General features: G+C 70.1%; 98 protein-coding genes, 2 tRNA genes and 1 pseudogene (1 of these 101 only partly in view). 47 read left to right on the forward strand and 54 right to left on the reverse strand.

The features are described from left to right. The 6 genes in view from pdxS to P8S73_RS06865 are tightly spaced (at most 59 nt apart) and all read left to right on the forward strand, a layout consistent with a single transcriptional unit that may run on beyond the window. Positions 1-352, forward strand: partial view of a pyridoxal 5'-phosphate synthase lyase subunit PdxS gene (pdxS, locus tag P8S73_RS06840; protein WP_019309740.1) — the final stretch only. 578 nt of this gene lie to the left of the window's left edge; only the last 352 of its 930 coding nucleotides appear in the window; the start codon falls outside the window, past its left edge; its stop codon occupies positions 350-352. After that, the gene (pdxT, locus tag P8S73_RS06845) at positions 349-1,164 is read left to right on the forward strand and encodes a pyridoxal 5'-phosphate synthase glutaminase subunit PdxT (RefSeq protein WP_186319713.1); all 816 of its coding nucleotides are present in this window, start codon (positions 349-351) and stop codon (positions 1,162-1,164) included. The genes pdxS and pdxT overlap by 4 nt, the downstream gene beginning before the upstream one ends. 59 nt (positions 1,165-1,223) lie before the next feature. Then, on the forward strand, positions 1,224-2,357 hold the full coding sequence (locus P8S73_RS06850) for a PLP-dependent aspartate aminotransferase family protein (protein WP_144802205.1): 1,134 nt from the start codon (positions 1,224-1,226) through the stop codon (positions 2,355-2,357). Positions 2,358-2,371: 14 nt separating this feature from the next. Continuing rightward, positions 2,372-3,208: a transporter substrate-binding domain-containing protein gene (locus P8S73_RS06855; protein ID WP_019309737.1), complete on the forward strand. Its 837-nt coding sequence runs from the start codon at positions 2,372-2,374 to the stop codon at positions 3,206-3,208. Then, positions 3,205-3,879, forward strand: a complete 675-nt coding sequence (locus P8S73_RS06860; protein ID WP_019309736.1) for an amino acid ABC transporter permease — start codon at positions 3,205-3,207, stop codon at positions 3,877-3,879. Before P8S73_RS06855 ends, P8S73_RS06860 begins: the two co-directional genes overlap by 4 nt. Further along, complete coding sequence (locus P8S73_RS06865; protein ID WP_019309735.1) at positions 3,872-4,609, forward strand: amino acid ABC transporter ATP-binding protein; 738 nt, start codon at positions 3,872-3,874, stop codon at positions 4,607-4,609. Before P8S73_RS06860 ends, P8S73_RS06865 begins: the two co-directional genes overlap by 8 nt. A gap of 147 nt (positions 4,610-4,756) precedes the next feature. Here the strand turns inward: P8S73_RS06865 and P8S73_RS06870 are convergent, their stop codons facing one another. From P8S73_RS06870 to P8S73_RS06890, 5 genes are all read right to left on the reverse strand, one after another. After that, complete coding sequence (locus P8S73_RS06870; RefSeq protein WP_396350269.1) at positions 4,757-5,752, reverse strand: TPM domain-containing protein; 996 nt, start codon at positions 5,750-5,752, stop codon at positions 4,757-4,759. A 184-nt stretch (positions 5,753-5,936) separates the two neighbouring features. Next, on the reverse strand, positions 5,937-6,827 hold the full coding sequence (locus P8S73_RS06875; RefSeq protein ID WP_121566258.1) for a universal stress protein: 891 nt from the start codon (positions 6,825-6,827) through the stop codon (positions 5,937-5,939). Between the two features lie 51 nt (positions 6,828-6,878). Next, entirely contained in the window at positions 6,879-7,868 is a 990-nt protein-coding gene (locus P8S73_RS06880; protein ID WP_396350270.1) for a universal stress protein, read from the reverse strand. A gap of 181 nt (positions 7,869-8,049) precedes the next feature. After that, positions 8,050-9,459 (reverse strand): MATE family efflux transporter, encoded by a 1,410-nt coding sequence (locus tag P8S73_RS06885; RefSeq protein WP_396350271.1) that lies wholly within the window; start codon positions 9,457-9,459, stop codon positions 8,050-8,052. Between the two features lie 54 nt (positions 9,460-9,513). Next, on the reverse strand, positions 9,514-10,794 hold the full coding sequence (locus P8S73_RS06890; RefSeq protein ID WP_135010813.1) for an MFS transporter: 1,281 nt from the start codon (positions 10,792-10,794) through the stop codon (positions 9,514-9,516). 166 nt (positions 10,795-10,960) lie between these two features. Between P8S73_RS06890 and P8S73_RS06895 the strand changes: the two genes are divergently transcribed. The 3 genes from P8S73_RS06895 to P8S73_RS06905 all read left to right on the forward strand — a co-directional run bounded on the left by P8S73_RS06895 (position 10,961) and on the right by P8S73_RS06905 (position 13,339). Continuing rightward, entirely contained in the window at positions 10,961-12,199 is a 1,239-nt protein-coding gene (locus tag P8S73_RS06895; RefSeq protein WP_121241543.1) for a hypothetical protein, read from the forward strand. Between the two features lie 97 nt (positions 12,200-12,296). Then, positions 12,297-12,554, forward strand: a complete 258-nt coding sequence (locus tag P8S73_RS06900; protein WP_059281654.1) for a hypothetical protein — start codon at positions 12,297-12,299, stop codon at positions 12,552-12,554. A 56-nt stretch (positions 12,555-12,610) separates the two neighbouring features. Next, positions 12,611-13,339 (forward strand): GTP pyrophosphokinase family protein, encoded by a 729-nt coding sequence (locus P8S73_RS06905; protein ID WP_019309726.1) that lies wholly within the window; start codon positions 12,611-12,613, stop codon positions 13,337-13,339. A gap of 10 nt (positions 13,340-13,349) precedes the next feature. Here P8S73_RS06905 and P8S73_RS06910 read toward each other — a convergent pair whose 3' ends face one another. The 4 genes from P8S73_RS06910 to P8S73_RS06925 form a co-directional block, all read right to left on the reverse strand. Then, positions 13,350-14,534 (reverse strand): chloride channel protein, encoded by a 1,185-nt coding sequence (locus P8S73_RS06910; protein WP_396350272.1) that lies wholly within the window; start codon positions 14,532-14,534, stop codon positions 13,350-13,352. 42 nt (positions 14,535-14,576) lie between these two features. Further along, positions 14,577-15,152, reverse strand: coding sequence for an HdeD family acid-resistance protein (locus tag P8S73_RS06915; RefSeq protein ID WP_160119474.1), 576 nt, complete (start codon positions 15,150-15,152; stop codon positions 14,577-14,579). 108 nt (positions 15,153-15,260) lie between these two features. Next, entirely contained in the window at positions 15,261-16,670 is a 1,410-nt protein-coding gene (locus P8S73_RS06920) for a glycosyltransferase 87 family protein (RefSeq protein WP_135010820.1), read from the reverse strand. Then, positions 16,651-17,958 carry a glycosyltransferase family 87 protein gene (locus P8S73_RS06925; protein WP_135010821.1) on the reverse strand — a complete coding sequence of 436 codons (1,308 nt, stop codon included), beginning with the start codon at positions 17,956-17,958 and terminating at the stop codon, positions 16,651-16,653. The genes P8S73_RS06920 and P8S73_RS06925 overlap by 20 nt, the downstream gene beginning before the upstream one ends. A gap of 276 nt (positions 17,959-18,234) precedes the next feature. Between P8S73_RS06925 and mptB the strand changes: the two genes are divergently transcribed. Then, on the forward strand, positions 18,235-19,800 hold the full coding sequence (mptB, locus tag P8S73_RS06930; protein ID WP_135010822.1) for a polyprenol phosphomannose-dependent alpha 1,6 mannosyltransferase MptB: 1,566 nt from the start codon (positions 18,235-18,237) through the stop codon (positions 19,798-19,800). A gap of 144 nt (positions 19,801-19,944) precedes the next feature. Here the strand turns inward: mptB and P8S73_RS06935 are convergent, their stop codons facing one another. After that, positions 19,945-20,322 carry an RNA-binding S4 domain-containing protein gene (locus tag P8S73_RS06935; protein WP_135010823.1) on the reverse strand — a complete coding sequence of 126 codons (378 nt, stop codon included), beginning with the start codon at positions 20,320-20,322 and terminating at the stop codon, positions 19,945-19,947. Between the two features lie 146 nt (positions 20,323-20,468). Between P8S73_RS06935 and P8S73_RS06940 the strand changes: the two genes are divergently transcribed. The 3 genes from P8S73_RS06940 to P8S73_RS06950 all read left to right on the forward strand — a co-directional run bounded on the left by P8S73_RS06940 (position 20,469) and on the right by P8S73_RS06950 (position 23,731). Beyond that, positions 20,469-21,887 carry a gamma-aminobutyraldehyde dehydrogenase gene (locus tag P8S73_RS06940; RefSeq protein WP_135010824.1) on the forward strand — a complete coding sequence of 473 codons (1,419 nt, stop codon included), beginning with the start codon at positions 20,469-20,471 and terminating at the stop codon, positions 21,885-21,887. A 31-nt stretch (positions 21,888-21,918) separates the two neighbouring features. Then, complete coding sequence (locus P8S73_RS06945) at positions 21,919-22,713, forward strand: nuclear transport factor 2 family protein (protein WP_135010825.1); 795 nt, start codon at positions 21,919-21,921, stop codon at positions 22,711-22,713. 478 nt (positions 22,714-23,191) lie between these two features. Next, positions 23,192-23,731 carry a DUF4352 domain-containing protein gene (locus tag P8S73_RS06950; RefSeq protein WP_135010826.1) on the forward strand — a complete coding sequence of 180 codons (540 nt, stop codon included), beginning with the start codon at positions 23,192-23,194 and terminating at the stop codon, positions 23,729-23,731. A 157-nt stretch (positions 23,732-23,888) separates the two neighbouring features. Here the strand turns inward: P8S73_RS06950 and P8S73_RS06955 are convergent, their stop codons facing one another. Then, positions 23,889-25,289, reverse strand: a complete 1,401-nt coding sequence (locus P8S73_RS06955) for a hypothetical protein (protein ID WP_396350273.1) — start codon at positions 25,287-25,289, stop codon at positions 23,889-23,891. A gap of 117 nt (positions 25,290-25,406) precedes the next feature. Here P8S73_RS06955 and P8S73_RS06960 point away from each other — a divergent pair, with 117 nt between their 5' ends. After that, positions 25,407-26,402, forward strand: coding sequence for an NAD(P)-dependent oxidoreductase (locus P8S73_RS06960; RefSeq protein ID WP_135100782.1), 996 nt, complete (start codon positions 25,407-25,409; stop codon positions 26,400-26,402). Beyond that, entirely contained in the window at positions 26,399-27,337 is a 939-nt protein-coding gene (locus tag P8S73_RS06965) for a pirin family protein (RefSeq protein WP_135010533.1), read from the forward strand. Before P8S73_RS06960 ends, P8S73_RS06965 begins: the two co-directional genes overlap by 4 nt. A 184-nt stretch (positions 27,338-27,521) precedes the next feature. Here P8S73_RS06965 and P8S73_RS06970 read toward each other — a convergent pair whose 3' ends face one another. Then, positions 27,522-28,607 carry a hypothetical protein gene (locus P8S73_RS06970; protein ID WP_135010534.1) on the reverse strand — a complete coding sequence of 362 codons (1,086 nt, stop codon included), beginning with the start codon at positions 28,605-28,607 and terminating at the stop codon, positions 27,522-27,524. Positions 28,608-28,754: 147 nt separating this feature from the next. On the opposite strand from P8S73_RS06970, the gene P8S73_RS06975 reads away from it, so the two are divergent. Both P8S73_RS06975 and P8S73_RS06980 read left to right on the forward strand, forming a co-directional pair. Continuing rightward, complete coding sequence (locus tag P8S73_RS06975; RefSeq protein WP_121566239.1) at positions 28,755-29,708, forward strand: hypothetical protein; 954 nt, start codon at positions 28,755-28,757, stop codon at positions 29,706-29,708. A gap of 131 nt (positions 29,709-29,839) precedes the next feature. Further along, complete coding sequence (locus P8S73_RS06980; RefSeq protein ID WP_019309710.1) at positions 29,840-30,031, forward strand: CsbD family protein; 192 nt, start codon at positions 29,840-29,842, stop codon at positions 30,029-30,031. Between the two features lie 73 nt (positions 30,032-30,104). Here P8S73_RS06980 and P8S73_RS06985 read toward each other — a convergent pair whose 3' ends face one another. Then, positions 30,105-31,481 (reverse strand): MFS transporter, encoded by a 1,377-nt coding sequence (locus P8S73_RS06985; RefSeq protein ID WP_396350274.1) that lies wholly within the window; start codon positions 31,479-31,481, stop codon positions 30,105-30,107. Between the two features lie 121 nt (positions 31,482-31,602). On the opposite strand from P8S73_RS06985, the gene P8S73_RS06990 reads away from it, so the two are divergent. Further along, positions 31,603-31,926, forward strand: coding sequence for a putative quinol monooxygenase (locus tag P8S73_RS06990; RefSeq protein ID WP_102613369.1), 324 nt, complete (start codon positions 31,603-31,605; stop codon positions 31,924-31,926). 13 nt (positions 31,927-31,939) lie between these two features. After that, positions 31,940-32,947 (forward strand): N-acetylglucosamine kinase, encoded by a 1,008-nt coding sequence (locus P8S73_RS06995; RefSeq protein ID WP_235005089.1) that lies wholly within the window; start codon positions 31,940-31,942, stop codon positions 32,945-32,947. 164 nt (positions 32,948-33,111) lie between these two features. On the opposite strand, the gene P8S73_RS07000 is transcribed toward P8S73_RS06995, so the two are convergent. From P8S73_RS07000 to thpR, 5 genes are all read right to left on the reverse strand, one after another. After that, complete coding sequence (locus P8S73_RS07000) at positions 33,112-34,314, reverse strand: acyl-CoA dehydrogenase family protein (RefSeq protein ID WP_135010535.1); 1,203 nt, start codon at positions 34,312-34,314, stop codon at positions 33,112-33,114. Between the two features lie 30 nt (positions 34,315-34,344). Then, positions 34,345-35,514, reverse strand: coding sequence for a CaiB/BaiF CoA-transferase family protein (locus tag P8S73_RS07005; protein ID WP_135010536.1), 1,170 nt, complete (start codon positions 35,512-35,514; stop codon positions 34,345-34,347). A gap of 136 nt (positions 35,515-35,650) precedes the next feature. Beyond that, positions 35,651-36,883: a M20 family metallo-hydrolase gene (locus P8S73_RS07010; protein ID WP_135010537.1), complete on the reverse strand. Its 1,233-nt coding sequence runs from the start codon at positions 36,881-36,883 to the stop codon at positions 35,651-35,653. Between the two features lie 244 nt (positions 36,884-37,127). Beyond that, positions 37,128-38,462 (reverse strand): MFS transporter, encoded by a 1,335-nt coding sequence (locus P8S73_RS07015; protein ID WP_135010538.1) that lies wholly within the window; start codon positions 38,460-38,462, stop codon positions 37,128-37,130. Between the two features lie 34 nt (positions 38,463-38,496). Then, positions 38,497-39,093, reverse strand: a complete 597-nt coding sequence (gene thpR / locus P8S73_RS07020; RefSeq protein WP_121566233.1) for an RNA 2',3'-cyclic phosphodiesterase — start codon at positions 39,091-39,093, stop codon at positions 38,497-38,499. A gap of 179 nt (positions 39,094-39,272) precedes the next feature. On the opposite strand from thpR, the gene P8S73_RS07025 reads away from it, so the two are divergent. Then, complete coding sequence (locus tag P8S73_RS07025; protein ID WP_135010539.1) at positions 39,273-39,494, forward strand: hypothetical protein; 222 nt, start codon at positions 39,273-39,275, stop codon at positions 39,492-39,494. A 19-nt stretch (positions 39,495-39,513) separates the two neighbouring features. Here the strand turns inward: P8S73_RS07025 and P8S73_RS07030 are convergent, their stop codons facing one another. Both P8S73_RS07030 and P8S73_RS07035 read right to left on the reverse strand, forming a co-directional pair. After that, positions 39,514-40,020, reverse strand: a complete 507-nt coding sequence (locus P8S73_RS07030; RefSeq protein WP_121566231.1) for a metallophosphoesterase — start codon at positions 40,018-40,020, stop codon at positions 39,514-39,516. Between the two features lie 103 nt (positions 40,021-40,123). Next, positions 40,124-41,500, reverse strand: coding sequence for an L-serine ammonia-lyase (locus P8S73_RS07035; protein ID WP_102613415.1), 1,377 nt, complete (start codon positions 41,498-41,500; stop codon positions 40,124-40,126). Positions 41,501-41,796: 296 nt separating this feature from the next. Between P8S73_RS07035 and P8S73_RS07040 the strand changes: the two genes are divergently transcribed. Together P8S73_RS07040 and P8S73_RS07045 are read left to right on the forward strand one after the other, a co-directional pair. Continuing rightward, positions 41,797-42,402, forward strand: a complete 606-nt coding sequence (locus P8S73_RS07040) for a GNAT family N-acetyltransferase (RefSeq protein WP_121566230.1) — start codon at positions 41,797-41,799, stop codon at positions 42,400-42,402. A 280-nt stretch (positions 42,403-42,682) separates the two neighbouring features. Beyond that, the gene (locus P8S73_RS07045) at positions 42,683-43,933 is read left to right on the forward strand and encodes a S8 family peptidase (RefSeq protein WP_121566261.1); all 1,251 of its coding nucleotides are present in this window, start codon (positions 42,683-42,685) and stop codon (positions 43,931-43,933) included. Between the two features lie 150 nt (positions 43,934-44,083). Here the strand turns inward: P8S73_RS07045 and P8S73_RS07050 are convergent, their stop codons facing one another. The 4 genes from P8S73_RS07050 to P8S73_RS07065 all read right to left on the reverse strand — a co-directional run bounded on the left by P8S73_RS07050 (position 44,084) and on the right by P8S73_RS07065 (position 50,890). Then, positions 44,084-44,872, reverse strand: a complete 789-nt coding sequence (locus P8S73_RS07050) for a class F sortase (RefSeq protein ID WP_235005099.1) — start codon at positions 44,870-44,872, stop codon at positions 44,084-44,086. 92 nt (positions 44,873-44,964) lie between these two features. Then, positions 44,965-48,114, reverse strand: a complete 3,150-nt coding sequence (locus tag P8S73_RS07055; protein WP_135010541.1) for a DUF11 domain-containing protein — start codon at positions 48,112-48,114, stop codon at positions 44,965-44,967. A 184-nt stretch (positions 48,115-48,298) separates the two neighbouring features. Beyond that, positions 48,299-50,452 (reverse strand): glycoside hydrolase family 15 protein, encoded by a 2,154-nt coding sequence (locus P8S73_RS07060; protein WP_219620212.1) that lies wholly within the window; start codon positions 50,450-50,452, stop codon positions 48,299-48,301. Positions 50,453-50,509: 57 nt separating this feature from the next. Then, positions 50,510-50,890, reverse strand: a complete 381-nt coding sequence (locus P8S73_RS07065; protein WP_070637228.1) for a hypothetical protein — start codon at positions 50,888-50,890, stop codon at positions 50,510-50,512. A 164-nt stretch (positions 50,891-51,054) separates the two neighbouring features. Here P8S73_RS07065 and P8S73_RS07070 point away from each other — a divergent pair, with 164 nt between their 5' ends. Next, on the forward strand, positions 51,055-52,473 hold the full coding sequence (locus tag P8S73_RS07070; RefSeq protein WP_070637230.1) for a glucose-6-phosphate dehydrogenase: 1,419 nt from the start codon (positions 51,055-51,057) through the stop codon (positions 52,471-52,473). 193 nt (positions 52,474-52,666) lie between these two features. Further along, positions 52,667-55,627 carry a DUF4401 domain-containing protein gene (locus P8S73_RS07075; RefSeq protein ID WP_235005090.1) on the forward strand — a complete coding sequence of 987 codons (2,961 nt, stop codon included), beginning with the start codon at positions 52,667-52,669 and terminating at the stop codon, positions 55,625-55,627. Positions 55,628-55,771: 144 nt separating this feature from the next. On the opposite strand, the gene P8S73_RS07080 is transcribed toward P8S73_RS07075, so the two are convergent. Next, positions 55,772-57,334, reverse strand: coding sequence for an AbgT family transporter (locus P8S73_RS07080; protein ID WP_070637234.1), 1,563 nt, complete (start codon positions 57,332-57,334; stop codon positions 55,772-55,774). 249 nt (positions 57,335-57,583) lie between these two features. Here P8S73_RS07080 and P8S73_RS07085 point away from each other — a divergent pair, with 249 nt between their 5' ends. The 5 genes from P8S73_RS07085 (at position 57,584) to P8S73_RS07105 (ending at position 63,883) form a co-directional block, all read left to right on the forward strand. Next, positions 57,584-58,408 carry an NrtR DNA-binding winged helix domain-containing protein gene (locus P8S73_RS07085; RefSeq protein ID WP_135010542.1) on the forward strand — a complete coding sequence of 275 codons (825 nt, stop codon included), beginning with the start codon at positions 57,584-57,586 and terminating at the stop codon, positions 58,406-58,408. Further along, positions 58,405-59,742: a quinolinate synthase NadA gene (nadA, locus tag P8S73_RS07090; protein WP_070637238.1), complete on the forward strand. Its 1,338-nt coding sequence runs from the start codon at positions 58,405-58,407 to the stop codon at positions 59,740-59,742. The genes P8S73_RS07085 and nadA overlap by 4 nt, the downstream gene beginning before the upstream one ends. Further along, a complete protein-coding gene (nadB, locus tag P8S73_RS07095; protein WP_160119487.1) occupies positions 59,735-61,375 on the forward strand; it encodes an L-aspartate oxidase in 1,641 nt (546 codons plus the stop codon). Before nadA ends, nadB begins: the two co-directional genes overlap by 8 nt. Positions 61,376-61,514: 139 nt before the next feature. After that, positions 61,515-62,429 carry a carboxylating nicotinate-nucleotide diphosphorylase gene (gene nadC / locus P8S73_RS07100; protein WP_135010543.1) on the forward strand — a complete coding sequence of 305 codons (915 nt, stop codon included), beginning with the start codon at positions 61,515-61,517 and terminating at the stop codon, positions 62,427-62,429. Positions 62,430-62,581: 152 nt separating this feature from the next. Next, positions 62,582-63,883: a cysteine desulfurase family protein gene (locus tag P8S73_RS07105; protein ID WP_396350275.1), complete on the forward strand. Its 1,302-nt coding sequence runs from the start codon at positions 62,582-62,584 to the stop codon at positions 63,881-63,883. A 170-nt stretch (positions 63,884-64,053) separates the two neighbouring features. Here P8S73_RS07105 and P8S73_RS07110 read toward each other — a convergent pair whose 3' ends face one another. Both P8S73_RS07110 and P8S73_RS07115 read right to left on the reverse strand, forming a co-directional pair. Next, positions 64,054-65,031, reverse strand: a complete 978-nt coding sequence (locus P8S73_RS07110; RefSeq protein WP_019310465.1) for a D-glycerate dehydrogenase — start codon at positions 65,029-65,031, stop codon at positions 64,054-64,056. A gap of 109 nt (positions 65,032-65,140) precedes the next feature. Next, the gene (locus P8S73_RS07115) at positions 65,141-65,761 is read right to left on the reverse strand and encodes a superoxide dismutase (protein ID WP_396350276.1); all 621 of its coding nucleotides are present in this window, start codon (positions 65,759-65,761) and stop codon (positions 65,141-65,143) included. 161 nt (positions 65,762-65,922) lie between these two features. On the opposite strand from P8S73_RS07115, the gene P8S73_RS07120 reads away from it, so the two are divergent. Continuing rightward, positions 65,923-66,618 carry a GNAT family N-acetyltransferase gene (locus tag P8S73_RS07120; RefSeq protein WP_396350277.1) on the forward strand — a complete coding sequence of 232 codons (696 nt, stop codon included), beginning with the start codon at positions 65,923-65,925 and terminating at the stop codon, positions 66,616-66,618. Here P8S73_RS07120 and P8S73_RS07125 read toward each other — a convergent pair whose 3' ends face one another. The 9 genes and pseudogenes from P8S73_RS07125 to P8S73_RS07165 form a co-directional block, all read right to left on the reverse strand. Continuing rightward, positions 66,619-67,227, reverse strand: a complete 609-nt coding sequence (locus P8S73_RS07125; protein WP_396350278.1) for a hypothetical protein — start codon at positions 67,225-67,227, stop codon at positions 66,619-66,621. Positions 67,228-67,641: 414 nt separating this feature from the next. Beyond that, positions 67,642-69,603 (reverse strand): alpha-amylase family protein, encoded by a 1,962-nt coding sequence (locus tag P8S73_RS07130; RefSeq protein WP_396350279.1) that lies wholly within the window; start codon positions 69,601-69,603, stop codon positions 67,642-67,644. A 458-nt stretch (positions 69,604-70,061) separates the two neighbouring features. Then, complete coding sequence (locus P8S73_RS07135) at positions 70,062-71,030, reverse strand: ABC transporter substrate-binding protein (protein WP_047978877.1); 969 nt, start codon at positions 71,028-71,030, stop codon at positions 70,062-70,064. Beyond that, the gene (locus P8S73_RS07140; RefSeq protein ID WP_039101560.1) at positions 71,027-71,704 is read right to left on the reverse strand and encodes an ABC transporter permease; all 678 of its coding nucleotides are present in this window, start codon (positions 71,702-71,704) and stop codon (positions 71,027-71,029) included. Before P8S73_RS07140 ends, P8S73_RS07135 begins: the two co-directional genes overlap by 4 nt. Continuing rightward, a complete protein-coding gene (locus P8S73_RS07145; RefSeq protein WP_039101561.1) occupies positions 71,701-72,456 on the reverse strand; it encodes an ABC transporter permease in 756 nt (251 codons plus the stop codon). The genes P8S73_RS07140 and P8S73_RS07145 overlap by 4 nt, the downstream gene beginning before the upstream one ends. After that, positions 72,453-73,620 (reverse strand): annotated as a pseudogene (locus tag P8S73_RS07150) (ABC transporter ATP-binding protein). Before P8S73_RS07150 ends, P8S73_RS07145 begins: the two are co-directional and overlap by 4 nt. A gap of 64 nt (positions 73,621-73,684) precedes the next feature. Further along, complete coding sequence (locus P8S73_RS07155) at positions 73,685-74,260, reverse strand: DUF421 domain-containing protein (RefSeq protein WP_059281820.1); 576 nt, start codon at positions 74,258-74,260, stop codon at positions 73,685-73,687. A 45-nt stretch (positions 74,261-74,305) separates the two neighbouring features. Beyond that, positions 74,306-76,192: an ABC transporter ATP-binding protein gene (locus tag P8S73_RS07160; protein WP_181950973.1), complete on the reverse strand. Its 1,887-nt coding sequence runs from the start codon at positions 76,190-76,192 to the stop codon at positions 74,306-74,308. Positions 76,193-76,358: 166 nt separating this feature from the next. Continuing rightward, positions 76,359-76,835, reverse strand: a complete 477-nt coding sequence (locus P8S73_RS07165) for a MarR family winged helix-turn-helix transcriptional regulator (protein WP_019310454.1) — start codon at positions 76,833-76,835, stop codon at positions 76,359-76,361. A 240-nt stretch (positions 76,836-77,075) separates the two neighbouring features. Between P8S73_RS07165 and P8S73_RS07170 the strand changes: the two genes are divergently transcribed. After that, positions 77,076-77,819, forward strand: a complete 744-nt coding sequence (locus P8S73_RS07170; RefSeq protein WP_070637258.1) for a hypothetical protein — start codon at positions 77,076-77,078, stop codon at positions 77,817-77,819. 35 nt (positions 77,820-77,854) lie between these two features. Then, positions 77,855-78,664 carry a hypothetical protein gene (locus P8S73_RS07175; protein WP_019310452.1) on the forward strand — a complete coding sequence of 270 codons (810 nt, stop codon included), beginning with the start codon at positions 77,855-77,857 and terminating at the stop codon, positions 78,662-78,664. 199 nt (positions 78,665-78,863) lie between these two features. Here P8S73_RS07175 and P8S73_RS07180 read toward each other — a convergent pair whose 3' ends face one another. After that, entirely contained in the window at positions 78,864-79,238 is a 375-nt protein-coding gene (locus P8S73_RS07180; protein ID WP_019310451.1) for a hypothetical protein, read from the reverse strand. A 144-nt stretch (positions 79,239-79,382) separates the two neighbouring features. On the opposite strand from P8S73_RS07180, the gene P8S73_RS07185 reads away from it, so the two are divergent. The 4 genes from P8S73_RS07185 to P8S73_RS07200 all read left to right on the forward strand — a co-directional run bounded on the left by P8S73_RS07185 (position 79,383) and on the right by P8S73_RS07200 (position 84,006). Beyond that, complete coding sequence (locus P8S73_RS07185) at positions 79,383-80,213, forward strand: aldo/keto reductase (protein WP_124109055.1); 831 nt, start codon at positions 79,383-79,385, stop codon at positions 80,211-80,213. A 124-nt stretch (positions 80,214-80,337) separates the two neighbouring features. Beyond that, positions 80,338-81,849 carry a peptide MFS transporter gene (locus P8S73_RS07190; protein WP_124109056.1) on the forward strand — a complete coding sequence of 504 codons (1,512 nt, stop codon included), beginning with the start codon at positions 80,338-80,340 and terminating at the stop codon, positions 81,847-81,849. A 197-nt stretch (positions 81,850-82,046) separates the two neighbouring features. After that, on the forward strand, positions 82,047-83,546 hold the full coding sequence (locus P8S73_RS07195; RefSeq protein ID WP_059281815.1) for an APC family permease: 1,500 nt from the start codon (positions 82,047-82,049) through the stop codon (positions 83,544-83,546). Positions 83,547-83,595: 49 nt separating this feature from the next. Continuing rightward, complete coding sequence (locus P8S73_RS07200) at positions 83,596-84,006, forward strand: universal stress protein (protein WP_019310447.1); 411 nt, start codon at positions 83,596-83,598, stop codon at positions 84,004-84,006. A gap of 276 nt (positions 84,007-84,282) precedes the next feature. Here P8S73_RS07200 and P8S73_RS07205 read toward each other — a convergent pair whose 3' ends face one another. Further along, a complete protein-coding gene (locus tag P8S73_RS07205; RefSeq protein ID WP_223110075.1) occupies positions 84,283-85,053 on the reverse strand; it encodes a phosphatase PAP2 family protein in 771 nt (256 codons plus the stop codon). Between the two features lie 347 nt (positions 85,054-85,400). On the opposite strand from P8S73_RS07205, the gene P8S73_RS07210 reads away from it, so the two are divergent. From P8S73_RS07210 to P8S73_RS07220, 3 genes are all read left to right on the forward strand, one after another. Beyond that, entirely contained in the window at positions 85,401-86,693 is a 1,293-nt protein-coding gene (locus P8S73_RS07210; protein ID WP_019310445.1) for an ROK family transcriptional regulator, read from the forward strand. A gap of 343 nt (positions 86,694-87,036) precedes the next feature. Further along, on the forward strand, positions 87,037-88,467 hold the full coding sequence (locus P8S73_RS07215; protein ID WP_059281309.1) for a sugar porter family MFS transporter: 1,431 nt from the start codon (positions 87,037-87,039) through the stop codon (positions 88,465-88,467). A gap of 205 nt (positions 88,468-88,672) precedes the next feature. Then, positions 88,673-90,334, forward strand: coding sequence for a thiamine pyrophosphate-dependent enzyme (locus P8S73_RS07220; protein ID WP_121241585.1), 1,662 nt, complete (start codon positions 88,673-88,675; stop codon positions 90,332-90,334). Between the two features lie 78 nt (positions 90,335-90,412). On the opposite strand, the gene P8S73_RS07225 is transcribed toward P8S73_RS07220, so the two are convergent. After that, entirely contained in the window at positions 90,413-91,666 is a 1,254-nt protein-coding gene (locus P8S73_RS07225; protein WP_070637600.1) for an MFS transporter, read from the reverse strand. Positions 91,667-91,773: 107 nt separating this feature from the next. Here P8S73_RS07225 and P8S73_RS07230 point away from each other — a divergent pair, with 107 nt between their 5' ends. Then, positions 91,774-92,775 carry a zinc-binding dehydrogenase gene (locus P8S73_RS07230; RefSeq protein ID WP_070637268.1) on the forward strand — a complete coding sequence of 334 codons (1,002 nt, stop codon included), beginning with the start codon at positions 91,774-91,776 and terminating at the stop codon, positions 92,773-92,775. Between the two features lie 12 nt (positions 92,776-92,787). On the opposite strand, the gene P8S73_RS07235 is transcribed toward P8S73_RS07230, so the two are convergent. Then, on the reverse strand, positions 92,788-93,444 hold the full coding sequence (locus P8S73_RS07235) for a DedA family protein (RefSeq protein ID WP_019310440.1): 657 nt from the start codon (positions 93,442-93,444) through the stop codon (positions 92,788-92,790). A gap of 250 nt (positions 93,445-93,694) precedes the next feature. On the opposite strand from P8S73_RS07235, the gene P8S73_RS07240 reads away from it, so the two are divergent. Next, positions 93,695-94,852 carry an esterase family protein gene (locus P8S73_RS07240; protein ID WP_019310439.1) on the forward strand — a complete coding sequence of 386 codons (1,158 nt, stop codon included), beginning with the start codon at positions 93,695-93,697 and terminating at the stop codon, positions 94,850-94,852. Between the two features lie 19 nt (positions 94,853-94,871). Then, positions 94,872-95,561, forward strand: a complete 690-nt coding sequence (locus tag P8S73_RS07245; protein ID WP_019310438.1) for a hypothetical protein — start codon at positions 94,872-94,874, stop codon at positions 95,559-95,561. 12 nt (positions 95,562-95,573) lie between these two features. Here the strand turns inward: P8S73_RS07245 and P8S73_RS07250 are convergent, their stop codons facing one another. The 3 genes from P8S73_RS07250 to P8S73_RS07260 form a co-directional block, all read right to left on the reverse strand. Beyond that, positions 95,574-96,824 (reverse strand): MFS transporter, encoded by a 1,251-nt coding sequence (locus P8S73_RS07250; RefSeq protein WP_396350280.1) that lies wholly within the window; start codon positions 96,822-96,824, stop codon positions 95,574-95,576. A gap of 404 nt (positions 96,825-97,228) precedes the next feature. Next, the gene (locus tag P8S73_RS07255) at positions 97,229-97,771 is read right to left on the reverse strand and encodes a rhomboid family intramembrane serine protease (RefSeq protein ID WP_019310436.1); all 543 of its coding nucleotides are present in this window, start codon (positions 97,769-97,771) and stop codon (positions 97,229-97,231) included. Positions 97,772-98,186: 415 nt separating this feature from the next. Beyond that, positions 98,187-98,732, reverse strand: a complete 546-nt coding sequence (locus P8S73_RS07260) for a peptidylprolyl isomerase (RefSeq protein ID WP_029603337.1) — start codon at positions 98,730-98,732, stop codon at positions 98,187-98,189. 168 nt (positions 98,733-98,900) lie between these two features. Here P8S73_RS07260 and P8S73_RS07265 point away from each other — a divergent pair, with 168 nt between their 5' ends. After that, complete coding sequence (locus P8S73_RS07265; protein WP_019310434.1) at positions 98,901-99,812, forward strand: hypothetical protein; 912 nt, start codon at positions 98,901-98,903, stop codon at positions 99,810-99,812. Between the two features lie 94 nt (positions 99,813-99,906). Here the strand turns inward: P8S73_RS07265 and P8S73_RS07270 are convergent, their stop codons facing one another. The 11 genes from P8S73_RS07270 to dnaA form a co-directional block, all read right to left on the reverse strand. Beyond that, positions 99,907-101,202 carry an Nramp family divalent metal transporter gene (locus P8S73_RS07270; protein ID WP_019310433.1) on the reverse strand — a complete coding sequence of 432 codons (1,296 nt, stop codon included), beginning with the start codon at positions 101,200-101,202 and terminating at the stop codon, positions 99,907-99,909. 282 nt (positions 101,203-101,484) lie between these two features. Then, positions 101,485-101,557 (reverse strand) — tRNA-Ala (locus P8S73_RS07275). A gap of 51 nt (positions 101,558-101,608) precedes the next feature. After that, entirely contained in the window at positions 101,609-101,731 is a 123-nt protein-coding gene (locus P8S73_RS07280; RefSeq protein WP_019310432.1) for a hypothetical protein, read from the reverse strand. Between the two features lie 49 nt (positions 101,732-101,780). Then, positions 101,781-101,854 (reverse strand) — tRNA-Ile (locus P8S73_RS07285). A gap of 91 nt (positions 101,855-101,945) precedes the next feature. Further along, positions 101,946-102,431: a DUF3566 domain-containing protein gene (locus P8S73_RS07290; protein ID WP_019310431.1), complete on the reverse strand. Its 486-nt coding sequence runs from the start codon at positions 102,429-102,431 to the stop codon at positions 101,946-101,948. Next, positions 102,428-105,142, reverse strand: a complete 2,715-nt coding sequence (gene gyrA, locus P8S73_RS07295) for a DNA gyrase subunit A (protein ID WP_019310430.1) — start codon at positions 105,140-105,142, stop codon at positions 102,428-102,430. The genes P8S73_RS07290 and gyrA overlap by 4 nt, the downstream gene beginning before the upstream one ends. 77 nt (positions 105,143-105,219) lie before the next feature. After that, positions 105,220-107,283: a DNA topoisomerase (ATP-hydrolyzing) subunit B gene (gene gyrB / locus P8S73_RS07300; protein WP_019310429.1), complete on the reverse strand. Its 2,064-nt coding sequence runs from the start codon at positions 107,281-107,283 to the stop codon at positions 105,220-105,222. Between the two features lie 250 nt (positions 107,284-107,533). Continuing rightward, entirely contained in the window at positions 107,534-108,127 is a 594-nt protein-coding gene (locus P8S73_RS07305; protein WP_019310428.1) for a DUF721 domain-containing protein, read from the reverse strand. Beyond that, a complete protein-coding gene (gene recF / locus P8S73_RS07310; protein WP_019310427.1) occupies positions 108,120-109,334 on the reverse strand; it encodes a DNA replication/repair protein RecF in 1,215 nt (404 codons plus the stop codon). The genes P8S73_RS07305 and recF overlap by 8 nt, the downstream gene beginning before the upstream one ends. 4 nt (positions 109,335-109,338) lie before the next feature. Further along, positions 109,339-110,463, reverse strand: a complete 1,125-nt coding sequence (gene dnaN, locus P8S73_RS07315) for a DNA polymerase III subunit beta (RefSeq protein WP_019310426.1) — start codon at positions 110,461-110,463, stop codon at positions 109,339-109,341. A gap of 601 nt (positions 110,464-111,064) precedes the next feature. Further along, the gene (gene dnaA / locus P8S73_RS07320; protein WP_039101583.1) at positions 111,065-112,759 is read right to left on the reverse strand and encodes a chromosomal replication initiator protein DnaA; all 1,695 of its coding nucleotides are present in this window, start codon (positions 112,757-112,759) and stop codon (positions 111,065-111,067) included. Between the two features lie 595 nt (positions 112,760-113,354). Here dnaA and rpmH point away from each other — a divergent pair. From rpmH to yidC, 4 genes are all read left to right on the forward strand, one after another. After that, entirely contained in the window at positions 113,355-113,492 is a 138-nt protein-coding gene (gene rpmH / locus P8S73_RS07325; RefSeq protein WP_012399425.1) for a 50S ribosomal protein L34, read from the forward strand. Between the two features lie 25 nt (positions 113,493-113,517). Next, the gene (rnpA, locus tag P8S73_RS07330) at positions 113,518-113,859 is read left to right on the forward strand and encodes a ribonuclease P protein component (RefSeq protein WP_039101584.1); all 342 of its coding nucleotides are present in this window, start codon (positions 113,518-113,520) and stop codon (positions 113,857-113,859) included. Positions 113,860-113,925: 66 nt separating this feature from the next. After that, positions 113,926-114,360, forward strand: coding sequence for a membrane protein insertion efficiency factor YidD (gene yidD, locus P8S73_RS07335; protein ID WP_224764933.1), 435 nt, complete (start codon positions 113,926-113,928; stop codon positions 114,358-114,360). Continuing rightward, positions 114,357-115,340 carry a membrane protein insertase YidC gene (yidC, locus tag P8S73_RS07340; RefSeq protein WP_121566270.1) on the forward strand — a complete coding sequence of 328 codons (984 nt, stop codon included), beginning with the start codon at positions 114,357-114,359 and terminating at the stop codon, positions 115,338-115,340. The genes yidD and yidC overlap by 4 nt, the downstream gene beginning before the upstream one ends. The last annotated feature ends 3 nt before the right edge of the window (positions 115,341-115,343 follow it).

A 115,343-nucleotide genomic window follows, 5' to 3' on the forward strand; every position in this document is an offset into this window, starting at 1 on the left:
ACCGGATGCCCTGTACGTCAAGGCCAAGGAGCTGCAGGCCCCCTACGAGCTCGTGGCCGAGGTGGCCCGCACCGGGTCCCTGCCGGTCGTGATGTTCACCGCCGGCGGCGTGGCCACCCCCGCGGACGCCGCGATGATGATGCAGCTGGGCGCGGACGGCGTGTTCGTGGGCTCCGGCATCTTCAAATCCGGCAACCCCGCCGAGCGTGCGCGCGCGATCGTGGCCGCGACCGCCTACTACGACGACCCCGCCCGCATCGCGGACGCCTCCCGCGGTCTCGGCGAGGCCATGGTGGGCATCAACGTGGCCGACCTCCCCGCGCCGCACCGTCTCGCGGAGCGCGGTTGGTGAGCGAGCCCCGCTCGCAGCACCCCATGACCGACGACGCCGCCCTCCCGGCCACCGCCGCCCTCCCCACCTCGGGCGCGCGGGCCGGGGGTGCGGCGTCGTCGCCCCCTCAGGGCACCGACCGCGGCGGCGCCGCCGTGCCGGAGCAGCGCAGCGGTGCCGACTCCGATCGGGCCGGGACAGTGCCCGTCGTGGGCGTGCTCGCCCTGCAGGGCGGGGTCGTGGAGCACATGCGCGCTGTGGAGTCCCTGGGTGCTCGTGCCGTGAAGGTGCGCGCGGCCGAGGACCTGGTGGATGCCGCGGGGCACCCGCGGATCGACGCCCTCATCCTGCCCGGCGGCGAGTCCTCCACCGTGGACCGGCTGTGCCGCACCTTCGGACTGTTCGAGCCGCTGCAGGAGGCGATCCGCGGCGGGCTGCCCACGCTCGGGACGTGCGCGGGGCTCATCATGCTGTCCTCGGGAATCGAGGACCCCGCTCCGGGTCAGCAGTCCCTGGGCGTGCTGGACGTGAGCGTGAACCGCAACGCGTTCGGCTCGCAGGTGGCGTCCGCGGAGGTGGACCTGCCGTGGCTGGGCCCGCCGAGCGACGTCGTCGGGCCGGGAGACCACCTGAAGGCTGCCTTCATCCGCGCGCCGGAGGTCACCCGCACCGGCGAGGGCGTGGAGGTGCTCGCAAGGCACGGGGACGCGGTGGTCGCGGTGCGGCAGGGGAGCATCCTGGGCATCAGCTTCCACCCCGAGCTCATGGGGGACACCACGCTGCACCGGCTGCTGCTGCGGGACGCCGCGCGACATCCGGCGCAACACGGGTAGCGCCCACCGGGCGGCACGGTGTAGACCTGACTCCCTTGACCACGTCGACGGAGGATCTTTTGGCAGGCTTCACCACTCGCACCATCCACGCGCTGCACGACGTCGCCCTGGGCGCCGTGGTGCCCCCGATCCACACCGCGTCCACGTTCCTGCAGCCCACCGAGGGCGGGGAAGGACCGTTCGAGTACCAGCGCGGGTCCAACCCCACCCGCACCGACGCCGAGACCACGCTGGCGGCCCTCGAGGGGGCGCGTCGCTCCTTCGCGTTCTCCACCGGCATGGCGGCCACGGGCGCCGTGCTGGGGACCCTGCACTCCGGTGACTCGATCATCATGGGCCTGCCCGTGTACGGCGGGAACTACCGCTGGGCCACCATCGAGCTGCCCAAGCGCGGTGTGACCACCCACTTCCACGACGACCTCAACCAGCTCACGGACGAGGACTTCGACGAGAGCACCCGCATGGTGTTCCTGGAGACCCCCTCCAACCCCACGCTGCGCGTGACCGACATCCGCCGCGTGGTGGAGCTGGCCCACCGCCACGGCGCCCAGGTGGTCGTGGACAACACGTTCCTCACGCCCTACCTGCAGCGTCCCCTGGACCTCGGCGCGGACGCCACCGTGCAGTCCGCCACCAAGTACCTGGGTGGGCACGGGGACCTGCTGGGCGGCGTCGTGAGCACGAATGACGACGCCCTGGCCGAGCAGGTGCACCTGGCCCAGATGATCTCGGGCGGGGTGCTGTCCCCCATCGACTCGTACCGACTGATCCAGTCCGTCAAGACCCTGGGGATCCGCCTGGACCGCCAGCAGGAGAACGCCCGGAGGATCGTGGATTTCCTGCGCGGGCGCCCCGAGGTGGCGCACGTTCTCGTGCCGGGCTCGTACGACGACACCGAGGCCCGGATCCAGGAGGGCCAAGCCGACGGACCCGGCGGCCTGTTCTCGTTCGAGCTCGTGCCGGGCACGGACGTCCGCGCGTTCCTGGGCGCACTGAAGATCTTCGGCTTCGCCGTGAGCCTGGGCGGGATCGAGTCCCTGATCTGCCTCCCCACCTCCATGACCCACGGGGCGTACTCCCCCGAGGACCGGGAGACCGCCCACCTGACCGAGAACCTGCTGCGCGTGGCCGTGGGCATCGAGGACGTCGAGGACCTGCTCGCGGACCTCGCCCAGGCCCTCGACGCCGCCTGAGCGCGGGGATCGCCATGTCACCGCACCGACCGACCCGGCGGGCCGTCCTCGGCGCCACCGGACTGGTGGGGCTCAGTGCCGTTCTCGCGGCCTGCTCCTCGCCGTCCGGGGCTCCGGACGGTTCCGCCACTGCGCCCACCGAGGACGTCCTGCAGCGGATCCAAAACGCCGGCGAAGTGCGCATCGGCATGGAGGGAACGTTCCGCCCCTACGGCTACCACGACGGCTCCGGGGCTCTGGTGGGCTTCGAGAAGGAGATCGCCGAGTTGATCGCCCGGGACCTCGACGTGCGCGCCACGTTCGTGGAGACCCAGTGGGACTCGCTGATCGCCGGGGTGGACGCCGGGCGCTACGACCTGGTGCTCAACAACATCGCCCCCACGGACAAGCGCAAGGAGAAGTTCGACTTCTCCGTCCCCTACGCGGTGTCGGAGGGGCGCGTGGGGGTCGCGAAGGACTCCCCGCTGACCTCCGTGGACCAGGTCTCCGGGCACACCGCGGCTCAGACGGAGACCTCCAACTTCGGCCAGACCATGGCCCAGCAGGGCGCCCAGCTGGTGCCCGTGACGGGCTTCGACGAAGCGGTCATGCTCGTGACCTTCGGCCGCGTGGACATGACCGGCAACGACTTCGTGACGTTCCAGTCCTTCTTCGACCAGCGCCCGGACGCCGAGATCCGCCTCCTGGAGGGCGCGCTCGGCGAGCCCTCCGAGTCCGCGGTGCTCATGCCCCTGAACCAGCCGCGGCTGCGCTCGGCCGTGGACGCGTCCCTGACCACCCACATGGACAACGGAGATCTGAAGCGGATCTACGAGAAGTACGTGTCCACCGACCTCACCCCGGAGCCATGACAGATTTCCTGAGCCTATGGGCCGATTCCCTGCCCCAGCTGCTGGCGGCCACCGTGACGGTGACCATTCCGCTCAGCATCGTCTCCTTCGTGCTGGCCCTGGTGGTCGCGGTGCTCGCCACCACCATGCGCCTGAGCCGGATCCTGCCGCTGCAGTGGGTCTCCCGCTTCTACGTGTGGCTGTTCCGGGGCACCCCGATCCTGGTGCAGCTGTTCATCATCTTCTACGGGCTGCCCGCCGCGGGGATCACGCTTTCCGCGTGGACGTCCGCGATCATCGCGTTCACGCTGAACACCGGCGCCTACGCCGCGGAGACCCTGCGGGCCTCCGTGCAGTCCATCCCGCGGGGCCAGCTCGAGGCCGCCCGGACCCTGAACTACACGGGGTGGCAGACCGTCCGCCACGTGATCGCACCCCAGGCGCTGCGGATCGCGCTGCCACCGCTGGGCAACGACCTGATCGACCTGGTCAAGGGCACGTCCCTGGTGATGGTCATCACCCTGGCGGACGTGTTCCAGGTGGGCCGCCAGATCGCGGCCACCACGTTCCAGCCGCTCGCGCTCTACACGGAGGTGGCCGTGATCTACCTGGCCATCTTCACCGTCCTGTCCTTCCTGCAGTCCCGCCTGGAGCGGGCGTCCAACCGCTACGTGAGGAGCCCCCATGCTTGAGCTGCGCGACGTCTCCAAGAGCTTCGGGGACACCCCGGTGCTGAAGGGCATCTCGCTGTCCCTGCGGGACGGTGAGACCACCGTGGTGCTGGGGCCGTCCGGGTCCGGGAAGTCCACGCTGCTGCGCACCATGAACCTGCTGGAGATTCCCGAGTCCGGGAGCCTGAGCATCAACGGGGACTCGGTGACCTTCGGCGGGGCGCTCACCCGCAAGCAGGTCTCCGCCATCCGCCGCCGCTCGGCCATGGTGTTCCAGGGGTACAACCTGTTCCCCCACCAGAGCGTGCGGGACAACGTGGCCATGCCACCGGTGCTCAACGGCAAGACCGACCGCGCGACCGCGCGCGCCCGTGCCGAGGAGCTGCTGGACAAGGTGGGCATGGCGCACCGGCTGGACGAGTACCCGGACAACCTCTCGGGCGGACAGCAGCAGCGCGTGGCGATCGCCCGGGCCCTGGCGGTGGAGCCGGACTACCTGCTCTTCGACGAGCCCACCTCCGCGCTGGACCCCGAGCTGGAGGCCGAGGTCATCAAGGTCATGGTGGAGCTGGCCCGCGAGCGCCGCTCCCTGGTGGTGGTGACCCACAACATCGGCTTCGCCCGCCGGGTCGCGGACAGGATCGTGTTCCTCGCGGACGGCGGCGTGGGGTTCGACGGCACCCCGGAGGACTTCTTCGCGTCCGGCAACGAACGGATCCGGCGCTACCTCAACGTCTTCGACGCCGTCTGAGCACACCCACGCCCACCCCGACTCCCGTGCGTCCCGTCCCGTGCGAGCACCACGGAGCACGACGACGCCTGGCACCCGCCCGGGCCGCCGCGCCCCGCGGGCGGCAACGCAGCGGCGTCGTCCCCCGGCGGGCCGCGCAGGCCGCGCTCAGAAGCTGCCGGACGCCCCGCCGCCGGTGAAGCCGCCACCGCCGCCGAACGAGGTGGACGCGCCCCCGCCGTAGTTCGATCCCGAGGAACCGGACGAGTGGGAGATCCCGCTGTAGACGGACGGGTACATCACGTACAGCGGCAGCCAGGACTGGAACGACGGCGCGTACTGGACCTCGCGCTCCACCCCGTCCTTGTCCTTGGCGGTGCCGGGGGTGTCGTTGAGCCCGGGAGCCTTGCGGTTCTGCTCCCGGTAGCGGTAGTACGCACGGCGCATGCCCTCCGTGATGTTCTCCTCCGGGTGCTCGCGCTGGAACTGCTCGATCTCCCGGTCCGCCTGCTCACGAATCTTCTTGGTGCGGCGGCTGCGACCCCAGACGAGGAGGGCGGTCACCACGCCACCGAGCCCGAGCGCCCCGAGCACCACCGCCACGAGGGTGTTGCTCTTGGCCTGCCGGTCCGCGGCGGCCTGAGGGTTCGCCTGGTCGTAGACCTCCGTGACGGTGTCCGTGAACGCGCCGGCGTAGTCCTCGTCCTGGAACCCGGGCTCGAGCTCCTGCTCCATGATCTTCTCGGCATCTGAGTCCGAGAGCACCTCGCGGGCGCCGTCCGCCACCTCGATGCGCAGCTCCCTTTCGCCCATGTCCGCGACCACGAGCACGCCGTTGTTGCGGCCGTCCTCACCCACGCCCCAGTCCGTGGCGACCTTGCGGGAGAACTCCTCGATGTCCTCACCCTGGGTGTCGTTCACCGTGAGCACCGAGGCGCGGATGTACTCGTTGTCCTTGTTCTTGTCCCCGATCAGCCGGTTGAGGTCCGCCTCCTCCTGCGTGGTCAGCAGGTCCGCCTGGTCCTGGACCGCACCCTCGGCCGGCCGCGGCGGAACCTCCAGGACCTGGGCGGGCAGCGCGGAGCCCACCACGAGGGAGGCGCCCAACCCTGCCGTGAGCAGCACGCGCGATGCAGGGGACAGGGCGGTCTTTGAGGTGGTCACGGGATCCTCCCGGGCTCGGTCTCCGGCGCGGTGCGCCGCTTCGTGCCGTCCAGGCTACGTGCGCGTCGTGTCCCGGGCCACATCGGGAAGTCCTTCGGCGCGGCGCACGGAGGACAGGACCGCGGGCCGGCCCCCTGGTCCAGGGAACCGGCCCGCGAGAGCCCGCAGTGCGGCGTCGTGCGCGTCAGCTGCGTGCGCCGGGAACCACCATCACCGGGGAGTCCGCGTCCGCCAGCACCGCCTGGGAGACGGAACCCATGAGCAGACCGCGGAAGCCGCCGTAGCCGCGCGTGCCCATGACCATGAGGTCCGCGGTGTGCGAGGCGTCCACGAGTGCGTCCGCGGGGCGCCCGTCCAGCACGCGCGTGACGATCTCCAGGTCCGGGAAGTCTCCGCGCAGCTCCTGCGCCACGGACTCCGTGAGCTCCTGGGCCGGTGCCTTGAGCTGCTCCTGGACGGCGCGGTCCAGCTCGTAGGAGTTCATGGGCAGGTAGCTGGTGGTGGGGACCACGCTGACCACCGCGAGCGTGAGGCCGTGCTCCGCGGCGTAGCGGGCGGCCAGCGGCACCGCGGCGTTCTTGGCGCCCAGCTTGTCCACACCCACCACCACGCAGCCCGTGAAACTCTCACCCTCGGGACGGGACTCGCGCGCCTCGGGGTCCCAGCTCTCCGGGAGGATGACCACCGGGGCCTTGGCGTGGGAGGCCACGGCCGCGGAGACCGAGCCCACCCGGCCGCGCACCCCGTGGTGGCCGCGCTTGCCCATGACCACCATGGCGGCGTCCTGCGCCTCGTAGACGATGACCCCGGCGGCGTCGCCGCGCTCGATGATGCCCTGGGCGGTGACTCCCGCGGTCCTCGCCTTCTCCACGGCGTGCTTGGCGAGCTTCTCCGACTCCTCCTGCAGAGCCTCCGCGAAGGCCCCGTAGAGGGACTGGTCCAGCCCGGTCTGGCGCCCCGTGGAGAGCACGATCTTCACGGGCAGCTGCCGCTGCTGGGACTCCGCGATCGCCCAGTCCAGGGCGCGCTCACTGTGGTCGGAGCCGTCGTACGCCACCACGATGTTCTGTGTCATGAATCTGCACCTGCTTGTCTCGATCGGGAAGGGGAATGTGCTGGAGCGGGCTCAGCGCTTGCTGGGGACCACCATCACGGGTCCGGCGGCGCCGGTCAGCACGGCCTGGGACACGGAGCCCATGAGCAGGCCGGTGAACCCGCCGACCCCGCGGGAACCCACCACCACGAGTTCCGCGGTGCGGGAGGCCTGCACGAGCACGCGCCCCGGCCGGCCCAGGAACGCGTAGTCCGAGACCTGCACACCCGGTGCCCGCTCCGCGATGTTGCGCGCCAGCGCCGAGAGCTTCTTGAGGGACTCCTCGAAGTAGTAGGTCTGGTTGTACTGGTCCTGGAACCACTCGGGCGTCCCGGACAGCGCGCCGTTCACGGTCACCAGGCTGAGCCCCAGCCCGTGGGACGTGGCGTACTCGATGGCCTGGGCCACCGCGGGGTTCTCGTCCCCGGCGGCGTCCACGCCCACCACCACGGTCCCGGAGAAGTCCGTCTCGGACGCGGGGACGCGCGCCTTGTCCTGCTGCTCGGTGAGCTGGACGTCCTGTGCCTCCTGCGCCTCGGAGCGTGCCTGCTCCTGGTCCGAGGAGTCCTGCTGCGCCCCGGGCGGGACCACGATCACGGGAACGGGGCTGTGGGCGGCCACCGCGTTGGAGACCGAGCCCAGGCGGCCGCGCAGGGCACCTCCCCGGCCGCGCTTGCCCATGACCACCAGGGAGCAGTCCTTGGCGGCGCGCAGCACGGAGCGGGCGGCGTCGCCCTCGGCGGTGACCGTGTCGAGCGGGACCTCCGGATCCTGCTGCCGGGCGTGCTCCACGGCGGCCAGCAGGTTGTTCTCGCACTCCTGGCTGACGGCGTCCCGGTAGCGGGCCTCCAGTTCGGGCTCCCCCACGATGGCCACGGGGAACGCGCCGATCAGGCGCACACCCACGTTGCGGGCACGGGCCTCCGCGAGCGCACGGTCGAGAGCCCGCAGGGCGATCTCCGATCCGTCGATGCCCACGAGGACGGGAGCGGTGGACGAGGTGTTGCGAACGTCTTTGTTCATGCCTTAACAGTAGTCCCGTGAGCTGGGAACGGAACGGTTCACCACGCGTGATCCCGGCGCTCACGGGCCCCGGCGCACGACGCCGCTCGGCCCGGCGCTCTGCCCCGCCGTACCTCCACGCGACGGCACCTCCCGGACGTCTCCGCAGCTCCCGCGGGCCCATTGCGGTGATGCCCTGCCCTCACGCCATGGCGAGCATCCAGCGCGAACCGCGGATCCGCCACCCCAGGGTGGCGGCACGGGCGCCCGTGTAGCCACCGGCGTACGCGAGCCACAGCCACACCGCCCCGGCGGCTCCGGTGCCGCCCCACTGGGCCACGGCCCACAGCAGCGGGAGGTACACCACCAGGTTCACGACCCCGGCCAGGGCCAGGTAGCGGGCGTCCCCGGCGCCGATCAGCACGCCGTCGAGCACGAACACGAACGCCGCGACCGGCTGGCCCACGGCGACCACCAGCAGGGAGACGCCGAACAGTGCCTGCACATCCTGCGAGTCCGTGAACAGGAACCCCAGCCGCGGGCCCAGCACACCCACCAGCAGCCCGGTGACCACGCCGAAGCCGAGCCCCCAGCGCAGCAGCCGCCGCATGAGCAGCCGCACGGCATCCCGGTCTTGCTGGCGGCTCACATCCCGGGCGCCCAGCTCCTTGCCCAGCAGCGCCTGAGCGGCGATGGCGAGCGCGTCCAGGGCGAAGGCCAGGAAGTTGAAGATGGTCATCGTCAGCTGGTACGCGGCCAGGTTCTCGGCGCCCTGCGCAGTGGCCACCACCACGGTGGAGAGGATCGCCACCCGCAGGGACAGGGTGCGCAGCATGAGCCACGAGCCCACCGTCAGGTGCCCGCGGATCCCGCTCCAGCTTGTCCGCACCGCCACGCCCTCAGCGCGGAACCGGCGCCCCAGCATCACCAGGTAGGTCAGGGCCATGCCCCACTGCGTGATGCTGGTGCCGATCGCCGCGCCGGCCACCCCCAGGTGCGCGCCGTAGACCAGGGCGAAGTTCAGCCCGGCGTTCACGGCCGCACCCACACCGGCGACGAGCAGCGGGGTGGTGGTGTCCTGCAGCCCGCGCAGCACCCCCACCGCCGCGAGGACGATCAGCATGGCCACCAGGCCGGGCAGGGACCACAGCGCGTACGACGTCGCGTGGTCCAGCACCTCCCCCTGCGCGCCCATCGCGCGCAGCAGGGGCCGCATCACCACAGCACCCACGGCCGCCAGGAGGATGCCGAGGCCCGCGGCGGTCCACAGTCCGTCCCGACCCACGCGCAGGGCGTCCGCCATCCGCCCGGCCCCGAGGTGTCGTGCCACCGCCGGTGTGGTGCTGTAGGCCAGGAACACCATGAGCCCCACCACGGTCTGCACCAGGGTGGACGCGATCCCCACACCCGCGAGCTCGGCGGTGCCCAGGTGCCCGATGATCGCCGAATCCGCGAGCAGGAACAGCGGCTCCGCGATCAGCGCCCCGAACGCGGGCACGGCGAGCGCGAGGATCTGCCGGTTCAGGCCCGGGGCACTAGAGGTGGCCGACGCCGCGGGGCCGGGCTCTGCGGCGTCGTCGGACGGGGGCTGCTGCGCGGGGGATGAGGGCACCGCTCCAGGGTAGGCGGGGCCCGCGGTCAGTGCCCACGGGCGGTCCCGGGAGGATCAGGGCTGCGGGTCCCGCGCGTCGTAGCGCAGGAAGCCGGGGAACGCGCGCACCAGCAGCAGCACGAGGACCAGGCAAACGGCCGCTCCCCCGAGGGCGGCCCACCCCGGGCCGAGCAGCTGACCGCCGGCGCCCAGCACGGCATCACCCAGACGTGGTCCTCCGGCGACCACCACGATGAAGATGCCCTGCAGCCGGCTGCGCAGGGCATCCGGGGTGGCGGCCTGCAGGATGGTGGTGCGGAAGAGCATGGACACGGAGTCCATGACCCCGGCGGCCACGAGGGTCGCGCAGGCGAGCGCCAGGGGCCAGGCGGTGTCCGCCCTCGCACCCCGGGACGCGAGCAGCACCACCCCGCCGAACGCCATGATGCACACGGCCCAGCCCGCCACGGCGGCGGCGCACGCCCGGCCGTGGTGGTTGATGCGTATGAATGTTCCTGAGAACACGCCCGCGATCACGGACCCCGCGGCCAGGGACGCCGTGAGCAGCCCCACCGTGAGCTGGTCCCCGCCCAGCACGGACGCACCGAGCACGGGGAACAGGACGCGCGGCATCGCGAACACCATGGCGGCGATGTCCAGCAGGAAGGTCATGCGCAGGTTCGGGCGGGTGGCCAGGAAGCGGAAGCCCTCCACCACCGAACGGAACCCCGCCCTGGTGGCACCGCCCTCCCCGGGCTCGGGCGGCAGCGGCGGGAGCTTGTACATGGCCCACAGACTCACCGCGAAGCTCAGGGCGTCCAGCGTGTACGCCCACGCGAAGCCCAGACCAGCCACCGTGAAGGCGCCGAGCAGCGGCCCCACCATGAGGCACGAGCCCATGGTCAGCTGGAACAGCGCGTTGGCGGCGGGCAGCTGGCGGGCGGGCACCAGGCGGGGGACGATCGCGCCACGCACGGGCTGGCCCAGCCCCTGGGCGAAGGAGTGCAGGGACACGATGGCGTAGAGCACCCCCACGCTGCGGACGTCCAGCCACGCGTGCGCGGCGAGCGCCACGGTCATGGCGAACAGTCCCACGGTGGTCCACAACCCGGCCAGCCGGCGGTCGTGGGCGTCCCCGATGGACCCGCCGTAGAGCCCCGCGACGATCAGCGGCACCAGCGCGAACACGCCCACCAGCCCCACCGCGAACGTGGAGTGGGTGAGCTCGAAGACCTCCAGGCTGATGGCGATCACCGTGAACTGGCTGCCCAGCATGGACAGCGTGGAGCCCGCCCACAGCCGGCGGAAGGCGGGGATCTCGCGCACGGGCGAGACGTCGAGGAGGAAGCGGGCCACGCACCGATCCTAGGGTGCGCACGCCAGGTCCCGGCCCGACGTCCGAGTCGGCCCTCCGAGCTCCGCGCACCCCGCCCCCGGCATCCCGCGCGGGGCGCCTCGTGCGTGTCCGCCGCACCGCTTACCCTGAGACCACCCCCACGTCCCCGGGATCCCAGGAGCACCCATGCGCACACGCGAGCAACGCTGGGCCGCGCGCTCGGCCCGCGGCTGGCCGCGCCTGCGCGTCCACGCGGTGCTCAACGGCCTGGGCGCGCTCGTGGCGGGCGCCGGCCTGCTGTGGTTCACCCACGGGCCCCTGCAGTTCCGCAACTTCCCGGCGGGTGACGTCGGCTGGGCGTGGCGGGTGGTGACGCTCGCGCTGGCGGTGCTCGTGCCGTGCGTCCTGCTCGCCATGGGCGGCTACCTGCTGCTGGCGGGAGCCACCGCTACGCAGCGCGCCGCGCTGGCCGCCGGCCGTTCCCGCACGGTGGTGCTCAACCCGGACGATCCGGACGAACCGCCCGTCACGGTCCTGAAACTCACCGAGCACACGCCACCGGGCGTGAAGATCCGTGCGCACGCCCTGCACGGCCGCCACCACGACAGCCGCTACAGCCGCGACCTGCTGGGGCTGCTGCCCGTGCAGTCCCCCGTGGCTCTCGCGCCGCTCGTGGTGGGCATCCTGGCGCTGCTCGTGGCCACCGTCTACTACTCCACCGGCTACGGCGAACCCGCCACGGTGCTGCTGCTGGGCATCGCCCACCTGGGGTGGAAGCTGTTCCGTGGTTGGCGCAGCCACCGCGTCTTCGCGGACACCCGCTGGGAGACCCCCGCGGAGCTCGTGGTGGACACCGGCCCCGTCCCGCGTGTCACCCCCCTGCAGGAGCACTCCTACGACACGGAGCCTGCCCCGCGCGTCTCCCACTACACGGACGACGACGCCGCACTGCCGCCCGCGCGCGGCCGGGAGCGGGCGTCGTCGTCGTACCGCGGGGACACAAGCTACGGCGAGGAGCCGTACGAGACCACGGACGAGCTGCCCGTGATCGAGCAGATCCGGGAGCGGTACGCGGAACCGCGGCGGCAGAGCAAGTCCCAGCGGCGCCTGGCCGAACGCGCCGAGCGGGAGGCGGTCCGGCGGCGGCTGCCCCGCGTGGTGGAGGCGGAACGCGCCCCCACGGACGCCACCGCACCGATCACGCGTGTGGACGCGAACGGCGGCCCCGCCCGGGACCCGCAGACGGAGGCCGCGGAACAGCAGCAGCAGCGTCTGCACCAAAAGCGCTACGAGGACCACCTGCAGCGCCACCAGGAGAAGCGCGAGGACCGGCTGCGCAATGCCGAGGCCCGCGAGCCCGAGGAGGCGCCCTCGCTGCTCGGCTACGCGATGAACCGGCTGAAACGCCGCGGGGACGGGTCCTAACGCCCCCTGGGCGGGCCCACTCTCACGTGACCCCCACCCGAACCGCACGACGCGGGAACCGCCCGACCTGCCAACCGCCGATGTCTGGAGCCCCGCCATGAACCACCGCTGGAAGAGCGTCCTCACGTTCGTGGGCGGCTGGCTGCTCGGGGCCGTGTTCGTGCGCCTGGCCCTGGACTGGTCCGACTCGCAACCGTACGAAGGTGCGGTTACGGAGGCCCGGTACATCGTGATCGCCGTCCTCGCTCTCGGCATCGGCGTCGGGGCGACGATCGCGGCCGTCGTCATCTGGCGGAAGGGACACCGACGGCGCTCCCGCGCAGAGGGACACCAGGACAAGCCCAGCGTGTTCTGACCGCCTCCCGACCCAGCGGGGCCCGTCTCCCCAGTTGAGCGGGCGATAATGAGCGCATGGACACTCCCCAGAGCCCCGTGCTCAACGCCCTCGAGCGCTTCCACGCCACCCGCGAGGAGGTGGAGCACTTCGTGGTCACCTACCGCTCGGCGATCGACGAGATCGAGACCAAGGTCCGGGTGCTGCGCCGGGAGTTCACCTCCGTGCACGACTACAACCCGATCGAGCACGTCAGCAGCCGGCTCAAGGGCCTCGACAGCCTGCACCGCAAGGCGGAGTCCCGCGGCCTGAACAGCCTCGCGGAGATCAAGGTCAACCTCACGGACATCGCCGGTGTGCGGATCACGTGCTCGTTCGCCCACGACGTCTACCGGGTCCGGGACATGCTGTGCTCCCAGGAGGACCTCACGCTCGTGCAGGAGAAGGACTACATCCGGGAGCCCAAGGAGAGCGGGTACCGCAGTCTGCACCTGATCGTGAAGGTGCCGGTGTTCCTGTCCTCCCAGGTGGAAGTGGTCCCCGTGGAGGTGCAGATCCGCACCATCGCCATGGACTTCTGGGCCAGCCTGGAGCACAAGATCCACTACAAGCTCGCCGGGGAGGTCCCCGAGGACCTCCGCAGGCGCCTGGTCAGCGCCGCGGACACCGCCGCAGCCATGGACACCGAGATGGAGGCGCTGCACCACGAGATGCGCCAGCTGAAGGAGGTGAACCGGGACGGGGTGGACCCCATCGTGGGTCAGATGCTGCGCACCCTGTCCCTGTTCGAGCGCGAGCGGCAGTGAGTTCCGCCGGTCAGTGCACCGGCGCCGGATCCGGCGTGATCGCGTAGAAGATCAGGCCCACGGCGGTCCCCATGATGGCCGCGGGAATCGCCACGCCACCGCTCACCAGCACCACGATGATGAACACCGCGGTGGGTTTGCGCATCCCCACGGTGGCCGCGGCGGCCATGCCGGCCACGGCGGCCGCCTCCACGGGCAGGTCCAGGAACGAGCACGCCAGGACCCCCACGGCGGATCCCGCCAGGACGAGCGGGAAGAAGTCGCCGCCCAGCCAGCCGGTGTTGAGGTTGATGGCGGTGGCCACCATCTTCAGCAGCGCGATCCCGAGCAGCGCCCACCAGGCACCCGCGCTCACGAGTTCCAGCACCCCGCCCACGTCCTCGTGGCCCGAGAAACGGATCTGCGGCACCGCCGTGGCCATCGCCGCGAAGACGACCGTGCCCGCCATGATGCGCACCCAGGGGCGGGTGATCTTCGCCGCGAGTGCGCCGATCGGGCCGCGCACAGCAATGTAGAACAGCGCGAGCAGGGAACCGAAGAGGGCGGCGACGGCGCTGGCGGCCACGTCCCGCACGCTCAGGTCCACGTGCTGCAGGCCCAGCGTGAGACCCGGTGCGGAGAAGAGGTCGTGGACCAGCAGGAAACTGATGAAGCCCACGGCGCCCGCGATGATGTTCGCGAGGCTCGCGGCCTTCTCCTTGCGGTCTGGCTCGAACAGCGTGGAGCCCGTGGGTGCCCCGTACAGCGCGCCGAGCGAGGCCGAGGTGCCGGTCTGCCCGATCAGGCGCTCCTCCTCCTCGTTGCGCGCCACCCGGGTGGTCACGAGCGCGGAGATCTCCCCCATGACCGCGATCAGGCTGGCCTCGGGTCCGATCGCTCCGCCGAAGCCCACGGCCACCACGCCCCGCAGCGCCATGAAGGCGGTGCGGCGCCGGTGCAGGCTGACGGGGTCCGCGGCGTCGCTGACCTGCTCGATGAGACCCTCATCCGCTGCCCAGTGGTGCAGGACGGCGAGGATCGCGCCGCCGGTGAGGATGATGAGCGGGATCAGCCAGCGGGCGTCGGTGGAGCTCCAGATCGCGTGCTGGAGCGAGTGCATCAGACCGAGCATCCCTGCCGCCACGGCACCGCCGAGGATGCCCTGCCCCACGGCGATGGCCAGGGAGCGGCGGGTCAGCGCGGTTGATCTGAACACGGTGCGAATCCTCGAGGAGCAGCAGGAAGAGGGGAAGGACCGTCAGACGCCGGCGCGGGACGCGGAGGCGTTCGCCTGCTCCATCTTCTTGCGCTGCGAGCGCACGGTGAACCCGGCGACGACCAGGGCAACGCCCCACGCGATGGCCAGGATGCCCAGCCACAGGGTGATGGTGAGGGCGCCGACCCCGGGGTTGACCATGAACAGCACGCCGCCGATGATCCACAGGACGGCGCTGATGATCAGCCAGACGCGGGACGTCGTCCCGGCGGTTCCCTTGATGCCGGCCACGAGATCGACGACGCCGCGGATCAGGAGCCAGATGCCGATCAGGAAGGTGAAGGTGGCCACGCCGGCGAAGGGGTGGATCAGGGCGGCGATGCCCACGATCACGCCGATGATGCCCGCCATGATCCCCATCCAACGACCGTGCGCGGACTTGCCGCGGAACACCGCGACGAGCATGGTGACGCCCTCGATCAGGGCGTAGGCGCCCCAGATCATCACGAGCGCCACGGCGGTCCCCATGGGTACCAGCACGGTGATGATGCCCAGGAGGGCGGCCATGGCTCCCATGGTGATGAGGATGCCGACGCTGCGCTGGGGAACGGCCTTCACGGAGGACTCCGATCGTCGAGGGGGTCGTGCCCCCATGGGCACACGCGTAGCGTAACAGCGGGGCCTTGGCAACCGCTGTGGACGGACCTCCGTGACGAGGGGGAACGGTCAGGCCGCAGGCGGGGCCACGGCCCCGGGCGCGACCCGGTCCGGTGCATCCACCCGCGCCCGGGTGCCCAGCTGCCAGATCCGGCGCACGGTCCACACCAGCAGGGCCACCAGCAGCGCGTTGCGCGTGGTGAGCACCGCGGCCATGACCGGGTTCGCGTGGATCAGCGGCGTGTAGAACAGCGGGTAGATCACGAACGTGGTGGCGGCGATCCCCAGGGTCAGCAGGGCAGGGGTGCGCCACCGCACACGGTCGTGGAGCAGGCCCACCATGATCACGGGAGCCAGCCAGACCATGAACTGCGGGGAGCCCACCTTGTTGAACACGATCAGCACGAGGGTGAGCAGCAGGGTGCCCGCGTAGACGAGCCTCCCGCGGTCCGCACCGCGGCGCAGCGCCCGGATCAGCAGGGCCGCGGACAGCACCACCGCCACGAGCAGCAGGGGCTGCATGAGGGAGGCCATGGTCTCCACCCCCGGGCCGTAGACCTCGGTGGAGTTGATCGCGGTGTTGTCCGCGATCCGGAAGCCCTCGATGCCCAGCACCGCACCCCACACCCACGGTGTGGAGAACGTGGCTTCGAGCTGCATTCCACGGGAGCCCTGGTTCAGCGCGAAGTCCGCGATCCTCTCGATGCCCCCGAGCACGAGCACGCCCGCGACCACCGCGGCGGTCACCGCCACGCCGGCCAGCACCACGCGCACCCGCTGGCGCAGCGCGATCACCATGGCCAGGATCGCGGCCGCGGGCCACACCTTGATCCACGTGGCCACGCTCAGCAATGCAGAGCCGACTGCGGGCCGGCGCACCGCGTAGAGCAGCCCCACGAGCATGATGGGTGCCGCCACGCCCTCCACGCGCGCGAAGCTGAGGTAGCCCATGAACACGGTGAACACCACCCACCACCAGCCGGCCACCACGGCGCCGCGGCGGCGGCTCTGCACCGCGGAGCTGCCGTGGGGGTCACCCGCGTCCGTCCCCGCGTGGACGACGCCGCCCGGGCCGTCCCCCACCAGACCGGGCAGCTCGCCGCGCGCCGGGCGGTGGGCGCGGTGCAGCAGGGACCACATGGCCACGGCATTGAGCGCGGTGATCATGAGCGTCCAGCCCAGGAGGTAGAGGTCGTGACCCATGACCCGGGGCAGGAAGATGAACACCTGCGCGAGCACGGGGTACACCCACGGGCTCACGGAGTCCTCGACCGGGGCGTTGTAGCCCGCCATGGCCCACTCGCGGTACTGCTCGGTGTCGCTGAACGCCCAGCCGTGCAGGAAGAACGAGGCCATCCAGCCCAGGAAGTACAGGTGCACCACGGCAAAGCCGCACCACACCGCGGCCGGGCGCACGAGCCACGCGCCCGCGCGGGAACGGAACCCGGCGGCGTCGGCCTCAGCCCTGCGGGGACGCAACCGGCGCCTCCTTCGGAACGGAACCAAGGCGGTGCAGCCGGCGCGCGGACCACCACATGAGCACCACGAGCAGCGCGTTGCGGAAGGTCAGCACCGCGGCCATGAACGGATTGTTGTGACTCAGGGCCGTGTAGAAGAGGGGGTAGATCAGGAACGTGGCGATCCCGATCAGCACGGCGAGCACCGCAGGGGTGCGCCACACGCGCCAGTCGTGCACCAGGCCCACCGCGATCACGGGGCCCAGCCACACCATGAACTGCGGGGAGCCCACCTTGTTGAACACGATGAACGCGGTGACCATGGTCAGGGACCCGGCCAGGAACAGGGCGGTGCGGTCCAGCCGGCCGGCGTTCACGCCGCGGTGCAGCCCGCGCAGGATCAGCCAGACCACCGCGAGCGCCGCGAGCAGCAGCAGCGGCTGCATGAGCTTGGACATCACGTCCGAGCCGGGGCCGTCCACCTGCATGGAGTTGATGTCCGTGTTCATGTACATGTGGGAGTCGCCGATGTGCAGCACGGACAGCCACAGCCACGGCGTGGTGAAGGTGGCCTCGAGCTGCATGCCCCGGTCACCCTGCTGCGTGGCGAAGTCCGCGATCTTCTCCACCGAGCCCGACGCCGCCGCCACGCCCACCGCGCCCAGCGTCACCAGGACGCCGGCGAGCAGGACGGCGCCGCGGCGTCGTGCGGCGCTCAGCAGGGCGAGGACCACCGCGGCCGGCCAGACCTTGATCCACGTGGCGACGCTGAGCACCGCGGACGCCGCGAAGGGGCGGGAGACGCCGTAGACCAGGCCGATCAGCACGATCGGAGCGGTGAGCCCGTCCACCCGGGCGAAGCCCAGCCAGCCCATGAGCAGGATGAACAGGAGCCACCACCAGCCGGCGGGCAGGGCGGCACGGTTGCGGCCCCAGTCCGTGAGCTTTCCCATGGCCAGGGCGTCCAGCATCGTGATGATCAGGACCCACAGGAAGAAGAACGGGCCGGGGCCGAAGGCGTAGGCGACGGCCATGGGGATCTGCGCGAGCACGGGGTACACCCACGGGCTCGGGCCGGAGGGCAGGTTGGCCTCGTCGAAGCCGGCGGCGGCCCAGTCCCGGTAGATGTTGGTGTCGCTGAAGGCGTTGCCCTGGAGGGACGCGATCAGCGCGAAGACCAGGAAGCCCACGTGCACCACCAGGAACCCCACCAGCAGACCGCGGGGGGTCATGAGCGCGTGCTGCCAGCGCCGGGGGATCACGGCATCGCGGAACCGGGTGAGGGCCGCGAAGTATTTCTCAGTGGGCACGAATAGATCCTTGTCCGACGGCGTGACGTGGGGTGTTCAGGCGGGGTGGCACCTGCCCGGTGCCGGTCGCTCGAGGGCGCTCCGGCGGCATGGGGCGCACGCGTGGTGCCCCCGCCCTCAGAGTCTATGGGGCCGCGCCGGGCAGCGGTTGCCCTGCCCCGCCGAATCCCCCGGAAGATTGCCGGGTGGCGGGGACGCCGTCCTGTAAAGTCGAGGGGCGGAGCCGCTGAACACCTCGGCTCGCCCACCGCTGGTTGGCCGAGGGGGTTGGAGTCCATGACCGCGTCAGCTTCTTCCACTCCGCCCGCGGGACCGCACACCGGATCAACCGCCACCATCGAGCTGCACGCCCGCGTGGCCGTGATCCAGGGCGTGATCGGCTCGGTCATGATGTTCCTGGGTTCCCTGGGGACCGGGTGGATCGCCAACGGCTCCCCCATGGTCCGCCACCCCCTGATCATCGAGCTGCGCGTGAACGTGTGGGGGGTCTACGCGTGCACCGCCCTGCTGACCCTGGGCGCCATGCTGCTCATCCGCTCGTGGCTGCGGCTCGGGCAGCGGCTGCGGGGCTGGCCCCCGGGCTCCCAGCGCACCGTCACCACGGCCATCGTGGCGTGGTCGCTTCCTCTGCTGTTCGCCGTGCCCATCTACTCCCGGGACGTCTACGCGTACATCGGTCAGGGACGGCTCATGCTGGCCGGCCAGGACCCGTACACGGAGGGCATCTCCTCCCTGGACAACTGGTTCATGCTGGGCGCGGACCCGGAGTGGGCCGAGGCCCGCACCCCCTACGGGCCGTACTTCCTGTGGATCGCCGCCGCGGTGGTCAAGATCACCGGCGCGCAGCCGGACCTCTCCGTCATGCTCTTCCGGCTAGTGGCCTGCGTGGGCGTGGCGCTGTGCGTGGTCTACGTGCCCAAGCTCGCCCGGCTGCACAGTGTCAACGGCGCCCGCGCCCTGTGGATCTCCGTGGCCAACCCGCTGTTCCTCATCAGCTTCGTGGCCAGTGCCCACAACGACGCCCTCATGGTGGGCCTCGCCGTGGCCGGTGTGTACTTCGCGGCCACAAAACATCCCATCATCGGAATACTCCTGGTGACGGGGTCCATCGGCATCAAACCCATCACCATCCTGTTGCTGCCGTTCGTCGGGCTGCTGTGGGCGGGCAAGGGGGCCTCCTGGCCGCGCCGCTTCCTGATCTGGGCGGCCACGGCGTCCCTCAGCTTCGGCGTGCTGGCGGTCAGCGGGCTGGTGGACGGCCTGGGGCTCGGCTGGACCTGGGCGCTGCTGGACCCCACCCCCGGCTACACGGGCTACTCGCCCTCCGGGTTCCTGGGACAGCAGGTGGAGCGGCTGGGCAACGCCCTGGGCCTGCACGGCGACCAGCTGGCCCAGCAGTTCCGCCGCCTGCTCCAGGGCAGCGCGATCATCATCGTGCTTGTGCTCATGTTCGTGGGCGGGGACCGCAAGATCGTGCGCCGCATGGGCATCTCCTTCGCGGCCGTGGTGCTGCTCTCCCCCATCATCCAGCCCTGGTACATCCTGTGGTTCCTGCCCCTCCTGGCCGCCACCGGCATCAAGGACAACTGGCAGATCCGCAGCATCTACATCGTGATCACGTTCTTCGTGGTCTTCGGCGCGCAGGACCAGCTCTCCGTGTGGCCGTTCATCGACCTCCGGGTGAGCGTGTCCCAGGTGGCGTTCGTGATCGCCGTGGCCTTCACCCTCTACCTCGCGCTGCTCGACCGGCGCACCCGCACCCTCCTCACGCACGGCGGGTGGCGGGGCTGGTTCGGGCCCGGGGCCGCACAGCCGTCCACGGAGATGCGCTGGCCGAGCTGAGGCCGGAGGACGACGCCGCGCGGCCAGGTTCCGCGCCTGCGTCTCCGGGCGCTGGTCCCCGGCTGTTCCCGGAGGCCGGTCACCCCGCGGCCTGCGAGCTCTGGAAGGAGTCCGCACCGGAGTTCGGCACTCTCCGCGGCGCGTCTAGTTCAGGCCGCGCAACCGCTCCAGCTCCCGGCGGTCCTTCTTGGTGGGACGTCCCGCGCCACGGTCCCGGCGGGCCACGGGCACGCTGAGCTCGGCGGGGCGCGGCGGTGAGTGGTCCACGTAGCACTTCACGGCCACCGGGGCGCCCACGCGCTTGACGATCAACCGGGTGACCTCGAACTCCTGCTGCCACCCCGGGCGCTTCACGCTCACCCTGTCTCCCACGCGCACCGGCTGGGCCGCCTTCACGGGGGCGCCGTTGAGACGGACGTGCCCGGCACGGCATCCCTGGGTGGCGGAGGAACGGGTCTTGAACAGCCGGACGGACCACAGCCACACGTCCAGGCGCACACTCGCGGGTTCATTGGTGGGCATGGATCCACGGTACTCCGGCCCACACGTCCCACACCCCCGGGGTCGGGGCACAGGAGTTCCGATAGTCTGAGTGAGGGACCTCACAATGGAGTGGGGTCTCGCTTGCGCACCCCGCAGGCGCCGTTGCGAACGGAAGGTGAGTTCCCATGCTCAAGAACTTCATCAACAATTCCTACGTGGCATCCGCCTCGTCCGAGTCCTTCGACCTGGTGAACCCGGCCACGGGACAAGTCACCGGCCAGTCGCCCAACTCGACCGCCGAGGACGTCACGGCGGCGTACGATGCGGCCCGGGCGGCGTCGAAGACCTGGGGGCGGATGACGCCGAGCGCCCGTCAGCTGGCGCTGCTGCGCATCGCCGACGCGGTGGAGGCCCGCGGCGCGGATCTCGTGGAGGCCCAGTCCCGCAACACCGGCCAGCCCAAGTACCTCATCCAGAGCGAGGAGGTGGAGGTGGGCGCGGACCAGATCCGGTTCTTCGCCGGAGCGGCGCGGCTCATGGAGGGGCTGGCCAGCGGCGAGTACATGGAGGGTTTCAACTCCGTGATCCGCCGTGAACCGATCGGCGTGGTGGGCCAGGTGACCCCGTGGAACTACCCGCTGATGATGGCCATCTGGAAGGTGGGGCCCGCCCTGGCGGCCGGCAACACCATCGTGCTCAAACCCTCGGACACCACCCCGGAGTCCACTCTGCTGTTCGCCGAGATCGCCTCCGAGTTCCTTCCCGAGGGCACCTTCAACGTGGTGCTGGGCAACGCGAAGACCGGCGAGATGGTCGTGTCCAACCCCGCGGCGGGCCTGGTCTCCATCACGGGTTCCGTGCGTGCCGGACTGGCAGTGGCCGCGGCGGCGGCCAAGAACCTCACCCGCGCCCACCTCGAGCTGGGTGGCAAGGCGCCGTGCGTGGTCTTCGAGGACGCGGATCTCGACGCCGCCGCGAGCACCCTCGCCGAGGCCGGCCTCTTCAACGCCGGCCAGGACTGCACCGCCTCCACTCGCATCATGGTGGCGGAGTCCGTCAAGGAGGAGTTCATCACCAAGCTCACCGAGGCCGCGAAGGCCACCGCGTTCGGCACACCGGAGAAGGAGGACATCCTCTACGGTCCGCTGAACAACGAGCGGCAGCTGGAGCAGGTCAGCGGTTTCATCGAGCGCCTCCCCGAGCACGCCCGGGTGACCACCGGCGGCAAGCGCGCCGAGGGCGACGGCTTCTTCTTCGAGCCCACAGTCATCGCGGACCTGCGCCAGGACGACGAAGCGATCCAGAACGAGATCTTCGGCCCGGTGCTCACCGTGCAGAGCTTCACGGACGAGGAGCAGGCCGTGGAGATGGCCAACGGCGTGGAGTACGGGTTGGCGTCCTCGGTGTGGACCAAGGACCACGGCCGGGCGCTGCGGATGTCCCGGGACCTGGACTACGGCTGCGTGTGGATCAACACCCACATCCCGCTGGTCGCGGAGATGCCCCACGGCGGATTCAAGCACTCCGGCTACGGCAAGGACCTCTCCAAGTACGCCGTGGAGGAGTACACCCGCGTCAAGCACGTCATGAGCTCGCTGGACTGATCGGAAACCACGGACACGAACGGAGCACATCATGAGCGACATCCGAGAACTCGTCCTCACCGCGGACCGCGAGCTGTTCACCGAGCACGACCTGAGCTCCCTGGACCGGCACTTCTCCGAGGACTACGTGGAGCACTCCCCGCTGGTGGAGAACGGCAAGGACGGGCTGCGTGAGCTGGTGTCCGGAGCAGGGGAGGGGCTGCGACACGACGTCGTGCGAGTCCTGGTGGACGACGCCGCCGGGTTGGTGGCCCTGCACGGCTGCTACCCGGGCCTCGACCCGAAGGAGCTGTACGTGGGCTTCGACATCTACCGCGTGGCGAACGGGAAGATCGTGGAGCACTGGGACGGGCTCGTCACCGAGACCGAGCCCAACGCCTCGGGGCACACTCAGCTGGACGGGCCCACCGAGGTGGACGCCACTGCGGACACGGAGGCGAACCGGCAGTTCGTCACGACCGCGTGGACCACGTTCCTGCAGGGCCAGGACTACGACGCCGCGGGGCGCTTCACGCGCGAGGACGACGCCTTCACCCAGCACTCTGCGGACATCCCCGACGGAGTCCAGAACATGGTCGACTTCCTCAAGCAGCTCAAGGAGGACGGCACACCCCTGACCTACGACACCCTGCACCGCACGGTGGCGGACGGAAACTTCGTGCTGACGTTCTCCGAGGGTTCCATCGGCGGCGAGCGGCACTTCTTCTGCGAGTTGTGGCGCATCGAGGATGGCCGCTGGGTGGAGCTGTGGGACGCCATCGGTCCCGTTCCAGCCGATGACCAGCTGGCCCATCCGCACGGGGCGTTCCGCTCCACGGCGGACTGAGCGCACCACCAGCACTGAAAGGTGACGCCGCCGGGATCCCCTCCCGGCGGCGTCACCGTGTTCTGCAAGACGCGCACCGATCCATTCACAGGAGGCGGGAAAAGCATGGGGACGTGCCGATGCGCCAGGACCGTCCGCAGTCATGAACCGGAGGTCATGAAGCGTCACCGCACGTGGCGGCGCGAGCGCTCCGGTAGCTTTCCATGAGAAATCATGCTTGCTCGATCTCACCCCTGGAGCCCCCATGTCCTACCCCGACTATCCGTCGACGCAGCCTCAGCCGCCAGAGCCCAAGAAGCGGGTTTGGCCCTGGATCCTTGGCGCCCTGGGTGCGGTCCTGCTCCTCACCCTGACTTTCGGAATCGGAACCCTGGCCGGATCCCACGAGGAACCCGCGGCCAGTTCTCCAACCGAAGAGACGGTTGACATCGAGTCGCCGACGGCAGACCCAGCGGCCTCCTCGAGCCAAGCCCCTCCTGTGGCAGGGGGTCCCCTGTCCTCCACCACGAAGCTGACCAGCAGCTCTGACTCGAATGAGCTCACCGACCGGGGCACGATCCCCATGAAGCCCGGTGCGGTGGCCATCGAGAAGTCCCCCGAGGGGAAGCAGCTGGCCACGTGGAAAGTGAACTCGATCAAGGTGGATCCCGTGTGCACGGGGTCGTACGTTCAGCAGCCCGCCAACGGTCACTTCGTCGTCATGGACGTGTCCGTTGAGGTTGCCCCATACGGCGAGATCAACAAGTACCCGAATCTCTACAAGACGGTGAGCACACGCCAGGGTGGTTTCCGCATGGTGGACCCCACAGGCAAGACGATGCAGGGCAACGACATCATCGGCAACGGATACGGCTGCATGCCCGAGGGCTCCGCCATCCCCACTGACATCAACGCCGGTGAAAAGGCCTCGGGAACACTCGTGTTCGACGTTCCCACGGAGAAGGGCTCGATCATCCTGCCCGAGCTGCTCGGCGGGGACCCGAGTGCGCAGGGCTGGGAGTGGTCCTACCAGCCCTGACGAATGCTCCACTCATACACAGCCGCGACGCCGCCGGGACCCTGCCCGGCGGCGTCGCCGCGTTCTGCGCCGGCCTCAGCCATGGCGCCCAGCCGGACCGAGCCACCCCGAGGCCGTGGCCAGCCACAGCACCCCTGCGACCCAGTGGCCGCGCGGCTCAGTGGCCGTGCGACGCCTCCCCGTGGTGCCCCTCGGGGCCGTGGTCGTGGCCCTCGCCGGATGCAGCCCCTGCCCCGTGGGGCTTGCCCGTGGTGACCGCGAGCTCCACCGGGGTCTGCGGCAGGTCGATGGTCTTGGCCACCGTGCCCGTGGAGAGGTCCACCACGTGCAGCTTCCGGTGCTCGGCGTCCGTGACGTACGCCTTGTCCCCGGCCACCTTGACCGCGGGCCCGGGCTGCTGCCAGTCGTCCTTCTCCTGCCACGGCGAGATCACGGGGATCCGTTTCGTGATCTTCCCGGTGTCCGGCTCGATCACCGCGAGCTTGCCGTCGTACGTGAGCACGAGTCCCTCGCCGTGGGGTCCGCGGGCCAGGGAGCGGAACCAGTAGGAGGAACCCAGCTCCACGAGCTTGTGCGAGTCGTTGCGGGTGTCGAACAGCGCCACCCGGGTGGGGTGCTCGTGCTCCGCGTCCTTGTCCACCTTGTAGTCGCCGAGCACGATCGGGGACGCCTCCGAGCCCGCCAGGTTCCCGGAGCGCGCGTAGGCGTCCTTCACGGGCACCTTGTGGAACGACCCGTCCCGGTACACCACGGGCCCGTTCTCGCAGCCGACCATGACGGTGTCGGTGCGCTGGCCGGGCGCCGCCGCGGCCTCCCCGTGCACGCCGGGGCAGTTGGTGGTCTCGGCCTTGACGGAGCCGTCCGGTGCGAGCACCTGGGCGGTGCGCCGTTCGTCCTCGGTGCCCTGCGTGGTGAACAGGGTTCCGTCGGAGAGTTTCAGCGCCACGCCGTGGTGCGGCGCCTTCGTCGTCCGCTTCTCCACCGAGGGCTCACCCTTCTCCTGGAGCGCGCCGGACTCGAAGGTCTGGATGGACCCGTCGCCGTCCCCGAACAGGGTGGTCTTCCCGTCGTGGACCACCACGTGCCCCGCGTGGGGAGCGGCGAACGCACGGCCGGTCAGCCCGGGCGCCGACTCGTAGTAGTGGTGGTGGTCGCCGTGGGCCTGCGCCTCCAGGCCGGTGTCGAAGACCTTGAACTCGTCCCCGTCCGACACCATCACGTGCCGCCCGTCGCCCGCGTCGTTGAGCCGCAGGAACCCGTCCTCCGTGACGTCCTCCACCACCTCCCCGGACTCGGTGTCCACGGTGAGCAGCCCGCCGTCGTAGGCGAGCACCGCACGCGGCGCCAGGTGCGAGACCTCCTTCGCGGCCGACGTCACTTTCTCGCTGGGGCTCCCCGTGGACGACGACGCCGCCCCGCCACCCTGCGCGCACCCGCTCAGCAGCAGCGCGGTCACCCCCAGGCAGGTCACCGCCAGGGGCAGGGGAGCGTGGCGCCCCGCGTAGGAGGCGGCGGCGGATCGACGGGCAGTGGGGTCGGGGTCTCGTGGTGTGTGCATGGCGGAACCGTAGCACTACATGAGAACTATTTTCATCTAGTGCGGCAACACGTCTACCCGTCCACCGCACCACGGGCCACAATGGAACACCCCTGCACCCCGAGCCCAGGAGTCACCGTGACCACCATCCCCCGCACCGTGGGCGTCATCGGCCTGGGCGCCATGGGCACCCCCATGACCGGGCACCTGGTCGCCGCCGGCCACGACGTCGTGGTCCTGCGGCACTCCCTGCACAAGGCGGAGGGCGCTCGCCCCGTGGACGATCCCCGCCACATGGCGAGCCAGGCGGACGTCGTGCTCCTCATGGTCCCGGGTGCCCCGGAGATCGACGCGCTGCTGCCGCACCTCGCGGACGGTGCAGCCGAGCGGGACGGCGAGCGCGGCGGCGTCGTCATCGCGGTCGGCTCCACCGTGTCCCCGGACGACGTCGCCCGCTGGCACGGCGAGCACCCGGACCTCGCGCTCGTGGACGCTCCCGTCTCCGGGGGCGAAGCGGGCGCGGTGCGGGGCGAGCTGTCCATCATGGTGGGCGGCGAGGACCGCGCGGCGGCCCTGGCCCTCGAGGTGCTCGCGGCGTGCGGGCGGCCCGTGCACCTGGGACCGCTCGGCGCGGGGCAGGTGGCCAAGGCGTGCAACCAGCTGATCTGCGCCGCGGAGATCGTGGCCCTCGCGGAGGCGTCCGTGGTGGCCGAGCGCGCGGGGCTGGACCTGGCCGAGCTGCTGGAGCTGATGCAGGGCGGCTACGCCGGTTCCGTGGTCATGGCGGACAAGACCCCCAAGCTCGTGGCCCACGACTACGCGGTCTCCGCGCGGGCGGCCTTCGTCCACAAGGACGTCTCCGCCTACCTCGACGCCGCCCGCGCCACCGGCACCGCCTCCGTCCTGGGCGGGCCCCTGCGCGACGCCGCCCAGCACCTCGTGGACGCCGGCCTGGGCGAGCAGGACTCGGCGGTGTTCCAGAAGTGGGTGGCCGAGCGCGGAACCGGAGAGGATGCCGCCGCCCCGCCCCCGAAGTCGTCCGGGACCGCCCGGACGGTCCCGGAGGACCAATCCGACCAGCCCACCTCCTGGACGCCGGGCGCGGAGCGGGACCGGACCGAGGGCGAACGGTGAGCAACCCCGAGAAGAACCCGCAGCCCACCGTGTGCCGACCGGAACCCGCGCCGGCGCGCGGCGGGCTGCGCAGCGGCGTCGTCGTGGCGGACGGGGAGAACGGGCCCGTGGAGATCCTCGAACCCCGGGACGTGCCCCTGGGTGGTCCGCGTGGGATGACCGTGCGGCGCACCCTGCCACAGAAGGGCCGCTCGCTGATCGGCGCCTGGTGCTTCCTGGACTCCTACGGCCCGGACCACGTGGCGGCCACCGGAGGGATGAGGGTCCCACGCCACCCCCACACGGGCCTGGCCACCGTGTCCTGGCTGTTCGAGGGGCGCATCGACCACGTGGACTCCGCCGGGAACTGGGCCACCGTCCGCCCCGGAGAGGTGGACCTGATGAACGCCGGGCGCGGGATCACCCACTCCGAGTTCTCCACGGCCGACACCAGCGTGCTCCACGGCGTGCAGCTCTGGTACGCGTTCCCGGACGCGGACCGCTTCGGGGAGCCGAGCCTGGACACCCACCGCCCCGAGCCCGTGGCGGGACCGGGGTACCGGGCCTGCGTGTTCATCGGCTCCCTGCTGGGGGTGGAGTCCCCCGTGGCCACGCGCATTCCGCTCACTGGCGCCGAGCTGCGGATCGAACCGCGCACCACCGTGGAGATCGACGTGCCACCCGGGCACGAGCACGGCGTGCTGCGCGTGGACGCTCCGCTCTCCCTGGACGGCGTGGAGATCCCCCGGCACGGCATCGGGTTCGCGGGCACGGACTCGCCGCTGGCGCCGGAGCGCACCGGGGTACCGGTGGGCGGGGCGGAGCTCGACGAGCTGCGGGGCACCGCCTACGACGACGGCCGCCCCTTCCCGCAGTTCGGAACCTTCCCACCCGGCCAGCCCGACCCGTTGCCCGCACCGGAGCTGCCGAACACCGTCCTGCGCGCGCGGGGCTGACCCGGCGGCGTCGCACGCCGCGCCGGCAGCGGCTCAGCGCCCTGGCGCCCCAGCCCCCGAGGCACCCCAAGACCCGCGGAGCGTCGTGCATTTGCTCCGTTAGTGCAGATTTTCGGCCCCCGGCCTGCGTTTGCTCCGCTGATGCACTACCCCGCGGAACCAGTTGCGGGCCCGTGCGCGGCCCTCAGCCGGCGGGCCGGAAGCTCCACTTCTCCTGCGACTCGACCACCACCACCTGCTCACCACCGCCGACCTCCACGTCCACCGTCACCGGGGACGTCCCGTACTCGAACGCGGTGGAGAGCCCAAGGTCGTCGGCGTTGTAGACGGCCACCGAAGGGACGTCGTGCTCCGCGGTCACCTCCAGGGAGTGCGTGCGGGCCGGGCCCTGTGGCAGCCGGAAGACCCCGGGACCCTCCCCGGTCACGGTGGTGCCGCGCTCCATCCGGGGCACGGCGGAGAGCGGGTAGACCTTCACGTCCCACGCCATCCCGGAGTTGCCCTCCGGGTAGAGCACGGCGGTGTGGCGCCTGGTGCTCGAGGCGTTGACCAGCGCCGTCCCCGTCTGCCCCGCGCGCACCGAGCCCAGGGTCTCCGACGGCAGCCCGCCGGGACGCTCCGCGCCGGTGACGAACACGGAGCCGCCGTCCCCGCCGCCGGTGGCGCTCCACACCACCAGCAGCGGCTCGTCCCCGGCCGGGAGGGTCACGGCGTTCTCGGTCCGCTGCTCCAGCGTGAGCTCCTCGAACGTCCCGCTCTTCTGCACCAGGGGCTTCCCGCTCGGGGCCGGCAGTGCCCGGGTGCCCGCGGGGCCGGGGGCGGCCGCGCTCGTTGTCGGCCCCGCGCCCGTGGTGTCCCGCCCCGGTGACGACGCCGCCGGGCCGGGGCTCGTGGGCGCGGTCCCCCGGGTGGGTTCCGCCGCCTGCTCCGACGTGGTGAGTGGTTTGGGCCCCTCGTCCCGGAGACCCCCGAGGGAGGCGACCAGCAGGTAGATCAGCACCGCGAGCACCCCCAGGCCGATCACCACACCCACTGCCACCAGGGCGATGACCACCCCGGGCGACACCCCGTTGCGCGACCGGTCGGCCGCACCCGGGGACGTGGCGTCACCCTGAGGGCCCGCGGGAGCCTGCGGATCGAGGCCGGTCGCCCCGGTGCCGCGGCCGCCCGGTCGGGGGTCGCGGGCGGTGGGGTCGTACGGCGTGACAGAGGGCTCCGAGTCGGCGGAGCTGGATGGGTCGTGCGGCGGGGGGCCGGGGTGGTTGCTCATGGACACCTCGTGCGTTAACAGTGGTGGCGTCATCCTCCCACGGCCCACCTCCGGGAGGACATAGGGTGAAGTCACCCCGCATCCGCAGTGTGCTGATGGATGCACAGTCTTCCGGCTGCCCCCCACATCGATAGAGGTTCTTGCGTCATGCGCTCCCGCCGCTTTACCGTTCTCGCCGTCCTCTGCGCCTCGTTCCTGCTCGTGGGCTGCAGCTCAGGGGGTGAAGCACAGAGCGGAGACGGTTCCGGGGAGCCGGCGGCGTCGCAGACCGAGCAGCCCAGCGCCACCCCGACCCCCGAGGAACCGGCGGAGCTGATCGGCGGGGGCACCACCATGTTCCCGGACCGGCGTTTCGTGGCGCTGTACGGGCACCCGGGCACCCCCGGGCTCGGCGCGCTGGGTGAGCAGGGACCCGAGGCGTCCGTGACCCGGGTCAAGGAGCTCGCCAAGAGCTATGAGCCCTACAGCGAGGAGAAGGTCATCCCCGCGTTCGAGATCATCGCCACCACGGCGTCTTCGGAACCGGGCCCGGACGGCAACTACTCCACCGAGTCCACCGTGGAGCAGCTCATGCCGTACGTGGAGGCCGCGGAGAAGAACGACGTCTACGTGGTCCTGGACCTGCAGCCGGGCCAGGCGGACTTCCTCACGCAGGCCAAGCAGTACGAGGAGCTGCTCAAGCGTCCCAACGTGGGCCTCGCGCTGGACGCGGAGTGGCGCCTGGCCCCGGGACAGCTGCCCTTGCAGCAGATCGGCTCCGTGGACGCCGCGGAGATCAACAAGACCTCGCAGTGGCTGGCCACGCTCACCCGGGACAACCAGCTGCCCCAGAAGTCGCTGATCCTCCACCAGTTCTCCATGTCCATGATCGAGAACCGCCAGGCGATCAACACCCAGCACCCCGAGCTGGCGTTCGTGCTGCACGCGGACGGGCACGGCACCCCGGACCTCAAGACGGGCACGTGGAACGCCCTGCAGGAGGGGCTGCCGAAGGGCATCCGCATGGCGTGGAAGAACTTCTACGACGAGGACACACCCATGTACACGCCCCAGCAGACGTACGCGCTGGATCCGAAGCCGTGGTTCGTCTCCTACCAGTGACCGCGTGAGCACCAGGTCGGGGGCGGACCCCGGCGTTCGCCCGGGGAAGAAAACCGCCGTCCATGTCTTCCCATCGAATCGGCGCGGGACTACATTGTGAGCACCTGTTCGCTCCACGGAAGGAAACGCTTATGGGACTCGGTGACAAGATCAGCAATGCTGCGGAGAAGGCTTCTGGTTCCGCCAAGGAGAAGCTGGGCGACGCCACGGACAACCGCGATCTGCAGGCCGAAGGCGCTGCGGACAAGGCATCCGGTGGCGCCAAGCAGTCCGTGGAGAACGTCAAGGACGCCGGCAAGAACCTCAAGGACGGGCTGAGCTGAGCTCCGCACCCGCAACCTTTCAACCGGAAGGCCCTCGCGATGATCGCGGGGGCCTTTCGCATGCCCGGCCCGCTCAGCGCACCCCGTAGCGCCGGCGGACGATCAGCACGCTCACCAGGGACAGCGCCGCCACCGCGGCGTAGTAGATGCTCGGGGAGGTCAGGGAACCGGTCGCGGAGATCAGCCACGCGAGCACCAGCGGGGCGAAGCCGCCGAACACGGTGACCCCCACGTTGTAGGCGATGGACATGCCCGTGGTGCGGATGGCGGTGGGGAACATCTCGCTCAGCAGCGCGGGCATGGGCCCGAAGTACAGCGCCATGATCAGCCCCAGCACCACCTGCACCGCGGTCAGGGTGGCCACCGTGGGGACGGCCACGAGCCACAGGAACAGCGGGTAGACGGCCAGCTCCCCCACCAGAGCGGCCACCAGCATGACCTTGCCGCAGCCCACCCGGTCCGCGAGACGCCCCACGAACGGTGATCCCACCAGGGTCACGAGACCGGCCACGATCCCTCCCACGTACGCCGCCCACGAGGGCAGGTCCAGGTTCTGGATGGAGAACGTGGGCATGAACAGGATCGTGTACACGGACATCGAGGCCAGCCCCACCACACCGGACGCGGTGAGCCACCGGCCCGCGGAGTGCACGATGGTCTGGGCGAGGGGCCCGCGGCGCCCGTGCGGCGTCGTCGTCCCCGGGGCCGCGCTCCCGTGATCCGCGCCGGAGGACGACGCCGCCCGCGCCCGCGCTTGCTGCAGCGCCTCGAAGTCCGGGGTCTCGTCCATGCGCAGGCGGATGTACAGGCCCACGGGGCCGATGAGCAGGCCGAACAGGTAGGGCATGCGCCAGCCCCACGAGTACAGGGCCTCCTCGCTGATCAGGGTGTGCAGGCCGAAGCCGAACGCGGAGGCCAGGAACATGGACACACCCTGGGTGGCCACCTGCCACGAGCCGTAGAAGGCGCGCTTGTCCGGGGCGTTCTCGATGAGGAACGCGGTGGCCGTGCCGAACTCGCCGCCCGCGGAGAAGCCCTGGATGAGCCGTGCCACGAGGATCAGCAGCGCGGCAGCGGGACCGATCATGGCCGCGGTGGGGGCCACGAGCATGATGAGCGTGCCCAGCATCATGAGCCCGATGGTGAGCGTGAGCGCCGGGCGGCGACCGTGACGGTCCGCGTAGGAGCCCAGTACGAGCGCGCCGATCGGGCGGATGAGGTAGGAGATCGCGAACGTGCCCAGGGTCAGGAGGGTGCCCGTGACCCTGCCCACGGACTCGGACTCGAAGAACAGCTGGGAGATGACCACCGCGAGGGACGAGTAGACGATGATGTCGAACCACTCGAGGGCGTTGCCGATGGAGGAGGCCACCACTGCGCGGCGTGCCGTGGCGCGCTGCTCGTGGGAGACCTCGTGGGGGACGGGGGTGCTGGCGGCCGTGGTGCTCATACTTGCACCGTAAACCATTTCGCCCAGGCGGCCCCGGACTCGTGACGCCGCGTGACACACGGCCCGGTCCTATGCTGGAAGGCGGAAACCCGTTCAGACGCGGCAACAGGGAGGACCCCTCATGATCTTCATCGTGGTCAAGTTCGAGGCCAAGGACGAGTACGTGGAGCGCTGGCCCGAGCTGGTCGCCGAGTTCACGGAGGCCACCCGCCAGGAGCCCGGCAACAAGTGGTTCGAGTGGTCCCGCAGCCTGGAGAACCCGAACGAGTTCGTGCTCGTGGAGGCCTTCGAGGAGGACGCCGCAGAGGCCCACGTGAACTCGGAGCACTTCCGGAAGATGACCGAGCAGTTCCCGCAGTACCTGGTCAAGACCCCGCGCATCATCTCCCGCCAGATCGAGGGCGACGGCTGGGAGGAGATGGGCGAGGTGCAGGTCTCGAACTGACCCGGCCGCCGCGGTGAGTGCAGAGCCCCCGGGAGGGGACCCCGGCAGCGGCCTCGCGGGCGTCGGTGGAACCGGATTTACCGGTCCCGGCGGAGCCGAGCACGCGAGCCCCGACGGCGCGGGCAGCACGGGCGAGTTCCTCGTGGGCCTGGACATCGGCGGCTCGCACACGCGCGGGGTCCTGTTCCACCGGCGGACACCCGTGCGCGAGGCGCGCTCCGGGTCCGCGAACGTGCAGAACGTCCCCGCGGAGCAGGCACGCGCGTGCCTGGCGTCAGTCCTGTTCGAGCTGGGAGCCCCGCCCACCACACCGGTGGTCGCGGGCTCCGGCGGCGTGGACACCGCGCACGACGCCGCTCGGCTGGCCGGTCTCATCCGTTCCGCCGGCTGCCTGGACCCGTCCGCGAGCGTGACGGCCGTGCACGACACCCGCCTGATCCTCGCCGCCGGTGGTCACACGTCCGGGATCGCGCTCATCGCGGGAACCGGCTCGGTGGCCTGGGGCGTGGATGACTCCGGCCGCGAGGTGCGCTCCGGTGGCTGGGGGTACCTGCTCGGCGACGAGGGCAGCGGCTACTGGATCGGCCGGGAGGCCGTGCGCCACGTGCTGCGGCGGTCCCAGCAGCCCGTTGCCGGGGATGACGGGGAAGCGCTCACCCGGGTGGTGCTGGAGCACGCCGGGGTGGCCGAACCCACCGACCTGATCGGCGCGTTCCACGACCACCCGGACCGGACCCACTGGGCAGGGCTCGCGCGACCCGTGTGCGAGCTGGCCGCCTCGGGGGACGCCGCGGCCTCCGAGCTGGTCGCGGCCGCCGCGGGTCACCTCTCGGACCTCGTGCTCACGGTGGCGGGCGCCATGGCCGAGCCGCTGCCCGTCGTCGTGGGCGGTGGGCTCACCGGGTCCGCGGTGGGCCTGCACGTGGCGGAGCGGCTGCGGGAGCAGGGCCTGGCCGTGACCCTCCTGGACCGCGAACCGGTCCTGGGGGCGCCGCTGCTGGCCCGCTGCGCCCCGGGCTGACCGCGCAGGCCGAGACCCGTGGCTCCGCCCTGACCCACCACGACCGCGACGCATGACGAGGCCCCGGGAACGGGCCGCCCGGCGTCGTCGTTCCACAAAAAGATGCGTACGCATGAAAAACCGGGTGCCTCCCGTGGGAGGCACCCGGTTCGGCACGCGCGGACTCAGCGGAACGCGCCCACCCCCGTGAGCTGCTGGCCCAGGATCAGGGAGTGCACCTCGTCCGTGCCCTCGTAGGTGCGCACGGACTCCAGGTTGTTGGCGTGGCGCAGCGGCGAGTAGTCCAGGGTGACGCCGTTGCCACCCAGGATGGTGCGGGCCTCGCGCGCGATCTTGATGGCCTCGCGGCAGTTGTTGAGCTTGCCCACCGAGATCTGGTGGTTCTGCAGCTTGCCCGCGTCCTTGAGGCGACCGAGCTGCAGTGCCAGCAGGAAGCCCTTGTCGATCTCCAGCGCCATGTTCACGAGCTTCTGCTGCGTCATCTGGTACCCGGACAGGGGGCGGTCGAACTGCATGCGCTCCTGGGAGTACGCCAGGGCCGCCTCGAAGGAGTCGCGCGCGGCACCCATCGCGCCCCAGATGATGCCGTAGCGGGCCTCGTTCAGGCAGGAGAACGGACCGCGCAGCCCCTTGGCCTCGGGCAGCATGGCGGAGGCCGGCAGGCGGACGTCCGTGAGCTCGATGTCGCACTGGATGGACGCTCGCATGGACAGCTTGGCCGTGATGGGCGTGGCTTTGAAGCCCGGGGTGCTGGTGGGGATCACAAAACCCCGGACACCGTCATCGGTCTGCGCCCAGATCACGGCCACCTTGGCCACGCTGGCCAGCCCGATCCAGCGCTTGGCGCCGTTGATGACCCAATCCTCCCCGTCCTTGCGGGCGAAGGTCTGCATGGACGAGGGGTCGGAGCCCGCAGTGGGCTCGGTGAGGCCGAAGCAGCCGATGGCCTCACCCGCGGCCATCTGCGGCAGCCACTCCTGCTTCTGCTCCTCGGAGCCCCATTTGTAGATGGCGCTCATGGCCAGCGAGCCCTGCACGGACACGAACGTGCGCAGACCGGAGTCACCGGCCTCCAGCTCCGCACCGGCCAGGCCGTACTCCACGGCGGAACGCCCGGCGCAGCCGTAGCCCTTCAGGTGCATGCCCAGCAGTCCCAGCTTGGCCATCTCCGGGACGATCTCCAGCGGGAAGACGGCGTTGTCGTACCACTCGGCGATGTTCGGCTTGATGGCCGAGTCCACGAACTCGCGCACGCTGTTGCGCAGCGTGATCTCTTCTTCGGACAGCAGGGAGTCGAAGCTCACCAGGTCCATGACGTCTACAGCATTCAGTTCACTCATGGGTCCACTGTATGACTGCGGACACATCGCGAGTAGCCGGGCACTGAGCCTGATTTCTCACATCTGCCGGTCCCGGGGCTCCCGCAGCCACTGCACCATGGTCTCGGTGTCCTCCCCCAGCTGCGGCGGAGCCTGCGTGGGAGAGGCCAGGGGCGGGGTCCACTGCGCGGGGTGGCGGAACTGGCGGCCCACCGTCTTCCCGGAACGGTCCTGCACGTCCACGGTGGGTTCCAGCCCCAGTTCCTCGGCCAGTGCCACGCCCTCGTCGATCCCGGCCACCTTGCCCGCCGGGACGCCCGCTTCGGTCAGCGCCTCCTGCCACTCGGACGCCGTCCTCGCGGCGAGCGCCTCCTCCAGCACGGCAGTGAGTTCCTTCCGGTGGGCCACCCGTTCGCCGTTGGTCGCGTAGCGCTCGTCCTCGGCCATCTCGGGGATCCCCAGGACCTCCGTGAAGCGGCGGAACTGGCCGTCGTTGCCCACCGTGACCGTGAGCGGCGCGTCCGCGCACTGCAGCATCTGGTACGGCACGATCGACGGGTGGTCGTTGCCCATCCGCTGCGGCACCTTCCCCGCCCCCAGGTACGCCTGGCCCTGGTTGACCAGCGCGCCCTGCAGGCTGGACAGCAGGCTGACGTCGATGTGCGCGCCGCGGCCCGTGCGGCGTCGTTGTTCCAGTGCGGCGAGGGTGCCGATCGTGGCGTCCTTCGCAGTGAGCACGTCCACGAGCGCGACGCCCGCCTTGGTGGGCTCGCCGTCCGCGGGACCGGTGATGCTCATGAGCCCGCCCACGGCCTGGACCAGGAAGTCGTATCCGGGCATGTGCGCGCCGCCCGCGGTGCCGAATCCGGAGACGGACACGTAGACCACGCCGGGGTTCTCCGCGCAGATCTCCTCGTAGCCCAGGCCCAGCTTGGCCATGCCCCCGGGCTTGAAGTTCTCCACCACCACGTCCGCGCGCAGGGCGAGCTCACGCGCGAGCTCGCGGCCCTCGTCCTCCCGCAGGTCCAGGCAGACGGACTCCTTGTTGCGGTTCACGGACTCGTAGTACGTGGGCCCGGTCTCGGAGAACGGCGGGCCCCACTGGCGAGTGTCGTCCCCGGTTCCGGGGCGCTCCACCTTGATCACGCGGGCACCCAGATCCGCGAGCGTCATGGTGCACAGCGGCCCCGCGAGCACGCGGGAGAAGTCGGCGACGAGCACGCCGTCCAGGGGCAGGGAATCGGTCACGGGGTCCTCCTCGGGTCGGGGTTTCTCCCCACTCTATGACCGGGGCCACACTGGTCGGGCACCCGCCCGGAATTACGGGGACGACGACGCCGCTCGCGCCCGCTCCGTCTTATCCCGCCCCGTCCTGCGTATCGGCTCAGCCCAGCTCCCCCTGCGCCACCCGCCGCAGGGTGGCGGTGAGCATCTCCAGCCCCGCGAGCATGTCCTCATCCGACGTGAACTCGTACTCGTTGTGCGTGATGCCCTTGTGGGAGGGCACGAACAGCATCACGGTGGGCAGCACGTCCTTCACGTTCGTGGAGTCGTGCCCGGCGAGCGTCATGATCCGGGTGTGCGGCAGGTCCAACTCCGTCACGACCTCCTGGGCAAGGTCCAGGCCCTCCGGGGCGTACTCCAGCACGTCCCACGCGTGGCGGTTCACAGTCTGGATCTCCACGTTCGCGGCGCGGGCCGCCTCCGCCACCTCCCGGGCGAAGTGCTCGTCCGCGGCGCTCAGGCGTGCGGCGTCCGGGCTGCGCAGGTCGATCACCAGGCGCGCCTCACGGGCAACGGCCACCGGGGAGTTGGGCTCGATCAGCAGTTCCCCGCAGGACGTGATGACATCGTGCTCCAGCGCCACCTTCCGCGCCGAGGAGATCAGCAGCGACGCCCCGAGCAGCGCGTCCCTGCGGTCCTCGATGAGCGTGGACCCGGTGTGCGCCTGCTCCCCCAGCACCAGCAGCTCGTACTTGCGCACGCCCCACGTGGCCTCCACCAGCCCAATGGTGAAGCCGTCCTCCTCCATGGACTTGCCCTGCTGGATGTGCAGCTCCACGTACGCGGTGGCCTCCGGGATGCTGCCCTCGCCGCGCTGCCCGAGGGCGTCCAGCGCCTCGCGCACGCTCACACCGGCGGTGTCCCGGACCTCGAGCGCCTCCTCCAGGTCCCGCTTGCCGGTGTACACGGAGCTGCCCATCATGGACGGCTTGAAGCGGCAGCCCTCCTCGTTGAACCAGTTCACCACGCACAGGTTCCGGCTCAGCTCCACCTCCCCCGCCGACGCCGCCCGGAACAGTTCCGCGCACGCGTGCGCCCCGGCGAGCACGCCGTACGCGCCGTCGAACCGGCCGGCCCGCGGCTGCGAGTCCAGGTGCGAGCCCACCAGCACGTAGGGCGCGCCGGGCGTGTGCTCGAACAGGCCGAACTGGTTGCCGATCGCGTCGTAGTGCACCGTGGCACCCCGCGCGGTGAGCCAGCCCGCGAACCACTGCCGGTTCAGCCCGTCCGCCTCCGTGGCGGCCTGGCGCTCCACACCGCCGGAGTCCAGCCCGCCGTTGCGGGACATCTGTGCGAATGCGTCCAGGAAGTCGGAGCCGTGCTGCTGGGTCATGAGGGAGCCTCCCGTGGCGCGTCGGAGCGGAGCGGGACCCCGCCGGTGATCGTGAGGCCATGCTACGTGCCGGGTGTGACGCGCATCTCGTGCGGAGCGCGTCCCCGATCAGCCGACGCGGCGGGGACGGGCAGCGGGGCGACCCTCCCTGGGATCGGCCGACGGAGCGGACACGCCAACCTGCGCGCCGCTCCGGCCCTCTCGTCTCCCGTGCCCGGAGCGATCGCCGGACGACGACGCCGCCCTACCCCTCCCGCGGGCGCCGCACCGCTTTCTCCACGCCGCTGGCGACGAGCAGCGCGCACGTGAGCCAGATGGCACCACCCGGACCGAACGGGGCGGCCACCGCACCGGCGGCCACAGGTAGGACCACCTGCCCCAGCCGGTTGCCCATGAGCCGCACCGCGAGCGCCGAGCCGCGCCACGTCCCTGGAACGGCGGTGGAGATCAGGGTCATGGTCAGGGGCTGACCCAGTCCCAGGAAGAAACCACCCACGGCCAGGAACAGGGCGGCCCACCAGAAGCTGTCCAGTAACAGCGGGGGAACGATCAGCGCCAGCCCGGAGGCCAGCAGGCTCGCAATCAGCAGCGCGCGGCGCGAGAACCTCCCGGACAGCAGCGGCAGCAGCAGGCGGGACGCGATCGACGCCAGCCCGCGAGCGCCCAGGAGCACACCCACCACGGAGGGGGCCACCCCGGCCTCCTCACCCACCAGGGGCAGGAACGCGGTGAGGATGTCGATCATGGCCAGCAGGGACAGGGACGCCACCATGTTGGACATGACCCCCGGGGTCCGGAGGATGCGCAGCACGTCGGGGCGCTCGTCCGCCCGGGGCTCGTGCTTCGCGGCGCTCGGGGCGTCGTCCCCTGCGGTGCCGGACGTCGTCGCAGAGGTGTCCGGGGCCGAGGTGCCGTGGGGTGCGGGGGCCGCTGCGGCGTCGTCGTCGGAGGGCGCCCCTGCACCGGGACGGCGCGAGGCGGGGCCCAGGCGGAAGGCCAGCAGCGGCGCGGCGAGCACCGTGACGAGCACGCCGATCCACAGGCTCTCGTTCACGGCGGCGAGGCGCTCGGGGGAGGTGACGTCCGAGCCGTGGCCCACGATCCACCCGCCGAGCGCGGGGCCGATCATCTGGCCCGCGGAGAACGCGGCGGTGAACCAGCCGAAGCCCTTGTCCAGGTCCCGGTCCGCGGCGTAGCGGGCTATCGCGGTCTGCCCGCCGATCGTGAAGCACAGGTGCCCCATGCCCAGCACCGCGCTGGCGGCGAACACGAACCACACGGAGTTAGCGAGCGCGAGCCCCACCCCGGCCAGCGCCAGGAACCCCACGCCCGCGAGGATCAGCAGGCGCAGCTGCGGGATCCGGTCGGACATCCGCCCCAGCCACAGGGCGGTGACCAGGGGCAGGAGGGCGTAGGCGGCGGTGGTGAGGCCGACGACCACGGGGTCCGCGCCGAGCCCCAGCAGCTTGTACGAGGTAATGGGACGGAACAGGTTCAGCCCGGACTGGGTGAGCACCGCTGCGGCCACGAGGACCCACAGCCACGTGCTGGACCGGGGTGCGCGGATAATCTGGGCCATGCGCTCCAGAGTAGGCACTCCGGGCCCGGCAGGATCAGACGCCGGACAGCGGATGACGTTCCACGGTGGTGTGCAGCGCCCCTCCTGACCGCCCCTCCCCCAGTTCCGAGGCCACCAGACGGATCTCGTTCACGGTCCACTCCGGGCCCTCGTAGACGGACAGGGCGTGCACCACGTGGGCCAGTTCCGGGCCGCTGTGCGCGCGGACGCGGGAGCCGCGGCGTCGTTCTTTCGCCTGGCGTGCGCGCTCCGTGCGTGAGGTGCGGGCCACGGTGAGGTGCGCGCGCTGGCGGGCGCGCTCGTCGGGGTCCAGGGAGCACGCGTGCATCAGCTCCGTGAGCTCGGCGGTCTGTCCGGCCACGCCCACCCACAGAGTGGTCCCGGAGAAGGAGCCCGCCCCGTGCAGGCTGACGCGCAGCGGCGGGAACGAGCGGGCAACCTCCCGCAGGTGCTCCGAGAGGTCCGGCACGGCTCCCTCCGGCTGGTCCCCGTAGAACGCGAGGGTCAGGTGCCACTGCTCGGGATCGCCCCAGCGCAGGGCGGTACCCGTCAGGGCGCGCATCTCTGCCAGCGCGTTCACCAGGTGCTCACGGGCGGCGCGGGGAGGGTGGGCGGCGGCGAAGAGCCTCATGGGAACCACTGTAGGCCGGGCACCGGCGGCCCGGGCAGTGCGGAAGGAGCCCTGTCCAGGCCGCGCGGTGCTGGCTAGTGTGAACCCACTGCGCGTGCCCGCCCGAGACACTCGGCCCGACCCGGGCCGGAGCCCGCCGGAGACAGGCGGAGCACCGACCAGCTACGAAGGAGACCGACATGTCATCCGCGATGAAGTTCTCACTCTCCCTGACCCTGGTGGGGCTCGTCGGGTTCCTGGCGAGCTACGGATGGCTGATGCTCGACGCCCAGAACCCGGAGGGCGGGGCGAACATCGGTGCCGGCATGGCCTGTTTCCTCACGGCGGGGCTCACCGTGGCCGGCCTGCTGTGCGTCCTGGCCACGTACCTGTCCCGCTTCATCGTGGGCGAGGGTGAGTGACGCCCGATCATGCGCCGTGTCACCGCCGCGGCAGCTCCACCAGCTCCACCGCCGTGAGCGCGCCCGCGTCCGCCGTGACCCGCATGTAGCTGCAGTACGGCTGACGGCGCCGGTCCGTGGGGGATCCGGGGTTCAGCAGGCGCATCCCGGAGGGCGCCTCGGTGTCCCACGGGATGTGGCTATGGCCGAACACGAGCACGTCCGTGTCCGGGAACGCCGCGTCCATGCGCTTCTCCCGGCCCTGCTTGGCCCCGGTCTCGTGGGTCATGGCCCAGCGCAGGCCCTCGAGTTCCCACAGGGCGGTCTCCGGCATCTCGGCGCGCAGCTCGGGGCCGTCGTTGTTGCCCCACACGCAGATCAGCCGGCGGGAGCGTTCGCGCAGCGCCTCGAACGTGGCCAGGTCCACCCAGTCACCGGCGTGCACGACGACGTCCGCGGCCTCCACCTCCTCCCACACCTGGGCCGGCAGGTCCTTGGCGCGCTTGGGCAGGTGGGTGTCCGCGAGCAGCAGCAGTGAAGTGGCCATGCCGCCATTGTCCCGGACGCACCGCCACCCGCACCCCGAACATGACGGATCCCCGCCGGAATGCTCCGGCGGGGATCCTCGGGTCAGCGGTGGTGCGGCGCGCTCAGCACTCAATGACGTTCACGGCCAGGCCGCCGCGGGAGGTCTCCTTGTACTTGATCTTCATATCCGCGCCGGTCTCCCGCATGGTCTTGACCACCTGGTCCAGGGAGACCTTGTGGATGCCGTCCCCCTGCATGGACAGCCGCGCGGAGTTGATGGCCTTGACGCTGGCGATCGCGTTGCGCTCGATGCACGGGATCTGCACCAGCCCGCCCACGGGGTCGCACGTGAGCCCCAGGTTGTGCTCGATGCCCATCTCCGCGGCGCACTCCACCTGGCGGGCGCTGCCGCCCAGCACGGCGCACAGTCCGGCCGCCGCCATGGAGCACGCGGAGCCCACCTCACCCTGGCAGCCCACCTCGGCACCGGAGATCGAGGCGTTCTCCTTGATCACGATGCCGATGGCCGCCGCGGTGAGCAGGAAGTCCACGATCTTGTCGTCGCACGCGTCCTCCATGAACCGCGTGTAGAAGTGCAGCACCGCGGGGATGATCCCGGCCGCACCGTTCGTGGGGGCGGTGACGATGCGCCCGCCGGACGCGTTCTCCTCGTTCACCGCGAGCGCGTACAGGTTCACCCAGTCCATGCCGTACAGGGGGTCGTTGCCGGGCTCCTTGGCCAGCAGCCGCTTGCGCATCTCCGGCGCACGACGCCGCACCTTCAGTCCCCCGGGCAGGGTCTTCTCCTCGCGGGTGCAGCCGTTCTCCACGCACTCCTGCATCACGGACCAGATGTGCAGCAGCTGCTCGCGGGTCTCCTCCGCGGGGCGCCACGAGAGCTCGTTGGCGGCCATCACCTGGGCGATGGACAGGTTTTCGGCCTCGCAGATGGCCAGCAGCTCGTCACCGGTGCTGAACGGATACTTGACGGGGGTGGTGTCCTCCACGATCTTGTCCGCGCTGCTCTTGGAGTCGTCCACCACGAACCCGCCGCCCACGGAGTAGTAGATGCTCTCGCGGATGACCTCGCCGGCGGCGTCGTACGCCGTGAAGCTCATGCCGTTGGGGTGGGTGGGCAGGGACTTGCGGCGGTGCATGATGACGTCCTGCGCGCGGTCGAACGCGATGGCGTGCGTGCCGTCCAGGCGCAGCTCGCCCTGCTCGCCCGCGAGCGCCACCTTCTCGTCCGCGAGGTCGGTGTCCACGGTCTCCGGGTCCTCACCCATGAGGCCCAGGATCACGGCCTTGTCCGAGCCGTGGCCCCAGCCGGTGGCCCCCAGGGAGCCGAAGAGCTGGGAGTGGACGCGCGTCACGAAATCCAGCAGGGCGTCGTCGGCCAGGCCCGCCACGAAGAGCCGGGCGGCCCGCATGGGTCCCACGGTGTGGGAGGACGAGGGTCCGATTCCCACCGAGAACAAATCCAGAACACTGAGTGCCACGTCCACATCTCCCCACTGTCGGACTCCGCCGAGGGCGCGGATGGGCCACTGGGAGTCGTGTGATCGTGCGCCCCGGGAGGGTCCGCACGGAACGGATCCACGGTACGTGGGTCCCCTGGGGCGGGCAACCTCCCCGGGGGTGGACCGGGGCAGACGCCCATCACTCGCGAACGGTGCTGCTGGCCCCTTGTCGGAACCTCGGAGAGCATGCGAGCCGGGTGGCCGGACATGGTGTGGGGCACGTCACCCGGGTCGTAGAGTGGCCGTGGATCAGTACCAATGGAGGAGCCACCACCATGTTCGGAGAGTTCGACGCCCACGCCATCGGCTCCACTGTGCTGCAGGGAGAGAAGGTGCGCTTCCGGGAACTGCAGGACCGCGACCTCCCGGACCTCGTGCGGTGGTGGCGCAATCCGGAAATGGCGCTGTTCCAGAACCTCACCGTGACACCGCAGCCGGAGAACGCGGTGGTGGAGATGTACCGGGGCTGGTCCACCAACACCAAGCCCGGCAACGTGGGATTCAGCGTGGTGGACCGGGAGACGGACGTGCTCGTCGGCCACGTGACGCTGTACGGGGCGTCGTTGCCCACACGAGCCGCCACGCTGGCCGTGCTCATCGGCGCGGACCACGTGGACCGGGGGTACGGGACGGATGCCGTGCGCCTGCTCACGGACTTCGGGTTCATGGAATTGGGCCTGCACCGGATCGAGCTGCGGGTCTTTGACTACAACGAGCGGGCACGAGCCGTCTACCGCAAGCTCGGATACACCGAGGAGGGAACCCGTCGGGCGGTCGCGTTCCACCACGGCGAGTTCCACGACGAAGTGATCATGGCCGTCCTGGCGGGTCAGTGGTTCACCTGCCCTACCGGAGCACACGGACCGTCCGCCTGCGGATGACGCCCGGAGAGCACCGGGTCTGAATTTGTTCTCCCGGTGCTGGGTGGCCGATCGGCCAGGGAAAGAGTGGCCAATCGACCATTGCTCCGATGATAACGATCGCATTACGGTGTAGGAGCACCCGTTGACCCGCCTCTGACCTGCGGTGATGGTTGAATCCGCGTCGGCAGGTGCCCAGGTGGTGGCTGCCGGGCCGGCGTTCGTGGACGCGGGAACCGGCGTCTCCTTGTCATTCGTGAAATCCTCGGATTTCCCCGTGATCAGAATGAAGGTTCCCCTCATGAGCAAGAAGAACGCCTTTTTCGCAACAGCAGCCGCGGCGGCCGTCGTCCTGGGCACGGTGTCCCCCTCCGTGGCCGCCCCGGCGCAGGCCCCGGCGCCGTCGAAGAACACCGTGAACCAGCAGGCCAAGGTCCTGGACGTCTCCGGCGGCGACTACGTGGTCATGCTGGAACTGCCCGCCTCGGCGTCCAGCGCCCCCAGGAGCGCGGCCGCCAAGTCCGCCGTGGCCAGCACCACCCAGAAGCAGGCGGACAAGTGGCAGGCCAAGGGTGTGAAGGTCAAGCACCAGTTCAAGAGCATCGGCGGCTTCACCGCTGACCTGACCCCCGCCCAGGTGAAGGCCCTGGACGCAGACCCGGGTGTCGCGGTGGTGGAGAAGAACAAGACCGTCAAGGCCACCGCCACGCAGAACCGAGCCACGTGGGGTCTGGACCGGGCCGACCAGCAGGACCTGCCGCTTAACGGCTCCTACACCTACAACGCCACGGGTGCGGGTGTCACCGCCTACATCATCGACACCGGCGTGCGCGCCACCCACTCGCAGTTCGGTGGGCGCGTGGCCCCCGGCGTCACCGCGATCGAGGACGACTGGGGCAGCAACGACTGCGCCGGCCACGGAACGCACGTGGCGGGCACGGTGGCCGGCTCCACCTACGGTGTAGCCAAGTCCGCGAACATCATGCCCGTGCGTGTCCTGGGCTGCGACGGGACGGGCTCCACCGCGGGCATCGTGGCCGGCATGGACTGGGTCTCCTCCAATGCCAACGGGCCGTCCGTGGCCAACATGAGCCTGGGCGGCGGGATTTCCTCCGCCATGGACAGCGCGATCAGCCGGATGACCCGCGCCGGTGTGATTCCCCTGGTGGCCGCGGGCAACGACTACGACAACGCCTGCAACTACTCCCCGGCCCGCGCGTCCGCCGCCATCACGGTGGGCTCCACGGACCGCTGGGACCAGCTCTCCGAGTTCTCGAACTGGGGCTCGTGCGTGGACATCCTTGCCCCGGGCACGGACATCACCTCGTCCTGGCCCTCGAGCGACAACGCCACCAACACGATCTCCGGCACGTCCATGGCCACCCCGCACGTGGCGGGCGCGGCAGCCCTGTACCTGCAGCAGCACCCCAACGCCTCGGTGACCGAGGTGGAGCGCGCTTTGAAGAACTCGGCCACCCGCAACACCATCGACTACGTCAACGGTTCCCCCAACCTGATGCTGAACACCACGGCACTCACCGGGGCTCGCTGACCCTCACTGCCAGTTGTCGTTGAGCACACGAAAGCGGCCCACCCCCTGGGTGGGCCGCTCACTCGTCTTTACGGGCGCCCACGGGTTGGCCGACGGCGCCCGCCCGGCACTCGAGTGCACGTCGCCGGGACCACCCCGGCCGGTGCCTGGTCACAGGGGTTCGGCGGTGACAGCCCAGTTGTCGGTGAAGGTGATGGACCCGTCCGCGTTCTGCCGGCCCTTGCAGGTGATCAGCACCAGCCGACGCGGCCCCGAGGTGTCGGTCAGCGCCACCCTGTCGGCGAGTTCCGACTGCGGGATCTCCGTCCTGTCCGTGACACGCCACGAGGTCAGCTTCCCGGACCGGTCCGTGAGGTAGACCTCCATCCCCGCAGAAGTGTTGTACAGGTTGGACATGGGCGCCCAGGAGCCGTCGGACCAGTTCACGTGCCCGGCTACCACAGTGGTGCCTGCGGCCGCGGTGATTTTCGCGCTCTCACGCAGCCACCCGGCCTGGAAGGAGACCGGCAGGTCCATCGACCGCCCGCCGGAACCGTCCGTCACGATCCCCCGGTCCACCACGGGAATCACCAGGTTGGCCTGCGGGACCATCAACTGACCGGGGCCCATGCTCCGCCAGTCGTGCCCGTCCGGTCCCAGCCCACCGCCCGGAGAGATCGAAGAGGTGTCCACCCCGGCCATGCCGTTCACGGGCCGGCCCAGCGCGTCAGCGCGGTAGTCGGGACCGAGAGTCCCGGAGACCTGCACATCACCCGGTGGCACGCGCGGGCCGGTCGGCGTCGCACTCAGCTGCGACGGACCCATCTGGTTGTTCCCGGCCCACGGCCACCGCAGGGCACCCGAACCGGTCCCGAGCAGCGCCATCACCACGGCCGAGACCACGAGTACGGCAGCCGCGCCCACCAGCAGACGGAACACCGCTGTTCGGGTTCGTGACATCTCAGCCACCACGCGCTCCTTCCAACCCACGGGGTGGGGCCGTGACCCGGGGCACCCCCGGGGTCACAGCCCCATCCTCTCGCCAGGGCGGCTCAGCGACCGCGACTACGACGACGCAGCATTGCCGCGCTCACACCGGCCGCCCCACCCAGGACCACCAGAGCAGCAACCACCCACCAGGTGCGCGAGTCCGAGACCACACGGTCGAAGCCGGTCTTCACATCCACCCCACCGGCACCACTCGAGGGGGTGGACCCTGGACCACCCGGCCCCGCAGCTCCATCAACAGGCCCAGCACCCGGGGTCCCGGGCACCACCGGGGAATCCGGTGCGGGATCTGTGGGTGACGGGTCCCCCGGCGCCGGAGAAGTCGGCTCCGAGGACGGCTTGCCCGTAGGAGACGGCTCCGGGCTGGGCTCATCCGTCACCGAGGGTGAGGGCACCGGCTCACTCGGCTCCACAGTCGGTTCCGGAGACGTGGGCTCCGGCGACGGTTCCTCCGTGGGAGAGGGCCCAGGCGTCGTCGGCTCCGGGGACGGCTCCTCCGTGGGAGACGGCCCAGGCGTCGTCGGCTCCGGGGACGGCTCCTCCGTGGGAGACGGCCCAGGCGTCGTCGGCTCCGGGGACGGCTCCTCCGTCACCGACGGGGACGGCACCGGCACCACTGCCCGCAACGACACCGCGGTGCGGGCCGTGGCACCGGCCTGCACCGCCGACAGATTCACCGGGTTCTCCGAGAAGTCCCCGTCCCACTCGAACCCCGCCGGCGCCTCGGGGCGCTGGAACGTCACCACGCAATCATCGTTGCGCCACACGGTCTCATCCAAGGACACCCGCCCGGTGGTGCTGCCCGCAGCCACCCGCACCTCGGCATCAGTGGTTCCGGAGGACTTGCACACCATCTGAGCGGGGAACACCAGATCCTGGTCCAAAGACGCACCCGCCGGGAGGTTCACCGTGACCTCACCGAAAGTGGGCACCAGGGTGTTGGCCACCCCGAAGTTCACCACCGAGGTGTTGGACCCCGGAACGGTGTCCCCGGACGCCGCAACCGTGGTGGTGATCGGATACGACCTGCCCTCCACCACACCGGCCGAACCATTGACCCGGATCCGCACACTGTCCCCGGTCCCGAGAACCGGGATCACACCGGTGACCGCACGGGTGGCGGGGTCGAAAAAGAACTCCGGGCAGGTCACGTTCTGGGTCGAGGTCTTGGTGACCACCTCACAGGTGATGGTGTCCCCCGCGGCAGGATCGAAGACGTACCCATTAGCAGGAAGCACGATGGAGAACTTCGTATCCCGGGCCACACCGCCCTCATTCGACACCGTAGCTGTGACGGGGAATGCACTGCCTGCCTGCGGAGTCAGTGTGGGTACCGCGGTTTCCGCCGCAACATCGTTGCAGCCAACACGCTGCTCTGTGTCGTCCGCCCAGTATCCCGACCCCGCTCTGAGCGTGTAGCTGGTGGTGTAGCTGCCGGGCTCACCTGACGGGCACACACCGTCCAGCTGGACCGGGGCGGAGGCGATGAGGACGAGACTTTCCCCTGGTCCCAGAGCAAAGGTGTAACCCCCGCCCAGAGCACTTTGGAACGTCGAGCAGTCCCCCGAGCTCTCCCCAGGAACGCACGTCACGTCCCTGGGGAGAAAGTAGGAGAAGCCCTGGGGCCTGGAACCCGGCGACACGCCCAGGACAGCCTCTGTCACAGCTGTATTCGAGTTGTTCGTGATGACCACCCTGTCCACGGTGTCCTGCCCTGAATAGACCACCTCCGGGGACGTTCTATCCGCAGTGATATCCAGAACTCCCTCACCGCAGTCCGGGAGGTCGGCAATGACGTAGTCAACCAGGGTGCTCTCTCCGGTCAGGGGTTGCTCACCCACTCGGATGTTGTTTGCATTGACCGAGTTGACGCCCGTACCGCCAGCTCCGCAGGTGGCGCCCAGTCGCATCGGGATCGAGAGCACCAGCCGTGTCCCAGCCGGCAGCTGCACGTCTTCAACGGCAAAACCATCCGCCGTGACGGCCGTTCCGGTGACGCCAGGCGGGCACGGTGCCGACGATTCCGCAGCGCAGGAGACGCCACCGGTGGCGGTGAACCCAACGTAACCCGAGTGGATGAGGGTGTCGACGAGTGAGCCCACGGACGCGGGGGTGTCATTGGGATTCTCAACTGCGATGGTGAAGGTCCGTTCCTCACCGGAAGGGGCGCTCGGCTGGTCCACCGTCTTGGAGAGGATCAGCGGACGGGGGCAGAGCGAGCCACCCCCGGTCACGAAGAACTCGGCACTCGAGTAGCTGTTCCCCTGCACCTCGTACGGCGCACCGGTTGAGGTGGCCTGCTGACGGGGGTAGAACTGCGAGGTCACAGTGCCCGCCCTGGATGATCGGTTCAGATCGCACGACCGCTCGACGGTGAGTGTGGTGGAGAAGACGATCTTCTGCCCGGGAGCCAGGTCTACTTTTGCACCGTCGAAGGGCATGCGGGCACGGTTGTCCCCCGTTATCGAAACCTTTCCCAGGCTGTCAGCAGGGCAGGGAATCTCGGAGGATGTCGCACATTCGGTGGTTCCCTCGAAGGAGTAGCTCGCGCCGTCGGCCGGCCCCGATGTGCCTTCGAACAGGCCGCGGAGATCGAAGTTCTCGACAGCCACGGGCCCCACGTTCTCGAACGTGGTGGTCACCGTGACCGTTCCCCCGCTGGCCACGGTGGTGGGAGAGACCGTGGTGGTGGTGTTGACCTGCGCCTGGGCCAGCGCGGTGTTCTGCGTGGAGGTGTTGGAGGAGGGATCCAACTCCGTCACACCGGTGGGAGCGGTGATCGTGGCAGTGGCCGTGGCGGAGGACCCTGCCCCGAACGTTCCCCTGACCGTGATCACGGCGCCACCGTTGCCGGGGAACTTCGTCAGGGTTCCTAATGCCCTGCCATTGGCCACGGTGAAGGTTCCACACACTGCTCCCGCCGTGGGGGACCCGCAGGTGACCGTCACACCGGTTGCACCAGCGGGGGCGGTGAAGTCCACCCGGGACCCATCAGCAGCCGAGGGCCCCAGGTTGGAGACCGCGATGGTGTAGGTGAAATCCACATTCGGGGAGGACTGTGCCGGTCCGGTCAGGTTGACCTGCAGATCGGCCTGCTCCGCGGCCTGTGCGGCCGGAGCGATCCCGAGAACAGATGCTATGGCCAGCAGCAGCACAAGGAAGAGGTGGGAGGTGGTGCTGAGGGTTCTACCCATGATGGATCCGCCCCGATCGCCCCTGCAGGGGTGTGGTGCCGACGTAGACATGTGCAGAGTAACCTGCTAGGCATTCGTCATTCTGACGGGAGGTGTATAAGCACTTACATGACACTGTCCACTCTTAGGGGGACACGTGCCCCGAAGTTCACGCCCGGGCTCAGCAAGGCTCGCCACAGCAACCTCACCCCGCCGCGCGGTGCGCCTCCTCCAGCGCGTCCGCGGCGCGGATGAGTCCCAGGTGGCTGAAAGCCTGGGGGAAGTTGCCCGCGAGACGCCCCCGTGCGACGTCGTACTCCTCCGAGAGCAGACCGAGGTCCGAGGCGAAGCCCACCGTGGTGCGCATGAGCTGCGCGGCGTCCTGGACCCGTCCGGAGCGGGCGTACTGCTCCACGAGCCAGAAGGTGCAGATCACGAACGGTGCCTCCTCGCCGGAGAGCCCGTCCGCAGACTGCCCGCCCGGGGAGGTGCGGTACCGGCGCAGCTGCCCGTGCTCCACCTGCAGATCGCGCTCGATCCGCTCCACGGTGCGCAGCATCGCCGGGTGGTCCGGGGCGATGAAGCCCGTCTGGGGCAGCTGCAGCAGGGAGGCGTCCACCTCGGTGCCGCCGTAGGTCTGGGTGAAGATGCCCAGCTCCTGGTTGTAGCCCTTCTCCCAGATCTCGGTGTGCAGCCTGTCCCGCAGCCGGGTCCAGCGCTCCACGTCCCCCGCGAGGCCGTGCTCACGCACCGCCCGCAGGCCCTCGTTGAACGCGGTCCACATCATCACGCGCCCGTGGGTGAAGAACTGCGGCTCCCCGCGCATCTCCCAGATCCCGTTGTCCGGGGTGTCCATGTGGAGCTCGCAGAAGGACATGAGGTTGCACTGCAGGCCCCACGAGTAGTCGTTCTCCTTCTGACCCGCGTCCCGCAGAGTGGCCAGGGCCATCATGACCTCACCGGCCACGTCCGCCTGGTACTGGTCCTCCGCGCCGTTGCCGATCCGCACCGGACGCGAGCCCTCGTAGCCGCTGAGGTGCTCCAGCTGGGACTCGGTGATGTTGCGGCGCCCGTCCACGCCGTAGAGGATTTTCAGCTGGTCCGGGTTCCCGGCGACCGCGCGCAGCAGCCAGTCCCGCCACAGCAGTGCGCCGTACTCGTGGCCGCGCTTCACGAGCGCACCGATGGTCAGCGCGGCGTCCCGCAGCCACGTGTAGCGGTAGTCCCAGTTGCGCTCGCCCCCGAAGTCCTCCGGCAGACCGGCCGTGGGCGCCGCCACGATTCCCCCGGTCTCGGAGTGGGTCAGGGCGCGCAGCACCAGCAGGGAGCGCTTGATGATCTCGTGGTACTCGCCGTCGCAGTCCACCGCGGAGGCCCAGTCCGTCCAGAACGTGTGCGTGGCCCGCTGCGCCCGCTCGGGGTCAGCGGGCACCAGCAGCTCGCGGTAGGACTCGCTCCACGTGAGCACCCAGTCCAGCTGCTCACCGGCCTGCATGCGGAACGTGCCGCGGTGGCCCCGGCGCAGGCCCTCCAGCACGCGGATGTCCGCGCCCGGGCCGTGGGCGGCGTCGTGCTCCACCGCCACGTCCTTGCCGTCCCGGCCAAGCTGGTAGGGCTCCAGCTGCGGGCCCGTGAGCAGCAGCGCGTCCGGGCCGGCGACGGCGAGCAGCCCCTTCCCGTCCGTCTCCCCGGACCGCGCCTCGTGCGCGGCGCGACGCACACGCTCCCGGAAGTGGCGGTACCAGTGCGTGGCGCGGGACTCCCCCGCCGCGCCCTCGGCGGGCATGTTCCCCGCTGCGGCTCCGGTCTCTCGGGTACCGGTCTCCGGGTCCTGCGCGGACGACGCCGCTCCCCGCGTCCCGTCCGCCGCGTGCGGGGCGTGGGTGGTGCCCACCGGGTGCGGCTCGGAGGGCGAGTCCTGCATGTGCGCGCAGTCGTCCCCGTTGGAGTGGCTGCCCAGGTCCACGCGGCGCACCCACGGGGTGATGCGCCCGTAGTCGAAGCGGATCCGCAGGTCGTGCTCCACCTCCACGGTGCCCTCCAGGCATTTCACACGGCGCACGAGGTCTGCGTGGTCGTCACTGGGCGGCAGGAAGTCCGTGACGAGCACCCGGCCCGTGGGGGTCCGCCACTCGGTCTCCAGGATGAACGTCTCCGGGACGTACCGGCGGGAGACCACCTCCCCATCCACCGCACTGAGCTTCCAGCGCCCGTTGTCCTCGTCCCCCAGCAGCGCGCAGAACACAGCGGGAGAGTCGAAGCGCGGGAAGCACAGCCAGTCGATGCTGCCCTCCCGCGAGACCAGGGGGCCGGTGTGCAGATCGGCCAGCAGGGCGTAGTCCTCCAAGGGGGTGCTCATGGGGGTCATTGAAGCACCGGTGCCTGGGGGCGGGTGCACCGTCACGCGCTCATGGAGCTAGCTGCGCAGCGCCTTGAGAAGGTCGACGAGCTCATCAGTAGTCTTGTACTCGAACCCGTCGATGAAAACCTCATCACCGGTCTGGCCGTTTTTGAACGTGACATCACACCGCCGAACGTCCTGCGGCCTCCCCTCCCCACGTGCCCACTGCCGGAGCAGGTCTAAAACCTGCAAGGCAGCGCCGAAAACATCACCCGCGCTCACGCTTTGGATCGTGAAGTAGGCGACTGTGACGGCATCGGCGATCTCGCCAGGACCGACCGCGTAGCCGACACCGGAAGTAATTCTCTCGAAGCCAAGGTCTTCGACGGCTTCGCGGGTCTCCCGCGTTGCCGCACTTTCCGTTCCAAACAGGAAGTACTCGCCCGTGATTTCCATGGGAGTCCGATCTGTCAAAGGCCCCGAGCTAACGGGGCACGTTGAACCAGCTAGAGGTTTCCAATGGTAAATTAGCGCCGCCATGATTTGAACTTTCGGATCCAGCTGAACCGGAAAATCTGGGCTCAAGGAGCGCAACCCCCCTCACCCCCTACCCTGATCCCATGGACAACATCAAGACCCTTGTGATTCTCGGCGCCTCCGGTGACCTCACCGCGCGCCTCCTGCTCCCGGGGCTGGGCTCCCTACTCGCCATGCAGCCCGAGCGGGAGATCACGGTCATCGGCTCCGCCCGGGACGACTTCCCCGGCCCGCTCGGCCCGGACGACGACGTGCGCGCCGAGACCTGGGAGGACACCGTCGCCAAGGCCTTCGACTCCGTGGACGCCACCGGCCCCGCCGTGGACCACGCCCGGGAGAACACGCGCTGGGTCTCGTGCGACGTGACCGAGGCGGCGGACCTCGAGACGCTGCTGGGCGGCGTCGTCGGCCCCGTGTGCCTGTACTTCGCGCTGGCCCCGGCCATCACCAAGGAGGCGTGCGCGGCCCTGGCCGAGCTGGACTCGCTGCCCGAGGACCTGTACCTGGCTCTGGAGAAGCCCGTGGGCACGGACCTGGACTCCGCGCGGGCGCTGAACGCCCAGGTGGCGCAGCTGGTGGACGAGGAGCACACGTTCCGCGTGGACCACTTCCTGGGCATGCCCGGCGTCCTGGACATCGTGGGGCTGCGCTTCGCCAACCGGCTGTTCGAGCCCATCTGGGACCGGCGGCACATCGAGTCCATCGAGATCGTCTTCGACGAGACCCTGGCGCTGGAGGGCCGCGGCGAGTTCTACGACTCCACCGGTGCCGCACGGGACATGCTGCAGTCCCACCTGCTGCAGGTCATGGCGCTGACCATGATGGACCCGCCCTCCCGCTTCGACCCCGTGGAGGTGCCCGCCAACACCGCGCACATCCTGCGGGCCACCCGGCTGTGGGACGAGGAGTCCGCGATGCACGCCGCCGAGCACCCGGGGATCACCCCGGTGGTGCGCGGCCGGTACACCGCCGGAACGGTGGGCGGCCACGAGGTGCCGGACTACGCGCGGGAGAAGGACGTGGACCCGGAGCGGGAGACCGAGACTTTCGTGCAGGTGACCCTGGAGGTGGACACCTGGCGCTGGAACGGGGTGCCCGTGACGCTGCGCTCCGGCAAGGCCCTCGGCAACCCCGCCCAGCACATCCGCGTGACCTTCCGCCGCCCGCCGCACGAGTACCGGGGCTGGCCGCACCCCATCGCCCCCAATGCCCTGACCGTGGGTTTCGAGGAGGAGCACGTGCAGCTGGAGGCGAACGTGGGCAGCCCCTTCGACTCCCGCGGGATGAACCGCCTCACGCTGTCCAGCGGCGTGCCGGAGCCCGGGCTCACCGCGTACGGCTCCGTGATGCGCTGGATCCTGGACGGAGACCCCACCTTCACCGTGCGCGCGGACGCCACAGAGGAGGGCTGGCGGATCATCGACCTCATCCAGCACGCCTACGACACGTGCGCGCCCCTGCAGGAGTACCCGGCGGGATCCGCCGGTCCGCAGACCGCCTGAGCCCACGCTCCGCCGCCACCCTTCCGGGGGTGGCGCGCATGCGAGCGCTGGACGACCAATTTTTCGTGACTTATTCATAAACATGTCCCCCTGTCGGTAGGTCGTGCCCCCGGCGGCCCCCGGAGTCTGTTATCCAGGAATTGCCCAGGATCACGTGCTGGGCACCGGCTGCAGACACCAGGGAGAGATGACCATGCCTTCATCGGCGCACGATCCGGCGGGCGAGGCCCGGGAACCGGACCCGAACACCACCGGGGGTGTTCCCGCCGCTGAAGGCACGGGACACCACCGGGACGAGACCACCTCCGCCGCGAGCGACACGGAGCAGACGCGGGCGATGCCGCCCGTCCAGGGCACCGACCGCACGGGCGAGGCCCACCAGACCAACGGTGCCGCCGCGAACGGCACCGCGGGAGCGCCGTCGCACGCTCCCGCCGCGAGCGCCGGGGCACCCGCCGCCGGCACCGCCACCACCGCAACCGCCGGTCAGCCCGGCGCCCCCGCCTACACACCCCCCGCCGCACTGGCGAGCATGACCTCCCGGCACTGGTGGGTTCCCCTGGTGGCGGGTCTCGGCGGCTACGTGGGCACGGTCGTCGGAGCTGCCATCGCCCTGGTGCTGAGCATGCTGGGTGCGGCCATCTCCGGAGACTCCAACGGCAGTTTCGCGGACCAGCTCAACGACCAGGTGGACGACCTCAGTGGTGTGGACCCCGGAGCGTCCAGCTGGAAATGGATCTTCTTTGCCCCCTTCCAGCTCGCGGCCATGGCTGCCCTGACCCCCCTGCGGCTGATCATGTCCTCGGAGGACGATCGCCTGTCCGGGGGCATCGCTGTCCCGCAGTACTTCGCGCTGGCGTGCGGCGTTGCCGCCGCATGGTTCCTGGCCCGCAAGCTTTCCGCGTCCCTGCGCGTGGAGAACCGTGTGGTGCAATGGCTCATGGCCGCACTGGGCGGCATCAGCTGGGGCCTCGTGGCCCTGATCGTCACCGCGCTCACCTCGCTGCAGACCAACACCTCCATCTACTACACGGATGTGCGTGTGCGCATCACGGCCGTGGGCGGCCTGCTGTTCCCCGTGCTGTTCGTGGTGGGGCTGCTGACGATTGCGTCCGCGCTCAACGCCCGCTCCACCCAGACCTCCCCCGGCCGCGTGGTGATCGGCGCCGAGCGCACCGCTCCCGGCCTGCTGCAGGTACTTCGTCCCATGGCGGTGCAGTTCGCGGTGTTCGGCAGCCTGGCTGGCCTGGGCCTGCTGATCTACGCATTCGTCAAGGGCGGCGCCGTTCTCGGCTTCTCCGCCCTGCTGTGGCTGCCGCTCGCCGTGGGCTGGTTGTTCGTCATGGGCCTGCTCTCCGCGCTCTTCGCGGGCGGACAGGCGGCCTCCTTCGCAGACTTCACGGGGGGTTCCGGCACGGCCTACCTCTGGACCGACGCCGTGGTGCCCGTGTGGGCCGTGGTGCTGATCATCGCCCTGGCCGTGCTGTCCGTCGTCTGCGCGGCTCTCACCTGGGCCCATGTGCGCCCCGTGGACCAGCGCGTGGCCCGCAACCCTTTCTCCTGGGCCGTGCTGCCCCTGGCCTACTTCCTGCTGGGCCTTCTGCTCATGTGGCTGCTCCGGGTGTCCGGGTCCTTCATCGGTGAGGGCTCCGACACGGCTTCCGCGGGCTTCAGCGTGCGCCCGGCCGGCTGGACCTGCCTGGTCTTCCTCCTGTGGGGCGTGGTCATCGAGCTGCTCGCGCGCTTCGTGGCCCCCGCCTTCATGCACTCCCTGCCCGCCCCGGTGACCCGCTGGCTGCGCGGTTCGGAGCGCTCCCGCGGGCGCGCCGCCGTGGTGGCCTCCGCCGCCGCGATGGGGGGCGCGGCCGTCGCACACCACGGCGCGGCGAACGCCGCCGCACCGCAGGGCGCCGCGGCGTCCGGCACCCCCGTGCCCGCTGCCCCCGCGCAGGAAACGGCCGCGGCGGCGTCGTCCCCGCAGTACCCCGCGGAGCCCGCCGTGACCGCGCAGCGCGACCACACGGCCCCCGTCCCCGGGGAGCAGACCCAGGAGCTGCCCCGGTACGACGACGCCGCGGCTGCCACCTACACGCGCCCGCCGCGTGAACCCATGGACCCCGCCAAGAAGAAGCGGATCCGGCTGATCGCGATCATCGTGGGCGCCGTGCTGCTGCTGGCCGTGGTGGCCGCCGTGGTGTTCTCCGTGCTGGGACGCACCGTGTTCGGCCCGGACAAGCAGGCCGAGCAGCTGCTGCAGTCCGCGACGAACGGGAAGGCCACCGCCGTCACGGAGGCGGCCGACCCGAACGTGAGCACCAGCGAGCGTGCCCTGCTCACGGACGAGGTCTACGGCGCCGCCGAGAACCGGATCTCGTCCTACGAGATCAAGGACACCCGGATCGACGGGGACCACGCCACCGTGAACGCCACCGTGACCCAGGACGGCGTGACCACCCCCGTGGACGTGCCCATGGTCAGCGACTCCCGCAACGGGCTGTTCAAGTCCTGGCGCGTGGACGAGAGCGCGGGGGTCCCGCTGTACCAGAGCTTCAGCGTGGAGATCCCCGCGGGCGTCAGCGAGCTCACCGTCAACGGCCAGAAGGTCGCGGTGGACGAGCAGGGCGAGGCCCACAGCACGCAGTTCACGGTGCTGCCCGGTGACTACGCCGTGGCCGTGTCCTCCACGAGCAAGTACGTTACCTACGGCGGCGAGCAGGTGGCCGAGATCCGCGCCGGGTCCGCACCCCTGTCCTCCGGCATGGCGTTCCAGCAGTCCTTCACCCCCGCGCTCGAGCAGGACGTCACCAAGCAGCTCAACGCGCAGCTGGACAAGTGCGCCAAGACCGCCGAGTTCGAGCCCGAGGGCTGCCCCTTCGAGTACTCCATCTACGGGGACGAGAAGGACTACCGCAACCCCGTGTGGAGCATCGAGAAGTACCCCACGTACTCGGTGTCCCGCTCCCCGTTCGACAGCGGCGAGATCTCTTTCACCACCACCAAGTCCGGTGAGGCGCGTCTGGACTACCAGCACAACGAGGAGTACGACGACGACGAGCCCGCCGACTGGTCCGACGAGGACACCACCACGAGCATCTCCACCTCCGGCACCGTGGTGGTGTCCGGGGACAAGCTCACCGTGAAGACCGGCGACTGACACCCCTCCCGCTGCCGCGGGACGTGACGACGGCGCCTCCGTCCGCATCGCACGGGCGGGGGCGCCGTCGTCGTCGGACCAGGAGACCTGGCGGTCGCCGGATCGGGGCAGTGGCGGGGCCCTGGCCGACTGGTCAGGCCGGTGTCAGAGGTCCTGGGGGCCCAGCGGCAGGCCCAGCAGGTACCAGGCCACGAACAGCAGGAACCAGCCGATCAGCATGGCGATCGACACCGGCAGTACCAGGGAGATCAGGGTGCCCACGCCGGCCTGCTTCTGGTAGCGGCGCAGGTAGCCGAGCACCAGGGCGAAGTACGGGCTCACGGGGCTGATCACGTTGGTGGGGGAGTCGCCGATGCGGAACAGCGCCTGGGTCATCTCCGGGGACACGTTCAGCAGCATGAGCATGGGCACCATCACCGGGGCCAGCAGCGTCCACTGGGCGGAGCCGGAGGTGATGAGCAGGTTCATCACGGCCACGATCACCACGATGCCCGCGAACGTGAACACGGGACTCAGACCCAGCGAGCCGATGAAGTCCGCGCCGTGCACGGCCAGCACGGGCCCGATCCCGGACCACTGGAAGTACGCGGTGAACTGCGCGGCGGCGAAGAACAGCACGAGCACGGGAGTGACGCCAGCCAGGCCCTTGGCCATGGCCTCGGGCACCTCTCGGGCGGTGGTCATGGTCCCGGCGGCGCGCCCGTAGACCCAGCCCACCACCGCGAACATGATCGCGATGACGATGCCCACGTTGAGCAGCAGCGGGGACATCAGGATGGAGCCGTCCTCCGCGCGCAGCGGCGAGCCGGGGGTCAGCAGCAGGGCCAGGTAGATGGCCAGCATGATCACGAACGCGATCCCGGCGTTGCGCAGACCGCGCTTCTCGCGGGGCTTCAGGCGCATGTCGTTGAAGTCGCCCATGTCCTGCTGCTTGGTGTCCGTGTCCTCGGCGAGCGCCTCGCCGCGCTTGGACAGCACCGTCTCGGTGACAAGCGTGATGATGGCCGCGAGCACGAAGGAGGAGACGAACGTGAAGAAGTAGTTGGACACCGGGGTCACGATCACGGAGTCGTCGATCAGTCCCGCGGCGGCGGTGGTGATCCCGCCCAGTAGCGCGTCCGACGCCGTGGGCAGCAGGGACGCGTTGAAGCCCGCCGCCACGGACGTGAACGCCACGATCAGCCCCACCACGGGAGAGCGCCCTGCGGCCTTGAACGCGAGCGCGCCCAGGGGGATGAGCACCACGTACATGGCGTCCGAGGCGATGGAGCCGGTGATGCCGGTCAGCGCCAGCACGAAGGTCAGCCACTTGGGGCCCACGCGCGCCACGGAACCGCGCAGCGCCGCGGAGATCATCCCGGACTGCTCCGCCACGGCCACGCCGAGCAGGACCACGATCACCAGACCCAGCGGCGGGAACTCCACGAAGTTGGTGACGGCCTCGGAGACCATCTTGCGCAGCCCCTCCGGGGACAGCAGGTTGGTCACCGCCACGGCCTCCCCCGTGGCGGGGTTGACCGCGCTGAGGCCCACGGCGGACAGGATCCAGCTGAGCAGCAGGACGATGCCCGCGAGCATCAGGAACAGCCAGAAGGGATCGGGGAGCTTGTTGCCCAGCCACTCGATCCAGTTCAGGACCCGGAGCAGGCCGCCGGTTCCCTTGCTGCCCGCGCCCTTCGGGCGGGCGCTGGGTGCGGTTGAGGACATTGCGGATTCCGTTCTGACGGTGGACGTGTGATCTGCCTAACGTACGCAACGCCCGGCCCGTCGTGGGTGAGGACACGAGGGAGCGCGCAGTGTGGCGCCGTTCCCCGGGCGCCGCACACAGAGTCTCAGCCGGTCGCACCCCCGCACGTCACAGTCGCGCACTCAGTGTCACAGTGACTCTAAGAGGGTTAGAGTCTCTGTGACATCAACGGGCCCCGTCCCGGTTCTCTCCCGCGAAGGGCGGTGGTCATGGGCACCCCGTGCACGAGCATCGCCGTGTCCACCGTGATCTTCACGGTGCGCCCCACCGGGCCGGGCGGGCGCCACGAGCTCTGGCTGCCCCTGGTGCGCCGGATCCGCGAGCCGTACCACCACCGGTGGGCGCTGCCCGGCGGGCCCCTGGGCGAGGACGAGGCGCTGGAGGACTCCGCCGCCGCGTACCTGCGCCTCACCACGGGTCTCGACGCCGCCCACCTGGAGCAGCTCGCCACCTTCGGCGGCCTCACCCGCTCGCAGGGCGCCGACGAGCGCGTGGTCACCGTGGTCTACTGGGCCGCGCTGTCCCCGCAGGAGGCGGCCGCGCGCGAGGACGACCTCAACGTCACGTGGCTGCGCGCCACCGACCTGCCACCCCTGGCCTTCGACCACTCGCTGATCGTGACCCACGCCCTGGACCGGTTGCGCGACCGGATCGCGGACCCCGCCGTCGCCCGCTCCTTCCTGCCGGACTCCTTCACGATCGCCCAGCTGCGCGAGGTGCACGAGGCCATCCTGGGCCGCGCCGTGGACGCCCCCAACTTCCGCCGCCACGCGCTGCGCTCGGGCCGGCTGCGGGACACGGGTGAGCGCGTGGCCGGAACCCCGCACCGGCCGCCCGCGCTGTACCGCTTCACCGAGGACACCGCTCCGGACTTCACCCGCGCCGGTCCGCACCCCGTGGAGCGTCCCAGCCCCGCGAGCGCTCCCGGCCCCTCGAGCACTTCCAGCCCTTCAAGCAGTCCCGGCCCGCCGGGGCCGTCGACCCCGCCGAGTCCGCCAACACACGAGAGCCCTTCGAGCCAGGAGACACCATGACCTCCGTAGCCACCCGCCTCACCCTGCTGTCCTCCCGCCCCGGGGACGACGCCGCGCAGTCCGGCGCGCCCGGCGGCTCGTGCAGCGCCGCCCTCGCGGAGCAGCCGTGGGACTTCCCGGCCCCGCTCACCGAGGGCTACGGCCCCGGGGCGTCCCAGCACGACGTCGTTCCCGCAGGTTCCCCGACGCAGCCCGCCATTCCGCAGCGCTACCGGGACGCGAGTCCCGAGGAGCTGGACGCCATGATCCGCGCGGCCAAGCAGACCCTGGGGGACCGCGTGGTGGTGATGGGCCACTTCTACCAGCGGGACGAGATCGTGGCGCACGCGGACTTCATCGGGGACTCGTTCCAGCTCGCGCAGCAGGCGAAGGCGCACCCGGAGGCCGAGACCATCGTGTTCTGCGGCGTGCACTTCATGGCCGAGACCGCGGACATCCTCTCCACGGAGCAGCAGGCCGTGATCCTGCCCAACCCGGCCGCGGGCTGCTCCATGGCGGACATGGCGGACGAGGACTCCGTGGAGGAGTGCTGGGCGGAGCTCATGGACGTCCTCGGCCCCCACGCCACGGACGAGCACGGTGACGCGCGCACGGATGAGCGGGGCGAACCGCTGGCCTCGGTGGTTCCCGTGACCTACATGAATTCCTCCGCGGCGCTCAAGGCGTTCTGCGGGCGCCACGGGGGCATCGTGTGCACGTCCTCGAACGCCGCCACCGTGCTGGAGTGGGCGTTCGCCCGCGGGCAGCGGGTGCTGTTCTTCCCGGACCAGCACCTGGGCCGCAACACCGCCAAGGCCATGGGCGTGCCGCTGGAGCAGATGCCGCTGTGGAACCCGAACAGGCCGCTGGGCGGCAACTCCCCCGCAGGGCTGGAGGATGCGAGGGTGATCCTGTGGCACGGCTTCTGCTCCGTGCACCGCCGCTTCACCGTCGCCCAGATCGAGCAGGCCCGCGCCGAGCACCCCGGCTGCACCGTGGTGGTCCACCCCGAGTGCCCCATGGAGGTGGTGGACGCCGCGGACTCCGCCGGCTCCACGGACCACATCCGCAGGGCCGTGGCCGCGGCGGAACCGGGACAGACCTTCGCGATCGGCACTGAGATCAACATGGTCAACCGCCTGGCCGCGGAGCACCCGGAGCACACCATCTTCTGCCTGGATCCGGTGATCTGCCCGTGCTCCACGATGTACCGCATCCACCCCGGATACCTTGCGTGGGTCCTGGAGGAGCTCGTGGCCGGGCGCGTGGTCAACCGGGTGAGCGTGGCACCGGAGGTCGCGGCCGAGGCGTCGGTGGCCCTGGAGCGCATGCTCGCCGCGGTGCCGCGTGCGTGAGGCGCGGGACCGCCCGGACGACGATGCCGCGCCGCGCTTGCTCGTCGTGGGCTCCGGTGCCGCCGGACTCACCGCCGCACTGGGTGCCGCCGCCCGCGGCGCCCGGGTCACCGTCCTGACCAAGTCCACCCTCGGCCACACCGCCACGGACCGGGCGCAGGGCGGAATTGCCGCCATGACCCGCGACCTCCCTGGCGGTCAACCCCTGGACACCCCCCAGCTGCATGCCCGGGACACCGAGGCCGCAGGAGCGGGGCTGTGCAATGCGGAGGTGGTGCGCGGCGTCGTCGCCGACTCCCCGGAGGCCATCACCCTGCTCACGGAGCACGGCGTGTCCTTCGACCGCGTGGCCGGGCCGGGCTCCCCGTGGGTCCAGGGGCTTGAGGGGGCGCACAGTGTGCCGCGGATCCTGCACGCCGGGGGTGATGCCACCGGACGGGTGATCCAGGAGGCCCTCACGGCACGGGTGCGGGAGGCCAGCGCGTCGGGAGGCATGAGTGTCCAGGAATACACACTGGTCACCGGCATCCTGCAACGGGGTGGAACCGTGTCGGGTGTGACCGCGCGCTCCGTGGATCCGGCGGGTCGCCTGGGTCCCGAGCACGTCCTGGCCGCCGAGCACGTGGTGCTCGCCACCGGCGGCGCGGGCCACCTGTACCCGTTCACCACCAACCCCGAGGTGGCCACGGGGGACGGCATCGCGCTGGCCCTCCGTGCGGGGGCCGCGGTGCGCGATCTGGAGTTCCTGCAGTTCCACCCCACCGCCCTGGCCGAGCCGGGTTCGTTCCTGATCTCGGAGGCCGTGCGCGGCGAGGGGGCCGTGCTGCGCAACCACCGCGGGGAGCGCTTCATGCTCGGCGTAGATCCCCGGGCGGAGCTGGCGCCGCGGGACGTGGTGGCCCGGGCGATCGCCGCCGAACGGGCGTCCGCCCCCGGAGCGCACGTGGTGCTGGACTGCACCGCGGTGCCCGTGCCGGACGGCCTGACCCGCGCGGAGCACCTGGCCCGTCGCTTCCCCACGATCGACCAGGCACTGCGTGACCGCGGGATCGACTGGTCACGCGAACCGGTTCCGGTGAGCCCCGCCGCGCACTACCTCATGGGCGGGATCGCCACCGACGCCGCCGGACGCACCACGGTCCCCGGGCTGTGGGCCGCGGGCGAGTGCGCGGCCACGGGACTGCACGGTGCCAACAGGCTGGCGTCCAACTCGCTGCTGGAGGCCGTGGTCTTCGGGGAGCGCGTCGGACGGCTCGTGGCCGCTGCGCCGGCCGATCCCGCGTCCTGGCCGGCGTCCGATCGGCATGACGCGCATCCCACCCCATCGGACCGGCACACCACCTGTGGCAGCACGGCACCGTTCACCCGTGCGGCCCTGCAGGCCGTGATGTGGCAGGGTGCCGGAGTGGTCCGCACCGAGGTGGGCCTCGCGGAGACGCAACGGGCGCTGGACGGGTGGCTCGCGGCGTCGTCGTCGGAGGGGCCCCGAGCGGACGCGGAGACCCTCGCGGAGCACGAGGACCGGAACCTCCTGACCGTGGCACGCGAGCTCGTCCGGGCGGCGCGGCAGCGGATCGAGTCCTGCGGGGCCCACCACCGCGCCGACGATCCGGCATCCACCGGTTCCCAGTGACCCACCCCGTCAACCGCGCACCATGCCACCCGGGGCACCGACGGGGCCGGGCACCCCGGCACCCCCAGCCGCGCGGACACGACCCTCCCCGGAGGACACCACCACGTCAGCGCCCCCACCAGCACCGAAAGGACAGCACATGCTGCACCGCTCAGCCGTTGAGACCGTGATCCGGGCAGGACTCGCGGAGGACGCCCCGTGGGGTGACCTCACCTCCGAGCTCGCGCTCCCCGAGGATGCACACGCCACTGCCACGGTCGTGTCCCGGGAGCAGGGGGTCTTCGCGGGCGCGAAGGTGGTCCGGGTGGGCTTCACCGTGCTGGACCCGGCCGTGGAGGTCGAGCTGCACGTCGCGGACGGGGACGCTCTCGATCGCGGCACCACTGTGGCCACCGTGCGCGGACCGGCACGGGCCATCCTCACCGCCGAGCGCACGGTGCTGAACCTGGTGCAGCGGATGTGCGGGATCGCCACCACCACCGCGCGCTACGTCGCCGCCGTGGAGGAGACCGTGGCGGAGGTGGAGCGCGCGAACAAGCTGCCCACCGGGACCATCACCCGCACCCGCGTGTGCGACACCCGCAAGACCACCCCGGGTCTACGGGCACTCGAGAAGCACGCCGTGACGTGCGGCGGCGGGCACAACCACCGCTTCGGGCTCTCGGACGCCGTGATGCTCAAGGACAACCACCTGGCCGTGCTCACGGCGGGAGGGGCGTCCCTGCCCCGTGCCCTGCGCGAGCTGCGCCGGAAGATGCCTCACACGGCATGCATGGTGGTGGAGGTGGACCGGCTGGACCAGATCGAGGACGTCCTGGCCGGCGGAGCGGACGTGGTGCTGCTGGACAACTTCGCGCCCGCGGACCTGGTCAGCGGGGTCGCCATGATCGACGGCCGCGCGGCGGTGGAGGCCTCTGGCGGGATCACCCTGGAGACCATCGGCCGCGTGGCCGCCACGGGCGTGGACGTGATCTCCGTGGGCGCCCTGACCCATTCCGTGCGCGCCCTGGACCTGGGCCTGGACATCGCGGTGGACCCGCAGCCCACCTCCTGAGACGCGCAGGGCGCGAGAACCCAGCCTCCATGACCCTGCATCCGGCCCAGGCTGCCGCACGCGAGCCGTGCCCGAGCACGGTTTCTCCTGCCCGTCCCGGGGGTGCTCACCCCAGACCCCCGCATGCCCCTACCTGTCGAACGAGGCCACCCATGATCTACCTGGACCACGCCGCCACCGCGGCTCCGCGCCGGGACGTGCTCGAGGCCATGTGGCCGTGGCTCACGAGCGAGTTCGGCAACGCGTCCAGCCACCACGAGCGCGGGCGCCGCGCCGCGCACGCGCTGGAGGACGCCCGCGAGCGCGTGGCCGCGGTGCTCCACGCCCGCCCGGGTGGGATCGTCTTCACCTCCGGGGGCACGGAGGCGGACAATCTCGCGGTCAAGGGGATTGCTCTGGCTCGCCGCGAGCGCCGCGCAACCCGCACACGCGTGGTCACGAGCGCCATCGAGCACCACGCCGTTCTGGACTCGGCCGCGGACCTCGCCCGCTACGACGGCTTCACCGCCCGGACGGTCCCCGTGGACCCCAGCGGTGCGGTCACCCCGGAGGCCTTCCGCACCGCACTGCTGGGGAACGACGACGCCGCACGGCAGGGGGCGCAGCACACGGCACCGGGCGCTGGCGGGCGCGCAGGCGGCGTCATGCACCGCGGGGAGAACGAGACGCCGGTGGCCGTCCGCTCCACCACCGCACCCGACGGGGCGGCACCAGAAGGCGGAGCCGAGGTGGCGGTGGCCTCCGTGATGCTCGCGAACAACGAGGTGGGCACCGTGCAGGACATCGCGGCACTGGCGGAGATCGCCGCCGAGCACGGCGTCCCCCTGCACACGGATGCCGTCCAGGCCGCGGGCGTGCTCCCCCTGGACGTTCGGACCCTCGGAGTGAGCGCATTGAGCCTCGCGGGTCACAAGATCGGCACGCCGCCGGGCATCGGACTGCTCTGGATCGCGCGGGGCACCCCCCTGCGCCCGCTGCTCAGCGGCGGTGGCCACGAACGGGGTCGCAGGTCCGGAACCTCCACCGTGGCGGGAGCGGTGGGTCTCGCGGTCGCCCTGGAACGCGCCGAGGCGGAGCGCGAGGAGCACGCACAACGCACGGCGGCGCTGCGGGACCGGTTCATCGAGGGCATCCTCGGCCGCGTTCCCGGTGCCGTGCTCACTGGCCCGGACCCGAGCGCCAGCGGGAACAGGCTGGCCACGAACGCCAGCTTCTGCTTTCCCGGGGTCAACGGGGAGACCGTGCTGGTGGACCTGGAGAACCGCGGAGTGCAGGTGTCCTCGGGCTCGGCGTGCTCGGCGGGTTCCACGGAACCGTCCCACGTGCTGACCGCGCTGGGCCTCTCCCCGGAGGTGGCAAGCACCGCGGTGCGCTTCAGCCTGGGCAGGGACACCACCGCGCAGGACGTCGACACGGCGATCGCCGCCACGGCGGACGTGGTCGCAGCACTTTAGGGCCGCGACTGACTCGCCGCCGCCTCATCGACCGACGCCGCTCACCGAACCCGGCCAGCGCGGCGCCCGCACCGCCGCTCACTCCGCTCAGGCGCCGGACGCCGACGAGTTCCCGGCGCACACGAACTGCCCCGGCGCGGAAACCCGACGCCGCCGACCACCCGCGCGAGCTACACCTCCACCGGGTACGGCGGCCTCTCCCCGCGGGCCATGGCCACCGCGTTCTCCGCGGCCATCCGTGCCATCCCCGCCCGCGTGCCCGCCTCGGCGGAGCCGATGTGCGGGAGCAAGAACGCGTTGGGCAGCTCCAGCAGACCGGGCTCCACGGCGGGTTCGTTCTCGAACACGTCCAGCCCGGCGGCGAAGATCTGCCCCTCGCGCAGGGCGTGCACCAGGGCCTTCTCGTCCACCACCGGCCCACGCGCCGTGTTCACGAGCACCGCCGTGGATTTCATGCGGCGCAGGACGTCCGCGTCCACCAGGTGCGTGGTGTCCTCCGTGAGCGGGACGTGCAGCGAGAGGTAATCGCTCGTGGCCACGAGCTCGTCCCACGGCACCTGGGTGACGTGCCCCGCCAGATCGCCCAGTTCGTCGTCGGACACCTCGCGGTCGTGCGGCGGACGCTGCGTGAACTGGACGGTCATGCCGAGCCCCAGAGCGCGCCGGGCCACGGCCTTGCCGATCCGGCCCATGCCCGCGATCCCCAGCGTGGCACCGGTGACGTCCTGACCCACCAGCAGCTGCGGGCGCAGCCCCTGGAACTGACCGCTGCGCAGGAACTCGGAGGCTTCGTGCGCGCGGCGCGCCGCTCCCAGGAGCAGCAGCACGGCCACGTTCGCGGTGGCGTTGTCCAGCACGTCCGGGGTGTTGCCCACCGCGATCCCGTGCTCCGCGGCCGCCGCCACATCGATGTTGTTGTACCCCACCCCGTAGTTCGCGATGCCCCTGATCCGAGCCTCCCCCAGGAGCTCCGCGGAGAAGGCGTCGGAGGTCTGGGACAGCACCACGTCGTACTCGCCGCCCGTGACCGCCTCCCGCAGCTCGTCGGCGCTCATGCCGCTGCGGGTCTCCACCTCCCCCGCGTCGCGCAGGATGCTCGGGCCGGGCTCGGGAATCTCCCGGGTCACCAGGAAACGGGGCGTGCTCATGGACGGGACTCCTCGGAATGGCTGGCTGGTAGCGCGAAACCCCGCACGGCGAGCGCCGGGCGGGGTTTCGACAGGTCACGGCACCGCGGGGCGATGCGTCACCACGGGATCAGATGAGGGACGTGGCCCCGGCGCGCGCCTTCTCGAAGCGCTCGGTGACGTCCGCCCAGTTCACGATGTTCCAGAAGGCCTTGACGTAGTCCGCCTTGACGTTCTGGTAGTCCAGGTAGAAGGCGTGCTCCCACATGTCCAGCTGCAGCAGCGGGATGGTGGCCACGGGGACACCGTTCTGCTGGTCGTACATCTGCTCGATCACCAGGTTGCCGGCGATCGGCTCGTACGCGAGGATCGCCCAGCCGGAGCCCTGGATGGTCGTGGCCACGGCCGTGAACTGGTCACGGAAGGCGTCGAAGGAGCCGAAGAACTCGTCGATCGCGGCGGCCAGCTCACCGGTGGGCTTGTCGCCGCCCTCGGGGGAGAGGTTCTTCCAGAAGATCGAGTGGTTGATGTGCCCACCCAGGTTGAACTGGAGGTCCTTGGAGAGCTTCGCGGCACCTGCGGCGTCACCGTTGGCGCGGGCCTCCTCCATCTTCTCCAGCGCGGTGTTAGCACCGGTCACGTAGGTGTTGTGGTGCTTGTCGTGGTGCAGCTGCATGATCTGCGCGGAGATGTGCGGCTCGAGCGCTGCGTAGTCGTACGGAAGATCGGGGAGAGTGAACTTTTCAGCCATGGTGAATCATCCTTCCTTTGCGGGACGTGATGCTTCAACCTTCCGCCCGCCGTCTCGCCCTGGTCAAGCACGTTCAGCCCCTGGCGTACGGGCCCCGGACTCCCCGTCACGTTCTGTCACACCCTCCGCCCCCGGCCACGGGCCTGACCTAGTCTCGGGTCATGCCAGCCGACGACGCCGCACGCCCCGTTCCGCACCTCCCCCCGGGTGTCACCGCCCCGGGCTCTCACGCGGGGTCCGGAAACGTCCCGGGGTCCGAGAGCGCAGCCGGCTCCGGGGACGCCACCCAGCGCCGTCGTGAATCCGCAGGCCTGGACCCGAGCACGCTGGAGGTGGTGCGCGCGAGACGCGAGCACGCGCGCGGCATCATCGCGCTCCGGGACACGCTGGCCCGCTGGATGCAGGCGCGCGGGATCGACCAGTGGCGCGAGGGCGAGTTCGCCCTCGAGCACGTGGAGCAGGAGATCGACCGGGACGAGTGGTGGGTCATGGAGTCCCCGCAGCGCCCCGGGGACGTGCTCGCGAGCGTGCGCGTGATCTGGGAGGACCTCCCGATCTGGGGCCCGCAGCCCGAGCCCGCGGGGTACATCCACGGGGTGGCTGTGGACCGCTCGCTGAGCGGCACCGGAACGGGGACCCGCCTGATCCGCGTGGCGGAGCAGGCCATTGCGGCCTCCGGGCGCACGATCTCCCGCCTGGACTGCGACGAGTCCAATCCTGTGCTCCAGCCCTTCTACGCCGGGCTGGGCTACACACCGCGCGGGGCGGTGGACTTCGACGTCCCCGGCATGGACTACCGGGTGCGCGTGCTGCGCATGGAGCGTTCCCTGGCGCCGGTGACCCCCGCAACGCGCTGATCAGGCGCGCTGCGCGCGGTGCCGCGCGTGGGCGGCGCGGTGGGCGGCTGCCATGCGGCCCCGCCCGGGAGCACCGGTCTCCCGGGACGCCTCCGCGCCACTGTCTGCCACCACCGGCGCGGCCGTCTGGGCACACGGAGCCGCGCCCAGCTGCTGGCGCATCCGCTCCATCCCCACCGTGAGCTTGCGCCTTGCCACGGCCTGCGTCCACCGGGTCCGCCACCACAGTTCATGGCGCAGCCGGAAGTCGAGGTTCAGCCGCACACGGGTTCCGGTGCTCGTGGCCCACCACGTGTACTCGAGGGTGACGTCCACGGATCCGCGCGTGGTGCGGAACAGCAGCGACTCCCCGGGCACCCGGTCCGCCACGATCATGATGAAGTCGAAGTGCAGCGGGCCGATCGGCGCCCTGAACTCCAGGGCGGAGCCCACCTCCATCTGGTGGTCGGGGCACGTGGGCCAGGTGAACTCCACACCGAACCACTCGCCCATCTCCCTGGGTCGACCAATCGCACGGTCGAACTCTTCGACGGTCACGGCCACATCCTGCTCCGCGACCATGGTGAAACTGCGGTCGGACTCCCCGACCTGCGTGATGCACACAGACATGTTTTCCCCCCTAGGACGTGCCTCTCCCCATGCCGCTCGTCCCACCGAGCGGCCACAGCACGCTTGTCATCAGGACTCTAGTCTGGTGCAAAGGCCACAACTCGTCACCTCGCTCGGGGTGTGTGTCCCGTGCACACCTGGTGGACAACGGTTATCCACAGCCGTGGAGAAGTCTGTGCACAATTCGAACACATATTCGATGCAACTGCATAGTCCACGGGCCGGCTGCCCCGAAACCCGCCCGTGACCAGACGAGATACCGAACGGTCGTGCGGTTCACCCGGGGAGAGCACAGGCGTGTAACTTATCCACGCCTGTGGAGAAGTCCTGTGGACAACCGCGAATGTCCACCCTTATGGGTGCAGTCACCCCTCTTGGGGGGACACTCAGATCACACCCCCCGCCGGGGGCGGTTCAGCGCACCGGGATGACCCGGAGCCACCGGAACCCGTGGGCCTCCAGGAGGATCCCGCCGCGCAGGTCCACCTCGGACTGCGCGTGCAGCAGCGTGGCCGTGGGCAGGAACCCGCTGAGCGTCTCCCCGGTCACGAACTGCGACCAGTCGCTGACGTTGGCCAGGCACAGCACCAGGCTGTGCTCGCCCGGGCGCTGGTACCCCAGGACGTGGCTGTTGTGCGTGTCGAACGGGATGAGCGTGGTGCCCTCGAACTCCGGCGTCCTGCGGCGCACCGCGATCATGCCCCGGATCCCGCCGAAGATCCGCCCCTGCACGGAGAACAGGTCGTGGCGCCGCTCGTGGTCCGCCTCCCTGCGCCGCGGGCGGTGCACCCACCGGGCGTCATCCCCGTGACCGGGCTCCTGGCGCCAGTGGGGGTCATTGAGCTGGCCCACCTCGTCCCCCAGGTAGACCAGGGGGACCCCGCCGGTGCTCATGGCCAGGGAGTGGGCGAGCAGGATGCGGTCCACCGCGGGGCCGGGCTCGGCCTCCAGACCCAGCAGGGACGCCGTGGTCCCGCAGATCCGACAGTCACCCGTGCGCGGGTTGTCCTGGAAGGCGACGCCGTCCGCAAAGCTCCCCGGGTGGCGCCCGGTGTAGAAGGCGTTGAGGAAGCGGCGGTGACCGGCGGGGTCCACACCCAGCCGTGCGGCGTCGTCGTCGGAGAAGGTCCAGCCGATGTCGTCGTGGCCGCGCACGTAGTTGACCCACGCAGTGCCCTCGGGGGTCTCGTGGCGCTCGGCGAGCGCGGCGGAGAGCAGGGTGACGTCCCGGGTGGCCAGGGCCTCCCACGTGAGCGCCATCTGGAGGGGGTTGTAGGACAGGGCGCACTGCTCGGGGTGGACGTAGCGGATGACCTCGTCCGGGTGGACGATCGCCTCCGACTTGAACTCCACGGCGGGCGCGGCGAGGGCCGCGACGGCGCGGAACGCGCGCAGCAGGTCGTGGACCTGCGGCTGGGACTCGCACGTGCTGCCCAGCTGCTTCCAGATGAAGGCCACGGCGTCCAGGCGCAGCACCTGCGCGCCCTGGTTCGCGAGGAACAGCATCTCCCCCGCCATGGCGTGGAAGACCTCCGGGTTGGCGTAGTTCAGGTCCCACTGGAAGCGATGGAACGTGGTCCACACCCATCGGGGATCGGGGTCGAACGGGCTCGCGGCGCGCCCGGCCGGGGTGCTGTCCACACGCGTGAAGACCCCCGGGTGGTCGTCCGGGAAGATCTCCCGGGCCGTGCGCTCGAACGCGTCCGGAAGGGTGCGGTCCCGGTGGATCCAGTAGAACCGTTCGAAGTGCGGGTCCCCCGCGGCCGCGGCCCGGGCCCACTCGTGCTCGTTGGAGGTGTGGTTGAACACGAAGTCCAGCACGAGCGCGATCCCCTGCGAGCGCAGCTCGGCGGCCAGCTCCGCGAGCTCGTCCATGGTCCCGAGGGCCGGGTCCACGCGCCGGTAGGAGGAGACCGCGTAGCCGCCGTCGGAGTTGCCCGCGGGGCTCTCGTACAGGGGCATGAGGTGCAGGTAGCTGAGCCCGAGCTCCCGGAAGTAGGGGATCTGCTCCCGCAGCCCGGCGATCGTGCCGGCGTAGCGGTCCACGTAGCACACCCCGCCCACGGCCTCGCGGGACGTGAACCAGGGAGCCGCACCCTCGCGCTGCCGGTCCAGGTCCCGGAGGTCCGCGGGGCGCTCGGCGTAGGCGTCCCACGCGGTCAGCACGGCCCGTGCGACGACGTCCCAGATCTCCGGGCCGGAACCGTAGACGGCGGACAGGGACGTGACGATCCGGGGAAGCTGCTGCGGCAGGCGGTGGAGGAACACGTGGCGGTCCGCGGCGGCCACCCGGGTGTCCCGCACCAGGTGCTCCTGCAGCACGGCCAGCAGGTTCTCGCGACCGGTGATGCGGTGGGGGATGTTGTCAGTCAGCACGGGAAGGCCTCCTCTGCCGGCACGCAGCACGTCCGCGAGCAGTGATGGTGCCCGGGATCCCCCTTGACTCCGAGCTCGGATCTGCCGGGCGCTCCGGAGGGAGGACGCGGCCCGTCCAGCATAGGCAGGCGAGATCCCGTGACCGGCAGGTGACGTCCCCGTGACCGTCCGCGCACCCGGTGTTCACTGCACAGCGTGTGCACAGCGTTGTCCACAGGTGTGGACAACACCCTGTGTGCAACACGGTGCCACGTGGGGAAACGCCCGCGTCACCGCAGGTCAGGAGGGTGCGACTCCTGCCCGGTGACCGTGTGGACAACGCTGTGCAGAACGGAGTTTCCACCACGTCACCCCTGTGCGTGCGCACGTGCGAATGAACGGAAGATGACGCGCGCCCGGTGGTTCCGCCCGATCGGCGGGACCACCGGGCGCGGCCCGGCCCCGTGGTGGGAGACGGCTCAGGAGGCCTTGTCGTACCCGTTGTCCTTCAGCCACTGCTTGGCGGCGTCCGCGGGGTTCTGCTGCTCGTCCCCGCTGACCTTGCGGTTGAGGTCGATCAGGTCCTGCGTGGTGAGCTTGGTGGAGAACTCGTTGAGCGCGTCCACCGCCTCCTGGGGCAGGCGGTCCGGAGCGGTGAGTGGCAGCACCTGCTGGGCGATGAAGTTGTTCTTGGGGTCCTCCAGCACCACCAGGTTCTCGTCCTGGATGGCCGGGGTGGTGGTGAAGATGTCCGCCACCTGCGCATCGCCCTTGGTCAGCGCCTGGACCGTGAGGGGCCCGCCGCCGTCGTTGATGGGTTGGAAGGACTTGAACGAGCAGTCGTACTTCTCCTTGAGCCCGCTCACGCCGTAGGCGCGCTCCTGGAACTCCGGGGGCCCGGCCATGACCAGCTCGCCGCACACGGAGGAGAGGTCCTCCGCGGACTTCAGACCGTACTTCTCCGCGGTGGCCTGCGTGACCACCAGCGCGTCCTTGTCCTCGGCCTTGGACGCGTCCAGCACCGACAGCCCCTGGCTCTCCAGCGCACCCGGCAGGGCCTTGGCGATCTCCTCCGCCGACGCCGCCTGGGCGTCCTTGTCCGCGAAGAGCAGCAGGTTGCCGGAGTAGTCCGGGACCACGTCCACGGAACCGTCCTTGACGGCGCCCACGTACGCCTCCCGGGCGCCGATGCCCGGAGAGGTCTCCGCGGTCACGCCGGCGTCCCGCAGCACCCCGGCGTAGAGCTCCGCGATGATCTGCGACTCGGGGAAGTCCGCCGAGCCCACGGTGACGGTGTCGGAGGAACCGCCCGAGGCGGCGTCGTTGTCCTCCGCCAGGGGGTCGGAGCCGCCGCCGCACGCCGTGAGGGCGAGCAGGGCGGAGACGGCCACCCCGGCGAAGGCCACGGGCCGCCAGCGGGGGCGGGGGGACGAGTGGTGGATGGTCATGGGCGATCTCCTGTCAGTCTGAGACCCGGCGACGTCACCAGGCGCTGGATGAGGGCGAGCAGGGCGTCCGCGGTGAGCGCGAGCGCCGCCACGAGCACCACGGACGCGAGCATGCGCGAGTAGTCGCGCACCGCGAGCCCGTCGATCAGGTAGCGGCCCAGCCCGCCCAGGTTGATGTACGCCACGATGGTCACGGTGGCGAGCACCTGCAGCGCGGCGTTGCGGATCCCGCCCAGGATCACGGGCAGCGCCACCGGGACCTCCACGCGGAACAGGGTCTGGGACTCCGTCATGCCCATGGCGCGCGCGGCGTCCACGAGCGCGGGGGACACCGCGGCGATCCCGGAGTAGGTGCCGGACAGGATGGGCGGGATGGCCAGCAGCACGAGCGCCAGGATGGGCGGCATCAGACCCAGGCCCATCAGCAGGGTGAACAGCGTGAGCAGGCCCAGGGTGGGCAGCGAGCGCAGCGCGCCGGCCAGGCCCACGACCACTCCCCCGCCGCGGCCCGAGTGGCCGACCCACAGGCCCAGCGGGACGGCGATCACCAGGGCGATCACCATGGTCAGCAGGCTGTAGCCCACGTGCTCGAGCATCCGCTGGGGGATGCCCGTGGCACCCGTCCAGTTGGCGGGGTCGGTGAGGAACTGGCCGGCTTCGGCGAACAGGTTCATGCGGTGGCACCTCCTGACTCCACGGCGGCCAGGGAGCCTGCCTCGTCCCGCGAGCCCCCTTCGTGGGCCCGGGTGCCCCGGCCGTCACCGCGCCGCACGGCCGGGTTCTTCCCGCCGGCGCCGGTGCGCTGCCAGCGGGTCAGCACGTGGCCCAGCAGGCGCAGCAGCTGGTCCAGGACCACCGCGATGAGGACGGTGGCCACGATGCCCACTACGATCTCCGCGACGATCGAGCGGCGCAGCCCGTCCGTGAAGAGCGTGCCCAGGGACTGGATGCCGATCACCGCGCCCACCGAGACCATGGAGATGTTGGAGACGGTGGCCACTCGCAGGCCCGCGATCATCACGGGCACGGCCAGCGGCAGCTCCACCCCGAAGAACCGGCGCGCGGGCTTGTAGCCCATGGCCGTGGCCGCCTGCAGGACGTCCCGGTCCAGCGACTCGAACGCGTCCACGCACGAGCGCACCAGGATGGCGATCACGTACAGGGTCAGCGCCACGACCACGTTGACCACGGAGGTGATCTGCGTGCCCAGGACCAGCGGCAGCACCACGAACAGCGTGAGCGAGGGGATGGTGTAGAGCAGCGAGGAGCCCGTGACGAACACGGGTCGCAGCCACCGGTTGCCCGCCGCCAGCCGCGCCAGGGGAACGCTGATGAGCAGCCCCACGAGCACCGGGATCACGGACTGCACCAGGTGGGAGCCCGCAAGCTCCAGGACCGTGGGCCAGTTGTTCGTCAGCCAGTTCACGGCCTCCGCCCCCGGTCCTCACGGGTGGAGCGCTGGTCCTCGATGGCGCGCATCACGGCATCGCCCGGGACCACACCGGCCACCGATCCGTCCTCGTGGACGGCCACGGCCTGCCCGGACGGCGAGGACAGCGCGGCGTCGAGCGCGGTGCGCAGGGAGTCGCCCGAGTGCCAGAGGGTCCCGCCCACACGCAGCTCCTCGTGCCCGGCGGCCTCACCGCTCTCGCGCACCGGGAGCCACCCCAGGGGATGCTGCCGCTCGTCCACCACGAGCACCCCAGTCCGACGTCGCCGCCGCGCCGTCTCCCTGCCACGGCGCCGGGTTCTCCACCCCGGGACCCACCACGGTGCGCTCACCCGTGGTGGAGGACAGCACGGTCACGGGCTGCAGGGCCACGCTGGCGCTGTCGAAGCTGAGGGAGCGGAAGCCGCGGTCCCGGCCGATGAAGTCCGCCACGAAGTCGTCCGCCGGGGCCCGCAGCAGCTCCTCGGGTGTGGCGTACTGGGCCAGCCGGCCGCCCCGGGCGAAGACCGCCACGCGGTTGCCCAGCAGGACGGCCTCGTCGATGTCGTGGGTCACGAACACGATGGTGCGGTGCAGCCGCTTCTGCAGGTCCAGCAGCTCCTGCTGCAGGTCCTGGCGCACCACCGGGTCCACCGCGGAGAACGGCTCGTCCATGAGCAGGATGGGCGGATCCGCCGCGAGCGCCCGGGCCACGCCCACGCGCTGCTGCTGACCGCCGGAGAGCTGCGCCGGGTAGCGGGTGGCCAGGGACTCGTCCAGACCCACCGAGCCCAGCAGCTCACGGGCGCTCGCCCGCGCCTCACGCTTGGAGACCCCGTTCAGCCGGGGCACCGTGGCGATGTTGTCCTCCACGGTCTTGTGCGGCAGCAGGCCCGACTGCTGCATCACGTAGCCCATGGAGCGGCGCAGCTGGGCGGCCGGGATGGTGGAGACGTCCTGCCCGTTGACCTCCACCACGCCGCCGGTGGGCTCCACCATGCGGTTGAGCATCCGCAGGGACGTGGTCTTGCCGCAGCCGGAGGGTCCCACGAACACCGTTAGGGACCCCGCGGGGACGTCGAGGTTCAGGTCGTCGACCGCTGTGGTTCCATCCGGATAGACCTTGCTCACACCGCGATAGCGGATGGCCATGTCGGTCATGGGGTCCGTGTCCCTTCGTAGGCGTGGCCCCCATCATAGTCGGCGGCAACAATCAGCGTGCGAACTAATCGGTGCGTTTTGGGGCGAGGAACTCGTCCGGGATCCGCTCCACACCGACCACGTCCGAGAGCAGGTGACGGTCCACGGGGACCCCGCGGCGCAGCACGCTGATCCCCCCGCCGGACTCGTGGAGCACGCACGCCACCTCCCCGTAGGAGCGCACACCGGCCCGGCGCAGCGCCCCGTGGAGCTCGGAACGGGTGATGTGGGAGCGCCGCAGCTCGGCTTCCTGCACCTCGTCCCCGACCATGAGCAGCCGGGTGGGGGCGTTGAACAGCCGCTGCAGCCGCGGGCGTGTCCCCAGCTGACCGAAGACCGCCTCCAGCAGGAACAGGGTGGCCAGGCCCAGCACACCGCTCGCGAGGGTGGGCGGGTGCCCCAGGATCACGCGCCCGGCCACGGCGCCGAGCATCACGGTCACCACCACGTCGAACGTGGACATGGCCGAGAGCACCCGCTGGCCCAGCAGCCGGACGAACACCAGGAACACCACGTAGATCCCCGCTGCGGAGAGCACCACGCCCACCGCGTGCGGGAGCGTGATGCCGAGCTCCGCCCAGAGCCTCTCCCAGCCGCTCATGCCTGACTCCTGATCTCGAGGGGAACCGTGCGTCCGCCGGGAACGCTACCGGGCGTCGTCGTGGTCCGAGGTCGTGGCGGCGAACTGCGTCTCGTGCAGCTCCGCGTAGCGGCCGCCGCGCGCGAGCAGCTCCTCGTGGGTGCCCCGCTCGGCGATCCGACCGGCCTCGACCACCAGGATCTGGTCCGCCCGGCGGATGGTGGACAGCCGGTGGGCGATCACCACGGCGGTGCGACCGGACATGGCCTCGTCCAGTGCGGCCTGCACGTGGGCCTCGTTGGTGGAGTCCAGCGCGGAGGTGGCCTCGTCCAGGATGACCACGCGCGGGCGCGCCAGGAGCAGCCGGGCGATCGTGAGGCGCTGCCGCTCACCGCCCGAGAGCCGGTAGCCGCGCTCCCCCACCACGGTGTCCAGCCCGTCCGGCAGGGACGCGATGACGTGGCGCAACCGCGAGCGCTCCAGAGCGTCCCAGACCTCCTCGTCGGTCACGCCCTCCCGCGCCACCGCGAGGTTGGCCCGGATGGTGTCGTGGAAGAGGTGCCCGTCCTGCATGACCATGCCCACGGTGTGGCGCAGGGACTCGAAGGTGGTGTCCCGCACGTCCTGACCGCCGATGCTCACCTCGCCGGAGTCCACGTCGTACAGCCGCGCCACCAGCTGGGCGATCGTGGACTTGCCGGCGCCGGAGGAGCCCACGAGCGCCACGGTGTGCCCGGGGGCCGCGCGGAAGCTGACGTCGTGCAGCACCTCCTCACCGCCCCGGGAGTCGAGCACCGCGACGTCCTCCAGGGACGCGAGCGAGACCTTCTCAGCGGAGGGGTAGGAGAAGTTGACGTGGTCGAACTCCACGGCCACCGGACCCTCGGGCAGGGCGCGGGCGCTGGGGCTCTCTGCAATCAGGGGCTTGATGTCCAGGACCTCGAACACGCGCTCGAAGCTGACCACCGCGCTCATGATGTCCATGTGGGCGTTCGCGAGCATGGTCAGCGGTGTGTAGAGCCTGGTCAGCAGCATGCCCAGAGCCACTACGGAACCGGCGTCCAGGTGGCCCAGCAGCGCCTGGGTGCCACCCACGCCGTAGACGAGTGCCAGCGCCAGGGCGGAGACCAGGGTCAGCGCGGTCACGAAGGTGGTCTGCAGCATGGTGGAGCGGATCCCGATGCCGCGGACGTCCGCCGCACGGGCCGCGAACTCACGGGACTCCTCGGCGGGATCGCTGTAGAGCTTGACCAGGGTGGCGCCGCCCGCGGAGAAGCGCTCGGTCATGCGCGTGGACATCTGCGCGTTGTACTGCGCGGACTGCCGCTGCAGCGAGGCCAGCCTGCCCCCCATGGCGCGGGCCGGAACCAGGAAGATGGGGAGCAGCAGCAGGGACAGCAGTGTCACCTGCCACGAAATGGTCACCATGACCGCCACGGTGAGCACCAGGGACACCAGGTTGGACACCACGCCGGACAGCGTCCCGGCGAAGGCGCGCTGGGCACCGATCACATCCGTGTTCAGGCGGGACACCAGCGCACCGGTGCGCGTCCGGGTGAAGAAGGCGAGCGGCATGGTCTGCACGTGGTCGTAGACGGCCGTGCGCAGGTCGTAGATGAGGCCCTCGCCGATGCGCGCGGACTGCAGGCGGCTCAGCAGGGAGAGCCCGGCGTCCGCCACGGCCACCACCGCAATGGCAATGGCCAGCCACACGACCACGGAGACGTCGTGGCCGCCGGTGATGGCGTTGACCACGTCCCCGGCGAGCACCGGGGTCACGACCCCCAGCACCGCCAGCACCACGGACACCAGCACGAACGCGATCAGCGCACGGCGGTGCGGCCGGGCGAACGTGGCGATCCGCTTGACGGTGTCCCAGCTGACCCGCCGGCCCTTGTTGTTCTGCCCGCTCATGGTCCGCCACATGGCCATGTGGGCGCTCTGCATGCTCACGCCGTCACTGTAGACCCGCGCTCAGACGTGCCCAGCAGTCCTCGCGACCACCCCGTCCGTCACGGACTGGGCAGGGTCAGTGGCCCTTCAGTGGGCATGCTGTTCACGCCGGGATGGAGACTTCCCGGGGGACCGCACGGCACGAGCGGCCATGGCGCTGGGCCCGTCAGTCCAGACCCAGCACGCTACGGGCGTTGTCGCCGCAGTTGAGCGCGCGGCCGATCTCCCGCAGCTGCGCCACCTGCTCGGTGCTCAGCCGGTCGAAGACGATCTCCCGGACGTGGCGCACGTGGGCCGGCGCGGCCTCCTTGACGCGCTCGAGGCCCGCCGGGGTGATCTCCGCGATCACCACGCGCCGGTCGTCCTGACGTCCCTGCCGGGTGACGAGCCCGTCCCGCTCCATCCGGGCGACGATGCGCGAGAGCCGCGACTGCGAGGTGTTCGTGGCCGTGGCCAGTGCGGACATCTTGTGCTGACGCCGCGGTGCTTCCGAAAGCATGGCGAGCACCAGGTACTCCGCCAGGGACATGTCCTCCTCGGTGCGCAGCTGGTTCTCCACGCGCCCCGGCAGACGGAACATGATCGACACGAGCGCGAGCCACGCCTCCCGCTCGTCCTCGGACAGCCACTTCGTCTCAGTCATGGCAAGGATTGTAGTAAGCAAAGATTGCCGCTGCAAATGTTTCTGACCCGGGGCCGCACCCGGACGTTGGCCGCGTCCGCGCTCCCCAAAGACGGCGCGTAGCCTGGTGGGCGAGGGATTCGCCCCGGCCGGCACCCCCCTCCAGATCCGACCGCCTGCCCGGGCCCCCGCCGCCGGACCCGGCAGACGGACGGCATCGCGCGCCCCCGGGCGCAGACACACGAGGGAGAGCACCAGCGCATGACCCAGCAGCACGACGCCGCCCGCACCCTCACCCGGCGGACCCTCGCCAAGGGCGCCGCGTGGTCGGTTCCGGTCATTGCGGCGGCGTCGGTTGCGCCGGCGCTTGCCGCGTCCAGCCAGTGCCAGCCCGCGCTCCGGTTCAGCGGGGGCATGTTTTACGACTTCGGCACCATCGATTCCGGCACGGGGAGGACCAATCAGTACCTGACCCTGGGAGGTCAGACCTACGTGGACAACCTCCCACCCGGAGTAATCGTCACGGACATCAGCTACACCTTCTGGATGGAGAACCGACAGGGGCAGGACAGTAGCGGCCCGGGGGTGTTCTGGATGGGAAACTCCACCGCTAGCACGCGCAACACATGCTCGAACGGGACCTGCAATGCCTCTTGGTCCCCCACATCTGGCAGTGGATTCCGGTCACGGGTCACCAACACCGTCAACAACACGACTGTTGAACACCCAAATGCTGGCCCGCTGCCTTCGTGGGATGTCAACATGTTCTGGTCAGCCGCCCAGGACACCGGAAACCGGTACAAGGTCGACTCTCAGACTGGGTGCAGGAATTTTGATTCAGGACCTTCTGGCCGGTTCCGCGTGGATTACACAGGGGTGGTAGCCCTCACCACGGCCGATGTGCGCAACGGCAAGAAGAGAATTCGGTCATTCGCGGAAGTCACGGCCACTTTGAACACGGGTCAGAAACTCACCAAGTCCTACCCCGTGGTCTATACAGGCTGATCTACCCCCCTCCCCACTCCCTCATAATGGACCCCATGGATTCCCACGCCACCTGGCCCGCTCCCGTCACCGTGAACGACCGGGGCTTCGACGCCGCCGCGCTGCGCCAGCTGAGGAAGGCGCCCTCTCCCGCGAGCGGCGACGAGGCGGGGCGGCCCCACGCGTCGTCGAGCACGGAGGCCGGGGAGACGGGCGTGGCGGCGGCCGAGTCGGCTGGTTCCCACGAGAGCGCGGTGACGTCTGCCGAGGCGGGCAGCGGGGCGGCGTCGTCGGACGGCGCGGCGGCGGACGGCCCCGGTGTCAGCGCACCTGCCGCGGGGAAAACGCCCGTGGGCGAGCGGCTGGTGGCGTCCCTGCTGCTCGTGATCCCGCTGGTGTCCGCGCTCGTGATCGTGTTGAGCGGAATGCGCTTCGCGGACACCCGCAACGGGCTGTGGCTGGGGGTCGTCGCCGTGGTCCTGGTGGCCGCGGCGCTGTCCTGGGTGGCCGTGCTGCGCCGCTCCTTCGCCAAGGCGCAGGGACACCTGGCCGCGCGGCTGCCCGGCGTGATCGGCTACGGCGTGGGCATCGTCCGCGAGCTGGACGTGGAGTCGCCCTTCGACGAGAACGGCGTCTCGGACACCGTGACCGCGCACCTCACCGTGCGCGTGAACCCCACGCAGGGTCCCGCGTTCACCGGCACCCTGGATGCCGTGTACGCCGTGGCGGACGCCGAGAAGCTCGCGGTGGGCTCCCACGGCCCGGTGCGCTACCTGCGCTCGGACCCGGAGAACACGGTCAGCATCGAAACCCGCCTGCCCGCGGAGAAGGTGCAGCAGATCTACCGTGCCGCCGCGATGAACTGACCACCGACCGTCCCTGCGGGTGAGGAGGGCCCCGGCTCTCGCCCTTCGCCGGAGGAGGACTGACGGCGGGCCGGGCGCGAACGCGCCCGCCGTGACGAGCTGGCCCGGGCGACAACCGGTGATGGCGGGACGGCCGCCGGCCCGGGTCCGGACTCTGCGAGAGCAGTTCCGGAGTGGGAACGGTCCTGGCCGACGCCGCTCAGAACTCGGCGCGGTCCCTGGCGGGGGCTGCGGAGGGACGCACCGCCGAGGAACCGCCCTGCGCGGACGTCCCCGCCGATGCTGCGGAGCGCCCGGAGACCGAGTGCTGGGCGCGTGCGGGGGAGACGACGTCGTGCTGGTCGGTCTCCGGCTCCGGGTCCTCGACCACGCGGGTGCCGGTGCGGCGGGCGCGCGCGGGGAGGTCGTCGATCGCGGTGATGCTCACAGCCATGACGTTGAGGGCGATCCCCAGGATGGTGAGGATCCACGCGAGCACCGCCAGCGAGCCCACGGCGCACAGCAGCCCGATCACCACCAGGGCCACGGACGTGAGGTAGGCGGGGGTCTTGACACGCTGGAAATCGAACTTCATGGTTCCATTTCACCACGTTTCCCTGACCGCCCCGCCCGGTCGTGGGACAGCTGGGGGAACTTCACCCACAACTTAACTGCTTGTCAGACCCGGCCACCGCGCAGTTGACTGGGAGGTAGTTGTCAACGAAAGGATTCAGCAGCGATGTCCGAGAACCAGACCCTCCAGCTCAATGACGGAAACACCATCCCGCAGTTCGGCTTCGGTGTGTGGCAGGTGGACGCGGACGTGGCGGAGGACGTGGTGAGCCAGGCCCTCAAGATCGGCTACCGCCACATCGACACCGCCAAGATCTACGGCAACGAGGAGGGCGTGGGCCGCGCGATCGCCAGCAGCGGCATTCCGCGCGAGGAGCTCTTCGTGACCACCAAGCTGTGGAACGACGACCAGGGCTACGAGTCCACCCTCGAAGCCATGGACAAGTCCCTGGAGCGCCTCGGCCTGGACTACGTGGACCTCTACCTCATCCACTGGTCCCAGCCGGAGAAGGGCAAGTACCTGGAGACCTGGAAGGCGTTCCAGGAGATCAAGGCCTCCGGGAAGGCCCGGTCCATCGGCGTCTCGAACTTCACGGAGCAGGCCCTGCAGGACGTGCTGGACACCGGAGTGGTCCCCGCCGCGCACCAGATCGAGCTGCACCCCTACTTCAACCAGCAGGCCCTGCGCGAGCTGGGTGCCCAGCACGGCATCGTCACCGAGGCGTGGTCCCCGCTGGGCCAGGGCAAGGCCGACCTCCAGGACGAGACCATCGGGAAGATCGCCGAGGCGCACAGCGCCACCCCCGCCCAGGTGGTCATCGCGTGGCACCTGGCCATCGGCAACGTGGTGTTCCCCAAGTCCGTGACCCCTGAGCGCATCCAGGAGAACTGGGACGCCCAGAAGCTCACGCTCACCCCGGAGGAGATCGAGCAGATCAACGGCCTGACCCGTGACAACGGCCGCATCGGCCCGGATCCTGCGGACTTCAACGACTGACTCCGCACGGTCCGCGACTGCCGCGTGACGAAGCCTCCGGGTGTCCTGCCTCACAGGACCCGGGGGCTTCGTCCTGTGCGTCGGAAAGCAGTTCCCCGGGCATCCGGGTGCATCATGGTGACCTATGAGTCACAGCACACCAGGCAGCGGCCTCACCGGCAACGCGCCGAACGATCCGAACCCGACCATCGACCCGCACAACCCCGCGGGCAGAAGAACCTTCTTCGGTCAGCCCGGCATGCTGGCCAACCTCTTCTCCGTGGAGATGTGGGAGCGCTTCTCCTTCTACGGCATGCAGGCCCTCGTCCTGTTCTACATGTACTACCCCGCGGCGGAGGGTGGCCTCGGCCTCGACCAGGGTGTGGCGACAGGCATCGTGGGCGCCTACGGCGGCACCGTGTACCTGTGCTCCATCCTGGGCGGCTGGGTGGCCGACCGTCTGATCGGTTCCGAGCGCACCATGCTCGCCTCGGCGGTGCTGATCATGGTCGGCCACATCGCCCTGGCACTGATCCCCAGCGTGCCCGGTCTGGCCATCGGTCTGCTGTGCGTGGCCGTGGGTTCCGGTGGTCTGAAGACCACGTGCGTGAACCTGGTGGGCACGCTCTACGAGCGCGACGACCCGCGCCGTGACGCCGGCTTCTCCATCTACTACATGGGCGTCAACATCGGCGCCCTCTTCGGGCCGCTGCTCACGAGCTTCGCGTGGGGCACCTGGGGCTTCCACGCCGGATTCGGCATCGCCGCCTTCTTCATGGCGCTCGGCCTGGTGCAGTACTTCCTCACCCGCAAGGGCCTGCCGGACTCCGTGCACACGGTGGCCAACCCCCTGCCCCGCTCGCAGTACGGCAAGTGGATCGGGATCGCCCTGGGCTTCGTGGCCGTGGTCCTGGTGCTGCTCTTCACCGGGATCCTCAACCCCGGCAACCTGTCCGGCGCCGTGGTCCTCATCTCTCTCGTGGCGGCCATCGCCCTGTTCGCCATCATGCTGAAGGACAAGGGGCTCTCCCCCGAGGAGCACTCCCGGGTGGTCGCCTTCATCCCCCTGTTCATTGCCACGGCGGCATTCTTCGCCCTGTTCCAGCAGCAGTTCACCGTGCTGGCCGTCTACGCGGACACCCGCCTGGACCTGAGCCTCTTCGGCATGGAGTTCAAGCCGTCCGCGGTCCAGTCCATCAACCCCGTGTTCATCATCCTGTTCGGCATGGTGTTCGCGGGCGTGTGGACCAAGCTCGGAACGCGCCAGCCCAGCACCCCGGTGAAGTTCGGCATCGCCCTGCTGCTGATCGGTGCGGCGTTCCTGCTCTTCATCACCCAGGCGGACACCGCGTCCGTGTTCGTGGGCTGGATCGTGCTGATCCTCCTCGTTGCCACCCTGGGCGAGCTCTTCCTCTCCCCCGTGGGGCTGTCCCTGGCCACCAAGCTGGCACCGCGGAGGTTCCCGGTGCAGATGGTCGCCCTGTACAACCTCTCGGTGGCGCTGGGCACTGCACTGTCCGGCTCACTGGCCGAGTTCTACAGCCGCGAGAACGAGGTCGCCTACTTCGGCACCATGGGCGCGGTCACCATCGTCCTCGGTGTAGTCATGCTGCTGGCCGCCAAGCCCATCCTCAAGATGATGCGCGGCATCCGCTGATCCAGCTCGTCGCGTGAGAGCGCGTCCCGCCCCACCCAGGGCGCGGGGCGCGCTCTTTCCACTCCTGCCGCAGTGCCCCCTACGGCGCGCAACATCCCTTAGGGTTACCTGTACGCAATGAGCCGCGGATCACAGGTCGAACCCCCGAGCGGGTGAACCGTGCGCGGCCGCACTCTGGTCGATCCGCGGAGGACAACATGAGCAGTTCAGCTACGCCGAACGGCGCCGCACCGGCGTCGTCGGCCACGGGCCGTGACACGGCCGCAGCCGGGGGCACGGACCCCTCGGGAGAGAACCACGAACTCAAGCGGGTGATGGGCCCGGGCCTGCTCCTGCTGTTCATCGTGGGCGACATCCTGGGCACCGGCGTCTACGCCCTGACCGGCAACATCGCCGGTGAGATCGGCGGCGCCGCGTGGGCCCCCATCCTCGTGGCGTTCGTGGTGGCCACCATCACCGCGTTCTCGTACCTGGAACTCGTGACCAAGTACCCGGGCGCCTCCGGTGCGGCGCTCTACACGCACAAGGCCTTCGGGATCCACTTCCTCACCTTCCTGGTGACCTTCGCGGTGCTGTGCTCCGGACTGACCTCGGCCGCCACCGCGTCGAGCACCGTGGCGGCGAACTTCGCCAAGGGCTTCCACCTGGACCTGAGCCCGTTCGGCATCACCCTCGTGGCCGTGGGCTTCATGGCCCTGCTCGCACTCGTCAACCTGCGCGGCGTCTCCGAGTCCGTGAAGCTCAACGTGGTGCTCACCGTCATCGAGCTCACCGGCCTGCTGATCGTGATCCTCGTGGGCTTCTGGGCGGCGTTCCAGGGCAATGCGGACTTCAGCCGCACCATGATCTTCGAGACCGCCGAGGACAAGAACATGTTCCTGGCACTCTCCTCGGTGACCTCCCTGGCGTTCTTCTCCTTCGTGGGCTTCGAGGACTCCGTCAACATGGTCGAGGAGACCAAGGATCCCACCCGCAACTTCCCGCGGGTCATGCTGTTCGGGCTGTGCATCACGGGCGTCATCTACGTGGTGGTGTCCCTGTTCACCGTGGCGATCGTTCCCATCGGTCAGCTCAGCGAGTCCACCACCCCGTTGCTGGACGTGGTCAAGATCGGTGCGCCCAACATCCCGATCGACACCATCTACCCGTTCCTCACCATCTTCGCGGTGGCCAACACCGCGCTGATCAACATGCTCATGGCCTCGCGCCTGCTCTACGGCATGGCCAAGCAGGGTGTCATCCCAGGATTCCTGTCCAAGGTCCTCCCCGGGCGCCGCACGCCCTGGACGGCTATCCTCTTCACCACCGCGCTGGGCATGCTGCTGATCGTGATCGTGAACAACATCATGGGCAAGAGCACCGCGTCCGCGCTCGGTGGCACCACGGCCCTGCTCCTGCTGGGCGTGTTCACCGTGGTCAACGTGGCCGCCATCATCCTGCGCCGCGACCGCTCGCAGGAGGGCCACGACTACTTCCACGCGCCGCGCGTGCTCCCCTACCTGGGTGCCGTCACGTGTGCGTTCCTGCTGGGCCCGTGGGCGCAGGACACCATCGAGTACCAGATCGCCCTGGTGCTGATTGCCCTCGGCGTGGTGCTGTGGCTCGTGAACTTCCTCTACGCCCGTCTGTTCACGGGGCGCCGCACGCGCTTCCAGCACCCCGAGGACATCGCCCACCTCGAGGACGTGGACCGCTGAGGTCCCCGGCCCACCCCAGAACCCACCTCGTCACGGACCAGGAGACCCCATGAACATCGTTGTCGGATACCTGCCCACCCCCGCCGGACGCGCCGCGCTGCGTGCCGCCATCGACGAGGCCAAGCTGCGTGCCGCGGACCTCGTGGTGGTCCAGGGCCACCACACCAAGCGGTGGGGCCGCCACACTGGTCCGGAGGAGACCGAGACCGCAGTGAGGGAGGACCGCGCCGCGCTGGACGCGAGCGGCGTCGCCTACGAGCTGATCCCCATGGCGGACGACGCCGACCCGGCGGACGTCATCCTCGACGTCACCGACCGCACGCACACCACGCTGCTGGTGATCGGCACCCGCCGGCGCACGCCGGTGGGCAAGCTCATCATGGCGCCCACCACCCAGCGCCTGCTGCTCGAGGCCGGATGCCCCGTGCTGTGCGTGAAGGCCGAGTACACGCAGGACTGACACGCCGCTGGACGCCCCCGGAAAATACCCCGGGACGTCCACGGCGGCGCTGAGGGTCGTGCGACGGGTGCACGCCGCGAGTTCTTCCCGAGACCGGGGCTGCGGGCACATCTCAGACTCCGCGCGCAGGACCGCACGACGACGGCGGGCCGAACCTTCCAGAGGTTCGGCCCGCCGTTCGTCGTGGGCGCGCGTCCATCATGTCCTGACGCGTCCGCTGATGCTCAGCGCGGCCCACCTGCCACCGGCAGTGGACGCGCGAGGGGGGCGCAGGGATCAGGCCGCTCGGTCCGAGCGCCGCGGATCGTGGGTGTCGGAGGATCCCGTGGCGCGACGCGCCGTGGAGCCGTGCGCCTCGGTGGGGACCGCCGCCCGGGTCGCAGCACGGCGCGAGTCTGGTGCCTCGAGGGACACGCCTGCCTGCTGCCACGAGAAGCCGTACGCCAGGGCGGGGACGACCTTGTTGGCCACGGCGGTTCCCACCATCACCCCGGCCCAGGCCACCGGCAGGGCGGCCAGGACGTCGAGGGGGTAGTGGGCCCCCGAGTACACGCGGGCGGCGCCGACCACGGCCACGCCGAGGGTGCCCCACAGCAGCACGTCGCGCCGGGTCCGCCGGCGCGAGGCCACGAAACTGAGGGCGAAGACGATGGCGACCAGGGCACCCGTGTGGGACGAGGGGAAGGATGTGGATCCCGCAACCGCTTCCAGTGGATCACCGGACACCGCCGGCCGGGGGCGTTCCACGAGCACCTTCACGAGCCCCACCGCGCCCCAGCCCGCGAGCGCGGTGATGGCGAACCCCGTGGCGTCGAGGGGGCGGCGTCGGATCACGGCCAGCCAGCCGATGACGGCCGCGATGATGAGAACCACCCCGCCGTTGGACAGCGTGAACTGCACCAGGGTGGCGATGCCGTCCAGAAGGACGTTGCGATGCTGGGAGAGCCCCTCGAGCAACGCGGTCTCCCCGTCGGTCACCTGCGGTGAGAGCACCAGCAGACGGCCGATTGTCGCTGTCAGCAGCACCACGACCAGAGGAACGGCCACGCGGTGACGCAACTGCGGCAAGTGCCACGGGGACCCGCCCGGCGAGGGGGAAGTGTACTGCGCCGGATTGGTCATACAGCAATGGTGACACGAGACACCGTGTGAATCCTGGTGTCGGCGTGTCGTGCTCCGCGTGGCGCTGGCGGACGCACGTTTCACGTGAAACAGCTTGTGAAAAGGCTACCCATAAGCATTGCATGCCTTGTACGCCATGTGAGATGCCCGCTCTCGCGGGCCCCTTCTCGGCGCCGGAGGGCTTCCGCCCCGCTTTCGCCCGGACCTCGTGTTCGTTGCCCGAACGTTGACTACACTCAGGCCACCACGAGCATTCGAGAAGGGAAGAGACGATGACGTCCTCACCCACGGCGCGGCCCGCGGAGCGCCCGGCCACGGGTCGGCCCCGTCCACCGCGTCCAGCCACCGTCGAGAGCCCCGACGAGGCGGAGTCCGACGCCGCGCGGGCCGACGCCGCGGCACGGGTCGCCAGTCCCACCGCCCCCGGATCGCAGACGGCCCTGCGCGTGGCCAACCGGCGACGAGTGGTGGACGCCGTGCGCGAACTGGGGGCCGTGACCCAGGCGAGGATCGCGCGGGAGACGGCCCTGGCGCCGTCGACCGTCTCGTCGATCGTCAAGGAGCTCACCCGGTGCGACCTGCTCGCCGTGGAACCGGATCACGGGGGACGCAGGGGTCAGAATGTGCGGTTCAGCCCCCGCGCCGGGCACCTGCTGGGGGTGGACGTTGGCCACCGCCACGTGGCCGTGGCCGTGGCGGACCTCAACGTGGAGATTCTCGCCCGGAAGCGCTGCGAGCTGCCGCCCGACCACGGAGCCGCCGAGGTCCTCGAGACCGCGCGCCGCATGGCCGACGAGCTGCGGGACGAGCTCGGGATCTCCGCTCAGCGCTTCCTGCAGGCCGGGATCGCGGTGCCCGCTCCAGTGGCCGAACGAGGGCGGGAGCTGGACTCCGCGGCCATCCTGCCCCGCTGGGCGGGGATGGACGTCCAGGATCTGGCATCCCGGGTGCTGGACTGCCCCGTGGTCCTGGAGAACGACGCGAATGCCGGCGCGGTCGGCGAGCACTCCCTCGGTGCCGGGCGGGACGTGCACGACATGGCCTACCTGAAGGTCTCCCACGGGGTGGGGGCGGGGCTGGTCCTGGGAGGTCGGCTCTACCGCGGCGCCACGGGCTCCGCCGGGGAGATCGGCCACGTCACCCTGGACGAGCGGGCCGGGCTCTGCCGCTGCGGGAACAGGGGCTGCCTCGAGACCTTCGTGTCCTCCGCCGCCGTGCTCGGTCTGGTGCACTCGTCAGGACGCCCGCTGGAGACGGTGCCGGACGTGGTGGACGCGGCCCTCGCAGGAGACCCGGGGTGCACCCGGGTGGTTGCGGATTCCGGGGGCCTCATCGGCGGGGCCGTGGCCCAGCTGTGCAACCTGCTCAACCCGCAGCTCGTGGTCGTGGGCGGGGACCTCGCCCGCGCCGGGGACCTGCTGCTCGAACCGCTGCGACGGGCCGTGGAGAAGTACACCCTGCAGCGCGGGGACCGGGTGCGGATCACCACGTCCGAGCTGGGCCCGTTGGCGCACCTGACCGGTGCGCTGCTGCTCGCCCGGGCGGGGACCCCGCTCCCCGTGTGAGCCACCCGGTCCCGCCGGGTGGCTGTGGTCGGCCCGCGGTGCCTCCGCCCACGGGGCCCGGCGCGAGAGACCTCCGCGGGGCCTGATGCGAAGTGGTGCGTCCGCCCTCTGAGCCGGAGCAGGCATGACGCGCCGTTGTGTTCGACTCATGGACATTCTGTGATGCGAGTCCTACGCTGGGGTCACCGTCCACACCGGCGGCCGCTCCACATGCCTCCACGGTCACGGAGGCCCGGTCCTCGCCGACCGCGCCCCTGGTCCCGCGCGTCCAGCTGTGCACGGCGGACGGCGGGGCACGGTATCCACCGAGCGTTGAAATTCACGACAGCAAGGGAGCTGTGGGATGAGCCAAGCGGCGCAAGCACACCCGACGGAACACCACCAGACGAACACCGCGGCGGTGGTTCGCATCACCACCGTGGCCGCCTTCGGTGGCCTCCTCTTCGGATACGACTCCGCCGTGATCAACGGCGCCGTCTCCTCGATCCAGTCCACCTTCGACGTGGGCCCCGGACCGCTCGGCTTCGCCGTGGCCGCCGCCCTGCTGGGTGCTGCGGTAGGTGCCTTCTTCGGCTCCCGCATCGCGGACCGCACGGGCCGCATCCCCGTCATGAAGGTCGCGGCCCTGCTGTTCCTGCTCTCCGCGATCGGCTGCGGTCTCACGCAGTCCATCGAGTGGCTCATCTTCTGGCGTGTGATCGGCGGCGTGGGCGTGGGCGTGGCCTCCGTAATCGCTCCCGCCTACATCGCCGAGGTCTCCCCCGCCCACCTGCGCGGGCGGCTGGGGTCCCTGCAGCAGATGGGCATCGTGCTGGGCATCTTCCTGTCCCTGCTCGTGGACGCCCTGCTCGCCAACTGGGCCGGCGGAGCCTCCCAGGAGCTGTGGCTCGGGCTGGCCGCGTGGCGCTGGATGTTCCTGATCATGGCCGTCCCCGCCCTCCTCTACGGCATCGGCTCCTTCCTGATCCCGGAGTCCCCGCGCTTCCTGGTGGCTGCCGGCCGTGAGGACGAGGCGCGCAGCGTGCTGTCCCGGATCCACGGTGACGACGCCGTGGACGTGCGCGTGGACAAGATCCGCACCACCGTGAACAACGAGCGCAAGCCGCGCTTCTCCGACCTGCGCGGTTCCATGGCCGGGCTCAAGCCCGTGGTCTGGGTGGGCATCGGCCTGGCCGCCCTGCAGCAGTTCGTGGGCATCAACGTGATCTTCTACTACTCCAACACGCTGTGGGAGTCCGTGGGGTTCAAGGAGTCCGACTCCTTCGCCATCTCCGTGGCCACCTCCGTGGTCAACGTGCTCGTGACCATCGTGGCCATCTTCCTGGTGGACAAGGTGGGGCGGCGCCCGCTGCTGCTCGTGGGCTCCGGCGGCATGGCCGTGACCCTGGCTGTGATGTCCTTCGTCTTCGCCACCGCCGGCAAGGAGATGGTGGACGGTCAGCTCACCCCGGTCCTCGGCCCCGTGGCGGGCCCGGTGGCTCTCGTGGCGGCCAACCTCTTCGTGGTGTTCTTCGGCGTCTCCTGGGGCCCGCTCATGTGGGTGCTGCTCGGCGAGATGTTCCCCAACCACATCCGCGGTGCGGCTCTCGCCGTGGCCGGCGCGGTGCAGTGGCTCGCCAACTGGGCCGTGACCGTCTCCTTCCCCACCATGTCCAACAACTCACTGGGTCTGACGTACGGGATCTACGCGTTCTTCGCCGTGGTGTCCCTGGTGTTCACCATCAAGATGGTGCGCGAGACCAACAACGTGGAGCTCGAGGACATGCACGACTGACACGTTCCCCCGCACCACACCGTCCGTCCGCCCCGGCCTGCACCCTCGCAGACCGGGGCGGACCGCGTCCACGGCCCCGTTCGTGTCGCATGCTGGACGCATTGCCGTGCGATTTCCTGCCGTCGGGTATTTTGCGAAGAACACTCGTGGGCGCTGCGGCCTTCCGGTCCCGGCGCCCGTCCTGACGGCGAAAAGAGACCTTCCCATGACGCAGCCAACCGCCACCGCAGCTCCGGGCCGCATGTCCGCCGGGCACGTGATCGTCGAGTCCCTCGCGGCGCACGGCGTGGAGCGCGCGTACGTGGTCCCCGGGGAGAGCTACCTGGACGTTCTCGACGGCCTGCACGACTCCTCCATCGAGACGGTGGTGTGCCGCCACGAGGGCGGAGCGGCGTACATGGCGGAGGCGGACGGGAAGATGAACCAGGTCCCCGGGGTGGCCATGGTGACCCGCGGCCCCGGTGCGGCCAATGCGCACGTGGGTCTGCACACCGCGTGGCAGGACTCCACCCCCATGGTGCTGTTCGTGGGGCTGATCCCGTTCGAGCACCGGGAGAAGGAGGCCTTCCAGGAGTTCGACCCGCACCAGTGGTTCGCCTCGGGCGCCAAGCGCGTGATGGTGCTGGACCACGCGGAGCGCGCCTCCGAGTACGTGGCCGAGGCCATGTTCGCGGCCCGTTCAGGACGGCCCGGTCCAGTGGTGGTGGGGCTCCCGGAGGACGTCATCACCCGAGAGATCGACGCCACGCTGCACCCGGAGATCCCCGTGGCCGGCGGCGGCATGACCGTGGACGACTGGAAGGCCCTCGAGGCCGCGCTGCAGCAGTCCATGAAGCCCCTGTTCGTCTTCGGCGGCAACGATTGGAGCACGGAGGGCGCCGAGCGGTTCACTCAGTGGCTCGAGGACCACCACATCCCGGCCGCCGCCGAGTGGCGCTGCGAGGGCACGGTGCCCTTCGGATCCCCCTCCTACGTGGGCCCCATCGGGTACGGGCGCCCCAAGCCCACGTTCGACCTCATGGAGGAGACCGATCTGCTGGTCTTCGTGGGCACGGTCCCCGGTGACGTGATCACCAACGGGTTCCTGGTGCGCCAGGACTGGTCCAAGAAGAACTTCATCGTGACCATGGATCCCTCCATGCGAGGCCGCTCGGGTGCTGTCACCTACCAGATCGTGGCCAAGCCGGACGTCTTCGTGCGGGACCTGGTGCGGATGAACCTGCCGGTCAAGGACACGTGGCGGGACTGGTGCCGCCGCATGCGGCAGCAGCAGATCGACTTCTCCACGCCGCAGCCGCGCCCCGAGCAGGACGGGCCCGCCACCATGGACGCCATGATGACCGAGCTGGCACGCACCCTCCCCGAGGACGCCATGGTCACCTTCGGGGCGGGCGAGCACACCAACTGGGCGCACCGGTACTTCCCCACCAACGGGTACGCGTCCATGATCTCCGCGCGCAACGGGTCCATGGGGTACTCGGTGCCCTCCGCGGTGGCGGCGTCGCTGAACTTCCCGGGCCGCCGGGTGATCTCGATCGCCGGCGACGGCGAGTTCCTCATGAACGGGCAGGAGCTGGCCACGGCCGCGCAGTACGGCGCCACCCCGCTCGTGATCGTGATGGACAACCAGGAGTACGGCACCATCCGCACCCACCAGGAACGCCAGTACCCGGGTCACGTGTCCGGGACGCAGCTGAAGAACCCGGACTTCGCGGCCATGGCCGCGGCGTTCCACGGCGTGGGCGTCCGGGTGGAACGGCAGTCGGAGATCCCCGGGGCGTTGGAGCGCGCCTACCGGGCCATCGACGAGGAGCACACGTTCGCGGTGATCCACCTGGTCGTGGAGCAGCGCCAGAAGGCATACTGATCCGCACATAAAAGCAGGTCAGAAAGTCATGACGACGCCGCCGCAAGCCTCCCTGCGAGGCTCGCGGCGGCGTCGTCGTCAGCGCAGGGGGTGCTCCGCCTGGTCCCGGTGCATCCGACCCACGAAGACCGCCACCACACCGAGGGCGGGGGTCAGCAGGGCCACGCCCCAGAAGATGGCCTCGGGTGGGACCACCTGCGAGACCGGGCCCGCCACGGCCATGGAGATGGGCATGAGCAGCAGGGACACGAAGAAGTCCAGGGAGGAGATCCGCCCGAGCATGTGCGAGGGGACACGACGCTGCAGCAGGGTCCCCCAGATGACCTGACCCGCCCCACCTGTGGCGCCGAACACGCACAGCGCACCCGCCATGACCCACCACGAGTCGGTCATGCCCACCAGACCGAAGGGCAGTGTGCCAAATCCCCAGAGCCAGATCATGGTGGTGAGGTACTTCCGCGGCAGCTGGAGGGACGCCATCACGCTGGAGCCCACGGCCGTGGAGATGCCGTAGAGACCCAGCATGGCGCCGTAGTCCGCCACCGTGCCCCCCAGCCGGTCCACCACGAGGAACGGGACGAGCACCTCGAGCGGACCCATGAACAGGAAGATCGCACTCATGGCCCAGAGCAGGGTCCACAGCAGCCACGGTGTGCGCACGCAGTACTGGAAGCCCTCCAGCATCTCGCGCAGCATCGAGGACTGGGACGACGACGCCCCCTGCGCGTCGTCGCCGCCCCGCTCCGGGAGACGCAGCCGTATCATGAACACCAGCGCCACGGCGTGGCACGCGGCGATGGCCAGGACGGAAGCCCCGGGCAGCGCCAGACCCGTGAGGGCGCCGCCCACGGCGGGGCCGGCCGCGAGCTGCAGCAGGGGACGGGCCGTGCCCTCCACACCGTTGGCCGCGAGCAGCTGGTGGACCGGCAGGATCCGGGGCAGTGCGGCGGAGTAGGCCGGGTAGAAGAAGCCCACTGCTCCCGAGAACACGAAGGCCGCGACGCCCAGGTGCCACAGGGCGAGGGTGTCCGTCCAGGTGAGGACCACGATGGTCGTGGCCGTCACCAGGTTGGTGACCTCCACGCACCGCAGGATCACCGTCAGTCGGAACCTGTCCGCCGCCACTCCGCCCACGAGCACGAAGACGACCATTCCCACGGCCCCGGCTGCCGTGACCAGGGACAGGTCCACGGCCGATCCCCCGAGCTCCATGACCCGGGCCACCATGGCCACGGCCCACAGCCCGGACCCGAACACGCTCACGCCCATGGCCAGGGCGAGCACCGTGTAGGCGCGCGAGGAGAAGGGGGCCAGGGCCCGGGGAAGTTTCACCGTCACAGGCTATCGGCAGCCGGAGACGCCCCGCGTGTGAGCCGGAACTCACCATGGCGTAGCGTGCAGAGTGACCAGCACACCCGCACCGATCCGAAGGAGCGTCCATGCGCGCCACCCACGTCCCCAGTCCCGGAACCGTCGTGGTGAAGCAGTGGCCCGATCCCGAGGCCACGCAGGACGGCGAGTTCGTGGTCAGGATGGTCGCGGCGTCGGTGTGCGGCTCCGACCTGCACTCCGTGCTGCACGGGACGCTCCACCCGCGGGGCCCCGAGCTCCCCGGCTACCCGGGTCACGAGGGAGTGGGCGTGGTCACGGAGTCCCGCTCGGAGAAGTTCCCCGAGGGCACCGCGGTGCTGTGCCTCGCACCCGGGGAGCTCGGCGGCGCCTTCGCCGAGTACATGCTCCTGGACGAGGACCACGCGGTGGCGCTGCCCCCGGAGGTGGACCCCACGGACCTCACCGAGATGCGGCGCTACCTCATGGCCCAGCAGATGGGCACCTGCATCTACGCCATGAACCTCTACTGGCCCACCGAGGTGCCGCCCCGGCGTGCCGGGACCTGTGTGGTCATGGGAGCGGGTTCCGCGGGGCTGTTCTTCCTGCAGGACGCCCTGCGACGGGGCTTCGAGCAGGTGATCGTCTCCGACAAGGAGGAGTCGCGGCTCGAGATCGCCCGGCAGCTGGGTGCCCGCACCGTGCACGTGCCGCACGAGGAGCTGACGACCGTGGTCTCCGAGGCCACCGGCAACACGGGTGCGGACCTCGTCATCGAGGCCGTGGGATCGGACGCCCTGCGCGCGGAGGCCGTGGAGATCGTGGCCGACCGCGGAATCGTCGGCTGGTTCGGCCTCTACGAGAGCTTCGAGTCCGCACCCGTGCCGGTCTACGAGGTCTTCCGCAAGTCGGTCCGGCTCCAGGGCTCCGTGGCCGCCCAGTCCGAGCCTGGTCTCGTGTCCTTCCACGAGGCCGTCCGGCGCATCCGGGACGGCGAGGTCACCGTGGACTACTGCCTGGGCCCCGTGCACCCGCTCGAGGAGACCATCGACGTGCTGCGCACGGCCGAGCGCGGCGGGGACGGCCACGTGAAGTTCACGATCGTGCCGTAGGCCCCGCGCGGGTCAGCTCTGCACGCTCCTGCCCCGCATGCTCGTGATGATCTGGACGGCCACCGGGATCAGCGAGAGGAACACGATCAGGATGGCGATCAGGTCCACGTGGTCGCGGATCAGCGGGATGCCGCCCAGCAGGGATCCGGCGACCACCATGATGGTGACCCACAAGAAGCCGCCCAGCACGTTCCAGCCCACGAACTGACGGTAGGGGTGGCGTGCGGCGCCCGCCACGAGGGGCACGAAGGTCCGCACGATCGGCACGAAGCGCGCGAGCACGATGGACCGGCCCCCGTACTTGTGGAAGAAGTCCTCGGTCTGGCGCAGGTACGCGGTCTTCAGGAACCGGGCGTCGTCCTTGAAGAATCGCCGCCCGTACCGGTGCCCCAGGAAGTACCCCACCTGGTCCCCGGCCACGGCGGCGATGAACGGCACCAGGATCATGAGCCACAGCGGGATGTTCAGCGCCTCGTGCAGCAGGCCGCCCGTGAACAGCAGGGAGTCGCCGGGCAGGAAGGGGAACAGCAGCCCGGACTCGATGAAGACGATCACGGTCATGCCCGCCAGGGCCCAGGGCCCGAGCTGCTGCAGCAGCTGTTCCGGGTCTCCCAGCGGCAGCAGCTGGGGTGCGAGAGTTCCCGCGGTCTGCATCAGTTCAAGCGTCATGGTGACCCATTATGCGCCCTCGGAACCGCGTCCTCGCGGCGGGGGTTCACGACGCCGGCCGGGAGTGCGCTGGTGTGCACCTGGCAGCAGCCCCCTTGTTTTCTGCCAACACCCTGCCGTGTTCCGTGCCGTGCCCGTCCGGCACTCCGGATACCTATGCTGTCCCCGTGCGATGATCCAGTCTCCGTGGGGAGACCACCGGTCGTCCCACGGAGTCCACGGACAGTCCCCAGGAAACGAGCAGTGTGCCATGGCGTTCTTCGAACTGACAGGGTGGCCCCTCTTCGTCGTCGTCGCGGGGGCGGCGCTGGCCCTGCTCGCGGTCACGGTGGTGGTCCTGCCGCGCCGTCGTGGGCCCGGGCTGGGGAAGTACCTGCTCCAGCTGGTGTGCGTGGTCCTGGTGGTCCTGCTGACCCTCGTGGGTGTCTTCCTCAAGATGAACATGGACAACCAGTGGTACTCCAGCTGGGGTGACCTGCTCTCCGACGGCGGGGGGCCCGTGACCACCGCGGGTATCGGCGCGGTCCCGGCCGCCGTGACCACCCCTGTGAAGGACCTTCCCCACCAGCCCTTCACCGCCGCACAGACGAACCCCGCCGACAGCTCCTTCTTCGGATCGCAGGTGGATGCGGCCAGCACCTCGGGGCAGTGGGTGCACTTCACCCTTCCCGGCCGGGAGTCGGGCATCACGCAGGATGCCACGGCCTGGCTGCCGCCCTCCTACATGGCGCAGCCGCAGCGCGCCTACCCCGTGATCACTGCATTCACCGGTTTCCCGGGGGACGTGCGGACCTACACCAAGGCCATGGACATCGGCCACCACATCCGCTCCGCGGTCTCGGACGGCACCATGCGGGAGGCGATCGTGGTGATCCCCGACGTCTACCCGGGCAACAACGACACCGAGTGCGTGGACAGCAACCACGGGCGGTGGGAGACGTACGTGAGCAAGGACGTGGTGTCCTGGATCCACGAGAACCTGAGGGTCTCGAGCGATCGGGCGGCGTGGTCCACCCTGGGCTACAGCGCGGGTGGCTGGTGCTCGGCCATGTTCACCGTGCGCCATCCGCAGATCTGGTCCAGCAGCGTGAACCTGGCGGGCTACTTCGCACCCATGTACAGCCCTGGACAGCAGTGGAAGACCGCGGATCCGGCGGCCTACGACCTCGCCTCGGTGGTTCGCCGCGACAAGCCGGACGTCCGCCTCTGGTTCTTCTCCGGCGGAGAGGACACGGTCTCGGTGAACGCGGTGCACGGATTCACCCCGGCCGTCTCTGCGCCCACGAGCCTGGAGACGAACATCTCCCAGAGCGGTGGTCACCGGGTCGCCCTCTGGGAAGCCCAGCTGGATTCCTCCCTGGCGTGGCTGGGCCGCACGTCCCCGGCGTTCGCGCCTCTGCCCGCGTGAACGGCCTCGGGAACTGCACATGAACGCGGGAGAATACGCCGGAACGGTCCTCGCCACGGCGCTGGGCGGCTTCGACCCGGCACCCATGGTCATCATGGCCGCGGCCCTCGGTGCGGGGGTGCGGCGCCGCCACATCATGGGCGCGTCCGCCCTCCTGCTGGGAGGGACCGCCGCGTGGGGCGTGGCCCTCACGCTTCTCGCGGGCCCTCGCCTGCAGAGCGTGGACTGGTGGGCCCTGGTACGCCACGGAGGCACTGCCGCATGGGTCGAGGTCGGTCTCGCCGTGGTGGTGGGCGGCTATGCGCTGTGGCGGGCCGTCTCGCGCCGCCGGGCCCGGGGAGAACCGACCCCGGAGAAGCCCGCCGCGAGCCCGTGGGCCCTGTACGCCACGTCCCTGGTGTTCGTGGGGATCGTGGTGTTCGACATCCCGTTCGACATCCACGTGGCGGTCGCCGCCTCCCAGCCCCTGCCGCGGGTGGTCCTCGGATGGGTGGCCTGGGCCCTGCTGAGCCAGATCGCCCTGACCGCCCTGGTCCTGCTGACCCTGCTGGGCCGGCAGGAGCGGTTCTCCACGGTCATGCGGCGCACGTGGGCAGCCGTCGCGCCCAGGATCACGGTGGTCGTCACCGCCCTGCTGGGCCTGGCGTCCCTGCTCATGCTGCTGGACGCGGGTCTGTTCCTGTGGGCAGGACGGTTCCTGATCGCGTGATCCGGGCCCTGCTCAGACCGCCGTCTGGGAGGCGGTGACGGGGTGCCCGGCCGCCAGGCGGCGTCGTCGGTCCGCCTTCTGCCGCTGGACGCCCGCGAGCGCGAGCAGCCCGCCCACGACGGACAGCGCGCACGCCACCACGGCGGGTGAGCGGTAGCCGAAGCCGGCGGAGATCACGACGCCGCCCAGCAGGGCCCCGATCGAGTTGGCCACGTTGAACGCGGCGTGGTTCAGGGACGCGCCCATCAGCTGGGCGGAGCCCGCGGCCGTGATGAGCCAGCTCTGGATGCTGGGCATGATGAACGAGTTGACCAGCGCCATCACGAAACCGGCCACGAAGATTCCCACCGGGGAGCCGCCGAGGATCCCCATGAGCAGAAGTGCCAGGGCCAGTGCCGGGAAGCCCACCGCCATGGTGCGCCGGGCGCTGCGGTCGGCGCTGATGCCGCCGAGGGCGTTGCCGATCGTCATGCCCACGCCCACCACCGCGAGCAGCCACGGGATCGCGCCGGCGGACAGCCCCGCGAGCTCACGGCCCATCTGGGTCAGGTACGTGTAGATCGCGAAGAACCCGCCGAAGCCCACCGCGGCCACGCCCATCACGATCCACACCTGGGGCAGGGCGAAGGCCTTCAGCTCACCCCGCCGACTGGCCCCGACCACGGGCTCCTGGCGGGGAACCGTGAACCACAGGCCGATGACGGTCGCGGCGAAGACCAGGGCCACCGCGCCGTACGCCATCCGCCATCCCCACGCCTGGCCGATGGCCGTCATGACGGGTACGCCCACCACGTTCGCCACCGTGAGACCGGACAGCGCGAGGGCCACACCCTTGGCCTGGTTGCCGGGGCCCATGACGGTGGCGGCCACCAGGGACGCGAGCCCGAAGTAGGCACCGTGGGGCACGCCCGCCAGGAAGCGCAGCACGACCAGGGACTCGAACGAGGGTGCCAGCGCGGAGGCCAGACTGCCCGCGAGCAGCGCCGCAGCCATCACCAGGAGCATGACCGTGCGCGACGACTTCGCCGCCAGGAAAGAGATCACCGGGGCCCCCACGACGACGCCGGCCGCGTAGGCGCTCACCATCCAGCCCGCCCGGGCGATCCCCGTTTTCGGCGACTGTCCGTAGAGCTGCGGCATGAGGTCCTGGGCGATCTGCGGGAGCAGGCCCATGGAGGCGAATTCGGTGCAGCCGATGCCGAAGCCGCCCAGTGCCAGGGCGAGCAGGGCGAGTCGGCGGCGAGCAGGAGTCAGCTGGGTCATGACCACGCGGCCTTTCGAGGATCCGGGAGCGAGGGGCGGCACGGGGCTGCCGTGCCTCTCGGGGCGGCTCTTCGCACGCGACGGCGGGTACGGGACGAGCGGGCGGCGACGGACGGCACACATCCGTCGCGGCGCACACACGGACAACGCGCGCAGAGAGGAAATTATTCGCGTCGGGGGACCCGTGTGCGGGAGCTCACTGGCGCCTTCTCCCCACCCGGTGCACGGACGTTTTCCACAGGTGTGGAGAAAAGTGTGAATATCTCCCGGCACATGTGTGGATTGGAAGCCGCGAAGCCCGGAAAACCGGTATCCACAGGGTTGTTCACAGGTGTGGAATTACAGATGTGTAAGTTGTAAACAGGTGTGGACGAGCCCTGTGGAGAACAGCGCGGAACACCTCGTCAGATCCTCCGCCGCAGCCGCGGCAGCATGAGCGCCGCCACGATCGCGCCGGTGACGAGGCCGCCCAGGTGGGCCTGCCACGCCACCCCTCCCACCAGGAATCCGAAGGCCAGGTTGATCACGATCAGCACGGTGATGGGCACGATGTTGTTCTCGAAGTGCCGCATGAACACGAACATGGCACCGAACAGCCCGAAGATGCCGCCGGAGGCACCGATCACGAGCACCCAGGGATCACCGAGCAGCAGCACCCCCACCGAGCCGCCGACCACGGAGAGCAGGAACAGCGCGGTCATTCGCCACGCTCCCAGCAGCGGCTCCAGCATCCGGCCGAAGAGGTACAGGGTGTACATGTTCAGCACCAGGTGCACCGGAGAGGGCATGGCGTGCACGAAACCGCTCGTGAGCATCCGCCACGGCTGGGACGCGGTGAGGGCGGGGGCGTAGCCCAGCACGGTGGAGAGGTCGTAGGGCGTGAACAGCCGCGTGAGCCACTGCAGCGCCCACATGCCCGCGCAGATGCCGATGAGCGTCCACGTCACCGGCCAGCCACTGCGTCCGCGCCCCCTCCGGAGCCGCCCGCGGGAGGGCGCACCGGCCCCGGCAGGGTCGTGCTGCGCGGGGTTGGACGATCCATGGCCGTACGGCACGTACCCGTGCGGTGCCGGGCCCTGAGGGGCGCCGCTGCCCTCCCGGGGGCCGCTCGGGTGCGCCCCGGGAAGGTATTGGCCGTAGCGGGGCGCCGGCACACCACCACCCCGAGGGGCTCCGGGAACTCCCCCGAGGCCCGGGTTCCCGTGCGGGTGGGCAGGCCGCGGGTCGGAGTCTTCGCTGGCGTGGTCGTCACTCATGTCATCTCCGGCATATCAACTGGTGGGGCGGGCAATCACCCCCGGATAGACGTAGAGCCCACCCGGTCACCGGGTGGGCTCCACGCTGTGTGGTCTCGAGTGGGACTCAGAGAGCTTCCACGTCGATGGAGGTGATCACGCAGTCCTCCACGGGGCGGTCCTGGCCGCCGGTGCGGACGGTGTTGAGCTCGTCCACGACCTTCTTGGACTCGTCGTCCGCCACCTCACCGAAGATGGTGTGCTTGCCCTGCAGCCAAGTGGTGGGGGCGGTGGTGATGAAGAACTGCGAGCCGTTGGTGCCGCGTCCGTTGCGGGTGCCGGCGTTCGCCATGGCCAGCATGTACGGGGCGTTGAAGTTCAGCTCGGGGTGGATCTCGTCGTCGAAGTTGTAGCCCGGGCCGCCGATGCCCTGACCCAGCGGATCGCCGCCCTGGATCATGAAGTCCTTGATGATCCGGTGGAACACGACGTCCTTGTACAGCGGGCCGGACTGCTTCTCACCCGTGCGGGGATCGGCCCACTCCTGGGTGCCGTCTGAGAGACCCACGAAGTTCTTGACCGTCTTGGGGGCGTGGTTGCCGAAGAGCTCCACCACGATGTCCCCGTGGTTGGTGTGGATGGTGGCCTTGTGCGTGGCAGTAGCGGAAGTCATGGCTGTCATTCTGGCACGGGTGTCACGAAGCCGTCAGGACGGCCGAAAGGTGTTCAGCGCACAGTGAAAAGGCCCCCGGGCAGCCCGATCCCCGGGAGTCTCCCAGCTCACAGAACGTATGCTGGGAAGTGGAGATTCACATCATCGCCACTGTAGGAGGGAGACATCATGAGCATGTTCAAGAGCAAGGCTCAGAAGCAGGCCGAGGCCACCAGCAAGGCGGCCGGGCACAAGGTCGTCCACGCGGGGGACTGGCTGTCCACCGAGATCGCTGAGCTCGGCGAGAAGCTGCAGCACGGTGTGGAGGCCGGCGCCACCGCCCTCGCGAGCGGCGTCGAGGCCACGAGCCCGTACGTCCAGGACGGTCTGGGCAAGGCCCAGAGCTTCGGCGAGGACGCCCGCAAGCGCAGCGAGAAGGCCAAGGCCGCGGGTGTCGCGGCTGCCGCTCCCCTCGCCGCCAAGGCCGCCAAGAAGACCGCCACCGGTCGTGCCGCCGCCCAGGAGAAGTACTCGGGCGCCGTCGCCGCGCTGGCCGCCAAGGTCGCGGACGCGGACACCTCTGACCAGTTCGACGCCCTCGTCACCAAGCTGACGGGCGACAAGAAGACGGTCAAGCGCATCCAGAAGGCCGCCAAGAACTCGGCCAAGGAGTACGCCAAGCAGCAGAAGAAGGCCCAGGGCGGCCACAAGGGTCTGCTGGTCCTCGGTCTGCTCGTGGCCGGTGGCGTGGCGGGCGTGGCCGCATGGCGCGCCTCGCGTCCTGTGCAGGATCCCTGGAAGACCCCGGCCACCGCGTCGCCGCGCGTGTCCGCGTCCCCCGTCAACACCAACTCCACCGTGGCCGCCGGCACCGGTGTGAAGGTGGACGACGTCAAGGACCCCACGTCCAGCGCACACCAGGGGGGCACCACCACGCAGGCGGCCCACCGCGCCACGGACGGCGTGAAGTCGGTGGCCGAGGACGCCAAGCAGACCGTCAACGAGGTCAAGGAGCAGATCAAGGGCTCCAAGACCGATGACACCAAGCTGGGTTCCGCGGACAACGCCTCCAAGCACAACCCGGGCAACACCAAGCACTGAGGTTGCGCAGGATCCCCGCCGGGGATCCCGTGACCACAGCACGACGCCGCGCTCCTCGTTCGAGGGGCGCGGCGTCGTCGTTGTCAGGGCCGGGTCAGGAGAAGATCCCGGCCACGGTGTCGTAGGTCTGGTAGACGCCCAGAATGATGAACAGCACCGCGCACACCACCAGCACGGCGTTGGTGAACATGCCGTTGCGCCACTTCTTGGGGGTGCGGGACGTGTTGAGCAGCCCCAGCAGGGTGACGGCCAGGAACGGCATGAACAGGGCGCCCAGCACGCCGTAGAGCAGGATCAGGAACACCGGCTTGTCCAGCAGCAGCAGGAGCATGGGCGGGAAGGTGAGCCACAGCAGGTAGAACTTGAAGTACTTGCCGCCGGTCCTCGTGTCCGGGTGCCCACTGGGCCTGTTCCGGACGTTGCCCCAGTAGTCCGCGAACATGAGGGACACACCGGACCACACGCCCACCACGGAGGAGAACGAGGCGGCCCAGAATCCCACGAGGAACGTCACGCCGATCACGTCCCCGTAGCGCTCGCGCAGCACCTTGTCGAGGTCCAGCAGCCCCTTGTCCCCGGCACTGATCGCGTAGCCCGCCGAGTAGAGCACCTCGGCACCCACCACGAGCATGGCCAGCACGAAGATGCCGGTCATGGTGTAGGCCACCACGTTGTCGAGCTGCATGACGCGCATCCACCGGGGCTGGTGCCAGCCCTTCTCCCGCAGCCAGTAGCCGTACGCGGCCAGGGTGATGGTGCCGCCCACCCCACCGGCCAGCGCCAGCGTGTACACCACGCCGCCCTGGGGGATCACGGGGATCAGCCCGGTGATCATCTCGGGGATGTCCGGCACCGTGATGACGGCCAGGCCCACCATGACCACGAACATGATGCCCACCATGGCCGCGGTGATCTTCTCGATGACCGCGTACCGTCCGAGCCACACGATCCCGAACCCCAGCACGCCCATGATCATGGCCCACGCCCACAGCGGCAGGAACGGGAACAGGGCCGCCAGGGGCAGCGCGGACGAGGACATGGCGGTGGCTCCGTACACGAAGCCCCAGATGATGATGTACGGGCCGAAGTACCAGGAGGTCCAGCGGCCCAGGGACCGCCAGCCCTCGAAGATGGTGCGGCCACTGGCCAGGGAGTAGCGCCCCGCTCCCTCCACGAGCACGATCTTCATGATGGTGCCGGCCACGACCGCCCACAGCAGGGTGTAGCCGTACCGGGAACCGGCGGTGAGGGTGGCCACCATGTCCGCGGCACCCACGCCCGTGGCGGCGACCACCAGTCCGGGGCCGATCAGCTTCCACCGCTCGATCCGCTCGAGCGGCTCGTGGGGATCGACCGAGGCCAGGGGCTGCAGGGGGGTCTTGTCGCGCATGGGGAGACTCCGCACTTCGATATGGGGCACGTCACAGGTGGGGACCAGTCTGTCACGGCCCCGCGCTCCTCGGTGACAGTCGCGTTCCACGGCGGGCCGCCCGTGCCGCGCAGGAGGCGCCCCCGGGAACCGGCGGGCCTGAGGCACCCGGTGCCCCGGCGCCGTCGGCCCCGTGCATGTCCCTCTGTCGGTGCCGGCGGCCCTGCGCGGCCCCCCGCTCACCTGCTGGGGAACGAGAAGAACCCCGGACACCTCATTGCAGAGGCGTCCGGGGTTCGAGTGTGGAGCCTAGGAGATTCGAACTCCTGACATCTGCCTTGCAAAGGCAGCGCTCTACCAACTGAGCTAAGGCCCCGTATTCAGTTGCGGCGCTCCTCCGCCGGGAGGAACGCCGTGCCCGCGGTTCTCAGTCCACGGGATCCACTGCCGAATTCCACGCGTCCCGCTTGGCCTCGGCACCGCGCCAGGACTTCACAGCGGCCACCGTCAGTCCGGTCAGGGCAACCAGTGCCGCAATGCGTGACTTCACAGGGATCCTCCGGTCGAGCAGAACTCGCGGTGGGTGGGAATTCGATGGGTGGGCGTACCAGGAATTGAACCTGGGACCTCTTCGTTATCAGCGAAGCGCTCTAACCGTCTGAGCTATACGCCCTCAGCGTGGCCGGAACAGAGCATTCTCTGGCTGGCCACGCCAAGACTTTACCGGAGGTTGGTCCCCGCACCAAATCTGTGCGGGCCGGGGATCAGTCGTCGGTGAGGGTCACGCCGATGCCGCCGATCAACGACGCCGCGATGTTGTACAGGATCGCTCCCAGCACGGAGAGCGCAGACAGCAGGATCACGTTGACCACGGAGATCAGGGTGGAGAACAGCGCCGTGTTGCCGAGCGACAGGAACTTCTTGATGTCCGCTCCCTCCGCACTGCCACCGAGCATGGAGAGCAGCTCGTTGATGCCCTGGAAGAGACCGGTCAGATCCAGCACGAGCCACAGCACGAGGGACGCGACCACGGTGATGATCCCCAGGGCCACGGACAGCAGGAACGCCAGCTTCAGGACGGACCACGTGTCCACCTTGGAGACCACCAGGCGGGCGCGGCGCACCTTGGCCCGGGGGGCGGGTCGCACGAGCCCCTTGCCGGAAGTCTTTCCGTTCTGCTGGGGCTTGGACTTCTTGGGGGAAGAAGTCGTCGCGGGCTTGCCCGCTTTCGAGGCCGAGCTCGCGCTCATGCGTCACCTCCGTTGTCGTTGTCCTCCAACGCTACTGCATCGTTCTGGCCGTCGGAGTCAGCCTGGCCGTCCCCGGTGCCCTCCGGGACGACGTCACCGGATCCGGTGTCCCGTCCCTCACCGACGACGCCGCCCGGCCCGGTGCCGTGCGCCGCGTCCTCCTCGGCCACTTCCTTCTCGATCTCGCGCTCCGCGTTGCGGGCCACACCCACGATGGTGTCCTCGGGGCCCGGCTTGGCGAAGATCACGCCCATGGTGTCGCGGCCGCGGGCCGGCACCTCACTCACGGTGGAACGGACCACCTTCCCGCTCTCCATGACCACGAGCACCTCGTCGTTCTCGCCCACGATCAGACCACCCACGAGGCCGCCGCGGACCTCGGCGAGCTTGGCCACCTTGATGCCCAGCCCACCTCGGCCCTGCACGCGGTACTCCTGGACGGAGGTGCGCTTGGCGTAGCCGCCCTCGGTCACCACGAACACGTGGGAGTCGTCGTGGACCACGTTGGCGGAGAGCAGCTCGTCACCCGAGCGGAACTTCATGCCCGTGACACCCGAGGTGGCGCGACCCATGGGGCGCAGGGCGTCGTCGTCGGCGCGGAAGCGCAGGGACTGGCCGTGGCGCGAGATCAGCATGACGTCGTCGTCCGTGTCCACGAGCATGGCCGAGACCAGCTCGTCGTCATCGCGAAGGTTGATCGCGATCACGCCGGCGGAGCGGTTGGTGTCGTAGTCCGTGAGGCGGGACTTCTTGACCAGGCCGTTGCGGGTGGCCAGCACCAGGTACGGCGCGTCCTGGTACGAGCGCAGCTCCATGACCTTGGCGATCCGCTCCTCGGGCTGGAACTCCATGAGGTTGGCCACGTGCTGGCCCTTGGCGTCCCGCCCGGCCTCCACGAACTCGTAGGCCTTGACGCGGTAGACCCGGCCCAGGGTGGTGAAGAACAGGATCCAGTGGTGGGTGTTCGTCACGAAGAAGTGCTCCACGACGTCGTCCCCGCGCAGCTGGGCGCCCTTGATGCCGCGGCCGCCGCGGTGCTGTGCGCGGTACTCGTCCGCGCGGGTGCGCTTGACGTAGCCGTCACGGGTGATGGTGACCACCACCTGCTGCTGCGGGATGAGATCCTCCATGGAGACGTCCCCGTCGAAGCCGTACAGCACCTCGGTGCGGCGGTCGTCCCCGTAGCGCTCCACGATCTCCGCGAGCTCCTCCGAGATGATCTCGCGCTGGCGTGCCTCGGACGCGATGATCTCCTCGTACTCGGCGATCAGCCGCTGCAGCTCCGCGTGCCGGTCCTGGATCTTCTGGCGCTCCAGGGCGGCCAGGCGCCGCAGCTGCATGTTGAGGATCGCCTGGGCCTGCGCCTCGTCGATCCCGAGCAGCTCCATGAGCCCGCTGCGGGCCTCCTCCACCGTGGGGGAGCGGCGGATCAGGGCGATGACCTCGTCCAGGGCGTCCAGGGCCTTGAGCAGGCCCAGCAGGATGTGCGCCTCCTCCTGCGCCTGCTTGAGGCGGTACCTGGTGCGCCGCACGATGACTTCCATCTGGTGCGTCACCCAGTGGTGCACGAACGCGTCCAGCGACAGGGTGCGCGGCACGCCGTCCACGAGAGCGAGCATGTTCGCGGAGAAGTTCTCCTGCAGCTGCGTGTGCTTGTAGAGGTTGTTGAGCACCACCTTGGGCACGGCGTCGCGCTTGAGCACGATGACCAGGCGCTGACCGGTGCGCCCGGAGGTCTCGTCGCGCATGTCCGCGATGCCCTGGACCTTGCCGTCCTTGACCAGGTCCGCGATCTTGATGGCCAGGTTGTCCGGGTTGACCTGGTAGGGCAGCTCGGTGACCACCAGGCACGTGCGGTTGTGGATCTCCTCCACGCTGACCACGGCGCGCTGCGTGATGGAGCAGCGGCCCGTGCGGTAGGCCTGCTCGATCCCCTTGTGCCCCAGGATCTGGGCGCCGGACGGGAAGTCCGGGCCCTTGACCCGCTTGATGAGCTCCTCCAGCAGGGTCTCGCGGTCCACGTCCGGGTTCTGCAGGTACCACTGGACGCCGTCCGCGACCTCGCGCAGGTTGTGCGGCGGGATGTTCGTGGCCATGCCCACCGCGATGCCCGCGGAACCGTTGACCAGCAGGTTCGGGAACCGGGACGGCAGCACCGTGGGCTCCTGCTGCTTGCCGTCGTAGTTGTCCTGGAAGTCCACGGTGTCCTCGTGGATGTCCCGGACCATCTCCATGGCCAGCGGCGCCATCTTGGTCTCGGTGTACCGGGGTGCCGCGGCGCCGTCGTTGCCCGGGGAGCCGAAGTTGCCCTGCCCCAGCGCGAGCGGGTAGCGCATGGTCCAGTTCTGGATCAGTCGCACCAGGGCGTCGTAGATCGCGGAGTCGCCGTGGGGGTGGTAGTTGCCCATCACGTCTCCGACGACGCGAGCGCACTTGTTGAACGAGCGCTCCGGGCGGTAGCCGCCGTCGTACATGGTGTAGAGCACGCGGCGGTGCACGGGCTTGAGGCCGTCCCGCACGTCCGGCAGCGCACGGCCCACGATCACGGCCATGGCGTAGTCCAGGTAGGAGCGCTGCATCTCCGTCTGCAGGTCGATCTGCTCCACGCGGTCCGAGGTCACCTCGAGGTCGTCCACCACGACTCCCTCGACCGCCTCGGGGGTGTTCTCCGGATCCACGGGGCCGGGGCCTGCCTGCGTCTCGTCACTCATGCGTTGCTGTCCGTTTCTGCTGGTCTCTCACGGTCCACTGTTCATGCCGGCAGGGGAATATCCGGCGGTTGACATGCCTAGATGTCGAGGAACCGAATGTCCTTGGCGTTCTGCTGGATGAACTCCCGACGGGACTCCACGTCCTCGCCCATCAGCACCGAGAAGACCTGGTCCGCCGCGGCGGCGTCGTCCATGGTGACCTGCAGCAGCGTGCGGTGCTCCGGGTCCATGGTGGTCTCCCACAGCTCGGTGTAGTCCATCTCGCCCAGACCCTTGTAGCGCTGGATGCCGTTGTCCTTGGGCAGGCGGCGGTTCTCCGCGAGACCCTTGGACAGGGCGGCGTCGCGCTCCGCGTCCGAGAACACGTAGTCGTGCGGCGCGTTGGACCACTTGATGCGGTACAGCGGCGGCTGCGCGAGGTACACGTAGCCGTGCTCGATGAGCGGGCGCATGAAGCGGAACAGCAGCGTGAGCAGCAGCGTGGTGATGTGCTGGCCGTCCACGTCCGCGTCCGCCATCAGCACGATCTTGTGGTACCGGGCCTTCTCGATGTCGAAGTCGTCCCCGATGCCCGCGCCGAACGCCGTGATCATGGACTGCACCTCGGCGTTGGACAGTGCACGGTCCAGCCGGGCGCGCTCCACGTTGAGGATCTTGCCGCGCAGCGGGAGGATCGCCTGGTGCGCGGGGTCGCGGCCCTGCACCGCGGAACCACCCGCGGAGTCGCCCTCCACGATGTAGATCTCCGAGAGCGTGGGGTCCTTGGACGAGCAGTCCTTGAGCTTTCCGGGCATCCCACCGGACTCCAGCAGACCCTTGCGGCGCGTGGTCTCGCGCGCCTTCCGGGCGGCCAGGCGGGCCTGGGAGGCGTAGATGGCCTTGCGGACAATGTCCTTGGCCGGGTTCGGGTTGCGCTCCAGCCACGCCCCGAAGAGCTCGAACATCTCGCGCTGCACGAAGGTCTTGGCCTCGGAGTTGCCCAGCTTGGTCTTGGTCTGGCCCTCGAACTGCGGCTCGGAGAGCTTGATGGAGATCACCGCGGTGAGACCCTCGCGGACGTCCTCGCCCGTGAGGTTGTCGTCCTTGTCCCGCAGCAGCTTGTTCTCACGGGCGTAGCGGTTGATCAGCGTGGTCAGTGCGGTGCGGAAGCCCTCCTCGTGGGTGCCGCCCTCGTGCGTGTTGATCGTGTTGGCGTACGTGTGCACGGACTCGTTGAACGCCGTGGTCCACTGCATGGCCAGTTCCAGGGACATCTTCTTGTCCTGGTCGTCCACCTCCAGGGAGATCACGTCCTGGTGGATCAGCTCCGCCTTCTTGGAGGAGTTCAGGAACGTCACGTAGTCCAGCAGGCCGTCCTCGTAGCAGTAGACCACCTGGCGCGCGCCGGCCGCCGCGGCGTCGTCGTCCGCGCCGGCCGTGCCGCCGTCCTGTCCCTCGAGGGGGCCGGTGGCGTCCGCGGGAGTGTCCCCGGCGATCTCCTCGCCGGTCTCGTCCGTGGCGCGCTCGTCCGTGAGGGAGATCCGCAGGCCCTTGTTCAGGAACGCCATCTGTTGGAAGCGCGCACGCAGGGTCTCGAAGTCGAAGTCCACGGTCTCGAAGATCTCGGCGTCCGGGTAGAAGACCTGGGTGGTGCCCGTCTCCTCCGTGGCCTCGCCCTTGACCAGCTCACCCTGCGGGCGGCCGCCGTTGGCGAAGCTCATGCGCCACACGTGCCCCTGGCGGCGGACCTCGGTGTCCACCCGCGAGGACAGGGCGTTGACCACGGAGATGCCCACGCCGTGCAGACCACCGGAGACGGCGTACCCGCCGCCGCCGAACTTGCCGCCCGCGTGCAGGATGGTCATCACGACCTCCACGGTGGGCCTGCCCTCGGTGGGGTGCATGTCCACGGGGATGCCGCGGCCGTTGTCGGACACGCGCACGCCGCCGTCCGCCTGCAGCGTGACCTCGATGTGGTCGCAGTATCCGGCCAGGGCCTCGTCCACGGAGTTGTCGACCACCTCGTAGACCAGGTGGTGCAGACCCCGGGGCCCGGTGGAGCCGATGTACATCCCCGGGCGCTTCCTGACCGCCTCGAGACCTTCCAGGACGGTGATGTCGCTCGCGCCGTACTCGTGCTGTGGGGAGTCCTCTGTAGCCACGGGGTTTCCGGTCCTCCTGCGTAATCGTTGGCGATCGTCGCCCGGCCCACATGAGTACAGCCGATGAGACGGTTCGCGGCTCATCGGCTGGCGGGACGAAGAGATCTGTGACTTCTCATTCTAGCGGATGTTCCCGCGGATCAAGCCCTCAACGGCCGCCAGACGCCCCGGAACCCCGCCGTGATGGGTGACGTCATTTCCGGGGCCCGGAGCGGCTCGCGGGATTCTGGCGGGTTTTGGGCGGATCCGGCTACCCGTACGTGTCCCGGGGGCCTCGACCCTGCACCGCCCAGCGTCCCCGCTTCCAGCTGGGCCCCACAGGGCCGTGGATCTCCAACCTGGTGACGATGCCCTCGCCGAGCTTCTCGGCGAAGCTGCGCAGGATCTCGGACTGGATCAGCCGCAGCTGGGTGGCGTACGCCGTGGAGTCGCAGCGCACCCGCACCACCGTGTCCTCGAAGTGCTCGGGCCACGTGTGCTCCGCGTTGCGCGGACCCACCAGGGAGGCCCAGTCCGCGAGCACGCTGCTCACGTTCACGGGGGTCTTCCACCCGCGGTGGGTCATGAGCGTGTCCACCACCGAGGACAGCGGCCGGGGGTCCCGCGCCGAGCGTCCCGGGCCGGAGAATCCCCCCAGCTGCCGGGGGTCCGTCCCGTAGCGGTTCCTGCTGCGCAGCGCCGGGGAACCGGTCCCCTCCTCCATGGCGGTTCCGAACGCCCGCATGTTCTTGGCCGCGGCCGCGGTGGACAGCGGCTTGTCCCCGCGGTCCTGCGCCGCCTTCCGCGCCCGCTGCAGGGCCACGGCCGCGGCGTCCACCACGTCCCGGTGCACCGTGTCACTCATCTCCGGCGCCCTCGTGCTGGTCCGCTCCGGCGGACGACGCCGCCGCGCCGCGTTCCCGGACCACGCCCGGCTCCACGTCCAGGACCGTGTGGGAGCTCTCGAGCAGAGCCGCGGGAAGGTCCTCGTCCACGGCCGCCGTGACGAGCACCTGTTCCGCCTGCCGCACGAGCTCCGCCAGCCGACTCCGGCGGCGGGCGTCCAGCTCCGCGAACACGTCGTCCAGGATCAGCACCGGAGCGGCACCCGGGGACGGGTCGTCGGCCACGTGCACGTACCAGGACCCCAGGCGCAGCGAGAGGGCGATGGACCAGGTCTCCCCGTGGGACGCGTAGCCCTTGGCGGGTGTGTCTCCCAGGCGGATCAGCAGATCGTCCCGGTGCGGACCCACCAGGGTGATGCCGCGCTCGCGCTCCTGGCGCTCCACGCGTTCGAAGGCGTCCATCATGAGCCCGTGGAGGTCCGCCACGGTGAAGTGGGCGAGGGCGTGCTGGTCCGCGCCCGGGGCCACGGAGGAGCTCTCGTACTCGAGCCTGACGTGCTTGGGGCCCTCCGTGAGCTGCTGGTAGGCACGGTCCACCTCGGGCTCCAGGGCCTCGAGGAGCTGGAGCCTCGCGGCCATCAGAGCCGCGCCGGCCCGTGCCAGCTGGTCGTTCCACACCGCGAGCGTCGCCCGGTCCGAGTCCGAGAAGGCCCGGGAACGGCGAGTGGACTTGAGCAGGGCGTTGCGCTGCTTCAGCGCACGGTCGTAGTCCGAGCGGGCCGCGGAGAGCACGGGCCGCATGGCCGTGGCGAGGTCGTCCAGGAACCGCCGCCGGTGGGACGGATCACCCTTCACCAGGGTGAGGTCCTCGGGGGAGAACAGCACGGTGTGCAGTGTCCCGAGCGCCTCCCGGGCGCGCACGGGTGCGGCGCGGTTGATCCGCACGCGGTTGGCCCGCGCCGCATTGAGCTCGTACTCCAGCACCGTGCGCTGCCCACCGCGGTTCACCCGCAGCCGGATGATCGCACGCTCCGAGCCCGTGGCGATCAGGGGCCCGTTGCCGGAGACACGGTGGGAGGCCAGGGACGCGGCCCAGTCGACCGCCTCCACGATGTTGGTCTTGCCCACGCCGTTGGGACCGGCGAACACCGTGAGTCCCGGGGTCAGTGCGAGGTCCAGACCGGCGTAGGTCCGGTAATCCAGCAGCGAGAGGTGGTCTACGAACACACGATCACTGGTTGGGCAGACGGACCGGCATGAGCAGGTACTTGTAGTCCACGTCATCCTCGCCGTCCGGCTCTGCCTGCGCGGAGAGCACGGCGGGCTTGGGCGGAGCGGTGAACGAGAACCGCACGTAGGCCGAGTCGAACGCGTTCAGTCCCTCGGACAGGTACGTGGGGTTGAACGCCACGGTGATGTCGTCCCCGTTGAGCTGCGCGTCAAGGACCTCGGAGGCCTGGGCATCCTCACCGGTGCCGGCGTCGAGCGCCACCTGGCCCTCGCTGAAGGCCAGCCGCACCGGGGTGTTGCGCTCGGCCACGAGGGACACGCGGCGCACGGCCTCGACGAGCTCCGAGGTGCGCACCACCGCGGTGATCGGGGTGTTCTCGGGGAACAGCGAGCGGATCTTGGGGTACTCGCCGTCGATCAGCAGGCTGGTGGTGCGCCGACCGCCGGACTCGAAGCCCACGAGCTCGGTGTTCTCGGCCAGCGCCATGTTGACGTCCCCGGCAGAGCCGAGGGTCTTGGCGACGTCGTTGAGGGTCTTGGCCTTGATGAGTGCCGCGGTGGACAGCGTGGGATCGGTGGGGCGCCACGTGAGTTCGCGCATGGCCAGGCGGTACCGGTCCGTGGCCAGGAGGGTCATCTTCTCGCCCTCGATCTCCATGCGGATGCCGGTGAGGATCGGGAGGGTGTCGTCCTTGGACGCCGCGATGTTCACCTGCGCGACGGCGTGGGCGAACTCGTCACCGGCCACCACGCCCGAGAGCTCCGGGAGGCCCGGCAGCTGGGGGTAGTCGTCCACCGGCATGGCTGCGAGGTTGAACTTGGAGGACCGGCACGTGAGGGTGACCTTTCCGCCGTCGGCCTCGAGCTGAACGGGCGCGGAGGGCAGCGAGCGGCAGATGTCCGCGAGCAGGCGACCCGAGACGAGGGTGGTTCCCTCCTCCATGACGTCCGCACTGATGGTGAGGCGAGCGGAGATCTCGTAGTCGAAGCTCGCGATGGACAGGGACCCGTTCTCCGCCTTGATGAGCAGACCGGACAGCACGGGAACGGGGGGCCGCGGGGACAGCGAACGAGCAGTCCAGGTGACTGCTTCAGCCAGTACGTCGCGCTCGACCGAGAACTTCACGAAGGTGCCCCTCTGTTGGCTTTGGACAGGAGTGTCTTCCCTGCATGGTATCCGCCACGGAGGACGCCTCCCCAACGGGGTGAGGTGGTGGGGAGATCGTGTGCGCCGCCGTCGCGTCGGGGATTCGTGTAATTACAGAGATCCTCGAGGGGCGCACGGGGCGGATCGTCCGGATTTTTGTTATTCGGTGGATCTTTCTTTAAGGGTCAGAAGTGTTAATAACCCCTGTGGGTTCTGTGGATAACCGCCTGCATCCCAGCCGTCGAGCGGCTCCACGGTGTTGATGCACTGTGGATCGGCGGCCACCTGCCTGTGACCGCTCGGTGCAGAACTTCCGCGTGATTCCGGGGATTCCACAGCACTGCCCACCGATTCGCAGACGTTCTCCACCGGCCCAGGCTCGTTGTCCACAGATTTTTCCACACCGCCTCGTTCTCGCCCGTGCACAGGCCGTCCACACAGGGCCCTGGAGCTGTGGAACGCGCCTCCAGAAGCGCGGGGTGGAGCGGTCCGTGCCTGTGGACGAATCACAAGAACGGGGCCCCGGACATGGCCAGGGCCCCGTGGAGGATCTCTGCGGTGCGGGTGCTCGCCGCCGGGCTCAGCCCTCGCGCGACTGCTGCTTGATCCGGTTGGTCAGTTCCGTGACCTGGTCGAAGATCTGTCGACGCTCCGCCATGAGGGTGCGGATCTTGCGGTCGGCGTGCATCACGGTGGTGTGGTCACGCCCCCCCAGCTCCTGCCCGATCTTGGGAAGGGACATGTCCGTGAGCTCGCGCAGCAGGTACATGGCGATTTGCCGAGCCGTCACGAGGGTCCGGGTGCGGGACTTGGACTTCAGCTCGTCCAGGGTGATGTTGAAGAACGCCGCAGTCTGGCCCAGGATCGACGCCGCGGTGATCTCCTGCCCGCCGTCGTCCGTGATCAGGTCCTTGAGCACCAGCTCGGCGAGGGGAAGATCCACGGGCTGCTTGTTGAGCGACGCGAACGCGGTCACCCGGATGAGCGCGCCCTCGAGCTCGCGGATGTTCGTGGAGATGTGGGACGCGATGTACTCCATCACGTCGTCCGGGGCATCCATGCCTTCACTGATGGCCTTCTTCCGCAGGATCGCGATGCGCGTCTCAAGCTCCGGCGGCTGCACGTCGGTGATCAGACCCCACTCGAACCGGGACCGCATGCGCTCGGCGAAGCCGGTGAGCTGCTTGGGAGGCATGTCGGAGGTGATGACGATCTGCTTCTCGTGGTTGTGCAGCGCGTTGAAGGTGTGGAAGAACTCCTCCTGCGTGTGCTCCTTGCCCGCGAGGAACTGGATGTCGTCGATCAGCAGGAGGTCCACGTTGCGGTAGATGCCCTTGAAGGACGAACCCTCGTCGTCCCGGATGGAGTTGATGAAGTCGTTGGTGAACTCCTCGGAGTTCACGTACCGCACCCGCATCTTGGGATAGAGCCGCTTGGCGTAGTGGCCAATGGCGTGCAGCAGGTGGGTCTTGCCCAGGCCGGAGTCCCCGTAGATGAACAACGGGTTATATGCCTTGGCGGGGGTCTCCGCGACCGCGAACGCTGCGGCGTGGGCAAAACGGTTGGACTGGCCGATCACGAAGGAGTCGAACACGTACTTGGGGTTCAGCCGGGCGGAGCTGTCCCACTCGGAATCGGCGGGGCTGGTGTCCGAGCCGTTGCCGGTGGTGAGCACCTCCCGCGGCGCGGGGACCGGGGTCTGCTCCCTGCGGGGCGGAAGTCCTCCGAACTCCGCATCCCGACCGGGTGGGGCAACGGACGGCTCTGCGCCGGGACGGGTCGAGAACCGGCTCTCGGGATCCGCCGCCTGTTCCTGGGGGGTGAGGAACGAGCCCGGCGCGCGCTCCGCCTCGATCTCGGTCAGCGAGGGCGCGCTGGGTCCGCGCTGCTGGGTGGAGCTGGACTCGGTGTCCGCCCGGCCACCGTCCGCCGGGGCGCGGTGCGTGCGATCAGCGCCGGCGCGGCGGGTGTCAGCCGGGGGCCGGGACGGGCTCGGCTGCATCTCGAGCTCCGGGTCCACCACGAAGGCCACCAGGGTGTCGGCGCCGAAGACCCTGTGCACGGTGTCGTCCAGGATCTCGGACATGGGTCGGTGCTGGAGGAACTCGCGGGTGACCTCACTGGGAACGGCCACCAGGAGCGTGGAGCCCATCAGCCCACGGGGTTCGCACAGCGCGATGTTGCCGCGTGAGCGCCCGGTCACCCGGGGATTCTCGTTCATGAAGCGGACACACTCTGCCCACTGCTCGGACAGTGTCTGGTTGTCCTGCTGCATGAGCGACTCCTGACGTGTTGGACCGGGAACGGCCCAGTTTTCCACAGAGTTGTTCACAGCGGTGGATAAACCTCGTGGGGGGTGGCCGTGGGGTTCAGCCTAGATCAGGTGTCACGGCACTTCATAGCCCGAATCCGCGGGCAGGTGGAACTACAGACGTGTAGTTCGCGCCTGGGGATAACCTGCCGCGCCACGGCGCGGACCGGCCGTTTTCCACATGCCCTGCGGACCGTGGATGCACAGCTGTGGAAGTGCTGTCCGCCGCGCGTGCGACCCCTTCGGGAGAGCGGGGTGCGGGTCTGCGGGCCGGGTGGCCACCGGCAGGGCCGCTCCGGGTCGGGCCCTTCGTGGCGGTAACGGCGCGGTGCCCGCTGGCCGGCGGCGGGAGCTCTGGTCGGCGACGGCCTCGGACCCGGGGGCGGGCGGCGTCGAGCCCGGTATTTGACCCGGCTGGCCCCATTGACTACTGTGGATAGGTCTTGTGCGTGCAGCATCGCGATCTCTGCATGCCCGCACGCCCCCAGAAACCTACCGCGTGCGCCCCCTGCGACTTCTCGCAGTCGGCTCACCGTAGTCCAACCTCATGGAGTGACTAATGCCCAAGCGGACTTTCCAGCCGAACAACCGCCGCCGCGCTCGCAAGCACGGCTTCCGTGCTCGCATGCGCACCCGCGCCGGCCGCGCCATCATCGGTGCCCGCCGCAGCAAGGGTCGCGCCAGCCTCTCGGCCTGAGCCCCCGCGTCTCGAGGTTCGCGTCATGCTGCCCACTCGGCACCGGATGCGGACCTCGGCGCAGTTCACGACCACCGTACGTTCCGGTGCCCGCAGCGGTCGCCGGAACGTCGTCGTATCCGTGCGCATGCACACGGGTGAACCGTCCCGCGTGGGGTTCGTGGTCTCCAAGGCCGTGGGCAACGCGGTGACGCGCAACAAGGTCAAGCGCCGGCTGCGCGAGCTCAGCGCGAGCAGCGTGCGGGACCAGCCCCACGGCATGGACGTGGTGGTGCGGGCCCTGCCCCCCGCTGCGGCCGCGGACTGGGACGAACTGGGCAGCGACTACCGGGCCGCATTCACGGCCGCGGTGCGGCGGGCACGATGACGCTCACAGCTGGTCCCGGGCACCATGCCGTAACGTGCCCCGTGGACGATCGAGAAGGAGGCGCACGTGACACCACGGGTGACTCCTGAGCAGCTGCTGGCACGCGCCCCGCACGAGTTCAACACCTCGGGTGGTGTGCTCGGCGCGGTCAAGCAGGCTCCGCAGAACCTTCTGATCGCCCTGCTCAAGCTCTACAGGACCATCGTCTCCCCGCTCTACGGGGACGTGTGCCGCTACTTCCCCTCCTGCTCCGCCTACGCGCTCGAAGCCGTCACCGTGCACGGTGCTGTGCGCGGACTGGGGCTGAGTGTTATGCGGCTGCTGCGCTGCCACCCCTGGGCCGCCGGGGGGATCGACAGGATCCCGGGGGGTGGCCGGGAGTTCCCGACCCTCGCCACGACCCCCAGAATCGTTCTGCTCAACCACCCGAACCTCGTGCGTGAGTACACGCACGACTGTCAGGCCCGCCACCATGCGGCTCAAGGAGCCAACGCTCGATGAACTTCTTCGACCTGATTCTCTTGCCCTTCAAATGGATCGTGTCCGCAGTCCTGTGGGTGTTTCACGAGCTGTTCACCCTGATCGGTGCCGATCCCACGTCCGGTCTCACCTGGGTGCTGTGCATCGTGGGTCTCACCCTGGTGATGCGGACGCTGACCATCCCGCTGTTCCTCAAGCAGATCAAGTCCATGCGCGGCATGCAGGAGCTGCAGCCGGAGATGGCCAAGCTGCAGGCCAAGTACAAGGGCAAGAAGGACCAGCTCTCCCGCCAGGCCATGGCGGAGGAGCAGATGGCCCTGTACAAGAAGCACGGCTCCAACCCGTTCGCGGCGTGCCTGCCCGTGATCGTGCAGATGCCCATCTTCTTCGCCCTGTTCCAGGTGCTGCGCTCGGTCCCCCAGGCGGCCGCCAACAACGAGGCGATCCACCTCCTCACGCCGGAGATGGTCCACCAGTTCAACGAGTCCACCATCTTCGGCGCCCCGCTGTTCTCCACACTGATGCAGCCGGGTGACGGCAACCACACCGCCACGGTCATCCTGGCGATCGTGATGATCGTGGCCATGAGCGCCACCCAGTTCATCACGCAGAAGCAACTGACTGCCCGCAACATGAGCGACACTGCCAAGGCCTCGCCCATGTACCGCCAGCAGCAGATGATGCTCTACCTGTTCCCCATCATCTTCGCGGTGGGCGGCATCAACTTCCCCCTGGGCGTGCTCGTCTACTGGACCGTCTCCAACCTGTGGTCCATGGGCCAGCAGTGGTGGGTCATCCGCAACAACCCCACCAAGGGTTCCCAGGCGGAGCGCGAGCTCAACGATCGGCGCGCCGCCAAGGGTCTGCCCCCCGTGGGCATGACCAAGAAGGAGCACGAGGAGAAGGTCGAGGAGCAGCGGGTGCGTGCGGCTGCCGGCCAGCGCAACCAGCCCGTGTCCAAGAAGCGTCAGAAGCAGCAGACCAAGAAGAACAACGGCTGAGAG

Source organism: Kocuria sp. ChxB (genome assembly GCF_044359605.1).
Taxonomy (GTDB): Bacteria; Actinomycetota; Actinomycetes; order Actinomycetales; family Micrococcaceae; genus Kocuria; species Kocuria rhizophila.

Bases quoted from the DNA above. Each gene is read 5' to 3' on its own strand.
- P8S73_RS06900 (WP_059281654.1), top strand. From the start codon at position 12,297: ATGAACCACCGCTGGAAGAGCGTCCTCACGTTCGTGGGCGGCTGGCTG.
- P8S73_RS07185 (WP_124109055.1), top strand. From the start codon at position 79,383: ATGTCCGAGAACCAGACCCTCCAGCTCAATGACGGAAACACCATCCCG.
- thpR (WP_121566233.1), bottom strand. From the start codon at position 39,093: ATGAGGCTCTTCGCCGCCGCCCACCCTCCCCGCGCCGCCCGTGAGCAC.
- P8S73_RS07015 (WP_135010538.1), bottom strand. From the start codon at position 38,462: ATGGCCCAGATTATCCGCGCACCCCGGTCCAGCACGTGGCTGTGGGTC.
- P8S73_RS07220 (WP_121241585.1), top strand. From the start codon at position 88,673: ATGACGCAGCCAACCGCCACCGCAGCTCCGGGCCGCATGTCCGCCGGG.
- P8S73_RS07215 (WP_059281309.1), top strand. From the start codon at position 87,037: ATGAGCCAAGCGGCGCAAGCACACCCGACGGAACACCACCAGACGAAC.
- gyrA (WP_019310430.1), bottom strand. From the start codon at position 105,142: ATGAGTGACGAGACGCAGGCAGGCCCCGGCCCCGTGGATCCGGAGAAC.
- P8S73_RS07025 (WP_135010539.1), top strand. From the start codon at position 39,273: ATGTCATCCGCGATGAAGTTCTCACTCTCCCTGACCCTGGTGGGGCTC.
- P8S73_RS06880 (WP_396350270.1), bottom strand. From the start codon at position 7,868: ATGAACAAAGACGTTCGCAACACCTCGTCCACCGCTCCCGTCCTCGTG.
- P8S73_RS07240 (WP_019310439.1), top strand. From the start codon at position 93,695: ATGGCGTTCTTCGAACTGACAGGGTGGCCCCTCTTCGTCGTCGTCGCG.
- P8S73_RS07200 (WP_019310447.1), top strand. From the start codon at position 83,596: ATGAACATCGTTGTCGGATACCTGCCCACCCCCGCCGGACGCGCCGCG.
- P8S73_RS07115 (WP_396350276.1), bottom strand. From the start codon at position 65,761: ATGGCTGAAAAGTTCACTCTCCCCGATCTTCCGTACGACTACGCAGCG.
- yidC (WP_121566270.1), top strand. From the start codon at position 114,357: ATGAACTTCTTCGACCTGATTCTCTTGCCCTTCAAATGGATCGTGTCC.
- P8S73_RS07070 (WP_070637230.1), top strand. From the start codon at position 51,055: ATGGACAACATCAAGACCCTTGTGATTCTCGGCGCCTCCGGTGACCTC.
- P8S73_RS07120 (WP_396350277.1), top strand. From the start codon at position 65,923: ATGCCAGCCGACGACGCCGCACGCCCCGTTCCGCACCTCCCCCCGGGT.
- P8S73_RS07165 (WP_019310454.1), bottom strand. From the start codon at position 76,835: ATGACTGAGACGAAGTGGCTGTCCGAGGACGAGCGGGAGGCGTGGCTC.
- P8S73_RS07180 (WP_019310451.1), bottom strand. From the start codon at position 79,238: ATGAAGTTCGATTTCCAGCGTGTCAAGACCCCCGCCTACCTCACGTCC.
- P8S73_RS07065 (WP_070637228.1), bottom strand. From the start codon at position 50,890: ATGGAAATCACGGGCGAGTACTTCCTGTTTGGAACGGAAAGTGCGGCA.
- P8S73_RS07080 (WP_070637234.1), bottom strand. From the start codon at position 57,334: ATGTCCTCAACCGCACCCAGCGCCCGCCCGAAGGGCGCGGGCAGCAAG.
- mptB (WP_135010822.1), top strand. From the start codon at position 18,235: ATGACCGCGTCAGCTTCTTCCACTCCGCCCGCGGGACCGCACACCGGA.
- P8S73_RS07000 (WP_135010535.1), bottom strand. From the start codon at position 34,314: ATGTGTCCGCAGTCATACAGTGGACCCATGAGTGAACTGAATGCTGTA.
- nadC (WP_135010543.1), top strand. From the start codon at position 61,515: ATGCTGCACCGCTCAGCCGTTGAGACCGTGATCCGGGCAGGACTCGCG.
- P8S73_RS07305 (WP_019310428.1), bottom strand. From the start codon at position 108,127: ATGAGTGACACGGTGCACCGGGACGTGGTGGACGCCGCGGCCGTGGCC.
- P8S73_RS06905 (WP_019309726.1), top strand. From the start codon at position 12,611: ATGGACACTCCCCAGAGCCCCGTGCTCAACGCCCTCGAGCGCTTCCAC.
- P8S73_RS06985 (WP_396350274.1), bottom strand. From the start codon at position 31,481: ATGAGCACCACGGCCGCCAGCACCCCCGTCCCCCACGAGGTCTCCCAC.
- P8S73_RS07270 (WP_019310433.1), bottom strand. From the start codon at position 101,202: ATGCGCGACAAGACCCCCCTGCAGCCCCTGGCCTCGGTCGATCCCCAC.
- P8S73_RS07175 (WP_019310452.1), top strand. From the start codon at position 77,855: ATGGATTCCCACGCCACCTGGCCCGCTCCCGTCACCGTGAACGACCGG.
- P8S73_RS07195 (WP_059281815.1), top strand. From the start codon at position 82,047: ATGAGCAGTTCAGCTACGCCGAACGGCGCCGCACCGGCGTCGTCGGCC.
- P8S73_RS07245 (WP_019310438.1), top strand. From the start codon at position 94,872: ATGAACGCGGGAGAATACGCCGGAACGGTCCTCGCCACGGCGCTGGGC.
- nadA (WP_070637238.1), top strand. From the start codon at position 58,405: ATGACCTCCGTAGCCACCCGCCTCACCCTGCTGTCCTCCCGCCCCGGG.
- dnaA (WP_039101583.1), bottom strand. From the start codon at position 112,759: ATGCAGCAGGACAACCAGACACTGTCCGAGCAGTGGGCAGAGTGTGTC.
- P8S73_RS07135 (WP_047978877.1), bottom strand. From the start codon at position 71,030: ATGACCATCCACCACTCGTCCCCCCGCCCCCGCTGGCGGCCCGTGGCC.
- P8S73_RS07260 (WP_029603337.1), bottom strand. From the start codon at position 98,732: ATGACTTCCGCTACTGCCACGCACAAGGCCACCATCCACACCAACCAC.
- P8S73_RS06940 (WP_135010824.1), top strand. From the start codon at position 20,469: ATGCTCAAGAACTTCATCAACAATTCCTACGTGGCATCCGCCTCGTCC.
- P8S73_RS06860 (WP_019309736.1), top strand. From the start codon at position 3,205: ATGACAGATTTCCTGAGCCTATGGGCCGATTCCCTGCCCCAGCTGCTG.
- P8S73_RS07075 (WP_235005090.1), top strand. From the start codon at position 52,667: ATGCCTTCATCGGCGCACGATCCGGCGGGCGAGGCCCGGGAACCGGAC.
- P8S73_RS07210 (WP_019310445.1), top strand. From the start codon at position 85,401: ATGACGTCCTCACCCACGGCGCGGCCCGCGGAGCGCCCGGCCACGGGT.
- P8S73_RS07040 (WP_121566230.1), top strand. From the start codon at position 41,797: ATGTTCGGAGAGTTCGACGCCCACGCCATCGGCTCCACTGTGCTGCAG.
- P8S73_RS07050 (WP_235005099.1), bottom strand. From the start codon at position 44,872: ATGTCACGAACCCGAACAGCGGTGTTCCGTCTGCTGGTGGGCGCGGCT.
- P8S73_RS07060 (WP_219620212.1), bottom strand. From the start codon at position 50,452: ATGAGCACCCCCTTGGAGGACTACGCCCTGCTGGCCGATCTGCACACC.
- P8S73_RS06990 (WP_102613369.1), top strand. From the start codon at position 31,603: ATGATCTTCATCGTGGTCAAGTTCGAGGCCAAGGACGAGTACGTGGAG.
- P8S73_RS07190 (WP_124109056.1), top strand. From the start codon at position 80,338: ATGAGTCACAGCACACCAGGCAGCGGCCTCACCGGCAACGCGCCGAAC.
- rpmH (WP_012399425.1), top strand. From the start codon at position 113,355: ATGCCCAAGCGGACTTTCCAGCCGAACAACCGCCGCCGCGCTCGCAAG.
- P8S73_RS07140 (WP_039101560.1), bottom strand. From the start codon at position 71,704: ATGAACCTGTTCGCCGAAGCCGGCCAGTTCCTCACCGACCCCGCCAAC.
- P8S73_RS07055 (WP_135010541.1), bottom strand. From the start codon at position 48,114: ATGGGTAGAACCCTCAGCACCACCTCCCACCTCTTCCTTGTGCTGCTG.
- P8S73_RS06865 (WP_019309735.1), top strand. From the start codon at position 3,872: ATGCTTGAGCTGCGCGACGTCTCCAAGAGCTTCGGGGACACCCCGGTG.
- P8S73_RS07250 (WP_396350280.1), bottom strand. From the start codon at position 96,824: ATGACCCAGCTGACTCCTGCTCGCCGCCGACTCGCCCTGCTCGCCCTG.
- P8S73_RS06895 (WP_121241543.1), top strand. From the start codon at position 10,961: ATGCGCACACGCGAGCAACGCTGGGCCGCGCGCTCGGCCCGCGGCTGG.
- P8S73_RS06945 (WP_135010825.1), top strand. From the start codon at position 21,919: ATGAGCGACATCCGAGAACTCGTCCTCACCGCGGACCGCGAGCTGTTC.
- P8S73_RS06855 (WP_019309737.1), top strand. From the start codon at position 2,372: ATGTCACCGCACCGACCGACCCGGCGGGCCGTCCTCGGCGCCACCGGA.
- P8S73_RS06875 (WP_121566258.1), bottom strand. From the start codon at position 6,827: ATGACACAGAACATCGTGGTGGCGTACGACGGCTCCGACCACAGTGAG.
- P8S73_RS07170 (WP_070637258.1), top strand. From the start codon at position 77,076: ATGACCCAGCAGCACGACGCCGCCCGCACCCTCACCCGGCGGACCCTC.
- P8S73_RS07105 (WP_396350275.1), top strand. From the start codon at position 62,582: ATGATCTACCTGGACCACGCCGCCACCGCGGCTCCGCGCCGGGACGTG.
- P8S73_RS07030 (WP_121566231.1), bottom strand. From the start codon at position 40,020: ATGGCCACTTCACTGCTGCTGCTCGCGGACACCCACCTGCCCAAGCGC.
- P8S73_RS06935 (WP_135010823.1), bottom strand. From the start codon at position 20,322: ATGCCCACCAATGAACCCGCGAGTGTGCGCCTGGACGTGTGGCTGTGG.
- P8S73_RS07265 (WP_019310434.1), top strand. From the start codon at position 98,901: ATGAGCATGTTCAAGAGCAAGGCTCAGAAGCAGGCCGAGGCCACCAGC.
- P8S73_RS06975 (WP_121566239.1), top strand. From the start codon at position 28,755: ATGCGCTCCCGCCGCTTTACCGTTCTCGCCGTCCTCTGCGCCTCGTTC.
- P8S73_RS07125 (WP_396350278.1), bottom strand. From the start codon at position 67,227: ATGTCTGTGTGCATCACGCAGGTCGGGGAGTCCGACCGCAGTTTCACC.
- P8S73_RS07045 (WP_121566261.1), top strand. From the start codon at position 42,683: ATGAGCAAGAAGAACGCCTTTTTCGCAACAGCAGCCGCGGCGGCCGTC.
- rnpA (WP_039101584.1), top strand. From the start codon at position 113,518: ATGCTGCCCACTCGGCACCGGATGCGGACCTCGGCGCAGTTCACGACC.
- P8S73_RS07010 (WP_135010537.1), bottom strand. From the start codon at position 36,883: ATGACCCAGCAGCACGGCTCCGACTTCCTGGACGCATTCGCACAGATG.
- P8S73_RS07155 (WP_059281820.1), bottom strand. From the start codon at position 74,260: ATGAGCGGCTGGGAGAGGCTCTGGGCGGAGCTCGGCATCACGCTCCCG.
- P8S73_RS07230 (WP_070637268.1), top strand. From the start codon at position 91,774: ATGCGCGCCACCCACGTCCCCAGTCCCGGAACCGTCGTGGTGAAGCAG.
- P8S73_RS06970 (WP_135010534.1), bottom strand. From the start codon at position 28,607: ATGAGCAACCACCCCGGCCCCCCGCCGCACGACCCATCCAGCTCCGCC.
- P8S73_RS06955 (WP_396350273.1), bottom strand. From the start codon at position 25,289: ATGCACACACCACGAGACCCCGACCCCACTGCCCGTCGATCCGCCGCC.
- P8S73_RS06980 (WP_019309710.1), top strand. From the start codon at position 29,840: ATGGGACTCGGTGACAAGATCAGCAATGCTGCGGAGAAGGCTTCTGGT.
- P8S73_RS07110 (WP_019310465.1), bottom strand. From the start codon at position 65,031: ATGAGCACGCCCCGTTTCCTGGTGACCCGGGAGATTCCCGAGCCCGGC.
- P8S73_RS07290 (WP_019310431.1), bottom strand. From the start codon at position 102,431: ATGAGCGCGAGCTCGGCCTCGAAAGCGGGCAAGCCCGCGACGACTTCT.
- P8S73_RS07085 (WP_135010542.1), top strand. From the start codon at position 57,584: ATGGGCACCCCGTGCACGAGCATCGCCGTGTCCACCGTGATCTTCACG.
- P8S73_RS07235 (WP_019310440.1), bottom strand. From the start codon at position 93,444: ATGACGCTTGAACTGATGCAGACCGCGGGAACTCTCGCACCCCAGCTG.